The following is a 114,479-nucleotide window of genomic DNA, read 5'->3' on the forward strand; positions in this document are numbered from 1 at the left end:
CCACGATGGCGGGCGTGTGGGTCACCGTTGCAGCCTAGTCAGGTGGCAAGGTGGTGGACGTAGCACCAGCGCCAGCTCTCGCCCGGCTCCGCCGACTGCATGACCGGGTGCCCGGTGTCCCGGTGGTGGGCGGAGGCGTGCTGTGCGGGGGAGGAGTCGCAGCAGGCCACGTGGCCGCACTCCAGGCACTGGCGCAGCGCGACCACCTCGATGCCCTCGCGCTCGCACAGCTCGCACCGGGGGTCGGACGCGCGCGCGGCGACGGGGTATGCCCGCAGCTCGGCGCACTGCAGGTGCCCGTCGCTGCCGGTGGCCCGGATGTCCTCCCGGGCGGTCGTGGAGGAGTCGATCATCGACTCCTCGAGGTCGAGCATGCCGAGCACCTGGCGGACCACGGGGGAGGGCACCTTCCCCTTGGCCCGGATGTGCAGGACCCGCTCCCGCTCGCGCACGATCATCGTCCGCCGCAGCTCGGCATACGCTTCCGAGGGCGTCTGCCGGCCCTCCGTAGTGGACAGCTGCTCCCACGCGGCGAAGGTCCGCTGGTCCAGCCGCTGCCGGATGGTGCTGGCCACGGCGGAGTTCTCCGCCGTCTCCAGCTCCTCCAGGCGTGCCAGCCCGGCGCTCGTCGCCTGCTGCAGCAGGGTGGCCCGGGCCAGGGCGTCGTCGGCGGGGTCCGGCGGCCGCACCCGCAGGGCGCGGGTCAGCGCGGGCAGGGTGAGCCCTTGCAGCAGCAGCGTGCCGGCGACCACCGTGAGCGCCACGAGCAGCAGCAGGTCACGGTAGGGCGCGTCCACCGGCAGGATGAGGGCGGCCGCGAGGGTGACCACCCCGCGCATCCCGGCCCAGCCGATCAGCGTCGTCTCGGCGGCACCGGCCGGCTCGCGCCGGTCGCCCAGCCGGCTGCCGAGCAGCGGCCGGGTCAGGTGCACCCAGGCCAGGCGCACGACGACGACGGTCACCAGCACGGCGAGGGGCACCCCGACGATCGTCCCGAGCGCGAGATCGGTGCCTGACAGGTCCTCGACGATCCACCGGGCCTGGAGACCGATGAGCAGGAAGACGACGTTCTCCAGCAGGAACGAGATGGTGCGCCAGGTCGTGCTCTCCACGATCCGGCCCTGCGCGGTCTGCAGGGTGGAGGAGCGGTGGCTGAGCAGCAGCCCCGCGACGACGACGCTGATCACGCCGGAGGCATAGATCGTCTCCGCCAGCAGGTAGGCCGCGAACGGCGTGACGAAGGAGACGGCGGTGTCCAGCAGCGGGTCGTGCAGCCGCCGACGCACCCAGGCCACGACCTTGTAGACGACCAGGCCGACGAGCACCCCGCCGCCGGCGGCGACGAGGAAGTCGCCGAGCACCCCGGAGGCGCTCACCCCGCCGACCATGGCGGCGATCGAGGTGCGCAGCGCCACCAGCGCCGTCGCGTCGTTGAGCAGCGACTCACCCTCCAGCACCGAGACCACCCGCCGCGGCAGCCCGATCCGCCGGCCCACCGCGGTCGCGGCCACGGCGTCGGGCGGCGCGACGATCGCCCCGATGGCGAGCGCGACCGGCCAGCCGATGTCCGGCAGCAGGGCCTTGGTGACGACCGCGACGGCGACCATCGTGACCAGGACCGCCGCGACGGACAGCAGCATGATGGGGCGCAGGTTGGCCTTGAGGTCCACCAGCGAGGTCGACAGCGAGGCGGTGTAGAGCAGCGGCGGCAGCAGCCCGATCAGCACGATCTCCGGCTGCAGGTGGATCTCCGGCACCCCGGGCAGGAAGGACAGGCCGACGCCGATGACGGTGAGCAGCAGCGGGGCGGGTGCGCCGAGGCGCTGCGAGAGGGTCTCGCCGATGATGACGACGAGGGCCAGCAGCACCAGCACGAGAGCGATCTCCACGGACCCATTCTCCCCCTCGCCCGAATTCGACCGCTGGTTCCGTCGCCATGGCGAACACTCCAGAGGTCGAATTCGGGCGGGAGGGGCCGGGGAGCACCGGATCCGGGCTTGACCCGGCGGCAGTCCTGGCGGGTGGCTAGCCTGGGGCCAGCCCACCCCGTCCGTGGCGGCCCACGTCGCTCCGGCGGGTGCGCGCCGCGACCGTTCCCGCCCACCGAGGAGAAGTGATGATCACGCACGACGTGCGCGTCCACCCCAGCGCCGACGAGCTGGCGCGCGAGGACCAGCTGGCCTGGAAGATCGCCGAGGTCGCCGCGGACCCGGTGGCGGTCGAGGCCGAGGTCGGCGAGATGGTCATCAACCGGATCATCGACAACGCGTCGGTGGCCCTGGCCTCGGTCAACCGGCGACCGGTCGTCGTCGCACGGGACCAGGCGCTGGCGCACCGGCATACCCCCGTCGACGGCGCCCAGGGTGCCGCCGTCCTCGGCGACCCCGACGCGCGCGTGTCACCGGAGTGGGCGGCGTGGGCCAACGGGACCGCGGTGCGCGAGCTGGACTACCACGACACCTTCCTGGCGGCGGAGTACTCCCACCCGGGGGACAACATCCCGCCGATCCTGGCCGTGGCCCAGCACGTCGGGGCTGACGGCGCCAGCCTGCTGCGCGCCCTGGCCACCGGCTACGAGATCCAGGTCGACCTGGTCCGCGCGATCAGCCTGCACGCGCACAAGATCGACCACGTCGCCCACCTCGGTCCCTCGGCGGCGGCCGGGCTCGGGACGCTGCTGCAGGCGCCGGTCGAGGTGACCTACCAGGCCATCGGGCAGGCGCTGCACACCACCACCGCCACCCGCCAGTCGCGCAAGGGCGAGATCTCCAGCTGGAAGGCGTATGCCCCGGCGCACGCGGGCAAGGCGGCGATCGAGGCCTTCGACCGGGCGCTGCGCGGCGAGGGTGCCCCGGCCCCGATCTACGAGGGCGAGGACGGCGTGATCGCCTGGATGCTGGACGGCAAGGACGCGCACTACCAGGTGCCGCTGCCCGGCCCGGGCGAGGCCAAGCGGGCCATCCTGCGGACCTACACCAAGGAGTACTCCGCGGAGTACCAGAGCCAGGCCCTCATCGACCTGGCGATCCGGCTGCGCGATCAGATCCCCGACCTGTCCCAGGTGGAGTCGGTGCTCATCCAGACCAGCCACCACACCCACTACGTCATCGGCACCGGGGCGAACGACCCGCAGAAGATGGACCCCAAGGCCTCCCGGGAGACCCTGGACCACTCGATCATGTACATCTTCGCCGTCGCCCTCGAGGACGGGCGGTGGCACCACGTCGACTCCTACACCCCCGAGCGCGCCGGACGCGCCTCGACCGTCGAGCTGTGGCACAAGATCAGCACCGTCGAGGACCCGCGCTGGACCGAGGCCTACCACGCCACCGAGCCGGCCTTCGGCGGCCGGGTCGAGATCACCCTGGCGGACGGCACCGTCGTCGCCGACGAGCTGGCGGTGGCCGACGCGCACCCGGCCGGCGACCGGCCGTTCGCCCGGGACCAGTACGTCACGAAGTTCCGCACCCTCGCCGAGGGCATCGTCTCCCCCGGCGAGCAGGACCGGTTCCTCGAGACGGTGTCCGCGCTCGCCGAGCTGCCAGCCGGCCGCCTCCCCGAGCTCAACGTCGTCGCCGACGCCGTGACGCTGGAGACCGGCCCGACGGGGATCTTCCGATGAGCGCCGACGAGAGCGGCGTGCTCGCGCCCACCCGGCGGCGCCAGGCGTTCCGCGCCGGCCTGTCCTCCGGCCGGATCCAGCGCTACGTCGGGGCCTTCACCCCGCTCTCGGTGCCGCTCATCGAGCAGGCGGGGTTCGAGGGGGTCTACATCTCCGGCTCGGTCCTGGCCGCGGAGCGCGGGCTGCCCGACATCGGGCTGACCACGGCCAGCGAGGTGATCGGTCGGGGTCAGGAGATCGCCGGGATGACGACCCTGCCCGCCTTCATCGACGCGGACACCGGCTTCGGCGAGCCCAGCAACGTCGCGCGCACCGTGACCGGGCTGGAGCGGGCCGGGCTGGCGGGCGCCCACCTGGAGGACCAGGTCAACCCGAAGCGCTGCGGTCACCTGGACGGCAAGCAGGTGGTGAGCACCGAGGAGATGCTGCGCCGGGTCAGGGCGGCCGTGGTGGCGCGCACCGACCCGGAGTTCGTCATCTGCGCGCGCACCGACGCCCGTGCGGTCGAGGGCTTCGACGCCGCGCTCGAGCGGGCCAGGGCCTACGCCGACGCCGGCGCGGACCTGATCTTCCCCGAGGCGCTCAGGGACCTCGCCGAGTTCGAGGCCTTCGCGAGCGCGCTGGACGTGCCGATCCTGGCCAACATGACCGAGTTCGGGCAGAGCGAGCTGTTCACCACCACCCAGCTGGCGGACGCCGGGGTGTCCATGGTGATCTACCCGGTGACCCTGCAGCGCCTCGCGATGGGCGCGATCGAGGCCTCGCTGTCCACGCTGGCCGAGGAGGGCACCCAGGCCGAGCTGGTCCCGCAGATGCAGACCCGCGCCCGTCTCTACGAGGTGCTGCGGTATGCCGACTACAGCACCTTCGACGCCGACATCTTCGACTTCGCCGTCCCCGGCGAGCACTGAGAGAGGACTCACCATGTCTGAGACCACCATCCACCGCGGACTCGCCGGCGTCGTCGTCGACGAGACCTCCGTGTCCAAGGTCGACGCCGAGACCAGCACCCTGATCTACCGCGGCTACCCGGTGCAGGACCTCGCCGCGAGCTGCTCGTTCGAGGAGGTCGCCTGGCTGCTCTGGCACGGCGAGCTGCCCACCGAGGACGAGCTGGCCACCTTCGTCGAGACCGAGCGCGGGCTGCGCGCCATCCCCGAGCAGCTGGTCGAGGTGCTGCGCGGGCTGCCGGTGGAGTGCCACCCGATGGACGCGGTGCGCACGGCGGTGAGCTGGCTCGGGGCGAACGACCCGCGCTCGGAGTCCGACGACCCGGAGGACACCCTCGCGGTCTCGGTCGCGCTCTTCGCCCAGCTGCCGACGATCGTCGCCCTGGAGCAGCGTCGTCGACGGGGCCAGGAGCCGGTCGCACCGGACCCCTCGCTCGGCTACGCGGAGAACTTCCTGGCGATGGTCTTCGGCGAGGCGCCGGACGAGGCCACGGTCACCGCCTTCGAGACCTCGATGACGTTGTATGCCGAGCACTCGTTCAACGCCTCCACCTTCACCGCGCGGGTGGTGACCTCGACCCTGTCCGACGTCTACAGCGCCGTCACCGCGGCCATCGGGGCGCTCAAGGGCCCGCTGCACGGCGGCGCCAACGAGGCCGTGATGCACATGCTGGCCGAGGTCGGGGACGCCGACCGGGCCGAGCCGTGGCTGGACACCGCGCTCGCCGAGAAGCGCAAGATCATGGGCTTCGGCCACCGGGTCTACAAGACCGGCGACTCGCGGGTCCCGACGATGGACGCGGCGCTGCGCGAGTTCGCCGGGGCGGACCACGGCGACCTGCTGGCGACCTACGACCGGCTCAAGGACGCGATGATCGACCGCAAGGGCATCCACCCCAACCTGGACTACCCGGCCGGGCCGACCTACCACCTGATGGGCTTCGACATCCCGATGTTCACGCCGCTGTTCGTCATGGCGCGGATCACCGGGTGGACGGCGCACATCCGGGAGCAGCAGGCCGCGAACGCCCTGATCCGCCCGCTGAGCGAGTACGTCGGCCCCGAGAAGCGGGAGCTCCCCCAGCGCTGAGTCCTGCCCGGGTCGCCTCAGCCGCCCGGGGGCGGCCCGCCCCGGCCGCCGGGTCCGCCCCCGCCCGCGGGTCCGCCCGACCCACCCGCCTCGACCGCGGTGGTCGTGTCGATCGGGACGGTGAGGCGCACGACATACCCGTTGTCGTTGTCTCCGGTGACGGTGGCGAGCTGGTGCACCCCGCCGTCGTCGCCGAAGACGGAGTCGCCGGCCAGCGTGAGCTGCCCGAGGTTCTGCGTCGAACCCTCGTAGCCGCTGGTGGCGTAGACCGCCTCCGACATGCCCTGCGGCAGCGCGACCTGCGAGGTGCAGATGGTGTTGGTGGAGTCGGTGATGCTCGCCTCGTCGGGATAGACCTCGAGGTGGATGTGCGGCCAGCGACCGGCGTAGCAGCCGGGCACGACGCTGGTGAAGCGCACCAGCCCGTCGGCGTCGCTGACCTGGACGCCGCGCAGGAAGTTCTCCTGCTCCACGCCGGAGGAGTACATCGAGTACAGCCCGCTGTCGGTGCAGTGCCACACGTAGACCGCCGCACCGGCCATCGCCCCGCCCCCTCCCGCGATGTCCAGCACGGTCAGCTCCAGCGTCATCGGTATGCCGGTGGCGGTGCCGCCGTCCGAGTCGCCGAAGCTGCTGGTCAGGTCGGAGCGGACGACGCCGCTCTGCTCCAGCACGTCGGCCCCGTTGGACCCGTCGCCCGGGTAGGGGCCGGCCGTCTCGTCCGGGATCTCGGTGAGGTCGCCCTGGGTGGTGCCCGCCTGGTCGTCACCGCCGGTGGTGGAGGTCGCGGTGGAGGCGGACGGGGCCGACGACGTCGACCCCGTGCCCGCCGTGGGGGAGGCGCATGCGGCGAGGGTGCCGGCGGCGCCGATCCCCATGACGTGCAGCACCCGTCGGCGGCTGAGCAGGGTCCCGATGTCGAAGGCGAGGCCCTGGTCCTCGAGGTCGTCCTCGGGGCGGGGCAGCGCGCGCCCCTGGTAGCTGGGCCGGGTCCGGTGAGTGGTCATGGTGGCGTCCTCCTGTCGTGGTGGGCACGACGCTAGGCAGGCGCCCCAGCAGCCACCCGTGCCCCGCCTGTGCGCCTGCTGTGACCCTCGCGGATGCACGTCGAGGACGGGACAAACGTCATACCGCTCCGGGCGCGGGCACCCCTAGCGTGAGACCCGACGACGCGAACGATGGAGAGGGAACCCCGTGACCACGACCACAGCACCGGTGCTCGACGCCGACGGCCTGGCGCGCAGCTTCGGTTCGCTGACCGCCGTCGACGGCGTCACCTTCCAGATCCGGCCGGGTGAGACCTACGGCCTGCTGGGCCCCAACGGCGCCGGCAAGACGACGACGATCTCCATGATCGCCGGGCTGCTGCGCCCCGATGCCGGGTCGGTCACCGTCGCGGGGGTGCCGCTGGGGGATCGCCCCATCGAGGCGAAGCGGCACATCGGGCTGGTCCCGCAGGACCTGGCCATCTACCCCGAGCTGTCCGCCCGGGACAACCTCACCTACTTCGGCCGGCTGCAGGGGCTGTCCGGCTCCCGGCTGCGCGAGCGCGTCGGCGCCGTCCTGGAGACCGTCGGTCTGACCGACCGGGCCAAGGGCGCGAGCAAGAAGTTCTCCGGCGGGATGAAGCGTCGGCTCAACATCGGCATCGGGCTGCTGCACGAGCCGCGGCTGCTCATCCTGGACGAGCCGACGGTCGGGGTGGACCCGCAGTCGCGGCACGCCATCCTGGAGTCGGTTGAGGCCCTGTCCACCGAGGGCATGGCGGTGCTCTACACGACCCACTACATGGAGGAGGCCGAGCGGCTCTGCGACCGGATCGGCATCATCGACGCCGGGTCGCTGCAGGCGGAGGGCACCCGGGACGAGCTGGTCGACCTGATCGGCGGCACGGACACCGTCACCCTGGCCGGCACGGGTGACCTGGAGGCGGCCGAGCGGGCGCTCGCGGACCTCGCTGCCGTGGAGCAGGTGCACCGTGACCGGGGTGCGCTGCGGCTGGCCGTCAAGGGTGCCCCGAGGGCGATCAGCGGCATCGTCAACGCGACCGCCGGGGCGGGGATGACCCTCTCCGACGTGGAGATCTCCCGGCCCGACCTGGAGGCCGTGTTTCTCCACCTGACCGGCAAGGCGTTGCGGGACTGACATGCGCAAGCTCCTGGTCATGATCGCCGCCGACCTGCGTCAGCAGGTGCTGGACAAGTCGTTCTTCATCTTCGGTCTCGCGGTGCCGTTCGCCCTGATGGCCGTCTTCAACCTGGTTTTCGCGCCGCTCACGGAGGACCTCGAGCCCATCACCGTCGCGGTCAGCGTGCCCGACGGCGACCAGCTCGGCGCGGTCGTCCCGCAGGTGCTCTCCGGCCTCGACGGCGGGGGTATGCCGGTCACCGTCCAGCAGGTGGACGCGGCCGACGCCACCTCGCGCGTGGAGGAGGGCGAAGCCGGGGTCGGGGTGGTCGTGCCCGAGGGGTTCACCGCCGGCCTGATGGCCGGACGTGCCCCCGAGGTGACGGTCCGGCACGCCGACGGGACCGGCCTGGAGGCGGACGTGGTCACCGGGGTCGTCGACGGGCTGATGACCCAGTTCACCAGCGGCGCCCGGACCCTCGCCGCGGCCCAGGCGCTGGGGGCCGACCCTGCCCAGCTGGGGCAGCTCGCCCAGGAGGTCTCGGCCGGCGGGTCGGCGGTGGCCTGGACGCCCGGGGAGAGCGCCGACGAGCAGCTCAGCCCGCAGGGGACCATCGTCGCCGGCCAGGCCGGCTTCTTCCTCCTCTTCACGGTCGGCTTCGGGGTGCTCGGCCTGGTGGTGGAGCGCGAGTGGGGGACGCTCGCCCGCCTGCTGTCGATGCCGATGCCGAGCTGGCTGGTGGTGCTGTCCAAGGGCCTGTCCAGCTTCGTCCTCGGCGTGGTGGCCACCGCCGTGCTGCTCACCGCCGGCAGCCTCTTCTTCGACGTGGACTTCGGCTCGCCGCTCGCCGTCGCGGTGCTGCTGCTCGCGGTGGTCGCGGCGGCCACGTCGATCATGTTCCTCATCGCCAAGGTGGCGCGCACCGCCGAGCAGGCGGGGGTGGCCCAGGCGATCGTCGCGATCACCCTCGGGATGGCCGGCGGCGCCTTCTTCCAGGTGGGTGGCTCCGGGATGCTCAGCGAGATCATGCAGGTCAACCCGGTCGCCGCGATGAGCCGCGGCCTCGGCGTCACGTCCGGCGGCGGCGGCGTCGTCGACCTCGGCCCGGTGCTGCTCACCATGCTCATCTTCACGGCGGCGATGCTGACGCTCAGCTGGCTGCTGCCCGGACGGAAGGACGCGCTGTGAGGTCCGTGCTCGCGATCGCCTGGGTGGAGCTCAAGAGGTTCCTCGCCGACCGGTCCAACATCTTCTTCGTCTTCATCTTCCCGCTCGCCCTGGTCGCGGTCATCGGCTGGCAGTTCGGTGGCGGCGGGCCCGGTGCCCGGGTCTCGGTGGTCGCGCCCGAGGGCGAGGCCCGCACGGCCCTCGTGCAGTCCTGGGAGGACGCCGTGCTGGCGGTGACGGTCCGTGACTCCGCCGAGCAGCTGCGCGACGACGTGGCCCGCGGCGACGCGCAGGTCGGCGTGGTGCTGAGCGACGACGCGGCCCGCGCCTTCGAGGACGGGGAGCGGATGGAGGTGCAGATCATCCAGGGCACCGGGTCGCAGGCACCCGCCGTGGCCCAGGCGGTCCGCAGCCAGACGGAGGCGGTGGCCTCCGAGGCCCGCCAGGTCGGCGCCCTGGCCGGGCTCGCCGACCCCGCGACCGCGCGGGACGCGCTCTCCGACGCCTCGTCGGCGGTGCCGGGACCGCGGCTGCTCGTCCAGGAGCCGGAGGACCCCCTCGCGGAGGAGTTCTCCGGGGCCGGACAGTTCGACGTCGGGGCCTCCGGCCAGCTGCTGCTCTTCATCTTCATGAGTGCCCTGACCGCCTCGGTCGCCATCATCCAGGCCCGCCGGGACGGCGTCATCAGGCGGACGGTCGCCGCGCCGGTCACGACCGGTCAGACCATGGTGGGTCTGACTCTCGGGCGGCTGGTCATCGCGCTCTTCCAGGGCGTCTACATCATGGTCGCCAGCGCCGTGCTCTTCGGGGTGGAGTGGGGCAACCTCTGGGTCACCATGGTCGTCGTCCTGACCTTCGCCCTCGTCGCCTCGGGCGCCGCCCTCCTGGTGGGAGTGCTCGTCGACAACGAGGGAGCGGCGAGCGGGCTCTCGGTGGGCCTCGGGCTGGTCCTGGCGGCCCTCGGGGGCAGCATGCTCCCGCTCGAGCTGTTCCCCGACCGGCTGCGGACCGTCGCGCACCTCACCCCGCACGCGTGGGGCTACGACGCGCTCGCCGACATCCAGCGCCGCGACGCCGGTCTGCTGGACGTGCTGCCCGAGGTGGGCGCCCTGCTGGCGATGGCGGTGGTGGTCCTGACGCTCGGGTCGCTCGCGCTGCGCCGCAGCCTGAGCCGGGCCATGTGAGGCGTCGTCGGCGGAGCCGGGCGGTGCAGGCCTGTGTCTGTAGGCTCGGTGCCATGTCCAGGTCGCGTCACCTGTCCGGATCACTGGCCGCCGGTCTCCTGGTCGTCGGGCTCGCCGCCTGCAGCCCGGGGGAGGAGCCGGACGCCACCGCCTCCGCCGAGCCGGGCGGAGGGTCCACCGAGACCCCCGCGGCAGGCGGCGAGCCGGCGGAGCCGGAGGCGACGACCGAGGAGCCCACCGAGGGGGCCTCCGCCGGGGCCGCCGACGGCATACCCCCGCTGGACGAGCTGTGGCCCACCGTCATCGACAACGCCGACAGCGCGGAGTCGATGACCACGACGATCACCGGCTCGGACGGGATCGACGCCACGCTCACCGGGCAGCTGGACGACTCCAACTTCCAGGTGGACGCCAGCGTCCAGGGCGCCGAGGTATCGATCATCGGGGTGGAGGACGTCTACTACATCAACGGTGACGAGGCCTTCTGGACCGCGGCCGGTGGGGAGAGCCTGGCCGGCACGATGTCGGACCGGTGGATCGAGACACCGCCGGGGATGGACGTCGGGGAGAGCCTGTCGCTGTCCACGCTCTGGGAGGAGTTCTTCGCCGAGGTGCCGACCGACGTCAGCGACCTGCAGACCTCGAGCGCCGAGCTGACCGAGCTCGACGGCGTCGAGGCCTACCACTACGTCGTCGAGGACGGCCAGGCCGACATCTGGGTCTCGGCCGACGGCGCGGACCACCTGCTCCGGGTGGTCATCGCCGACGAGAGCGGCGACGAGGACCTGGCGATGAGCATCACCGACTGGGACGACGCCCCACCGGTCGAGGCGCCGGACGACGCGGTGCCGATCGAGGACATCATGGGCTCGCGGCGCTGAGGTCCTCCGCGTCCACCTGCACGGCGGCGCCGCTGAACTGCGCGGCGTGCAGGCGGGCATACGCGCCGCCCGCGTCCAGCAGCTCGGTGTGGCTGCCCTGCTCGACGATCCGACCCGCCTCCATGACCAGGATGAGGTCGGCGTCGCGGATCGTCGACAGGCGGTGCGCGATGACGAAGCTGGTCCGGTCCGCGCGCAGCCGCGCCATCGCCTCCTGGACCAGCAGCTCGGTGCGGGTGTCCACCGAGCTGGTCGCCTCGTCCAGGATGAGCAGCGAGGGCTGGGCGATGAACGCCCGCGCGATGGTGATCAGCTGCTTCTCACCCACGGACACCGCCCCGGCGTCGTCGTCCAGCACGGTGTCGTAGCCGTCCGGCAGGTGCTGCACGAAGCGGTCGACGTAGGCGGCCTCGGCAGCGGCGTGGATCTCCTGCTCGCTCGCCCCCGGCCGGCCGTAGCCGATGTTGTCGGCGATGGTGCCCTCGAAGAGCCAGGTGTCCTGCAGGACCATGCCGATCCGTGACCGGAGGTCCTCCCGCGTCATCGTCGTGATGTCCCGCCCGTCCAGGGTGATCCGGCCACCGTCCAGCTCGTAGAACCGCAGGATGAGGTTGACCAGCGTGGTCTTGCCGGCGCCCGTCGGCCCGACGATGGCGACCGTCTGGCCGGGTTCGGCCACGAGGGACAGGTCCTCGATGAGCGGCTCGCTGCCGTAGGAGAAGCTGACCTCCTCGAACGCGATCCTCCCGCCGCGCCCCCGCGGCACGCTCTCGGCGCCCGCCGGGTCCGGGATCTGGCGCTCGGCGTCGAGCAGCTCGAAGGTGCGCTCGGCCGAGGCCACCCCGGACTGCAGCAGGTTCGCCATCGAGGCCACCTGGGTGACCGGCTGGGTGAACTGGCGGGAGTACTGGATGAACGCCTGCACGCTGCCGAGGGACAGGCTGCCCGAGGTGACCCTCAGCGCACCGACGACCGCGACCAGGACATACCCGAGGTTGCCGATGAGGAACATCGCCGGCATGATCACGCCGCTCATGAACTGCGCTCGCCAGGTGACGTCGTAGAGCTGGTCGTTGATCTGGCGCATCCGGTCGGTGACCTGCGCGCGACGGCCGAAGACGGTCACCAGCTCGTGCCCGGTGAAGGCCTCCTCGATTTGGCCGTTCAGCGTGCCGGTGTGCGCCCACTGGGCCTTGAACAGCTTCTGGCTGCGCCGGGCGATGAGCACCGTGACCAGCACCGAGACCGGGACCGTCAGGATCGCGATGATCGTCAGGGTCGGTGAGATCCACAGCATCATGGTGAGGATCGCGACCACGGTGACGACCGCGTTGAGCAGCTGCCCGAAGGTCTGCTGCAGCGTCTGCTGCAGGTTGTCCAGGTCGTTCGTGACGCGGGACAGGACCTCGCCGCGCGGCTGCCCGTCGAAGTAGGCCAGCGGCAGCTCGTGCAGCTGGTCCTCGGCGTCCGCGCGCAGGTCGCGCACCGTGCGCATGGAGATCCGGTTGACCAGCCGGGTGGAGACCCACATGAGCAGCGCCGAGGCGACGTAGAGCACGACGACGACGGCGATGGTGCGGCCCACGGCCGCGAAGTCGATGCCCTCCCCCGGCACCAGGTGGGGCGTGCCGGCCACCAGGTCGGCCTGGGTGTCCTGGCCGGAGGCGCGCAGCCCGCTGACGACCTCCTCGACGCTCGCGCCCGCCGGCAGCCGGGCGCCGAGGAAGCCGGCGAAGACGTAGTCGGTCGCCCGGCCCAGGACCCGCGGCCCGAGGACGCTGAGGATCACCGCGACCAGGGTGAGCAGGACGGACAGCGCGATGATCGGGCGGTAGGGCGCGAGGCGTCCGGCCAGCCGCCGCGCGGAGGCGGCGAAGTTGCTCGGCTTGTCGACGGGCACCGCCGCGCCGTGCGCACCGCCCGGTCCGCGGCGCGGTCCTCCCGCCGGTGCGCGGTCTCCGGAGCGCTCGCTCATGCCGCCACCTCACCGTGCTGCTGCGAGCGGGCGATCTCGGCATACGTCTCGCAGCTCTCGAGCAGCTCGTCGTGCGTGCCGACCCCCACGACGCGCCCCTGGTCGAGCACCACGATCTGGTCCGCCTCGGCGATGGTCGACACGCGTTGCGCCACCACGATGACGGTGGCCTCGCGGGTATGCGGTCGCAGCGCCTGCCGCAGCCGCGCGTCGGTCGCGACGTCGAGCGCCGAGAAGGAGTCGTCGAAGAGGTAGACGGCGGGTCGGGCGACCAGGGCGCGGGCGATGCACAGCCGCTGGCGCTGGCCGCCGGAGACGTTGCCGCCGCCCTGGGACACGGGGTGGTCCAGCCCCAGCTCGGTGGCCCGGACGAAGTCGTCCGCCTGCGCCACCCGGAGCGCCTCCCACAGCTCGTCGTCCGTGGCGTCGGGACGGCCGAACCGCAGGTTGGTGGCGACCGTCCCGGAGAAGAGGTAGGGCCGCTGCGGCACCAGGCCCACCATGGACCAGAGCGCCTCCGGAGCCAGCTCCCGGACGTCGGTCCCGTCCAGCTCGACCGCCCCGTCGCTGACGTCGGCGAGCCGGGGGATCAGCCGCATCAAGGTGGTCTTCCCCGAGCCGGTGGCGCCCACCACGGCGGTGGTCGTGCCGGGACGGGCGGTGAGGTCGATGTCGCACAGGACCGGCGCCTCGGCGCCGGGGTAGGAGAAGGCGACGTCGCGCAGCGAGACGACTCCCCGCCCGACCCGGTCCGGCGGCGCGGGATCGCGCGGGGCGACCAGCGTGGTGCTCGTCCCCAGGACGGCCTCGATGCGCTCGGCCGAGACGGTGGCGCGGGGGATCATCGTCGCCACCATGGTGGCCATCATGATCGACATGAGGATCTGGATGAGATAGCTGATGTAGGCGGTCAGCGCCCCGACCTCCATCGCCCCGGACTCCACGCGGGAGGCGCCGAACCAGATGACGCCCACGCTGGAGAGGTTCATCACCAGCATGACGAACGGGAACATCAGCGCCATCAGGTCACCCAGCCGCAGCCCGATGCCGGTGAGCTCGGCGTTGGTGCGGGCGAAGCGCTCGCGCTCCTCCCGCTCGCGGGTGAAGGCCCGGATCACCCGGATCCCGGTGATCTGCTCCCGCATGACCCGGTTCACGGCGTCCAGCTGCAGCTGGTTGGCCCGGAAGAGCGGGACCATCCGCGCGATGATCAGCCCCATCCCGAGCAGCAGCACGGCGACGCCGACGGCGATGAGCGGTGACAGGCCGACGTCCTGCCGCATCGCCATCACCACGCCGCCGATCCCGGTAATCGGCGCGGCGACCAGCATCACCAGCGCCATGAAGGTCACCTGCTGCACCTGCTGCACGTCGTTGGTGCTCCGGGTGATCAGCGACGGGGCGCCGAACTCCCCGAGCTCACGCGAGGAGAAGCCCAGCACGTGCTCGACCAGGCTGGCCCGGACGTCCCTCCCGATGCCCATGGCGGTGCGGGCCGCTCCCCAGGTGGCGCCGATCTGGGCCACCGCCTGCACCGCGCTGACGGCCAACATGAGCCCACCGATCCGCCAGATGTAGGGGAGGTCGGTCTGCACGATCCCCCGGTCGATGATGTCGGCGTTGAGGCTCGGCAGGTAGAGGCTGGCCATGGTGGCCACGAGCTGGAGGACGAGGATGACGGCGACGAGCGAGGCATACGGGCGCACCTGTCGTCGCAGGAGTTGCGTGAGCACTCACTGATTCTGCACCTTCGCGGTGACAGGGTCACTCGCGTGGGTGAGGTAAAGAAGAAAACCGCTGGTCAGGTGCTATTTCCGCGAGGGAAAGGAATGACATTCCGTCACCTGATCGTGATCTGATCGTGATCTCGGGCCAGAGGCTACTCGCGCGTCAGCACGTAGTGTCGCTGGTGGCCCATGCGGATCCCGTGCGTGCGCCGGATCGTCAAAGGAGATCTTTCGTGAGCAGTGCAAGGTTCGGGGGGCGCCCCCGACGCGCTCTCTCGGCGGTGGCCGTCCTGTCCCTCGGTGGTGCCGTGCTGGCACCGCTGTCGGCAGCGGCGGACGACGCCTACGTCGCGCCGGGTTCACCGGCGCCGGAGAGCAAGATTCAGGACAACCAGGCCACCGGAGCCGATCTGGTGCCCGACGCGTACTTCATCGAGCTGGGAGGCCCGAGCACCAGCGACGGCGGCACCCTGGCCTCGATCCAGGGACAGCGCGAGCGCTTCCTCGCCGACGCCGCCGACGCGGGCGTCGAGCTGGAGGTGCGCTCGCAGTTCGACAGCCTGTGGAACGGCCTCTCGGTCACCACCAGCGAGAGCTCGCTGCTGGACCTGGCCGCGTCCGACGCGGTCGAGGCGATCTTCCCGGTCGGCGTCATCGACGCGCCGGAGCAGCCCCAGGACACCCAGATCGACCCCGAGCTGTTCACGGCCATCTCGATGACCGGCGCGGACATCGTGCAGAGCGAGCTGGGCTTCACGGGTGCCGGCGTCAAGGTCGGCATCATCGACACCGGCATCGACTACGACCACCCCGACTTCGGTGGCAACGGCAGCCCGGAGAGCACCACCTTCCCGACCGAGCGGGTCGCGTTCGGCTACGACTTCGTCGGCGACGACTACAACGCCGACCCCGGGGCGGGCGACGCCTACCAGCCCAAGCCGTTCCCTGACGAGGACCCGGACGACTGCCAGGGGCACGGCACGCACGTGGCCGGCATCACCGGCGCCAGCGGTGAGGTCACCGGTGTCGCACCGGACGTGACGCTGGGTGCATACCGGGTCTTCGGCTGCGAGGGATCCACCGACGCCGACATCATGCTGCACGCGATGGAGCAGACGCTCGACGACGACATGGACGTGGTTAACCTGTCCATCGGCTCGGCGTTCTCCGCGTGGAGGGAGTACCCCACCGCGCAGGCCACCGACGCGCTGGCGCGTGAGGGTGTCGTCGTGGTCGCCTCCATCGGCAACTCCGGGGCCAGCGGCCTGCACTCGGTCGGCGCCCCGGGCGTCGGCGAGGACACCATCGGTGTCGGGTCGGTCGACAACACGGAGTACAACGCCAACTTCTTCCTCGACGAGGAGCAGACCGAGGTGCCCTACACCATCGGCACCCCGGCGCCGGAGCCGCCGACCTCGGGCGAGAGCACCGTGGTCGCGGTGGCCGAGCCGGGTGGTCCCGGTGCGTCGGCCTGCGCGTCCGTGGGTGATGGCCTGACCGAGGAGCAGCAGGCGGAGATCGAGGGCAACTGGGTCTTCATCCAGCGCGGCGGGTGCACCTTCTACGAGAAGGCGCTGGCCGGGCAGGACGCCGGAGCACTCGGCGTGATCCTCTACAACAACGAGCCCGGCTCGATCAACCCCAGCGTCTCGGGCGAGGAGGAGATCACCATCCCCGTCACGATGATCGGCCAGGCCGACGGCGAGCGGCTGGTGGCCGACGCGCTGGCGACCGAGGGGCACACCATCACCTGGACCGACGAGCAGGTCTCGGTCCCGAACCCGACGGGCGGGCTGATCAGCTCGTTCAGCTCGATCGGGACGATGGCCGACACCACCTTCAAGCCGGACCTGTCGGCACCGGGTGGTCAGATCTACGCCACCTACCCGCTGGAGATCCAGCCCTACGCGACGCTCTCCGGCACGTCGATGGCCGCGCCGCACGTGGCGGGTGCTGCCGCGCTGATGCTCGAGGCCGACCCGAGCCTGGGTGTCGCGGACGTGAAGCTCAAGCTGCAGAACAGCTCGATCCAGCTGCCGCTGAACATCGCGCCCACCGCCGGCCTGGAGATCGTGCACCGGCAGGGCACGGGCATGATCCAGATCGACGACTCGATCCTGGCGCAGGCGATGGTCGAGCCCGGCCTGGTGCAGCTGGGTCAGCAGCTCTCCGGTGAGACGAGCACGCAGACGGTGACGCTGACCAACCTCAGCGACACCGAGCAGGTCTACACCACCGAGCACCTCCCGGCGGTCGCGACCTCCGGCACGGCCAACGACTGGTTCTACGACTTCGCCGACGCCGTCGTCGATGTGGCGCCGAGCGTGGTCGTGCCAGCCGGTGCCAGCGTGGAGGTCCCGATGACCATCACCTCGCCGGAGCTCCCGGACGCGATGGGCCCCATCTTCGGCGGCTACGTCACCTTCACCAGCGGTGAGGGCGAGGAGGCGGACACCTACTCGGTGGCCTACGGCGGTCACGCGGCCGACCTGCAGGAGACCGAGGTGCTCGCCGACATGGTCGACGAGGACGGCAACGTCACCGTGGAGCTGCCCGCTCTCGGGGTCGTCGCCACCTGCGGCATCTGGCTGGGCTACGACTGCGTCGACCCGGCAGGGACCTACGACCTGGTCGACGAGGGCTACACCTACTCGATGGAGCAGGAGGACGCCCCGCAGTTCCTCGTCCACTTCGAGCACCAGGCCCGGCGGATGGAGTGGGAGGTCTTCGCGGCCACCACCGACGGCGCCAAGGGCGAGTCCGTCGGCACGGTCGCCGAGCTGGACTACCTGGCCCGCTCCTCCAGCCGGAACGGCTTCTCGGCCTACTCGTGGGACGGGATGATGCTGGACGAGAACGGCGCCAAGGTCCGAGTCCCGGACGGCGACTACATCCTGGAGCTCACCGTCACCAAGGCCAAGGCGTGGAACGACGACCGCGAGGCGCAGACCGAGACGTGGGACAGCCCCGTCTTCGGGATCGCCTTCGAGGGCTCGGGCTACGGCAACGAGGACCGTCCCGCCGTGGAGCGGACCCTGGGCCAGACCCGCTACTCCACCGCCTCCGAGCTGGCGCTCGAGGCCTTCCCGGAGGGTGTCGACACGGTCTACGTGTCCAACGGGGACAACTTCCCCGACGCGCTCGCGGGTGGTGCCCTCGCCGGCACCGACGAGGCCCCGGTGCTCCTGACCGAGACCGGCACGCTGCCGCCGGCCACGCGGATGGCGCTGCAGCAGCTCGGTCCGGACAGCATCGTGGTGCTCGGTGGTGACGCCGCGGTCAGCGATGACGTGGCGACGGCGCTGGGTGAGTATGCCGACGTCGAGCGTCTCTCCGGCGCCGACCGGTATGCGACGGCGGTCCAGGTGAGCCAGGCCCACGAGGAGGACGCCGACGTCGTCTTCCTCGCCAGCGGCATGGACTACCCGGACGCCCTGGCGGCGGCTGCGGCGGCCGGGATGGAGGGGGCTTCGGTCCTGCTGACCCGGACCACCTCGCTGCCTGCCGCCACGGCGGAGGAGCTGGAGCGTCTGTCCCCGGACACGGTCTACGTCATCGGTGGTGAGGCTGCGGTCTCGGCCGAGGTCGCGACGGCCGCTGGTGACAGCGCGGGCGAGGTCGTGCGGCTCTTCGGCGCCGACCGCTACGGCACGGCTGCCGCGGTGGCCGCGGAGTTCTCCCCGACCCCCGGCCCGGGTGCCTTCCTCGCCACCGGCGAGGAGTTCCCGGACGCCCTCGCGGCGGCACCGGTGGCGGCGATGAACAACATGGCCGTCCTGCTCACCCGTCCGGGCAGCCTCCCGGCCGACACCGTCGACGCCATGACGGCGATGCGCGCGCAGAACGTGCACATCGTGGGTGGCTACGGCGCGGTCAGCCTGGAGGTCCAGGAGACCCTGGAGGACGTCGTCTACCCGTGAGGTCACCGACCTGACGGAGTGACACCGACAGGCCCCCGGGACGCGATGTGCGTCCCGGGGGCCTCGTCATGCGCCGCCGAGCGGATTCGGGATGCGGATGCCGGCCACGACGTCCGTTGCTCGCCTGCGCGGTTGCTCGCGCAGCGCTGGGCCGGCGGCGGTCATCTGGCCGCTCGGCACTGCCGGAATTCGACCTCTCGTTTGTCTGCCATGGCGCACAAAGCAGAGGTCGAATTCCGGTGAGGCGGGGATCTCCGGACGCAGCAGCCCCAGCAACCCCAGCAGTCCTAGCAACCCCAGCAGTCCTCGCAGCCCGAGGAGTGTCAGGAGCCCTGGGAGTGCCACAGGGTCAGAGGCCTCAGGGCCTCACAGGTAGGACGCCAGGTGGTGCAGGGCCTGCTCGCCCACCAGCTCACCGGCGAGCAGCGGCACCTCGACGAGCGGCAGGTCCGGCAGGGCCTCGCGCACCTGGCCCAGGTAGCGCTGCTCGACGGCGTGCCGCTCGGCGAGCAGAGCCCCGGCGTCGGCCGGTGAGCGCTTGTTGACCACCAGGGCACCCACGCTCATCCCGGCGCGGGTCAGCTGCTCGTGCAGCTCGACGGACTCCAGCACCGGCAGCCGCTCCGCGGCGAGCACGATGACGAAGGCGCTGCGTGCGGGGTCCTGCAGCACCGTCCGCAGCTCGGCGAAGCGTGCCTGCCGGCGGTCCAGGATCTGCCGGATCTCGGCGTCCCGGCGGCCACGGCGGTCGGTGCTGCCGGCCCGGGACCGCTCGCCGGTCCCCAGCACGTCGGCGGCGGCGCGCTCGCCCGCGTCCCGGTTGCCCTGGACGCCGCGCAGCGCGGCACCGAAGCGGGCCGACCGCTCCTGCCGCCGCAGCAGCCCCTCGGTCCAGGCCTGCATCAGCTCGGGGAGCGCCACCAGCCGGGAGGTATGCCCCGAGGGGGCGGTGTCGAAGATGACCAGCTCGTCCGGGTGCCGCTGCTCGATCACCTCGGCGATCCGCTCCAGCACGGCGGCCTCGTGCGTCCCGGGGGCGTCCCGGGCCAGGTCCAGGTGGTGCCGGATCTCGCCCTGCAGGTGCTCGGGCATGAGGCGCTGCATCGTCGACCGCACCGCTGCCAGGTGCTGCTCGGTGGTGCGCGCCGGGTCGATCTCCAGCCCACGCAGCAGCGGCGCGAGCTCCACGGTGTCGTCGCCGACCCGCCGGTCCCACAGGTGTCCCAGGTTGTGCGCCGGGTCCGTGGACACCACGAGGACCCGCCGCCCACCGCGGGCCAGCGCCAGCCCGAGCGCGGAGGCGACGGCCGTCTTGCCCACGCCGCCCTTGCCTCCGACGAAGAGCACCTCGCGGCCGTGCGCGAGGGTGGTCAGGTCGGGCATACCCACCCCGCACGCCCTAGCAGCACGAGAAGTGGTCCAGCGGGCTCTTGTCCAGGCCCATCCGCCGGTGCCAGTCGTGCACCTGGTCGTAGACGACCGGGAGCAGCTCGACGGTGTAGTAGCTGGCCGGGTTCGGGACACCGAGCGCCTCGGCCATGACGATCACCAGGAAGAGGTCGTCCTCGTCCTGCTGCGCCCGGGCGAAGGTGCGGGCATACGGCCCGGCGAAGACGTCCCGCACCACCTGCGCCGCCTCGCGGAGGCGGCGCCGGTGCTGCGGGGCGTCGGTCATCGGCCCAGGGTATGCCGTGCGGGCACGGCACGCCCACGCTCAGCTGTCGCCGCGCTCGGCCGGGTCGGTGTCCTTGCCCGCCGCGGCCACCTCGGCGGCCGACACCTGCTCCAGCTCGGCGTCGTCGTCGCCGGTGTAGTCCTTCGCCCGGCGCATGGCACCGAGCGCCTCGACCATCACCCACAGCGACGCGACGAGGATGACGATGTCCAGGACCAGCAGCAGCCAGTTGCCCTCGCTGTAGAACGTGCCGAGCTGGATGAACAGCGCGTACAACGTCATCAGGCCGACGAAGACGAGCGGGACGAGCGCCGGCAGCGCCGTCCGGCCGCGCCGCAGCAGCATGATCGCGACGATCGACAGGGTGAGCCCGGCCAGGAGCTGGTTGGTGGTGCCGAAGAGCGGCCAGATGAGCATACCGCCGGAGCCGTCCGCACCGGCACCGAAGGTCAGTGCGAGCGCGACGCCCACCGCGATGACGGTGGCGACACCCTTGCCCAGCCGGACCCCGCCGATCTCGCCGATCTCCTGCACGACGAAGCGCTGCAGCCGGACCCCGGTGTCCATCGTGGTGGCGGCGAAGAGGATGGCGGTGGTCGCCAGGATCGTCGCCGACAACGACTCCGGCAGGCCCAGCCCGCTCTCCACGATCGCGCCACCACCGGAGACGAAGGCGCCGACGCTGCCCTGGCCGAAGGCCGAGTAGGTGGCCTCCCAGTCCGCCAGCGTCGCGAACCCGGCGGTGGCGGCGATGATCGCGCCCAGCGCGAGCAGGCCCTCGCCGACGGCCCCGAAGTAGCCGACGAAGCGGGCGTCGCTCTCCTTGTCCAGCTGCTTGGAGCTGGTGCCGGAGCTGACCATGCCGTGGAAGCCGGAGATCGCGCCGCAGGCGATCGTCACGAACAGCAGCGGGACGATCGAGGGCGTGCCCTCGGGCACGTTGCCGTTGACGGCGGGCGCCACCACCTCGGGCCGCGCCAGGAGCACCGAGCCGTAGAGGATCCCCAGGGCGATGAACAGCTGCAGCCCGTTGATGTAGTCGCGCGGCTGCAGCAGCATCCACACCGGCAGCATCGAGGCGATCCCGGCGTAGACGAAGAGCAGGATGATCCACACGGCGTTGGCGGGCAGCCCGGCGACGGTCTCCGGCAGGGCGACCGGCACCTGGTCGCCGATCCAGATGAGGGCGTAGAGCGCGACCACACCCACGACCGAGACCAGCGGCAGCCTCCAGCGCAGCCGGTAGATCGCCTGGCCGACGAGCAGCGCCACCAGCAGCGCTCCCCAGGTGGGGATGACCGCGGTCGGGGTGCTCACCAGCAGCCCCGCGATGACCACGGCGAAGGCGGCGTTGACCATGAGGAGCAGCAGGAAGATGACGACGAGGAAGAGGTTGCGCCCGCGGGAGCCGATGTAGCGCCCGGACAGGGCGCCCATCGACTGGCCCTTGTTGCGCACCGACGCCCACAGGGCCCCGAGGTCGTGCATACCGGCGAAGAAGACGGTGCCGATGGTCACCCAGAGGAAGGCCGGCAGCCAGCCCCAGATGACCGCGATGGCCGGGCCGACGATCGGCGCGGCCCCGGCGACCGAGGTGAAGTGGTGGCCCCACAGGACGTACTTGTTGGTGGGGACGTAGTCGACGCCGTCCTCCAGCTCGTGCGCCGGGGTGGGACGGCTGTCGTCGAGGGCGTAGATCTTGGTGGCCAGGAACTTCGAGTACAAGGCGTACCCGGCCAGGATCATGGTCACCCCGATGAGGGCGAGGACGAGCGAGTTCATGGTGTCTCCGTTGACGATGAGCGCCGGACGGCAGGGTCCGTCGGTCTGAGCCTAGCCCTCTCCGGCCAGTCACACCAGCATCACGCGCCACACCTGCGGGTATGCCGTCCGCCGGCGCCGCGGGCGGACCGGGGTCAGCCGCCGCTCGCCGGCGTCGGGTTGGCCACGTCGATGCTCCCCATCGTGGTCTCGATGTCGACGACGTAGGGCGAGCCGCGGTCCCGCGCGACCGAGACCTGGGGGTCGTCTCCGAGATCGGTCTGGGTGGAGACGGCGTAGGCGATCCGCGGGGGAAGGGTGACGGTCACGTCGCCCATCGTGCTGTTCACCCGGATCAGCTCCGGTGGGGGCGCACCCAGGCCCTCGATGGTGACGTCGCCCATCGTGGAGTTGAGCTCGATCCACGTGGGTTCGCCGCTGACCCTGAGGTCGCCGCCGGTGCCGCGGGCCTCCACCGTGCCGGTCGTGTCGATGTCGATGTCGCCGAACCCACCCACCACCTCCACGTCGGTCCCCGGCGGGACGACGAGGGAGAAGCTCGCCGAGCACTGGCCCATGTTGCCGCCGTTGCAGGGCGCCTGCACGACGACGGACCCGTCGTCCGGCCCGTCGAGCAGGCCCAGCTCGGGCCGGGCCATCGACCAGTGCAGCTCGGCGTCGACCCTGGCCTGCTCGCCGTCGCGGAGCTCGCGCAGCTCGACGTCGCCCCGGGGGGACTGGACGACCACCCGGTCGACGTCGTCCGGCAGGTCCAGCACGGCGGTGTCGGACTGGCGGAGCATGCCGGGCACCGAGCTGATCCCCGCACCCGCGACCAGCACGGCGGTGACGACGCCGCCCACCACGCGCAGGCCGGTGTAGGACCCGTGCCGGTGCCGGATCCCCCGCGCCTGTGCCTGGTCGGACTGCGGGCCGCCGGTCATCCCGCCTCCTCCCCGTGCTCGAGCCACTGCAGGACGGCGAGCACCCTGCGGTGGTCGTCGTCGGTGGGGGGCAGGTCCAGCTTGCCGAAGATCGAGGACACGTTCTTCTCCACCGCGCCCTCGCCGATGAACAGCTCACGGCTGATCGCGCTGTTGGTGCGGCCCTGCGCCATGAGTCGCATGACGTCACGCTCGCGCGCCGTGAGGCGCTCCAACGGGTCGATGTTGCGGGCGCGGGACATCAGCTGCGAGACGACCTCGGGGTCGAGGGCCGTCCCACCGCCGGCCACGGTGTGCAGCGCGGCCACGAAGTCGCTGGTGTCGGCGACCCGGTCCTTGAGCAGGTAGCCCACCCCGCGCGGACGGCCGGCGAGCAGCTCGGTGGCGTAGCGCTCCTCGACGTACTGGCTCAGCACCACCACCGCCACCTCGGGCAGCTCGGAGCGCACCTCCAGCGCGGCCATGAGGCCCTCGGCGGTGAAGGTGGGGGGCATCCGCACGTCCACGACGACGAGGTCCGGCCGGTGCTCCCGGACCGAGGCGAGGAAGGTCTGCGCGTCCGGGCAGGCGTCGACCACCTCGAAGCCGGTGGCGACCAGGAGCCGGACGATGCCGTCGCGGAGCAGCACCGAGTCCTCGGCGAGGATGACCCGCAGGGGTGCGTCCGGTGCGCTCGTGCTCATCGGGTGGTCCTCTCGCGCAGGGGCAGGGTGATCGCGACGGTGGTGCCCGCGCCCACCGGCGAGTGGACGTGCAGCTGACCGTCGACCGCGCCGACGCGCTGCCGCAGGCCGGTGAGGCCGGAGCCGGCGCCGACGAGCGCGCCGCCCGCCCCGTCGTCCGTCACCGAGACGGTGAGCAGGTCGCCGGTCAGGCCCCGGGCGGTGCCCAGCTCGACGCCGGCGCGGTCGGCCTGCGCGTGCTTGGCGATGTTGGTCAGCGCCTCGGAGACGGAGAAGTAGGCGATGGCCTCGACCGTCGGGTCCAGCCGCCCGGCGGGCAGCCGGTTGGTCACCGTGACCGGCACCGGGCTCCGGGCGGCCAGCGCGGACACCGCGGCGTCGAGCCCGCGGTCCGTGAGGATCGGGGGCACGATCCCGCGCGCGACCTGACGCATCTCGGTGATCGCCTCCTTGCTGGAGGAGTGGGCCTCGTCGAGCAGCTGGCGGACGTGTCTGGAGGTCTCCGGGTCGGCGCTGCCGCCGTCCCGGTCGAGCGCGTCCCGGGCCAGCCCCAGGCTCATGGCGATCGAGACCAGGCGCTGCTGCGGCCCGTCGTGCAGGTCCCGCTCGATCCGCCGACGCTCGGCCTCGACCGAGTCCAGGGTGTCCTCGCGGGTGGTCGTCAGGGTGTCGACCCGCTCGCTCATCCGGCGGAGCTGGGCCTGGGCGTCCTCGCCGATGAGCCACCGGGCCAGGACGACGTCCACGCTGGCCAGACCGCGGGCGATCCACGGCATACCGAGCACCACCGCGACACCCACCAGCCAGGCCACCGTCATGCCCAGCGTCGAGCCGACCCGGAACAGGCCCATGACCGAGACGCCGTCCCCGAGCCAGGCCCACAGCGGCATCGTCGCGAGCAGGGCGCCGTTGACGAGCAGCGCGAGGCCGAGCGCGCCGGAGATCAACCCCCACAGTCCGTGCAGGCCGGCCCAGCCGAGCGCCCGGAGCCGGACCTCGTCCAGACCCAGCACCCGTCGCCAGGTGGGGGCGGAGGAGGGCGGGCGCTCCCCGACGTCGACGCCGAGGAACGCGGCGATGCGGTGCCGCTCGACCAGGGACAGCACGAAGGATCCCCAGATCGCCGGCACCAGGATGAGCACCCCGGCCCCCATGCCGAGCAGTGCCGCCATGCCACCCACGGCCACGCCGGCCAGGGCCAGCGCGAAGACCGCGGTGAAGAGTCCGGTGACGACGTAGCAGACGGTCCACCAGGCATCCAGCAGCCAGCCGAGGACGGCGCCCGGGATCCCGGATGTGGGCCTCGCGGGCGCCGTCGACCCTCCCGCGTCGTCGACGGGACCACCCTGCTGCCCGGACGTGGGGCCGGGCACCAGTCGGGCCATGCCGGCCGACTCGAGGTCGGGCGACCCGTCAGCCCGTGCCGTGTCTCCGCTCATACGACCTCAACGTAGTCATGCAGGGGCGTGCGGTGCAGGGTGTGCACCCCCGAGCGCTCTGGGGGATAACCCCCGGCAGGTGCCCCCGCAACCCCTGTCCGGTCGGCGTGGTCGCGCCCGGACAGGCTGTCCGGGGGCAGACGTGAGGGAGGGCGCGTCGGTCCCGTGACAGCCGACGCGCCCTCCTCGACGGACACTCGATCCCTCCCGGCGACCGGGACGGGGGCGGACGCGCAGGGGGTGAAGCCCGCATCCGACCCAACGTCGCCTTCGACGTGTCCGGTCGACCGCCGCGAACCCGAGGAGCGTGCCCCGGGCACCACTGCAGCCGACTCCCTCACGCTAACCCGGGGTCGGCAAAGGGTGGGTATGCCGTGGGTAAGGAATTGGTCAAATCCTGACGCAGCGGCAAGGACGTGTGTCGGTGGCGTGGGTCAGACTGCGGGTATGCAGCTGGCCCAGGTGACCGGGACGTCCGCCGCGGTGGCGGCCACCCGGTCGCGCACCGAGAAGACGTCCCTGCTGGCCGACGCGCTGCGGCTGGTGGCCGGATCCGGAGACGCGCGCGAGGTCGAGGTGGTCGCGGACTACCTCGCCGGCACGCTGCCGCAGCGGACGGTCGGTGTCGGGTGGCGCAGCCTGCGGGAGCTGCCGCCGGCGGCGACCAGCCCGACCCTGACCGTGCCGGAGGTCGACGCGGCGCTGACCGACCTCAAGGCGCACGCCGGTGAGGGGTCGGCCGGTGCCCGGGCCGAGGCGGTGCGTGAGCTGATGAGCAGGGCCACCGGGCCGGAGCAGGACTGGCTCGTCGGCCTGCTCACGGGTGAGCTGCGGCAGGGCGCCGGTGACGGTGTGCTGCTCCCGGCGATCGCGCTGGCGGCCGACGTGCCGGAGGCGCTGGTCCGGCGAGCGGTGATGCTCGCGGGCTTCCCGGGCCCGGTGGCGCGGGCGGCCCTGGCCGGCGGGGCGCCGGCCCTGGAGCAGGTGCGGCTCGAGGTCGGCCGACCGCTGCGGCCGATGCTCGCCGGGTCCGAGCCCGACATCGGCTCCGCCGTCGAGGCGGGCCGGGAGCTGGCCCTCGACCTCAAGCTGGACGGCATCCGGGTCCAGGCCCACGTCGACCACGACCGTGACCCCGACGCGCCGGTCCGGCTCTTCACCCGGAGCCTGGAGGAGATCACCGACCGTCTGCCCGAGGTGGTCGCGGCGCTCGCGGCCCTGCCCGCCCGCACCGCCGTCCTCGACGGCGAGGTGATCGCGCTGGCCGCGGACGGCCGCCCCGAGCCGTTCCAGGTCACCGGGGCCCGCACCGCCTCGCGCACCGACCCCGCCGAGCTGGCCCGCACCACCCCGGTGACGACATACCTCTTCGACCTGCTGCACCTCGACGGCCGGGACCTCGTCGACGAGCCGGCGCACCGGCGCTGGTCCGCGCTCGCCGAGGTCGCGCCCGGTCTCGTGGTCGAGCGGCTGCGGACCGACGACCCGGCCGCCGCGCAGGCCTTCTTCGACCGCGTCGTGGACCAGGGCCACGAGGGGGTGGTGGTCAAGGACCCGCTGGCCCCGTATGCCGCCGGTCGCCGTGGTGCCGGCTGGGTGAAAGTGAAGCCGCGCCGCACCGCCGACCTCGTCGTCATCGCGGTGGAGTGGGGCAGCGGGCGACGGCAGGGTTGGCTGTCCAACATCCACCTGGCGGCCCGGGGTGCCGACGGGGAGCTGGTGATGGTGGGCAAGACGTTCAAGGGGATGACGGACGAGATCCTGCGGTGGCAGACCGACCGCTTCCTCGGCCTGGAGACGCGCCGGGAGGGCCACGTGGTGCACGTGCGGCCGGAGCAGGTCGTGGAGATCGCCTACGACGCCGTGCAGACCTCGAGGCGCTACCCCGGCGGCATCGCGCTGCGGTTCGCGCGGGTGCTGCGCTACCGGGACGACAAGGGTGCCGAGGAGGCGGACACGCTCGACGCGTTGCGCTGAGACGGGGACGGGTGCGGCGCTCGTGAGGACATCGCGGCCCAGGTTTGGCACGATCGGAGCACCCGTCGACACGCAGGAGGGTCAACGATGACCAGTGCCACCGCCAACCTCGCCCACAACCTGTCCCGGACCGCGGAGCGGGTCCCCGACCGCCCGGCGGTGATCCTGGACGACTTCGTGCTGCCCTACCGCGACCTGGAGCACTCGGTGCGGCAGCTGGCCGGGTGGCTGCGGGCCCAGGGCATCGGGGAGGGTGACCGGGTCGCCCTGATGCTGCCCAACGTCCCGTCCTTCCCGGTGATCTACTACGCCGCGCTGCGGATCGGGGCGGTCGTCGTGCCGATGAACCCGCTCTTCAAGCGGCGCGAGATCCAGTTCTACCTCGAGGACTCCGGGGCGCGGCTGCTCGCCGCGATGCCCGGGGAGGAGGCCGCGGCGGCGGCGGAGCAGACCGGCGTCCAGCTGCTCGCGATCGGGCCGGAGGGCCTGAGCTCCTACGTCCACGGCGACGACGCGGTCGACCCGGTCGAGGAGATCGTGGAGCGCGCCGGCGAGGACACCGCAGTGATCCTCTACACGTCGGGGACCACCGGGCGTCCCAAGGGCGCCGAGCTCACCTGCGACAACCTGCAGACCAACCAGCTGGCCACCACCGAGACCCTGCTCCACCTCGACGAGGACGACGTGGTGATGGGGTGCCTGCCCCTCTTCCACGTCTTCGGCATGACGTGCGGGATGAACACCGCCTTCGACACCGGGGCGGCGCTCACGATGATCCCGCGCTTCGACCCGGCCAAGGCGCTGCAGGTGATCGAGCGGGACGCCGTGACCGTCTTCGAGGGGGTGCCCACGATGTACGGCGCCATGCTCGCCGCCGCCGGCGCCGCGGAGCAGGCGCCCGACCTGTCCACCCTGCGCACCGCCGTGTCCGGCGGGGCGAGCCTGCCGCTGGAGGTGATGAAGCGCTTCGAGGAGACCTTCGGGGCGACGATCCTCGAGGGCTACGGGCTGTCCGAGACCTCGCCGGTCGCGTCCTTCAACCACCCGGACTCCGAGCGCAAGGCCGGGTCGATCGGCATACCGATCCGGGGCGTGGAGATGAAGCTCGTCGGCCCGGACGGGGCCGAGGTGGGCGACAGCGACGAGGAGGACCCGCAGATCGGTGAGATCTGCATCCGCGGGGAGAACATCATGAAGGGCTACTGGGACCGCCCGGACGCCACCGGCGAGGCGATCGACGCCGACGGGTGGTTCCACTCCGGCGACCTCGCGCGGCGGGACGGCGACGGCTTCTACTTCATCGTGGACCGCAAGAAGGACATGATCATCCGCGGTGGCCTCAACATCTACCCGCGGGAGATCGAGGAGCTGCTCTACGAGCACCCCGCCGTCGCCGAGGCCGCCGTCATCGGCGTCCCGCACGACGAGCTCGGGGAGGAGGTCGCGGCCTACGTCGTGCTGGCGCCCGACGCCTCGGCCACCGAGGCCGAGCTGATCGAGCACGTGAAGAGCCAGGTCGCGCCGTACAAGTACCCCCGGTCAGTGACCACGATCGAGGAGCTGCCCAAGGGAGCGACCGGCAAGATCCTCAAGCGGGAGCTGCGGGACTCCTGACCGCGAGCCGCACCGCGCGCGCGTCCGGGGCCAGGACCCGCCAGCGCCCCTGCGCCGCCACGACGTCCACCTCCGGGTCCGCGCAGGAGGGTCGACCCCCGGACACCCACAGCTCGGTCTGCCGACCCAGGCCCGGCCCGACGGCGAAGCCGTCGTCGCAGAGCTCGGTGAGCTCGGCGTTGGCGGAGTCCAAGCGCACCCCGCAGGGCAGGTCCAGCCCGAGGGCGAGGATCGCGCCGGTCCGTGGCGGCACGGCCAGCGGCCGCTCCAGCAGGTCGGTGGGGTCGCCCGGGGTCACGGCGACGGAGGCGGCATACCCCGTCGGGTTGAGGACGTGCAGCATCCGTTCACCCGCGGGAGTGCCGGAGGTCGTGACCACCACGCCCGGCACGTCCGTCTCCAGGCCGAGCCCGCGCCGGGCTCCGAGCCACTCGGTCAGCAGGGTGAACAGCTGCGGGCTGCTCGGCACCTCCGCGGCGACGACGGCCGCGCGCCCCTCGCCGAGCCGGACCCCCAGCCCGCAGAGGTGGCCGTCGACGTCCTCGACGAGGGGGACCGCGCCCTCCGGTCCGCGCAGCTCCTGCCACCAGCCGACCCGCATCTCGCCCCAGGCCGCGGCCGGCCCGAGGCCACGCACGGAGCCGTAGTGCCGGTGGGTCGACCGGACCCGCTCACCGGCGCTGACCCCGAGGGCGTCGGCGAGGGTGGTGCACGGTCGACCGCGGGTGTCCGTCGAGGGCACCGGACCGAGCAGCAGCAGACCACCACCGTCACGGACGTGCCGGACCAGCCGCTGCTGCACCCCGTCGTCCAGCACCTCGCCGCAGGCCAGCGCCACGACGCCCGGGAGCGGCCGCCCGGGGTCGGAGACGTCGACGGCGCTGAACCTCCACCCGTCGAACAGCCAGGACCGGCTCATTGCCTTGTGCGGCCCCGGCCCGCGGTGCGCCTCCAGGTCCCGGACGACCCGCGTCATCGGCTCCGAGGAGGGGTGGTGGTACTCGGTGAGGAAGGCGTCCGGCCAGAAGGCGAGGGCGATGTCGTCCCGCTCCTCGTCGTGGTCGGCCAGCCAGCGCGCGTGCAGGCCCGCCGCGCGGGTCACGGCGGCCGTCGCCGCGAAGGTGAGGCCGCGCTGCCCCTCCGGTCCGATCGGTGCCGCGGTGCCGTGCCGGCGGCCGGTGAAGGAGATCCGGTCGTTGCCGTCGCCCACCTTCTCCTCCAGCGGCGGGTTGATCCCGCCCGCCAGCAGGTAGTAGTTGATCAGCCGGTTGCCCTGCGCCAGGCACAGCCGCACCTTGAGGTCGACGGCGCAGGCGTCGGTGAGGCGGTCCAGCCCGGCCTCGTAGTCACCGGTCCCGGCCTCGAACTCCAGCGAGGTCAGGGGCTGGTCGGGTCCGTTCACCGCCTCCATGACCGCGTTGACGAAGTGGATGTCCGTGGTGGTGGAGCGGTCCATGTCCCCCAGGTAGTGGTCGGACCCGGCCGCGAAGCCCTCCTTGCCGGCGTAGCAGCGGTAGAGCTGGCTGACCCCGATCGCGAAGGGCACGCCGTTGCCGCCCTCGGTGCCGTGGATGTTGATGAGGAGCGGCAGACCGTCCAGGCCGGCGCCACGCACCATCGAGGCGAGGGCGTCGACGTAGGCCGCGAACCGCTCGCGCATGAACAGCCCGAGCTCGACCCGCAGGTCGGCCGCCACCTCCCCGGTCGGGGTGCGCACCAGGGACCGCCACCAGCCCGGGTCGCTGCCGGCGCTGCGTGCGGCCGCGACGAGCCGCCCCGCTGCCGGACGATCGGCATACCGCTCGCTCACCCAGGCGCCGAGGTCGTCGACGAGTCCGTCGGTCAGGTCCGGGGAGTTCGACACCCACGCCAGCATCCCGATCTCGTTGTCCAGCTGCACCCCGATGACCGGGCCGCCGCGGACGGCGCTGCGGGCGGCGAGCACGGGCAGGACGGCGTCGAACCAGCGCTGCACCTCGGCCAGGAAGGCCGGGGCGAGGTAGTCGACGGTCCGGGTCGGGGCCGGCCTGGAGTCCCAGCCGACGGGCACGATCTCCGGGTGCTCGGTGTAGAGCCGGTAGGGCAGTCCCTCGTTCTTCAGCTCGGCCATGACGAACGGGCCGGGCCGGGCGAGGAAGGTCAGCCCACGCTCGGCGGCCAGGTCGACGAAGGCGCCGAGGTCCCGCTCCGCCCGGCTGCTCCCGGTGACGTCGAGGGTGCCGTCCGGCAGCTCGTGCCACAGCCAGGGGATGTAGGACGCGACACAGGTGCACCCCGCCTCCACCAGCAGGTCCAGGCGGTCACCCCACTCCTCGCGGGGCACCCGGAAGTAGTGCACCTCCCCGGCCAGCACCAGGTCGGGTCGGCCGTCGACGAGGATCCTCCGGCGGCGGATCTCGATCCGGGTCATGCGCAGTGCACCTCCAGGGCGGCACCGGACCCGAGGGCCGCGGCGAGGTCGTCGCTGCGCACCGCCACGCCCGCGGTGCGGTAGGGGTTGTCCAGCGGGGTCGTGGTGAGGTCGGTGCTCCCGGCCCGGACCGTGACGGGCCCGTGCCCACGGGCGCCGGGGTGGATACGGACGGTATGCCGTCGCCCGAGCACCGTGAGCTCGGCCTGGACGGTGCCGAGGGCGGGGTCCAGGACCGGGTCGAGGTGCACGAGGTCGCCGTGATGGCGCACCCCGAGCAGGTGCTGGGTAACGATCTCGAGGAACAGTCCCGGCCCGGAGGAGTAGACGCGCCAGCCGCTCTCCAGCGGCACCTCCCCGGCGACGACCTCGGCGTACTGCTCCGCGGCGGCCACCCGGTCGGCCACCGCGGCGTCGGAGGAGGAGAAGTAGGTGTTGGCCTGCCGTGGCTGTGCCGGGGCGACGACGTCCTGCAGGCCGACCGGGTTCGCCTGGGCGAGCGCGTGCAACAGGCCCGGGCCGTCACCGAGCCGGGCCAGTGCCTCGGCCCAGCGCAGGTGCGCGTGCATGTACATGATCCCGACCTCGCGACCGAAGAAGGTGCTCGCCTCGGCGCGCTGGAAGATCTCCATCGGTCCACCCCGGTAGGCGACGGGGCGGTCGAAGAGACGGGCGCCGTCCGGGCCGGTGAGGTGCTCCCGCACGATGCGGGTGTGCCGTCGCACCTCCTCCGGCGTGAGCAGGTCGCCGCTGATGGCGTGGATGATCGGCAGCACCGAGTAGGTCAGCCCGGTCATCTCGTCCCGCGGATGGATGAGCGGGCGGAAGGAGCCGTCCTCCTCGCGGACGCCGTACCCGGCCAGCACCCCGTCGACCAGCAGGTGTCGCCGCAGGTCGGTGACGCCGCGGTCGGCGATCGCCCGGCACCGCTCGGCGAGCTCGGGGTCGGCCCCGCCGACACCCTCGGCGAGGGTGCGCAGGGCGTGGGCCTGCAGCACCACGGTCCAGGTCGAGACCATCCGCCGGGCCAGGGAGGGGTCGGCCGGCTGCAGCGAGTCGTTCCAGTCACCGTGCCCGTAGGCCGGCAGACCCGTCCCCTCGATCAGGGTGCCCTCGACGGCGTCCACCGCGCGCCGGAGGTGCTCGCCGACCGTGGCGTCCCGTCCCTCCTCCGCGGCGGCGAACGGCACCCGCTCGGTCAGCAGGCCGGTGTCGCCGCTGGCCTGGAGGTACTGCCCGGTCGCCAGCAGCGGCCAGTAGACGACGTCGCCGTGCGCGTCGCCGAGACCCGTGCTGCGGTGGCGCGGCAGGAAGTCGAAGGCCTGCGGCCAGTCTCCCCGCTCCTGCTGCGCACCCAGCACGAGCAGCAGCAGGTCGCGCCAGGCACCGTGCTCCCCGAGCGAGCGCAGCAGACCGACGGGCCCCTGCGAGACGTCGCGCGTGCCCCAGGCGCCGCCGGTGTGCTGCTCCAGCCCGCGCGGCGACAGGTAGTGGACGAGGGCGTCGTGGGCGAACCACGGCAGCACCTGGACCAGGGCGGACAGCGAGGTCGCGGCCGGCCCGTCGCCGCCGGGTGCGGACAGGGCCAGCCGCTCGCCCAGGTCGGTCCAGAAGGCGTCGGCGGCGGGGGCGGCAGGCTCACCGTCCACCTCGCTGAGACGAGGGGACAGCTCCAGCGTCCACGCGGCGTGCGGGGTGACGGTGGCGGTCACCCAGGGCTCACCGCGCGAGGCCCCGTCGTCGAAGAGCGGGCCGTCGTCGCCCGGCACGTCCAGGGCGCCGACGCTCCAGCGCAGCCGCAGCGCGCTCGCCGCGGAGGACCGGGCGGCGTTGCTGCCCGGAGGGGCGGTGACGAGCACCTCGTCCGGCCCCTCGGCGCCGACCGCCCCCACCTGTCCCGGCGCGCCGGCCCAGTCGATGCCCAGGGCCACGAGCACCGGCACCGGGTCGCCGGCGAGCTGGTCCACCTCGACGGTCACCGACGAGCCCGCGGCGGGTGCGGTGGTGCGCACCCGCAGGATCCGCTCGCCACGGGCATACCACCACGTGGCGTGGTCGAACCCGTTGCTCCACAGGGAGGGCGTGCCCAGCAGGGCCCACCCCTGCCCGTCGTCGACGAAGAGCCGGAGCCCGTGGGCGCGGTTCAGGCCCAGGTAGCTGCGCCGCAGCGAGGTCAGCACCCCGAGGCTCACGTGACCCTGCGCGAGCTGGGAGCAGAAGGAGCCGTCCATCCAGACCGTGGTGGTCACGTCCCGCTCGTCCGGGACCAGTCGGTCCCCGGTCCGCAGCAGCTGACCGTGCGGGCGCAGCACCGCGGCCTGCTTCTGCGGCGTCACGACGTGGTCGCCCTCGGGGGTGAACCAGCTGATGGGTATGCCCTCGTCCAGCTCGACCTGGCGCCGCTCCTCGGCGGGGCCGACGGCCTGCTCCAGCTCGGCGGTCGTGAGCTGGCGGCACCGGAGGCCGGGGCGGTCCGCCGCGAACAGGCTCCGGGGCGCGGCCGGTCCCGATCCGGCCGCGTCCTCGCCCGGTCGCCCGACGACCAGCCCCAGGTCGTCGGCCTCGATGCCGGTGGCGTGGCGGGCGTCGTCCGGCCCGCTCGCGTCCGGGTGGTCGGCCACGGTGACGACGAAGAACCCGCTGGTCAGCGACTCCCCTGGGGCGAGCCGGTGCGGACGGCTCGTCAGGGCCGCGAGGGTGTGCTCCCGCTGGAACCGGGCGGAGGGCAGCTCCTGCGCCAGCCCGGGCCAGGGCTCACCCTCGACCCGCCCCCGGCCGGTGAGCTGGATCGCGTCGGTCGCGAAGGCGTCCGCCCCGGTCAGGCACCCCAGCATCCCCCACGGGGAGGTCGGGCCGGGCATGTTCTGCCGGATCGCCAGGGCCGTGCCGCGCTCGCCGACGTCGACCGGCGTGACGTCGAGGTACTGGCTGACGTAGAGCGCGCTGCCGGCCACGGCGCCCGGCCCGGCCAGGGCCAGGTCCTGCACGCAGAGCAGGTCGACCTCGACGGTCGAGGCGCCGGTGTTGGTCACCTCCACCGTCCAGGTCCATCCGGGGGAGTCGTGGTGCGCGCGGCGCACCCAGCGCCACGCCAGCCCGCCCGCGAGGTCCCGCCCCACGCGGGCCACGGCCCCGTCCACCTGGACGTGCGCCACCGGGCCGTCCGAGGCGGTGCCGACCAGCGGCAGCGGATGGATCCCCGCGTGGTCGCGCCGCCTGAGCCACAGCCCGGCCACCCCGTCCTCGAGCTCGCTCGCCGGATACAGCAGCAGGTCAGCGACCTGCGACGACGCCGAGCGCAGGGCCCCGCTCGAGGTCGAGCGCAGGATCGTCGCAGGGCCGGCCGAGGCGTCCTCGCCGCTTGCGCTTTCGCTCATGACAGGACAAAGTAAGCGCTTACGAGCGATGGCGCAACGGACAGCGGAGGAGCAGCACCACCAGATGACCCGCCGGCCCAACGTCCTGCTGATCCTCACCGACGACCACGCCTCCCACGCCGTGGGCGCCTACGGCTCGCGGATCAACACCACCCCGCACCTGGACCGGATCGCCGACCGGGGCGTGCGTTTCGACCGGTGCTTCGTCACCAACTCGCTCTGCACGCCGAGCCGCGCCTCGATCCTCACCGGGACCTACAGCCACGTCAACGGCGTGACCACGTTGTCCACCCCGATCGACCCCACCCAGCCGACGTTCCCCTCACTGCTGCGGGAGGCGGGCTACCGCACCGGGCTGGTGGGCAAGTGGCACCTGGGGGAGGGGCCCGCGCACCAGCCGCAGGGGTTCGACCACTGGGAGATCCTGGTCGACCAGGGGGAGTACGTCGACCCCACGATCGTCAGCGCCTCCGGCACCCGGACCGAGCCGGGCTACGCCACCGACGTGCTCACGGACCTCGCGCTGCGGTGGTTGGACTCGCTGGACGGTGAGGAGCCCTGGTGCCTGCTGCTGTGGCACAAGGCACCGCACCGGCCCTGGATCCCCGCGCCACGGCATACCGGCATGTTCGTCGACCCCATCCCGCTGCCGGAGACCTTCGAGGACGACCACGACGGACGCGCCGAGGCCGTGCGACGGGTCTGGATGAGCGTGGCCGACCACCTGGGCGCCGAGGACCTCAAGGTCGACCCGCCGCCGGAGCTGTCCGGGGCGGAGCTGACCCGGTGGAAGTACCAACGATGGATGGAGGACTACCTGCGCTGCGTGCAGGCGGTCGACGAGAGCGTGGGGGCGGTCACCGAGGCGCTCTCCTCCCGCGGGGAGCTCGACGACACCGTGCTCGCCTACAGCTCGGACCAGGGCTTCTTCCTCGGGGACCACGGATGGTTCGACAAACGGTTGATGTTCGAGGAGTCGATCCGGATGCCGCTGCTGGTGTCCTACCCGCGGTCCGTCGGCGCCGGCGGCGTCCACGACGGCATCGTCTCGAACGTCGACCTCGCGCCGACCATCCTCGAGGCGTGCGGGGTGCCGGCCCATCCCCGGATGCAGGGGCGCAGCTTCTGGCGTGACCTCGTCGGGGGCGACGCCCCATCACCCGCGGAGGGGCTGTACTACCGCTACTGGGAGCACGCGGACGGCAACCACAACGCCCCCGCCCACTACGGCTACCGGACGACGACGCACAAGATCGTCTACTACTACAACGACCCGATGGGGCTGCCGGGCACGACCGGCGAGGCAGGCCCGCCGGAGTGGGAGCTCTACGACCTGCTGGACGACCCGGCTGAGCTGCGCAACGTCGCCGACGACCCCGCCTACGCGCAGGTGCGGGAGGAGCTGGAGGCCCGGCTGTGGCGCGCCCAGGCCGAGCTCGGCGACGAGCCGCACCCCGGTCAGCCGGTGCCGCGGCTGCTGGAGGGGACCCGGGAAGCGACCGGAGGGTAACCTTCCGTGAGCTGCGCAGGGACGAGGAGGTGCCGATGAGCTCTGACGGGACGGGCCGGCGGCCGACCATCTACTCGGTGGCGGACCGGGCCCAGGTGTCCATCGCCACGGTGTCCCGGGTGCTCCGTCGCCCCGACGAGGTGCGGCCCGCCACACGGGACCGGGTGCTCCAGGTCGTGGACGAGCTCGGCTACGTCCCGGACGGCGCGGCGCGGTCGCTCGCGGTCAAGTCGCACGAGGCGCACGGCCTGGTCCTGCCCGAGCTCGGCGGGCCGTACTACGCGGACCTGCTCACGGGGTACGAGCAGGGTGCGGCCGACGGCGGCGCGAGCGTGGTCGTGCTGCTCACCGACGGGAAGGCGGACGTGGACCTGCTGGTCCGCCGGCTGGCCGGCCGGGTGGACGGCATCGTCCTCATGGGGGCCGTGCAGGTGGCGCCGACCACGGTCGCGGCGATCCGGCGCAAGCTGCCGGTGCTGGGTCTGGCGAACAGCCACGAGGAGTCGGTGGAGAGCTTCGTGACGGAGAACGTGCACAGCGCGGAGGAGCTCACCCGCCACCTGGTGGAGGTGCACGGGCGACGCCGGCTGCGCTTCGTCGGGTCACCCGACATCGCGGACGACGTCCACGACCGGTATGCCGGATTCGTCGCCGCGCACCAGGCGGCAGGTCTGGAGGCGGCGCCGCCGGTCCCCGCGACCTTCAGGGAGGAGGACGGTCCGCGGGTGGCCGCCCTGCTGCTGGAGGGCGAGCTGGAGGCGGACGCCCTGGTCTGCGCCAACGACGAGCTCGCCCTGTCGGTGATGCGGCACCTGAGCGCCGGCGGGGTGTCCGTGCCCGACCAGGTCAGCGTGACCGGCTGGGACGACGGCATGGCCGCGCGCTACGTCACCCCGGGGCTCACCACGGTGAGCCAGCCGGTCCGCGAGCTGGGTCGGCAGGTGGCCGTGCGCATGCGGGCCCTGCTGGAGGACCCGACGTCGGTGCCGGAGCAGCACCTGCTCCCGACCACGCTGGTGGTCCGGCAGTCCTGCGGCTGTCCGTGAGGGGACTGTCCGCAGGCCCTGCCGGTGCCACCCTGCTCAGAAGTTGAACTTCTTGCGATCGTGTCGGCGACACACGCTCGGGTGGCGGAAGATGACCCGACCGCCGCGGCGGGCGACGAACCTGCCGTCGCTGCAGAACACGTTGCGTGGTCCCGTGTTGGGCCCTTCGTTCCGCAGCCACCGCCACGCGTTCTTGTCGGCGCAGCTGCTGAACCGGCGGAAGTACTCGTAGCGGACACCGTCCCGGACACGGGAGTCGGTGCGGTGGTACTTGCCACCGGGCACGCAGAAGCTGGTGCCGACGTAGCCGTCCACGGACCCGTTGGGGTTGCACCACTTCCACGGCTCCGAGTAGGTGGGGTGGCCGCTGTAGTCGCGGCACCACCACCAGGTCGACGGCGCCGCCATCGCAGGCCGTGCCCCGGGCACGGACTGCAGGGTCGTCAGTCCGAGGCTCACGCTGAGCACGCCGACCGCGCGGAACATCGAGCGGCGCGAGAAGGCCGACCTGATGATGTCGAGCCGGACCTGGCTCTTGCTCGATGTCTGTGGGCGGACCTCCGTGCTGGGCAGGTCCTGCAGGGACAGGGTCATGACGTCGCTCCCTTCTGCTCCCAGGAGAGCGATCGAAGCTCGTCCAGGAAGCGCAGTGGCTCGCGTTGCTGGGCGTCCCCCGTGTCGGTCGGGATGACGTTGACGACCGCGGACCTGGACGCGAGGCGGAGTCCGTACTGCGGTCGCGGATCCTCGTCCAGGGTCAGGTCCACGCGCCACACCTCTCCTGCTCGGACGCGGGCACCGGACCACTGCGGCACCGCCGCCAGGCTCGCCGTGGCCGGGGTGATCTCCACCTCGCCGACGCCCTCCACGCCGGTCGCGAACTCGGCGACCATGACCCCCAGCTCTCGGTCCGCGGTGGGCCTGACCTGCAGGCCGTCGGGGGTGTCGTCGAACAGCAGCCCGTCGAAGAGGGAGAGCGCGTCGGAGTCCTTCTCCCCGGGCAGGAGCAGCGTGGACATCTCGTGCCACCGGCCCTCCCAGACCGCGATGCCCTGGGTCTCCCGCTCCCGGCTGTGGGCCACGAGGAGCGTGCCACCCTGCATGGAGATCTGTTGCGCCACGTCGGCGGCGAGCAGGTGCTCCATCAGACCCCGGGCATTTCCGCGCGGCGAGATGTTGAACTCGTGGTTGAAGGCGGCATCCGGGCGACGCCCGTCGACCTTGCCGCGTCGGACGATGACCCGTTGGTTCCAGATGTCGTTCACCTGGAACCCCGGCACGTCCAGGACGACGGTGGAGCCGTCTGCCATGGTGCACCTCAACGAGGGCGTGGTCTTGGCCTCGACTGTCATGAACTCCAGTCCTTTCCGAGGATCTGAGCTAGTGGTTGGTGAGGTAGATCGTGACGATGGAGACGAGTGCCGCGATCAGCATCGCGACTTTCACCACCCCCTCCCGTGCTGCGAGCCGGGCGTCCCATGCCGCCCGGTCGTGAGAGGCGTGTCGCGAGAGGGACATCAGGGCCCGCCCGGCGCCGAACGATGCCCCGGCGATCAGGGCTGCCGGAAGATCGGCCCACGCGACGACGGCCACCAGGGCCAGGTGAGGCACGGGACTGGTCATGAAGGTGCGCAGCCCCGTCCCCATCTCGACGCCGAACTGGAGCGGACCGGCCCGCGGGCCGCGGCCCTCGATGTACTCGGGCACCTGACGAGCGTTCTGCGGCAGGGGGATCGGCAGCCCGGCCTGGCGGGCCAGCGCCAGCACGGCCACCAGGGCGACCAGGGCGTTCAGCAGTGCGTCCGGCATCCAGGGGCGCAGCAGGGCAGCACCGAGGACGCACGCCGCCGCCGCCGTGAAGACCCCTCCCACCAGGAGACCCACGACGAACCATCCGTGACTCGCGCCTCGCCAGACCGACGAGCTCAGCATCGCTGAGTTGTGGCTTCATACCGAGCCCGAGATGGCATACCCGGCGGCGAGGGCGAGGACGACCCAGGGCAGGACTCCCTGACCTGCGGGCAGCGTGGCTGCGAGGACGGCCAGGGTGCCGATGAGGAGGGCAGGCGCGGCGGGCCGACCCAGCAGTGCCTGGAGGACCGTCGGCCGGTCAGACGCGGTCACGCGCCCTCCCGCGCCAGATCCGCGGTCAGCTGCGCCATCACGTCTGCCAGCACCTCGGGCGAGCCGACCGGCTCGACTCCCACGATGCTCCCGGTCTGCTCCACCAGGACCAGCGCGGGTGTCCACCCTGGCTCGACCGAGCGGAAGGCCGAGGTGTCCAGGACGACGTCGACGTCGGAGTCCTGGGGCACGCCGCTCGGGGTGTCGTCCCAGCTGAGGACGACCGCCCGCACGGTCGCGGGGAGGCCGGTGGCGCAGCGCAGGAAGGTGGGCAGGACAGCCTCGCAGCTCTCGCACCCGGGTGAGGTCACCAGGATGGCCGAGACTCGGGCCGGCATCGAGGGACGCAGGACGTCGGCAGCGAGATCACGGTCTCCCCCGACGCTCACCGCCCGCTGCAGCCGTGCCACCTCTCGGCGGAGCTGCCCCATCTGGCCGACCAGACCGACTCCGGCCAGGACCAGGAGCACCACGCCGGCCAGGGCGATCAGCGCGACAGCCTCGTAGAAATCCACTCCTACCCCTCCCGTGGTTGTCGTCAACCTAGCGCTGGCTCCGCACCACCGCAACCAACCGCGTCACCCCCTTGTGCGTCCCGGTGGGTGCGTGTACGGTAGCCGAAGATGTAAGCGCTTACGACGCGGTGAGTGACGGACGGCGGCCACCCGGACGCCGCAGCCTCATCGCCTCGGCGAAGGAAGATGAGGAGTTCTCCATGCGACGTTCCACCCTGCTGGTCGCCCTGACGACCACCGCGCTGGCGCTCACCGGCTGCGGCCGCGACGAAGGGGGCTCCGGCGCCGACGGGGCACCCCAGACGGGCGAGGCGGTGTCCACCGACAACCTCTCCGGCGAGCTCGAGGTCTGGGCCATGGGGGCGGAGGGTGAGGCGCTGCCCGATCTGGTCGCGGGCTTCGAGGAGGAGTACCCCGACGTGTCCGTCAACGTCACGCCCGTGCCGTGGGACTCCGCCCACGAGAAGTTCGTGAACTCCATCACCGCCGGGACGACGCCGGACGTCGCCATGATCGGCACCACCTGGATGGGCGAGTTCGCCGGGATGGACGCCCTGGACCCGACCCCCGGCTCGATCGACACCTCGAAGTTCTTCGAGGGGGCGCAGGGCACGACCGAGGTGGACGGCACGTCCTACGGCGTGCCGTGGTACGTCGAGACCCGGATGGTCTACTACCGGTCCGACATCGCGGGCGAGGCCGGCTACGACGATGTCCCGACCGACCAGGCGGGCTTCAAGGAGATGGCCGCCGCGATGCAGGAGCAGGACGGCGTCGAGTGGGGCATCAGCCTCCAGCCCGGCCAGACCGGCTCCTGGCAGACGGTCGTCCCCTTCGCCTGGTCCGGGGGCGCGGAGATCGCCAGCGACGAGGCATACACCCTCGACACCCCGGAGATGGCGTCGGCCGTCGACTACTTCGGCAGCTTCTTCACCGACGAGATCGCCGACGCCAACCCGCCGGAGGGCCAGACCGAGGCCACCTTCACCGACGGCAGCGTCCCGATGTTCGTCTCCGGCCCCTGGATGATGAGCCTGGTCGAGGACTTCGCCGCCGAGGGTGGCGAGGACGGCTTCGGCGAGATGTACGACGTCGCGCCGATCCCCGCCACCGAGGGTGGCGAGTCCAGCTCCTTCATCGGCGGCTCCAACCTCGGCGTCTTCGCCGACACGGAGAACCGGGACGCCGCGTGGGCGCTGGTCGACTGGCTGACCCAGCCCGAGACGCAGGTGGAGTGGTACGACATGACCAGCGCCCTGCCGTCGGTGCAGTCCGCCTGGGACGACTCGGCGCTGACTGAGGACGACAAGCTGGCCAAGTTCGGCGAGGAGCTGACCACCGCGCAGGCACCGCCGTCCTTCCCCACCTGGGAGCAGGTCGCGGCCGCCTTCGACGCGGAGATGGAGAAGGTCGCCAAGCAGGGCCTGTCCGGCCAGGAGGCCGTGCAGACCGCGCAGTCCCAGGCCGACTCGATCGGCACCGGGCAGTAAGCCACCGCCGATGACCACCGCGACGTCCTCGTCGCCGGCGCAGCAGCCCGGCTCCACCGGCTCCCGTGACACCCGCCGGTCACGCTCCTCGCGCGCCCCTGGCGCGGCGCGCGAGGAGCGGGCCGGATGGCTGCTCACGCTGCCGTTCCTGCTGCTCTTCGGGATCTTCACGGCCTGGCCGGTCATCCAGTCGGTGTTCTTCTCCGTCACCGACATCACCAACCGCGACCTGCGAACCCCGTTCCAGGTCAACTTCGTCGCCTTCGAGCAGTACGCCAAGGCCTTCGCCGACCCGGTCTTCCGGCAGGCCGCGCTCAACACCGCATACTTCGTCCTCATCGGGGTCCCGCTGACGATGACGGTCGCGCTGGCCGCCGCCGTCGCCCTCAACACCGGGATCACGCGGTTCCGGTCCGTCTACCGGCTCGGGTTCTACACCCCGGTCATCACCTCGATCGTCGCCGTGGCGGTGGTCTGGCGCTTCCTGCTGCACCCCGACAGCGGGCTGGTCAACACCGTCCTCGGCTGGGTCGGGATCGACGGCCCCAACTGGCTCGGCTCCACCACCTGGGCGATGCCGTCGCTCATCGCGATGGCGGTCTGGCGCAACTTCGGCACCGCGATGATCATCTTCCTCGCCGGTCTGCAGTCGGTCCCGCAGCAGCTGCACGAGGCGGCGGCGATCGACGGCGCGAACGCCTGGCAGCGCTTCGTCAACGTGACGGTGCCGATCCTGCGGCCGACCATCCTCTTCGTCTCGGTCACCACCGCCATCGGCTACCTGCAGTTCTTCGAGGAGCCCTTCGTCATGACCCAGGGCGGGCCGCTGAACAGCACCATCTCGGCGTCGATGTACACCTACCAGCAGTTCAGCTTCGGCAACTACGGGTATGCCGCCGCCCTCAGCTACCTCATCTTCCTCGTCATCGCGATCGTCACCGCGCTGCAGTTCCGCTTCCTCTCCGAGAAGGAGGACTGAGCGATGGGTGGCGTCGGTGCCCGCTCCCGGTGGTGGCTCTACCTGCTGCTGACCGTGGCGCTCCTGGTGGTCATCACCCCCTTCATCTGGATGGTGCTGGGGTCGTTCAAGACCAACGCCGAGCTGCGCCAGGTGCCGCCGACCTGGTGGCCGGAGAACGCCACGCTGGAGAACTTCCGGCAGCTGTTCAGCCGGCTGTCGTTCGGCACCTACTTCCGCAACTCCACGGTCGTCGCCGTCGTCGTCACGGTCGGCAACCTGCTCTTCTGCTCGATGGTGGGGTATGCCCTCGCGATGCTCCGGTTCCGCGGGAAGCGGCTGATCTTCGCGCTGATCCTGGGCACCCTGATGATCCCCGGCGTCGTCACCTTCGTGCCGCTCTTCGTGCTGGTCGCCAACCTCGGTCTGGTGGACACCCTGCCCGGCCTGTTCCTGCCCTTCCTCGTCGGACCCTTCGGCGTCTTCCTCATGCGGCAGTTCGTGCTGGGGCTGCCCAAGGACCTGGTCGAGGCGGCCCGGATCGACGGCGCCGGCGAGTTCCGGATCTTCTTCCAGGTCATCCTGCCGCTGCTGACCCCGGCGCTGGCGACCCTGGGGATCCTGACCTTCCTCGGCAGCTGGAACAACTTCCTCTGGCCCCTCGTGGTGGCACAGACCAACGACACCTACACCCTCCCGGTCGCGCTCGCGCTCTACTCGACGGGGCAGAACGAGCAGCAATACGGCCTGCTCATGGCGGGCGCCACCATCGTCGTGCTGCCCGTGCTCGTCGTCTTCCTCATCTTCCAGCGGCGGTTCATCCAGGGGATCGCCACCACCGGCATCAAGTGACCACAGCCGAGAAGTCCGCTCCGAAGGAGAGATGAGATGTCCCACCTCGACCCACGTCATACCCCGCTGTCCCGGCGGGCCGTCCTCGCCGGCGGCCTCACGGCCGGCGCCGCGGTGGCGGCCCCGGTCCCCGCGCTCGCCGGTGACCGGGGGCACCCCCGCCCGCACCCGCGACCGCACCTCAAGGCCGTGCGGCGCTGGACGAAGGACACCTGGGCCTCGATGGTCGCCATGACCGACGAGGGCACCGGGCTGGTATCGGACAACATCACCGGCGACCTCGCCACCCCAGGTCTCTACACGTCGCCCACCAACATCGGCGGCTATCTCTGGTCGACCATCGTGGCGCGCGACCTGGGCCTCATCAACCGCGGCCAGGCGTCCAAGCGGATCCGGCAGACGCTGCGGACCCTCGAGGGCATGGAGCACCACGAGGCCAGCGGGATGTACTTCAACTGGTACGACCCCCGCGACGGCTCGGTCATCTACGAGTGGCCGGAGAGCGGCGACCCGGTCGTGCCCTTCGTCTCCAGCGTCGACGCCGCGTGGCTGGGGTGCGCCCTGCTCGTCGTGCGCAACGCCGACCGGGCCAACCGCAGGCTGGCCGGGCGGATGTTCGAGCGGATGCGCTTCGACGTCTTCGCCGACCCGACCTTCGACAAGCCCTACCTCAACTACGGCGGGTTCTACCTGGAGGAGCCGACCCGGCTGCTCAGCCCGCCGGCGACCGAGCCGCGCGACCTCATCGACGCGGGCGAGCCGGTCTGGTACACCGCCGACCACCACTACGACACCATCGTGTCGGAGACCCGGATCACCACCTACCTGGCGATCGCCAAGGGCCAGGTGCCGCCGCAGGCCTACTTCCAGGCCTGGCGGACTTTCCCGCCGGACTGGACCTGGCCGGAGATGCCGCCGGTGGGCGAGTGGCAGACCTACCTCGGCGTGGACGTCTTCGAGGGCGCGCACGACTACCTGGGCCGGGCGACCGTGCCGGGCTGGGGCGGTTCGATGTTCGAGGAGCTCATGCCCAACGTCTTCGTGCCGGAGGAGCGCTGGGCGCCGAGGTCGTGGGGCCGCAACCACCCGAACCACGTCGCGGTGCAGCGGCTGCACGGGATGGAGGAGTACGGCTACTGGGGCTTCTCCCCGGCCAGCCACCCGGCCGGCGGCTACTCCGAGTGGGGCGTGGACGCGCTCGGGCTGAACCCCGAGGGCTACTTCTCCGACGTCGAGCGCACCGACCGGGTGCACGGCCAGCCCGAGCCCGACTACGGCGACGGCGTCGTCACCCCGCACGCCGCCTTCCTGGCGATGATGCACGAGCCGCGGGAGGCCTACCGCAACCTCGCCAACATCGAGGCGGACTTCGACAGCTACGGCCCCGGCGGGTTCTACGACGCCATCGCCACCCAGTCCGGTCAGGTGGCGCAGCGCTACCTGTCCCTGGACCAGGCGATGATCATGGGAGCGCTGGGCAACGTGCTCGGCCACGGGATGCTGCAGCGCTACTTCGTCCGGGGCGAGGTCGAGTCGCAGCTGCGCCCGGTGATCGCACCCGAGGAGTTCGGCGCCAGCGCATGAGCCGGCTCCGCCGCAGCACCACCCCGGACGGCGTCAGCTACCGCGACCTCAACGGCAACGGCCGGCTGGACCCCTTCGAGGACAGCCGGCTCGACCCGGCCGAGCGGACCTCGGACCTGCTCGGCCGGCTCGGCCTGGACGAGAAGATCGGCCTGCTCTTCCACACGGTGATCGAGTCGGGCCCCGGCGGGACCGTGCTCGACGGCCCCGGGGCGATCAGCAAGTCGGGCACCCGGCACGTCGTCGTCGACAAGGGCGTCAACCACTTCAACGTGCACGCCCTCGGCACCGCCCGCGAGGCGGCCCGGTGGCACAACGCGGTGCAGGAGCTCGCCGAGACCACGCCCCACGGCATACCCGTCACCATCTCGACCGACCCCCGCCACGGCTTCAGCGAGAACGTCGGGGCCAGCTTCGCCGCCGGGCACTTCTCCCAGTGGCCCGAGCCGCTGGGCATCGCGGCGCTGGGCGACGTGGACGTGTGCCGGCGGTACGCCGAGGCGGTCCGGTCGGAGTACGTCGCCGTCGGGATCCGCGCCGCGCTGCACCCGACCCTGGACCTGGCGACCGAGCCGCGGTGGGCCCGCCAGATGCATACCTTCGGGTCGGACCCGCGCCTGGTCTCGGAGCTCGGCCTGGAGTTCCTCCGCGGGCTGCAGGGAGAGCGGCTCGGTCCGGGCAGCGTGGCGGGCACGGCCAAGCACTTCCCCGGCGGCGGGCCGCAGGCGGACGGCGAGGACGCCCACTTCCCCTACGGCCGGGAGCAGGTCTATCCGGGGGGTCGGTTCGCCGACCACCTCGCGCCCTTCCGGGAGGCGGTCGCGGCCGGCACGGCGGCGGTCATGCCGTACTACGGCATGCCGGTCGGGCTCGACCTCGACGGCGGCGCGGTGCCCGAGGTGGGCTTCGGCTTCAACGAGCGGATCATCACCGGGCTGCTGCGCGGCGAGCTCGGCTACGACGGCGTGGTCCTCACCGACTGGGAGCTGGTCAACGACAACCACGTGGGCGACCAGGTGCTGCCGGCCCGCGCCTGGGGCGTCGAGCACCTGGACCCCGCCGGCCGGATGCAGCTGCTGCTGGAGGCCGGGTGCGACCAGTTCGGCGGCGAGGAGTGCGTGGAGGTCCTGGCCGGGCTGGTGCGGTCCGGGCGGGTGAGCGAGGAGCGGATCGACGCCTCGGCGAGGCGGGTGCTGCTGGTGAAGATGCAGCTCGGGCTGTTCGACGACCCCTTCGTGGACGAGGACGCCGCCGAGGCGGCGGTGGGGTCACCCGACACGGTCGCGGCCGGGCTGGAGGCCCAGGCGGCGTCGGTCACCGTGCTCGCGGACGAGGGCGGACTGCTCCCGCTCGAGGGCACCGACCGCCGCGTCTACGTCGAGGGTATGCCGGTGGAGGCGGCCCGCGCGCTCGGCACCGTGGTGGAGCGTCCCGAGGACGCCGACCTGGCGGTCCTGCGGCTCGCGGCGCCGCACGAGCCCCGCTCCGACCTCTTCCTCGAGGCGTGGTTCCACCAGGGCTCGCTGGACTTCCCGCCCGGCCTCCCGGTGCGGCTGGCCCGGCTGCGCGCGCACTGCCCGGTCGTCGTGGACGTCACCCTGGACCGGCCCGCGGTGCTGGGCCCCGTCATCGACGCCGTCGACGCGGTCGTCGCGAGCTTCGGCTCCGGGGCCCCGGCGCTGGTGCGGGCGCTGCAGGGCGAGGCCCGTGGGCGACTGCCCTTCGACCTCCCCCGGTCCATGGCCGACGTGCGGGCGCACCACCCGGACCAGCCCGGCTTCGACGACCCGCTGCTGCCGCGGGGACACGGCATACCCCTCGGCGTGCGGGTCTGACCAGAGTCGGCGAGCAGTCGCGGGTCCTAGGAGGTCCCGCCGCGGCGCTGCAGATAGCCCTCGGCGGCCCGCTGCCCGCTCACCATCGCGCCCTGGATGGAGCCGGTGTCCATGTGGTCACCGGCCAGGATCAGCCCCGGCTCCACCTCCAGCGCCGTCCGGTCGCGCAGCGGCGCCGGCTGGGCGGGGAGGGCGTAAGGGATGTCGTCGCGCCGGAGCAGCTCCCAGTCCTGGGTCGGCATGCCGTAGATGCCGCCGAGCTGGCGCAGCACCGCCTGGTCGTCGACGGGCTGCTGCCCCGCCCGGAGCAGGCTGCTGGCCTGGACCAGGTGCCGACCAGAGGGTGCGTAGGACGGTGCCGCGTTGGAGATGACCGCCGTGTTGACCACGGGGCCACGCGCCTCCCGCTGGTCGATGACGAGCAGCGCGTGCTCGGTCGGTGCGTCGGGGACGGCATACCAGTGGGTGGTGACCCCCTTGGCCGCCGGCGCCTCGTGGCCGGTGAGGGCGGTGGCCGCCTCGGCGCCGGTGGCGACCACCACCAGCTCGGCGGTGATCTCCTCGCCGTCGGCGCTCCGCACCTTCCCGGGCTCGACGGAGACCACCTCGGTGCCGAGCTCGACCGGGGTGTGCAGGGTGCCGGCCAGCTGGTCGGGCAGCGCCTGCATGCCGCGCTCCGGCAGCGCAGGTCGGCCGAGCGCGAACATGCGGGTGAGCATGTGGGTGAAGGCCGTCGAGGTGCTCCCGTCGTCCTCCAGCAGCACGCCGCTGAGGAACGTGTCGACCACCCGCCGGAGGGGACCGTGCAGGCCGGCGGCATCCATCGTCTCCACGCGCGAGCGGTCCTCGCGGCCGTCGCGCAGCGTCCAGTCCGCCCGCATCGCCGGGGCCGCCCAGCGCGCCAGCGAGGCCAGGCTGGAGGGGTGCAGCTTGCCCGAGCGCATGGTCTGACCGATGAGCTGCGGCTCGCGTCGGGGGTCGGCCATGACCAGCAGCTGGTCGGTGCGGTCCGAACGGGCGGCCAGGCCGGCGCGGAACGGCTGCAGTCGCAGGGCCGAGACGTCGATGTGCGACTGCACCATGGGGTAGGCGGGGTTGAGCAGCTGAAACCCGCGGTCCAGCAGGAAGCCGTCCACCTCGTCGGTCCTGACCCGACCTCCGACCGCGTCAGCGGCCTCGAGCACGCGGACGCTCACCTGCCGCTCCTGGAGGGTGCGGGCACACGTGAGGCCGGCCAGACCAGCCCCGACGACGACGACATCGACAGACGTGGACATGCGCTCCAGCGTAGGACCAGGTCTAGCTGGCGTCCTGTTGTGGCGAGGGGTCGTGCTCACCGGGCCGCTGGGCCTCGACCACGTGCATCGCGGCCAGCACCCCGCGGTCGTCGAAGGGCCGGCCCACGACCTGCACCCCGAGGGGGCGGCCGTCTGCCGTGCGACCCACGTCGGCGGTCCCGGCCGGCTGGCCGGTCATGTTCCACGGCATGGTGAAGTTGATGTGCCACATGCCTCTGCCCTCGTCGGGGTAGGGCATCGGGAGCTCGGCGGCGAAGGCCGCGCACGGGGCGACGGGGGACAGCAGCAGGTCCGGGTCGCCGGCCGCCGCCCACGCGGCCGTCGTCCGCGCCTGCACCTGGGCGAAGGCGTGGTAGGCGTCCATCACCTCGGTGCCGCTCAGCCCACGCGCCCGGGAGACCCAGTCGGCGATGTAGGGGAGCACCTGGGACTGGCGGTCGGGTGCGAGCCGGGAGTAGTCCGCCCACGAGCGCGCCTGCCAGAAGCGGTTGACGCCGTCGAGCAGGTCCTGCGAGAGCCAGGGTCCGACGCGCCGGACCTGGGCGCCCGCGTCGGCGAGGCGGTCTGCGGCTGCCTCCACGGCGGCGCGGACCTCGGGCTCCGGCTCCACGCCGTAGCCGGCCTCGGTCCACAGCGCGACCCGCAGTCCGGTGACGTCGAGGTCGAGGTCGTCCCAGTCGATGTGCTGCGGTGGCAGCGAGGTCCAGTCCACCGGGTCCGGCCCCGCGAGCGCGGACATCAGCAGCGCGCAGTCGCGGGCGGTGCGGGCCATCGGTCCGGCGGCGCGACCCAGATAGGGCGCGTGCAGAGGTATGCGCCCGGCGCTCGGCTTGAGGGTGGCGAGGCCGAGCCAGGTGCCGGGTAGCCGGATCGAGCCGCCGATGTCGGTGCCCACGTGCAGCGGGCCGTACCCCGCGGCCGCCCCCGCGCCGGCACCGGAGCTCGAGCCTCCCGTGGTCCAGGCGGGGTCGAGCGGCGACCGGGTGATGCCGTGCAGGCTCGAGACGCCCGAGGAGAGCATGCCCCAGTCCGGCATGACCGTGGACCCGAGGACGATCAGGCCGGCCTCGCGGCAGCGTCGGGCGACGGGCGAGTCGACCTCGGGCACCACCGGGTCGACCCCGGCGCAGCCCACCTGCATGGGGACGCCCGCGCGGGCGATGTTCTCCTTCAGCGTGACGGTCAGACCGTCCAGCGCACTCCGCGGCTCTCCGCGCTCCCAGCGCCGCGCCGAGTCCTGCGCCTGACGCATCGTCCCCTCGACGTCGGCCCGCACCGCCAGGGCGCCCAGCTCCCCCTCCCGCGCATCGACGACCGCGTGCACCTCGGCGAGGACGTCGACCGGGGAGAGCGAGCCGTCGGCATACCCCGCGGCGGTCGAGATCGCGTCACGGTGCGCGTCACGGTGCAGGGCATCTCGGTGTCGCGCGTCACGGTGCATCAGGCTTCTCCAAGGTCAGGCACGGATCCACCCTAGGCTCCCGAATTCGACCTCTCGAATCGTCGCCATGGCAACGATTCGAGAGGTCGAATTCCGGCGGCGTGGGCGGTCAGCCGTGGAGGACTTGGCAACCGGGGCACCAGTAAGCCGTCTGCAGCCCCATCCGCTCAGCCAGCACCGCCGCGCCGCAGCGCGGGCACGGGCGGCCGCGTCGGAGGTAGACGGCATACCTCTTGGGCCAGCGCGGGACCGGCTCATCCCGGACCAGCAGGTCACGCGCCGCGACCAGCTGCTCCGGGTGGGTGACGATCCAGCCGGCCCCGAGCCCGACCGTCATGAGCTCGATGGCGTCCTGCCACAGCGTGCGCAGCGCCTCGACCGGCACGGCGTTGCCCGGCGAGTGCGGGTCGATCCGCGCCCGCCAGAGCAGCTCGGCGCGATAGACGTTGCCGATCCCGGACACGACGCTCTGGTCGAGCAGGAGCAGCCCCAGGGCGCGACGGGACCGGTGCAGCCGCGCGACCGCCGCCGCCGGGTCGGCGTCGTCGCGCAGCGGGTCCGGACCGAGCCGGGCATGCAGCGCGGTGAGGCCGTCCGGGTCGAGCAGCTCGCAGATCGTGGGTCGGGTGACCTCCAGGAGGTATGCGGACGTGAGCCAGCGCCAGGCCAGGCCCTCGCGGACGGGAGGATCCGTCCGCGGCAGACCGTCCGGCCCCAGTGCCCGCCGGTGCCGGCGCACCGAGACGCGTCCGTGCATGCCGAGGTGGAAGTGGCCCGACCACGCGGTGTCGGCGACGTGCACGAGCAGGTGCTTGCCGTGCGCCTCGGCGCCGCTCACCGCCAGCCCGTCGAGCAGCTCCGGGTCGAAGGCGTCGGTCGCCGGCCCGCTGGACCGACCTCGCTGCCCCACCAGCTGGCGCACCCGCCCGGCCATCCCGTGGACGGCGTGACCCTCGGCCATGCGGTCGACCTTACGGAACTCACAAGCTCTGCAGGATTTCGACCTCTGGAATCGTCGCCATGGCGACGAAAGGAGAGGTCGAATTCGGGCGGAGCGGGCGGAACAGGGCTCGCGGGGATCGTCCCTCAGGCGTCAGGCGTCGAGTGGCGTGACGTAGGCCGAGCTGATGCCGCCGTCCACGAGGAACTCGCTGGCCGTCATGAAGGAGCTGTCGTCGCTGGCCAGGAAGGCCACCGCGGCGGCCATCTCCTCCGGCTCGCCGAAGCGGCCCATCGGCACGTGCACCAGCCGGCGCTGCGCCCGCTCCGGGTCGGAGGCGAAGAGCTCCTGCAGCAGCGGGGTGTTCACCGGCCCGGGGCAGAGCGCGTTGACCCGCACGCCCGACCGGGCGAACTGCACGCCCAGCTCGCGGGTCATCGACAGCACCCCGCCCTTGGACGCGGAGTAGGAGATCTGCGAGGTGGCCGCACCCATGACCGCGACGAACGAGGCGGTGTTGATGATCGACCCCCGGCGCTGCTCGATCATGTAGGGCAGCGCGGCCTGGCAGCACAGGTAGACGCTGGTCAGGTTGACCTCCTGCACGCGTCGCCAGGTGGTCAGGTCGGTGTCCAGGATGGAGTCGTCCTCCGGCGGCGAGATGCCGGCGTTGTTGAAGGCGACGTCCACGCTGCCGTAGGTCTGCTTCGCGGTGCGGAACAGGTGCTCGACCTGGTCGGGGTCGGTGACGTCGGTCCGCACGAAGAGGCCGCCGAGCTCCGCGGCCATCCCCTCGCCGGTCGTCTCCTCGCAGATGTCCGCGAGCACGACGGTGGCGCCCTCCGCCGCCAGCCGGCGCGCACTGGCCAGGCCGATGCCGCTGGCTCCGCCGGTGACGACGCAGACGCGGCCGGCGAGCCGCTGGGTCAGGTCGATGCTCGTGTCGTGGTGGCTCATGGTCGTCCCCTCGTCTCAGTCGGTGGTGGCGATGAAGATGGTCTTGGTGTCGGTGAAGGCGTCCAGGGCGTGCGGCCCGAGCTCACGACCGAGCCCGGACTGCTTGAAGCCGCCGAACGGGGTGGAGTAGCGCACCGAGCTGTGGCTGTTGACGGCGATGTTGCCGGCCTCGAGCCCGCGGCCGACGCGCATCGCCCGCCCCACGTCCCGCGTCCAGATCGACCCGGACAGCCCGTATGCCGTGTCGTTGGCGATGCGCAACGCCTCCGCCTCGTCCCGGAACGGCAGCACCGAGATCACCGGACCGAAGATCTCCTCGGTGAACGCGGGGTCGGTCTCGGACCGGGTGCGGAGCACCGTCGGCGGGTGCCAGAAGCCTGGTCCCGGCGGTGCCGCACCCTGGATGAGCACCTCCGCGTCACTGACGTAGCCGGCCACGACGTCGCGCTGACCTGCGGAGATGAGCGGGCCCATCCCGCTCGCGTCCTCGCCGGGGTCGCCGCAGACGAAGCCCTGGACCGCGGGCTCCAGCAGGCCCAGGAACTCCTCCAGCACCTCCGCCTGCACCAGCAGCCGGGAGCGGGCGCAGCAGTCCTGGCCGGCGTTGTCGAAGGCCCCGCCGGGGGCGGCCGCGGCGGCTGCGGCCAGGTCGGCGTCCGCGAAGACGATGTTGGCGTTCTTGCCGCCCAGCTCCAGCGTCACCCGCTTCACCTGGTCCGCGCACCCGGCCATCACCCTCTTGCCCACCTCGGTGGACCCGGTGAAGACCACCTTGCGCACAAGCGGGTGGGTGACGAACCGCTCGCCGACGACGGACCCACGGCCCGGGAGCACCTGCAGCACCCCCTCGGGCAGCCCCGCCTCGAGCGCGAGCTCGGCGAGCCGCATCGCGGTGAGCGGGGTGAGCTCGGCCGGCTTGAGGACCACCGTGTTGCCGGCGGCCAGGGCCGGCCCGATCGCCCAGCCGGCGATCGGCATCGGGAAGTTCCACGGCACGATGACGCCGACGACGCCGAGCGGTTCGGCATACGTCAGGGCGACGCCGCCGTCCACCGGGATGGTGTCGCCGACCGGCCGCTCGGGCGCTCCCGAGTAGTAGTTGAGGACGTCCCGGACGTTGCCCGCCTCCCACCGGGCGTTGCCGATGGTGTGCCCGGCGTTGCGGACCTCCAGCGAGGCGAGCTCCTCGACGTGCTCGTCGACGACGGCGGCGAACCGTCGCAGTAGCCGCGCCCGGTCCGCCGGCGACACCTGGCGCCAGCTGCCGAACGCCCGGTGGGCGGCCTCGATCACCCGGTCGGTCTCCGCCTCGTCGGCCAGCTCGAGGGTGGTGATGACCTCCTCGGTCGCGGGGTTGACGACATCGGTCGTGCTCATCTGCTCAGGACCTCCTCGGGGTCGGGTGCGGGACCGTGGCCTGGGCCACGAGGGCGTCGAAGAGTCGGCGGTCGGCCGGGTTCTCCTCCGGGTGGAACTGCACCCCGACCGCCCAGCCGGGAGCGTCGGTGGGCTCCAGCGCCTGGATGACGCCGTCGTCCGAGCGCGCAGTGACGGTCAGCCCGTCGGCGACGCGGTCGACGCCCTGGTGGTGGTAGCACGGCGAGGACGCCTCCTCGCCCAGCACCTCGGCGATCCGCGAGCCTGGCTCGGTCCGGAAGCTCACCTCGCCGAAGACGCCCGGGCTCGGCTGGTATGCCGTGTGCCCCAGCCGCTCGGGCAGGTGCTGGTCGAGCGTGCCGCCCAGGGCGACGTTGAGCACCTGCACCCCGCGGCAGATCGCCAGCAGGGGGACCCCGCGATCCAGCGCGGCCCGTGCCAGCGCCAGCTCCGGGTCGTCGCGCACCGGCTCGGGCGCGGTGGTCGGGTGCGGCGCGGCGGCATACTGCCCGGCGTCCACGTCGGCCCCGCCGATCAGGACCAGGCCGTCGAGTACGTCCAGGACCGCGGGGTCGGCACCCACCGGCGGCAGCAGCACGGGGGCGCCGCCCGCCGAGGCCACCCCCTCGACGTACACGGCCGGGACGACGGCGGCCGGACGGCGCCAGACACCCCAGGCTGCCTCCTTGTAGTAGGTGGTCAGCCCGATCCGCGGTCGGCTCACAGGCGCTCGAACCCCCGCCGCAGCTCCCAGTCGGTGACCGCCGCGTCGAAGGCGGTGATCTCGACGTCCGCCATGTTGACGTAGTGGTCGACGACGTCCTGCCCGAACGCCGCCCGGGCCACCTCCGAGCCGGCGAACAGGTCGCGGGCCTCCCGCAGCGTGTGCGGCACGAGCGGTGCGTCGGACTCGTAGGCGTTGCCGGTCATCATCGGCTCCAGCTCCAGCTCGGCCTCGATGCCGTGCAGACCTCCGGCCATCATCGCCGCGACCGCGAGGTAGGGGTTGCAGTCGCCGCCGGGCACCCGGTTCTCCATCCGCGCCGCCGACCCCTCCCCGACGATCCGCACCGAGCAGGTCCGGTTGTCCTGCCCCCAGGCCACCGCGGTGGGGGCGAAGGACCCCTCGGCGAACCGCTTGTAGGAGTTGATGTTGGGAGCGTAGAAGAGGGTGAACTCGCGCATGGTCGCCAGGACCCCGGCGATGAAGTGGTCGTAGAGCGCGGTCCGCTCACCGTCCTCCCAGAAGACGGTGGAGCCGTCCAGGCCGCGCAGGGACAGGTGGATGTGGCAGGAGTTGCCCTCCCGCTCGTTCGGCTTGGCCATGAAGGTCAGCGATTGGTCCAGGTCCGCGGCGATCATCTTGGCGCCGGTCTTGTAGACGCTGTGGTTGTCGCACGTGGTCACCACGTCGTCGAAGAGGAAGCCGATCTCGTGCTGGCCGAAGTTGCACTCACCCTTGGCCGACTCGACCGTCATCCCCGCCTTCCACATGTCCGAGCGGATCCGGCGCAGCAGCGGCTCGACCCGGCCGGAGCCGACGATCGAGTAGTCGACGTTGTATTGGTTCGCCGGAGTGAGACCGGTATACCCCTTGGTCCAGGCCTCCTCGTAGGAGTCGCGGTAGACGACGAACTCCAGCTCGGTGCCGGCGACCGCCGACCACCCGTGCCCGGCGGCGCGCTCCACCTGTGAGGTGAGCATGGCGCGGGGCGACATGGGGACGGGTGTGCCGTCGGTGAGCGCCAGGTCGCACTGGATCATCACCGTGCGCTCCAGCCAGGGGATCCACCGGATGGTGTCCAGGTCGAGGGTGAACTCCATGTCGCCGTAGCCCGCCTCCCACGAGGAGATGGCGTAGCCGTCCACGGTGTTCATGTCGGTGTCGACCGCCAGCAGGTAGTTGCACCCCTCGACGCCGTGCCCGAGCGCGTGCTCGACGAAGTACGCGGCGTGGAGGTACTTGCCCTGCAGCCGGCCCTGCATGTCGGTGAAGGCGACGACGACGGTCTCGATGCTCTCGTCGGCGACACCGGCCCGGAGCTGGTCGACGGTGAGCATCCGCTCGCTGCGCGGGTGGGTCATCGCAGGCGTCCCTCGGCCTCGGTCAGCTGGTCGAACTCTTCCTCCGGCGCGGAGGAGACCAGGTGGTGGCGGCTGTAGAACCAGAAGTAGGCCACGAAGGCGACGAAGACCGCTGCGGTGATCCCGGCGGCGGTGCGGTCCACGATGAAGGTCGCGATGACCGCGACGACGCTCAGCGCCAGGGCGACGCCGGTGGTCACCACGCCGCCCGGCGTGCGGTAGCCGCGCTCCAGGTCCGGCTCGCGGCGCCGCAGCACGATGTGCGAGAGGTTGAGCAGGACGTAGGAGACGGTGGCGCCGAAGACGGCGATGTTGATGAGCAGGGCGCCGTTCTGGGTGAGCGCCGCGAGGAGGAAGCCGATGGTGCCGGGCACGACCAGCGCCACCCAGGGCGTCTTCCGGCTGCCGGTGAGCGACAGGAACCGCGGCAGGTAACCCGCGCGGGAGAGGGCGAAGAGCTGGCGCGAGTAGGCGTAGATGATGGAGAAGAAGCTCGCGATGAGCCCGGCCAGCCCGGCGTAGTTGACGAAGCCGGCGATCCAGGAGTCCTCGCCCAGCGCCGTCCGCAGCGCCAGCGGGAGCGGGTTGTCCGACTCGCGGACCGTCTCCGCGCCGGCGGAGCCCGGGATCAGCACCAGCATGAAGGCGGCGAAGACGAGCAGCACGCCCATCGCGACGATGATGCCGCGCGGCATGTCGCGCTTGGGGTCGGCCGTCTCCTCGGCCGCCAGCGGCACGCCCTCGACGGCGAGGAAGAACCAGATGCCGTAGACGAGGGCCGCGAGGGCGCCGGCGAAGCCGAAGGGGAGGAAGCCGCTGGCGCCGGCCGCGTCGGTGACGGCGATGTCGAAGAGGTTGTCGACCCGGAAGTGCGGCAGCAGCCCCACGACCGTGGCGACGAGCGCGAGCACGGCCACCACGGTGATGGCGAACATCACCTTGAGCGCCTCGCCGACGCCCCAGATGTGCAGCCCGATGAAGATGAGGTAGGCCACCAGGTAGACCGGCCAGGAGTTGGTCAGCCCGAACAGGCCGAGCGCCTCGACGTAGCCGCCGATGAAGACCGCGATCGCGGCGGGCGCGACGGCATACTCGATGAGCACCGCGACGCCGGTCGCGTAGCCGCCGAGCGGGCCCAGCGCGCGCCGGGCGAAGCCGTAGCCAGCGCCCGCCGTCGGCAGGGTGGAGGACATCTCCGCCAGGCCGAAGACCATGCAGGTGTACATCACCCCCATGAGCACCGTCGCGATGAGCAGGCCGCCCCAGCCACCCTCGTCCAGCCCGAAGTTCCACCCGGCGAAGTCGCCGGAGATGACGTAGCTGACGCCGAGTCCCGCCAGCAGCACCCAGCCGGCCGCCCCCTTCTTCAGCTGGCGGTGCTGGTGGTAGTCGGCGGCGACGTCCTGGTAGTCGACCCTGCGCTTGGCCATGGAGAACCTTCCTGGGAGTCAATGGATCATCACTGGCCCATTGGGGATGGGACGAGTCTGTCGCTGCTCCGGCGCTCGCGTCAAGGGTGCGGGAGACCTACATTGGCGCGTATGCAGCGGCCTGGGATGCCGCGGGTCGGTCCGGTCCGCAGCGGCAACGTCTTCGAGGAGACGATGGAGCACCTGCTGCGGCTGCTCCGGCTCGGCACCTTCCCCCCAGGGTCGAAGCTGCCGGCCGAGCGCGAGCTCGCCGAGTCGCTGCGGGTCTCGCGCACCACGCTGCGGGACGTCCTCGCCCAGCTGCAGGAGGCGGGCTACGTCCGGGTGGAGCGGGGGCGGTACGGCGGCACCCGGGTCACGGAGGAGCCCCCGCCGCGTGCCGGTCAGGGGCCGCTGGACGCGAGCGACGTGGAGGACCTGCTGACGCTGCGGCTCATCGTCGAGCCCGCCGCCGCCGGCCTGGCGGCCCGGCGCGAGCTCTCCGCCGCCGAACGGGGCCGGGTGGAGCAGGCCGCGGCGGACTGCGCCGCGGCGACGGTGGAGCAGTACCGCCCGTTCGACGCGCGCTTCCACCTCGCCCTGGCCGAGCTCAGCGGGTCACCGAGCCTCGCCGGCGTGGTCGCGGACGTGCGGGACCGGGTCAACGCGATGCTGGACCGGATCCCCCTCATCCCCCCGAACCTGGCTCACTCGACCGAGCAGCACCAGGCGGTCGTCGCAGCCGTCCTGGCGGGTCGACCCGCTGCCGCCGACGAGGCGATGCGCGAGCACCTGGAGGGCACCGCGGCCCTCCTGCGCGGATTCCTCTCCTGACGCCGTCGCCCGGCGTCGGAGGCGAGGCCCGCTCCGGCGGGGCGCGCGGTCAGCGCTCGTAGCGGCGGGGCCTGGACTGGGGGCGCTGGCGGCTGAACTCCCCACCCTCACGACCGCCGTACGGCCGCCCGTGATCGGCATACTCCTCGCGCACGTAGACGAAGGTCTGGTCGCCGCAGGTCACAGTGGCGCCAGTGCGCAGCACGATGCCGTCGTGGGCCGGTGCGCCACCGACGCTCGCGACGTCCTCCACCGCGTGCAGCAGGTACTCGTCGGTGGTCGCGTCGCGACGGATCTCGGCGTGCCGCGCCGCGAGACCGGGGACGACGACGTCGTTGTCCGGCGCGGAGCCGATGGTGGTGGTGCCGCGCCGCAGCGGCGCGACCAGCCGCGGTGCGCCCTGCTCCGGGCCGGGCGGTCGGTAGTAGACCAGCCGGGGCTCGCCACCCCCGAGCGGGTCGTGGGTGGTGGTGACCCGGCGTCGCCGCAGCCGCGCCACGGTCGGTGCGAGGGGCCACGGCGTGCCGGGCGGGAGCAGGTCGGCGAGCGAGGGGCCGTCCGTCCGCGCCGCCCGGAGCAGCCGCAGCGCGGCGCGCCGGTCCCGCACGGCGACGTGTCGCGAGCCGGTGACGGCCCGGTCCAGCAGACGCGACCGGACCTGCCCGAGCGACAGCACCGGACCGTCCGGACCCGCGATCGAGACGGTCAGGCCGGCGTCCGCCGCCGCCGCGGCGATGTCGGACACGATGTCCGTGGCGGCGCGGCGCCCCAGCCCCAGCGGCACCCCGCCGAGCTCGTCGAGCTGGACCTGCAGCTCGGTGCCGGTGCCCTGGACGGTCGCCGAGAAGTGCTCGGACGGTCGACCGTCCGTCTCCGGCACCGAGATCGTCAGCCGGAGGTCCGCGTCGATGTGCAGCTGCCCCATGACGTCGGTCAGGCTGCGCCGTGCTCGCGGTCCTCGGTCGTGATCCGCAGCGTGCCGTCCAGCTTCCAGGTGGCGCGAGGAGCGTCCGGACCCGTGTCGCGGGGGACCTCCACGGCCATGTCCTGGAAGGTGTAGTTGATCGCCGCACCCTGCCCGGTGAGGTAGTTCCACATCTCCTTGCCGAGATCGGTCCACGACACCTGCTGGCCGTCGGTCCCGGTCATCTGTCCCTGGTTCTCGGTCATCATGCGCCTCCTGGCATCGGGTCGGACGAGGTGCCCGGACCCTGGTGGAATGCCTGTCAGTCTTGACCCGGTGCACCGCGTTGACAAGCGGAAACGGGTGAGACAAAGGCAACACCACCTTTCCCGCCGACGGTGAATCCGCAGCCCCCTCTCCGCCCGTAGTTCAGGTGAGGGCGGAACACGTCCGCCCCGAGCTGCGATGAAGGAGCACCCCTCATGCGGAAGGTCACAACCACCAGCGCCATCGCCCTGATGGCCGGCGCCAGCACCGTCGCCCTCGCCGGTCCGGCGATGGCGGACAACCACGAGGCGAGCGTCTCCGTGCTGCACGCCGTCCCCGGCCTGACGGTCGATGTCTACGTCAACGGCGAGGAGACGGTCCCCGACTTCGAGCCGGGCACCCTGACCGACCCGCTGACGCTGCCCGAGGGTAGCTACGACATCGCGGTGTATGCCGACGGCGACGACCCCGAGTCGGCCGAGCCGGCCATCTCCGCGGAGGGCGTGGAGGTGCCGGGCGGGGCGAACGTCACGCTCGCCGCACACCTGGCCGAGGACGGCACCCCGATGCTGTCCGCCTTCGCCAACGACACCTCGATGCTGGACGCCGGTCAGGCCCGTCTGACCGTCCGGCACGCGGCGGCCGCGCCTGCGGTCGACGTGCGCGCCGGTGGCAGCCCGGTGGTCGAGGGCCTCACGAACCCGGGCGAGCAGGTGCTCGACCTCGAGGCCGCCATGGTGTCGGCGGACGTGGTGCTCGCGGGCACCGAGGAGGTCGTGCTCGGCCCGGCCGACCTCGACCTGATGGAGGGCACGAACACCATCGTGTATGCCTGGGGCTCCGCGGAGGACGGCACCCTGGACCTCGCGGTCCAGACCATCGACGGGCTGCACGGCGACCCGGGCGGCGTGCCGTCCGGGCAGGGAGGTCTGGCCGGCGCGGGGCCGGTCATGGCCATCCTGCTCATGGCTGGCGCTGCCGGCGCGGTGCTCGCCGGCAGCCGCCTGGTCCGTCGCGAGGCCGCCTGACCCTTGCATCGGACCCAGCCCCGCCGCGGCCGGATCGCTCCGGCCGCGGCGGCGGCTCTTCTCTGCTCCCTCGCGGTCGTCGCGGTCGCCCTGTGGGGGCTGCTCGGCGGTGGGCCGACGCCCGCCGCCGCGGACTTCGGGACCCCGGGCGCCGGGGTCGAGCGGCGCGATGCCGTGCCGTCGCCGGGTGTCGCCGATGCCCCTGCCGGGGCGACGCCCACCGCGGCGGCCAGGGCAGGTGCCGAGCGGCCCGGCACGCGCGAGGCGTCCGTCGAGGCCGCCGCGACGGACCGGGGTCCCCGCCCGGTCCGACTGCTCGCACCAGAGCTAGGGCTGGACGTCCCCCTCGATGCGGTCGGCGTGACCGGCGCCGGGCTGATGGAGATCCCCGAGGACGCCGACCGTGCCGGGTGGTACCGCCACGGGCCGCGGCCCGGCGACGCCGAGGGCTCGGCCGTCGTGGCGGGGCACGTGGACGACCGCGCCGGACCGGGCGCGTTCCTGGCGCTCACCCGCGCCGAGAAGGGCATGACCGTCAGCATCGTGCGCGAGGACGGCTCGCAGCTGGACTACACCGTCACCGCACGTCAGACCACCGACAAGAAGGAGCTTCGGCTCGATGACCTCTTCGACCGTGAGGGGCCACCCAGGCTGCAGCTGGTCACCTGCACCGGCGCCTGGTCCGAGCGTGCCGGGAGCTACTCCGACAACCTCGTCCTCACCGCGGTGCCGGCGACCTGACGCCGGCTCAGCCCGACCGGCGCAGCAGCAGCTGGTCGACGCCCATCCTGCCGGAGGCGAAGGTCCACGCCCCGCCCGCGAGGTAGAGCTCCCAGACGCGCGTCACCTCCTCGCCCACGAGGGCGAGCACGTCGGCGCGACGCTCCCGCAACCGCTGCTCCCAGGAGCGGATCGTCCAGGCGTAGTGCTCGCGCAGGGCCTGCACGCCGCGCAGCTCGAGGCCGGCCCGCTCCAGCAGCTCGATCGTCGTGCCGACCGGCCGCATGGACATGTCCGGGGCGATGAAGGACTCGATGAACGGCCCACCGCCCGGGTTCTTGCCCGGCCGGCTCATCTGCTGGACCAGCACGTGCGCGCCCGGGGCCGCCAGCCGGTGCAGCGTCGAGGCATACGTCCGGTAGTTCTTGTCACCGACGTGCTCGCCCATCTCGATCGAGGCGACCGCGTCGAAGTCGGACTCGGGGACCTCCCGGTAGTCCTGCAGCCGCACGTCGACGCGGTCGGCCACCCCCTGCTCCTGCGCCCGGGCCTGCACGAAGGCCTGCTGCTCCCGGCTGATGGTCACCGCCACGACCCGCGCACCGTGCTCCCGCGCCGCGTGGAGGGTGAGCGACCCCCACCCGCAGCCGACGTCGACGAAGCGCTGGTCCGGGCGGGTGTGCAGCCCCAGCTTGGTGCAGACCAGCTCCAGCTTGTCGAACTGCGCCTGCTCCAGCGTGTATGCCTCGTCCTCCCGTCCCCGCACCAGGTCGGCACCGTCCTGGGTCACGTAGCCGCAGGAGTAGGCCATCTGGGAGTCCAGGATGAGCTCGTAGAAGTCGTTGGAGAGGTCGTAGTGGTGGCTGATCGCCGCGCGGTCCCGCCCCAGGCTGTGCAGCCGGCCCTTGACCACGGCCTGCGAGGCGGGCGGGGCCGGACGTGCCCCCAGCAGCCCCAGGTCCTTGGCGAGCACGCCCAGACCGGCGATGGCCTTCGCGCGCTCGGCCGGGCTCGGGCGGGGTTGCCGGCGCACCAGCTCGTCCCGCACGTGGGCCAGCGCGTCGCCGAGGTCGCCGTCGACCTCGACCTCACCGGTGACGAAGGCCTGGGCCGCCCCGAGCTCGCCCGGCGCCCACATCAGCCGGCGCAACGCCTGCGGCGAGCAGATCCGGACCGTGGGACTCTCAGCCGGGTCCGCCCCGGCGGTGGAGCCGTCCCAGGCGACCAGGTGCGCGGGCACCGTGCCGCCGGCGAGCGGCGCGAGGAGGTCGTGCAGACGTGGCGCGACGGGAGGTGCTGGCATGGAGCCGACCCTAGCGGGATCGGACTGCCCCCTCGCACCCAGTCGCCTAGGGTTGCGGCATGACCGAGGCGGCCAGCGGTGACGACCATGCGATCGCACTGGCGTGGGTGGACGGCGAGCACGACGTCCTCGAGCAGGTCTACCGCCGGTGGGCCGGACTGGTCCACGGCCTGGCCCGCCGCGCCGTCGGCCCGGACGAGGCCGACGACGTCACCCAGGCGGTGTTCGTGTCCGCGTGGAAGGGCCGGACCACCTACGACCCGGAGCTCGGCCCGCTGGGCGCCTGGCTCGTCGGGATCACCCGGCGCACGATCGCCGACCATCTGCGCGTGCGGCAACGACAGACCGCGCCGGCCACCCTCGCCGCGCAGACCCGCGTGGACGACGCCTGGTCCCAGGCCGACAGTGCCGATCTGCTCACGATCTACGAGGAGCTGGAGCGGATCGGAGACCCACAACGACGGATCATCCTGCTGGCCTATGTGGAAGACCTGACGCAGCGGGAGATCGCCGAACGGCTGGACCTGCCGCTCGGCACCGTCAAGACCCATACGAACCGAACCTTGGCTCGGCTCCGAACACTCCTCGGAGGTGCGCGATGACCGATGACCGGGCCGCCGACCGGCGGCCGACCGACGACCCGGGTCCAGACCGGGTCGAGGCGCTGCTGCGGCGTGCCGGATCGGTGGAGAGCGCGCCCCCGGACCACGTGTGGGCCAGCATCCGGGCCGAGGTCGACAGCTCGGTGCCGGAGATCTCCGGCGAGCCCGCCTCCCTGCGGCCGCGGGGTCCGCGGCCCGCCCGCTGGCCCCTCCTGGCGGCCGCTGCCGTCGGAGCCCTCGTGGCCTGGGTCGGCACGGCCGTGCTGGGCGGGGTCTCCGAGGACGAGGTGGTGGTGGCCGACGCCACCCTGGAGGACCTCCCCGAGGCCGGCGCCGCGATCGAGGGCACGGCCGAGGTGGTCACCGTGGACGGCGAGCGTCGGCTGCGGCTGCAGCTGGCCGAGCGCCCGGACGCGGGAGAGGGTTATCTCGAGGTGTGGCTGCTGCGCCCCGACGTGAGCGGCATGGTCACTGTCGGCGTCATCTCCGGGACCGAGGCCGAGTTCGCCCTGCCGGACGGCGTCGACGTGTCGGAGTACCCCGTGGTGGACATCTCCCGGGAGCAGCTCGACGGCGACCCGACCCACGGGGGCCGGAGCGTGGTGCGCGGTGAGCTGAGCGAGGCGTCCGCCGGACCGCACGGTCCTCCGCCACGGGACTGACCCACGTCCCCCGAGCACATCCACCCACCTGACCAGGAAGGCACGACCATGACCGAGCAGCACGACTCCAGCCCGTCCGACCCGGCGACCGTCACCGACGACCCCGAGGCGGTCGCCAAGGCGCACGAGGTGATGTCCGGCATGGACATCGCCATGCTCACGACCGTCGACTCCAGCTCCGGCGACGGGAGGCTCACCAGCCGTCCGCTGTCCACGCAGGTGCACGAGGAGGACGGCGACGTCCTCTTCCTCGTCCGCGCCAGCAGCGCGGTGGCCAGCGACGTGCGCGCCCACCCGCACGTCAACGTCGCCTACTCCTCGATGAAGGCGTGGGTGTCGCTCGCCGGCACGGCGAGCGTCATCGACGACCGCAGCCTGGTCCAGCAGCTCTGGTCCAAGGGTGCCGACGCCTTCATGGACGGTGGCCCGGAGAACCCGGACAACGTCGTGCTGAAGGTCAGTGGCGACACGGTGATGTACTGGGGCGGCGACTCGCTGGTCGGGACCGCCGTCGACACGCTGAAGATGATCACGGGCAAGGGTGACCAGCAGGACGCCGGCCCCACCGTCGTGGAGCTGCCGTGAGCGACACCCTCCGTCCCGCGCGTCTCGGCGCCGGCCGCTGGCTGGCCTCGCTCGCCGCCACCGGCGTCGCCTTCGGTGCGCTCGACGCCCTGTGGCTGGGCGTGCTCGCCAAGGAGAAGTACGCCTCCAGCTTCGGGTCGCTGATGGCCGACCCCGTCAACGTGCCTGCTGCCGCCGCCTTCTACGGCATCTACACCGTGGGCCTGACCCACTTCGCCACGGCACCCGGCGTCGCGTCCGGCAGCGTCGCCCGGGCCGCGGGCCAGGGTGCGGCGCTCGGCCTGGTGGCCTATGCCGCCTACGACCTCACCAGCCTGGCCGTGATCGAGGGCTTCCCGGCCGACGTCGTCCCGCTGGACCTCGCCTGGGGCGCCGTCGCCAGCGGGGTCGCCGCGGCCGTGGCCACCGCGGTCCTGCGCCGACGGAGCGACCGATGAGCGTCCGGGCCCAGCAGCTGCTGGTCACCCTCGCCGCCGTCCTGTGGATCGGCGGGACGCTGATCGGCACCGGCGCCGTGGCCGGCGGCGGGGTCGAGACCCAGGGCGGCGGGCTGTTCTCCGACAGCGCCACGCTCATCGCGCCCCAGGGGCCGGCCTTCTCGATCTGGTCGGTCATCTACCTCGGGCTGGCCGGGTATGTCGTGTGGCAGTGGCTCCCACGCGTCGCGGACTCCCGCTGGGCGAGGGTCACGCGTGCCCCCGCGGCGGCGGCGATCGCGCTGAACGGCCTCTGGCTGCTCGTCGTCTTCGCCGGGTGGGTGTGGCTGTCGGTCATCGTCATGATCGGCATCGTGGTCTCGCTGGGGTGGATGCTGCGGACCACCAGCGGGCTGGACCGGCAGGGATGGGGCGCCGACGTCTGGGTCTCGGCCACGTTCGGGCTCTACCTCGGCTGGATCTGCGTGGCCACCTGCGCCAACATCGCCTCGTGGCTGGTCGGCCTCGGGGTCCCCGCCGACGGCACCGCGTCGACCTGGATCACGGTGGCGGTGCTGGCCGTGGTCGTGGGCATCACCGCCCGGCTGCTGCTGCGCACCGACCAGCGCCTCTTCCGGCTGGGGCTGGCCGCCGCCGTCGTGTGGGGCACCGCCTGGGTGTCCTCGGGACGGCTCACCGGTGAGCTCCGGTCCGAGGTCGTCGGCATCGCGGCCGGGGTCACCGCCCTCGCCGTCGCGGGCCTGGGCCTGTGGGCCGTGGCCCGCCGGTCGTCCGACCTGTCCGCCCCCTCCGACCTGCACGAAAGGCATCCTGCGTGAGCGACCTCCGACCCACCGCCGCCGTGATCGGGGCCGGCATCGCCGGCCTGAGCGCGGCATACCACCTGCGCCGCACCCACCGGGTGCTGCTGCTGGAGGCCGACGAGCGGCTCGGTGGGCATGCCGACACCCACGACGTCCGCACGCCGGACGGCGAGGACCTGTCGATCGACTCCGGCTTCATCGTCCACAACGACCGGACCTACCCGGTGCTGCGGCAGATCTTCGCCGAGCTCGACATCCCCACCCAGGAGACGGAGATGTCGATGTCGATCACGTGCGACGAGTGCGGGCTCTCCTTCGCCGGCGCCAAGGGCCTGTCGGGGCTGCTGGCGCAGCCGGGCCGGATGCTGGACCGTCGCTACCGCCGCCTGCTGCGGGAGGTGCCCCGCTTCCACCGGGCCGCGGTCGCCGAGCTCGCCTCAGCCAGGGCCGGGGAGGCACCCCCCATCACCTGGGGCGGCTTCCTCGAGCGGGAGGCCTTCGACCCCTACTTCGTGCAGCACTACGCCATCCCGCTGATCTCCTGCGTCTGGTCCTCGGGGCACGACGACGCCGCGGCCTACCCCGCCCACCACCTGTTCGAGTTCCTCGACCACCACGGTCTGCTCACCATCGGCGGGTCGCCGACCTGGCGCACGGTCGTCGGAGGCAGCCGCGTCTACGTCGAGCGGATCCGTGCCGCGCTGCACGCCGCCGGCTCGCAGGTCCGCACCTCGGCCCCCGTCACCGGGGTCCGCCGGCACGCCGACGGTGTCGAGGTTCAGGTGGGCGGTGCGCACCCGGTGACCGAGCAGGTGGACCAGGTGGTGGTGGCCACGCACGCCGACGTCGCGCTGCGGCTGCTGACCGACGCGACCGAGGAGGAGCGGGCCGACCTGGAGGCCATCCGCTACTCGGTCAACCCGACCGTGCTGCACACCGACCCCGAGGTGCTGCCCACCGCGCGTCGGGCAAGGGCCTCGTGGAACTACCGGCTCACCGGCTGCACCGCCAGGGACGACCGCGTCCTGGTGAGCTACTGGATGAACAACCTGCACCGGCTGCCGGCCGACGTGGGCGCCGACTACGTCGTCACCCTCAATCACGTCGGGCGGGTCGACCCCGCGCAGGTCCTGGTCGAGCGCGAGTACGCCCACCCGGTCTTCACGCACCAGGCGATCGAGGCCGCCGCGCGGCTGCGCTCCGCCGGTGGTCCCCGCCTCGCCTTCGCCGGGGCGCACCTGGGCTGGGGCTTCCACGAGGACGGCGCACGATCCGGCCTGCAGGCGGTGGAACGGCTCGAGGGCGACCGGGCGCTCGACGGAGTCGCATGAGCTCGCGCCCCTCCGACCCGCCGTTCGAGCCACCACCGGTGCCCGCGCTGGTGGTGGGCACCGTCGCGCACACCCGGCACCGTCCGGTGCATCACGCGTTCCGCTACCGCACCTACCAGTGGCTGGTGGACGTCGACGAGCTCCCGCAGCACCAGGGACCGCTGCGCTGGATCAGCGGCTTCGACGCCGCCGACCACCTCGACTCGGGGCGGCTCGGCGGCGGGATCCGGGGTGACCTGGAGCGCTTCCTCGCCCACCGTGGCGTGCAGCTGCGCCCGACCGACCGGGTGCTCATGCTGGCCAACGCCCGCGTCCTGGGTTATGTCTTCGACCCGCTGACGGTCTTCTGGTGCCTCGACCCCGACGACGGCGTGCGGGCCGTGGTCTTCGAGGTGCACAACACCTACGGCGAGCGCCACGCCTACCTGCTCGACGTGGACGGCACGGGGCGGTCGGGCATGGACAAGGCGTTCTACGTCTCGCCGTTCAACGACACCCGCGGCCGGTATGCCGTCTCGCTCCGGCTCACGCCCCACCGGGTCGTCGTGAGCGTGGGGCTGGACCGCGACGACGAGCGGGTGCTCACCGCCGTGACCGACGGCGTGCCCGAACCCGCCACCGGGCGTGGCATCCGGCGCGCGGCGTTGCGGCACGCCTTCATGCCCCAGGTCGTCACGTTGCTGATCCGCTTGCACGGTCTGCGGCTGTGGCGCAAACTCCCCATCCAGGACCGCCCGACCCACCCGAAGGAGGCCGTCCGATGAACGGACCTGCGCCGATCCCCGTCCGCACCCACCCCGTCGGCCGCGCCAGGGCGGCGGCGGCCCGCACGGTCATGGACCAGGTGCTGCGGAAGGTGGACGTCGACGTCCTGACCGACCCCGCGAGGGCGACCGCGGGCCGGCCGGCGATCGTCATGCACGACCCGGACAGCTTCTACGCCCGATTGGGCGCCTCGCACAAGGTCGCCGTCGGGGAGGGCTACACCGAGGGTGACTGGAGCCCGGCGCCCGGGCACGACCTGGCCGCCGTGCTGCGGCCCTTCGCCGAGCGGCTGGGCGACGGTCTGCCGCGCCCGCTGCGCGCGATGCGGCACCTCGCCGACCAGGCGCTCCCGCGCTCCACGCGCAACACCCTGACCGGCTCGCGGCGCAACATCGAGGCGCACTACGACCTGTCCAACGAGATGTTCGCGGCCTTCCTCGACCCGTCCATGACCTACTCCTGCGCGCTCTTCGACGAGAACGAGCCGTGGGAGGACCAGACGCTCACCGACGCCCAGCTGCGCAAGACGGACGCCGCCCTGGACCGGGCCGGCGTCGGGGAGGGCACCCGGTTGCTCGAGATCGGCACCGGCTGGGGCACCCTGGCGATCCGGGCGGCCGAGCGCGGTGCCGAGGTCGTGACGATCACCCTGTCCCGGGAGCAGGCGGCCTACGCCGAGAAGCGCCTGGCCGAGGCGGGGCTGAGCGACCGGGTCGAGGTGCGGCTGCAGGACTACCGCGAGGTGGACGGGGACTTCGACGCCGTCGTGTCGATCGAGATGGTCGAGGCGGTCGGGGAGGAGTTCTGGCCCACCTACTTCGGGACGATCGACGACCGGCTGGCCCCCGGGGGCACGGCCGTGGTGCAGGCGATCACCCTCCCGCACGAGAGATACCTGTCCACCCGCAACACCTATGGGTGGATCCAGAAGTACATCTTCCCCGGAGGTGCGCTGCCCAGCGTCCAGGCCGTCGAACGCGCCTGCGCCGGGCACACCGCCCTCCGGGTGCGCTCGGTCCACGCCTTCGGCCAGCACTACGCCGAGACCCTCCGCCGCTGGCGGACGGCCTTCCTGGCCGCCTGGCCGACGGTGGAGGAGCTGGGCTTCGACGACCGGTTCCGGCGGATCTGGGAGTTCTACCTCGCCTACTGCCAGGCGGGCTTCTCCGCCGGCGCCCTGGACGTCGACCAGATCGTGCTCGACCGCCCGCCGCGCGGGCCGGTCGCCGCCGGCTGAGGTGCCCTGACCCGTGCCCCGCGAGTCACCCTGGCGACTGAACCCGCTGACCGAGCTGCGGGCCTTCCTGCGCGCCGCCCTGGTCACGCCGGTGCCACGGGACCACCGGGACCCCGCCCCGGTGCTCCGGCGCCGACGGCTGGTCTCCGGGGTGACCCTCGTCGTGGGTGCCGTCGTCCTGTGGTGGTCGTTGCGGCTGCCGCCGGGGGACCCGTGGTTCTACGCCTGGACCACCGTGCTGGCCGGGCTGTGGGTCGGTGGCGCCTTCCTGTCCGGCCGGCTCTACCTGGGTCGGGGACACACCCGGGCGGGAGACTACGCCCGGCCGGTGGTCCAGTCGCTCGCCCTCGGGCTGCTGCTGCTGGTGGTCTTCCTCGGTGGCGCCCTCCTCGTCGGCCAGATCCCCTGGTTGGCCGGTCCGGTGAACGACCTGCTCGACCACGTCCGCTTCGCCTCGGTCCCGATCGTGCTGGTCATCACCGTGATGAACGGGGTGGCGGAGGAGATCTTCTTCCGCGGTGCGCTGTATGCCGCCATCCCGCAGCGGTGGACCGTGCCGGCGACCACGGCGCTCTACGCCCTCGTCACCATCGGCTCCGGCGTCCCGCTGCTCGTCTTCGCCGCCGTCCTCCTCGGTCTCGTCTGCAGCCTCCAGCGGCGGGTGACCGGGGGGATCCTCGGCCCGGCCATCACCCACATCACCTGGTCCGCAGGCATGCTCCTGCTCCTCCCGCCCCTCCTCGAGATCGTGAGCTGAACGATGAACGACGCCACCGACACCCCCCGCCGCGCCCTGGTCACCGGGGCCACCGGCTACATCGGCGGGCTGGTCGTGCCGCTCCTGCTGGAGCGCGGGCATACCGTGCGCGTGCTCACCCGCTCCCCGGACAAGCTGCCGGACGAGTGGTCCGGTCGGGTCGAGGTCACCGAGGGCGACGCGACCGAGCCGTCCGACCTCGCGCGGGCGCTGGACGGGGTGGAGCTGGCCTACTACCTCATCCACTCGATGGACGGCTCCGGCGACTTCGTCGAGCGGGACCGCCGGCTCGCCCGCGAGTTCGGCCGCGCGGCCCGGGAGGCCGGGGTCGGCCGGATCGTCTACCTGTCCGGCCTGCATCCCCAGGGCAAGCTGTCCAAGCACCTGGCCTCCCGGGTGGAGGTGGGGGAGATCCTCATGGCCTCCGGGGTGCCGACCGCGGTGCTGCAGGCGGCGACGGTCATCGGGTCCGGCTCGGCCAGCTTCGAGATGCTGCGGCACCTGACCAAGCGGCTGCCGGTCATGGTGGCCCCGAAGTGGCTGAAGAACCGGATCCAGCCGATCGGCATCGACGACGTGCTGCACTACCTCGTGTCCGCCGCGGAGCTGCCGCGCGACGTCAACCGCACCTTCGACATCGGTGGCCCCGACGTCCTCACCTACAAGGCGATGATGCAGGGCTTCGCGGAGGAGACCGGACTCGCGCACCGGCTGATCGTCACCGTGCCGGTGCTGACCCCGTGGTTGGCCAGCCACTGGGTGGGTCTGGTCACCCCGGTGGACGCCGGCGTGGCCAAGCCGCTGGTCGGGTCGCTGGTGCACGAGGTGGTCTGCCAGGAGAGCGACCTGGGCGAGCTCGTCGGCGTCCCGCCGGGCGGCCCCACGCCCTACCGGCAGGCGGTGCGAGAGGCCGTGGCCCACAGCTGACCCCGGCCGCACCCGCCCGGCACGTCCGCGGACTTCGTGGACGGGGGTGCAGCGCTGACGGCGCACACCGCACGTCGAGGCTGGCGGGTTTGAGGGTGCCCCTGTCGGTGCCACCCCGTAGGGTCTGACGAATGATCCGCTTCGAGGGCGTGACCAAGAGGTATGCCGACGGCGTCACGGCGGTCGACGACCTCAGTCTGGAGGTTCCCCAGGGCGGTATCACCGTCTTCGTCGGGCCCTCGGGCTGCGGGAAGACCACCAGCCTGCGGATGATCAACCGGATGGTGGAGCCCACCGAGGGGCGGATCCTCATCAACGACCAGGACGTCGCGGCCCGCAAGCCCGCGCAGCTGCGCCGCTCGATCGGCTACGTCATCCAGCACGCCGGCCTGTTCCCGCACCGCACGGTGCTGAAGAACGTCATGACGGTCCCCCGCCTCATCGGGTGGGACCAGGCCCGGGCCCGCTCGGCCGCGATGGAGGCGATCGAGAAGGTCGGGCTGACCGCCGACCAGGCCGAGCGCTACCCCGCCCAGCTGTCCGGCGGCCAGCAGCAGCGCGTCGGGGTGGCCCGGGCGCTCGCGAGCGACCCCGAGGTCGTCCTCATGGACGAGCCGTTCAGCGCCGTCGACCCGCTGGTGCGGATGGACCTGCAGGCGGAGGTCAGGCGGCTGCAGCGCGAGCTCGGGATCACCGTGGTCCTGGTCACGCACGACATCGACGAGGCGATCGGCCTGGGCGACCACGTCGCGGTGCTGCGTCAGGGAGGGAGGCTGGCGCAGCTGGCGACACCCGGTGAGCTGCTGCGCGAGCCGGCGGACGACTTCGTCGCCAGCTTCGTCGGCAAGGACCGTGGCTATCGCAAGCTGGGCTTCACCGGGGCCGACCTCGACCCGGCGCCGGAGCAGACCGTGCGGCTCGGCGAGGACGTGCCGACCGGGCGAGGGTGGGTCCTCGCGGTGGGTGAGGGTGGCGAGCCGCTCGGCTGGGTGGACCGGCACACCTCGGGTGGCCCCGTGGGCGAGGACGAGCTGCACCGGATGGGCTCGCTCGCCGAGGTCGGCGACAGCGCCCGGGTCTTCCTCGACGCCGCGCTGTCCGCCCCCTCGCGACGCGGGGTGGTCGTCCAGGACGGCCGGGTGATCGGCACCGTCTCGGCCCAGCAGGTGGTCGACTCCCTGGAGCGCACGTGATCGGCGGCGTCGCCTGGTCCACGGTGGGGGAGCTCGTGCTCAGGCACCTCTACCTCGCCGGGCTCCCGCTGCTGCTCGGGCTCCTCATCAGCCTCCCGCTGGGCTGGCTGGCGACCCGCTACCGCTGGCTGGCGCCGCCGATGATCGCCGGGACCGGCCTGCTCTACACCATCCCCTCCCTCGCCCTCTTCATCCTGCTGCCGCTGCTGCTCGGCACCCGGGTGCTGGACGACGCCAACGTCCTGGTGGCGATGACGCTCTACACCATCGCCCTGCTCACCCGCACGGTCGCGGACGGCCTCGGGTCGGTGCCGGGCGCGACCCGTCAGGCCGCGACCGCCATGGGCTACGGCGAGCTGCGTCGCACCCTCGTCGTCGACCTGCCGCTCGCCGTGCCGGTCATCACGGCGGGCCTGCGCGTCGCCGCGGTCAGCAACGTCTCCATCGTGTCGGTGGCCGCGCTGATCGGGGTGAGCCAGCTGGGTCAGCTCTTCACCGAGGGGTTCAACCGCAACGACATGGGCCCGATCCTCGTCGGCATCGGCGCCTGCGTCGCCCTGGCTCTGGTGCTGGACGCGGGCATCGCGGCGCTCTCCCGGGTGCTGACGCCGTGGCTGCGGGCGGGGGCGGCCCGATGATCTCGCTGACCTGGCAGTGGCTCACCGACCCGGCGACGTGGACCGGGCCCGGTGGCATCCTCGCGCAGAGCGTGACCCACCTGCGGATCTCGGTCATCGCGCTGGCGCTCGCCGCGCTCGTCGCGGTGCCGGTCGGCCTCTTCATCGGCCACACCGGGCGCGGCCGCTGGCTGGCGATCAACGTCGCCGGTGCCTTCCGCGCGATCCCCTCGCTGGGGGTGCTCTTCGTCGCGACGCTGATCCTGCTGCCCCGGCTGAGCGGTGACCTGGCCTTCGAGCTGCCGGTCATCCTGGTCCTCGTGCTGCTGGCCGTCCCACCTGTCCTCTCCGGCACGTATGCCGGCGTGGAGGCGGTCGACCCGGCGGCCCGCGACGCCGCGCGAGGCGTCGGGATGACGGAGTCGCAGATCCTGTGGCAGGTGGAGGTGCCCGCCGCGCTGCCGCTGGTGCTCTCCGGCCTGCGCTCGGCGATGCTGCAGATCATCGCCACGGCGACGATCGCCGCCATCGTCGGGATCGGCGGGCTGGGCCGCTACCTCATCGACGGCCAGGCCTCGCGGCAGTACGAGGTGATGGCCGGCGGGGCCATCGTCGTGGCCGCGCTGGCGCTGCTGGTGGACCTCGTCATGGCCGGGATCCAGCGGGTCGTCGTCTCCCGCGGCCTGGTCGAGGCCAGAGCGGGGTGACCGGCCGGCAGCATCGTGGACCGTGACCAGATCGTGACCCGCGCGGAGGCATACCCGTGACGGGCGAGATGTTCGACCTGACCAGAGAGCGCACCCGACCGGGAGGACCCCATCGTGCGACGTAGCACCCTCATCACCCTTGCCCTGAGCGCAACCCTCGGCCTGGCCGCCTGCGGCGGCGGGGGCGACCCGATGGACACCGGCGGGGGTGAGGGCGACGCCGGCGGCGGCGACGCCTCGAGCGCTCCCGGCAGCCTCACCGTAGGATCGGCCAACTTCCCGGAGAACGAGCTGCTCGCCGAGATCTACGCAGCCGCCCTGTCCGACGCCGGGGTCGAGGTCGACACCCAGCTGAACATCGGCTCCCGCGAGGCCTACATCGCCGGGATCCAGGACGGGTCCATCGACGCGCTGCCGGAGTACACCGGTGGCCTGGCCACCTACCTCAACCCGGAGATCACCGCGACCTCCTCCGAGGACGTGCTCGCCGACCTGCAGGAGAACCTCCCCGACGACCTGCAGGTGCTGGAGATCAGCGAGGCCGAGGACAAGGACTCGCTGGTGGTCACGCGCGAGACGGCGGACGAGCTGGGGCTCACGTCCATCGCCGACCTCGCCGACGACGCCGGTGACCTGACCCTCGGTGGTCCGCCCGAGTTCGAGACCCGTCCCAACGGGGTCGACGGCCTGGCGGAGGTCTACGGGCTGGAGTTCGGCGGCTTCCGCTCGCTGGCGGCCGGGGCCAACCTGACGGTGCAGTCGCTGGCCAACGGCCAGGTGGACGTCGCCAACATCTTCACCACCAACCCGGCGATCGAGGAGAACGACTTCGTCGTGCTCGAGGACCCGGAGTCGCTCTTCGCCGCGCAGAACGTCGTGCCCCTGATCCGCTCCGACGCGGTCAACCCCACGATCGAGGAGACGCTGAACGAGGTGTCGGCCGCGCTGAACACCGACAACCTCACCTCGATGATGGTGCAGGTGCAGACCGACGGCGAGGACCCGGCGGACGTCGCCCGGGAGTTCGTGGACGCCAACCTCGGGGGCTGAGCAGCGGCCGACCGCCGCTCACACCGCGCTGGCGTCCAGCTCGACCGGCCGCCCGCCCACGACCACCCCGTGCAGCGCCCACCCCTGCGGGAGCAGCGGTGAGGGCTTGGTGCTGAGGATCCCGGCCGGCACGTCGACGCGCAGGCCGACGGCCGCGGTCATCATGGCGGCGGCCGCGGCGGCCGACCACGCCTGCGGCCGGCAGGACGCCGGGTAGGGAGCGGCGCTGCGCCCCACGGCCTCCCCGGACAGCAGCTCGGGGAAGCGGCCCTGCGTGGCCCCGGCCAGTCGCAGCAGCGCCTCGATCAGCGTGTCGGCCTCGCGGCGGTGACCGGTGGCGGCCAGGCCCCGCAGGGCGATGGCGGTGTCGTGGGTCCAGACGGACCCGGTGTGGTAGCCGAGCGGGTTGTAGGCGGGGTTCTCCGACGACAGCGTGCTGATGCCGAAGGGCGTCAGCAGGTCGGGGCGCATGAGCCGTCGGGCCACGAGGGTGACCTCGTCCGGCGTGAGCAGCCCGGTCTCGAGCACGTGCCCCATGTTCGACCCCACCCCGTCGACCGGGCGGCCGTCGCGGTCCAGCGCCATCGCCAGGTAGGCGTCCTCGCCACTGCCGACCCAGAACCGCTCGCGCACGCGCGCGGACAGGGCGTCGGCCCACTCGCGCCAGCGTCGCCCGTCCTGACCGGCGACCGCCTCCAGCAGGTCCGCGGCGCCACGGGCCGCCTCGACGGCATACCCCTGTGCCTCCAGCAGGGCGATCGGTGCCGGCGCGACGGAGCCCTCCGCCGTGCGCATGGAGTCCCCGGAGTCCTTCCACCCCTGGTTGGCCAGGCCCGTCCCGGTCGTGTCGAGGTAGCGCAGGAAGCCGTCCGGCGACTCCGCCACCATCCGCTCCATCCACGACAGCGCGGCCCGGACGTGGGGCAGCAGGGGCTCGACCTGGTCGGTGGGGACGCCCCAGCGCCACAGGTCGTGGACCAGGCAGAGCCACAGCGGAGTGGCGTCCACGGTGCCGAAGTAGACGGGGGCCAGATCGATCTCGTGGTCGCGGAACGTCTCGCGGCGCACCTCGTGCAGGATCTTGCCCGCCTCGGCCCCGATGCTCGGGTCGTCGTGCCGGGCCTGGCGCCGGGCGAGGACGCGGGCCGTGCCCAGCGCGAGGCGGGGGGCGAAGGGGATGAGGAACCGGGCGGTCCAGATGGCGTCCCGCCCGAAGAGCGTGAGGTACCACGGGGAGCCGGCCGCGATGAACGAGTCCTCCGGGTGCTCCGGGTCGGTCTGGGCCAGATGGCTCAGGTCCGCCAGGTTGGTGGTCGTCGCGAGCTCCCACCGGGCGTCGGCGTCCAGCCGCGCCCCGGACAGGTCGCAGCGGCCCGGGCGGGAGTCGAACGAGGTCGGGACCCGCCTCTCGGCGGTGACGCGCACGCTCACCTGCGCCCGACCATGGGCAGGCAGGTCCAGGGCCCAGCGCAGCCGTGCCCCACCATGCTCGCCGAGCAGGCCGGTGTCCGCGGGTGGCGGCTCGGCGGTCACGGAGGTGAGGTGCCGACGGTCGCTCCAGCTCACCCGCTCGTGCTCCACGGCCGTCTCCAGCGCCGGGGAGGAGTCGGCGAGTCCGGACTTCACGCGGGACAGCGTCGCCCCGTCTCCGCCGACGTCCAAGGTGAGGTCGACGCGCTGGCCCGAGGCCGAACGGGACACCAGGTCGATCTGCTCGTGGAGCTCGTCGTCCCGCAGCACCCGGCGGCGGTGCACCTGGAGCGTGGGGTCGGGGGTCGGGCCGGACACGGCGCGGGCGACCCCGAGGAGCTCGGTGGTGTCGCCGCCCGAGTGGGACGCCACCGCGACGGGGCGCTCCCCGGCGACACGGAGGTCGAGCAGCGAGACGACGCGCTGGTCGTCGAGGAACCAGCCGGTGCCGGGAGCGCCGATCGTGCCCTCGCGGTCGCTGAGCACGGTGGAGGGGCCGTCCACCGCGATCTCCAGCTCATGGAGCCAGGGTTGTTGCGGCACCGGTTCCTCCTGACGTCGGGTCAACCCTTGACAGTAGGCGAGTCAGGGGTCCATGCTCACATCGAGCGGGTTTTGAACGTTCAAATCACGCAGGTCCAAGCCAACACGGCCACCCCGGTCGACGTCAAGGGAGACGCAGCATGTCGCGAGCCAGCGCCGCGCGCCGCGCCACGATCAACGACGTGGCGCAGGCCGCAGCCGTGTCCCGGCAGACGGTCTCCAACGTCCTCAACCGCCCCCACCTGGTGCGGGCGCAGACGCTGGAGCGGGTGCGGCTGGAGGTGGAGCGGCTCGGCTACCGCCCCAGCCAGGCGGCGCAGGGGATGCGCAGCCAGCGGGCGGGCGCCGTCGGGATCGAGCTGAACGCCGTCCACCGCGGCGCCTCGGACGTCGCCCAGCTCTTCCTCACCGAGCTGACGGTGGCGGCACCGCGCTTCGACGTGCACCTCGTGCCCTTCGCCGATGCCGGTACCTTCCCGGCGGTCGACGGCTACCGCGACATGGTCCGTCGTCGGCTGGTCGACGCCTTCGTGCTCTCCGACACCCATGTCGGTGACACCAGGCCGGGGTGGCTGCTCGACAGCGGCATCCCGTTCGCCGCCTTCGGCCGCATCTACGACCAGCCGGACCTCACCTGCTGGGCCGACGTCGACGGCGCGGCGGGCACCACCCAGGCGGTCGAGCACCTGCACGCCCGGGGCTACCGCACGGTCGCCTACCTGGGCTGGCCGCACGGACAGCCCGCGTCGGCCGTGGCGGACGCCCGCCGCGAGGGCTGGCGACGCACCGCCGGGTCCCTGGGCACGCTCGGACCGGAGAGCGCCTGCGAGCAGGACCTGGCGGACGCCGCCCTCGCGGCGGGCGCCCTGCTCGACCAGCTGCAGCCGGGGGACGCCGTCGTCTGCGCGTCCGACCTGCTCGCCCTGGGCGTCGTGTATGCCGCGTCCGCCCGGCGGTGGCGGATCGGACCGGACCTCGGGGTGGTCGGCTTCGACGGCTCGCTCACCGCGTCCCGGCACGCGCTCACCACCGTCCAGCAGCCGCTGGCGGACATCGCCGCAGCGGTGCTGCGACGGATCACCGACCAGCTGACCGGAGGCGCCGACGACCCCTCCGGTCAGCTGCTCGTCCCGACGTTGACCCCCGGCCCGTCCACGGACCGGTCGACGGCGACGGCATACATCCCCCTCCCCGCGCCGGAGCAGGACCACCGTCGGTGACCCCGGCGGTCCAACCAGGAAGGCACCACCCATGAAGCACATCACCCGCACCTTCGCCCTGGCCGCAACCGGGGTCCTGACGTTGAGCCTCGCCGCCTGCGGCGGCGAGGGCTTCGAGGACGACGGCGGAGGGGACGGCGAGGCCGGACAGTCCGAGGCCCCGGCGTCGGCCGACGGCCCGGCGAGCCTGCAGATGCTCATCGCCTCCTCCGGCGACGCCGAGACCCAGGCGGTCGAGGAGGCCGCCGCAGCGTGGGCGGAGGACAGCGGCAACACGGTGGACGTCACCGTGGCCTCGGACATGGGTCAGGAGCTGGCCCAGGGCTTCGCCGGCGGATCGCCGGCCGACGTCTTCTACCTGGACGCCGGCGCTTTCGCCACGAACGCCGAGGCCGGCAACCTGTACGCCTACGAGGCCGAGGACAACGACGACTTCTACGAGCCGCTGCGCGAGGCCTTCACCTACGAGGACCAGCAGTACTGCGCCCCGAAGGACTTCTCCACCCTCGGCCTGATCATCAACCAGAGCATGTGGGAGGAGGCCGGTCTCACCGAGGACGACCTGCCGACGACCTACGACGAGCTGGCGCAGGTGGCCGAGACGCTCACCACCGGGGACGTGACCGGGCTGGTCCTCTCGCCCGGCATCGACCGCGCAGGCGCCTTCGTGGTCGGCTCCGGGGGCTGGTGGATGAACGAGGACAACACCGCCCCGACGGCGAACACCCCGGAGGTCGTCGCCGGCCTGCAGGTGGTGCAGGACATGATCAGCTCGGGCTCGGCGGCCCTGTCCAGCCAGGTCGACACCGGCTGGGGCGGAGAGGCCTTCGGCACCGGCCGGGCGGCCATGACGATCGAGGGCAACTGGATCAAGGGCGCTATGAGCAACGACTACCCGGACCTGGACTACCTCGTGGCCGAGCTGCCCGAGGGCCCGGCCGGTCCGGGCACGCTGCTGTTCACCCAGTGCTGGGGCGTGGCGGCGCAGTCCGAGGCGCAGGCGCAGGCCGTCGAGCTGGTCAACTACCTGACCAGCGCCGAGCAGCAGATGGCCTTCGCCGACGCCTTCGGGGTGATGCCGTCCCGTCAGTCGGCCTCCGAGGACTACACCGCGGCCTACCCCGAGGACGAGGCCTTCATCGCCGGCGGTGACTACGGCCACGGCCCGATCAACGTCCCCGGCATCGCGGACGTGGTGGCCGACCTGAACTCCCAGCTGGAGAACATCGGCAGCGCCGACCTCGAGTCCGTCGTCGAGTCCTTCGACAGCAACGTGCAGGCGGTGCTGGGCCGGTGAGCTCCCGGGACCCGCAGCGCCAGCCGGTCGCGGGGTGGCTGTTCATCACCCCGATGCTCGTCGTCCTGGGGCTGTTCCTCGCCGCCCCGATCGTCATGGCGCTGTGGGTCTCGGTCTCGGACTGGACGGGCCGCGGGAGCCCGTTCTCCTCCGAGGTCAGCTTCGTCGGTGCCCAGCACTACCGCGACCTGCTCGCCACCGACGGTCTCGCGCGCCAGGACTTCATGACCTCGATGCGCAACACGTTCTACTACGTGCTGGGCGTGGTGCCGGCCCAGACCGTCCTCGCGCTGACCCTCGCGGTGATCGTCAACCAGCGCTTCCTGCGCGGGCGCACCTTCTTCCGCACCGCGTTCTACTTCCCCTCCGTCGTGAGCTCGGTGGCGATCTCGCTGGTCTTCCTCTTCCTCTTCACCGGCACCGGGGCGGTGAACCAGTTCCTCGGCCTGTTCGGGATCTCCGGACCCAACTGGTTCGCCGACTCGCGCGGCGTGCTGCACGTCGCCGGTGACGCCGTGGGTCTGTGGGACGCCTCCGCACCGCCCTCCGGCCTGGCCGGCACCGAGGTGCTGAGCCTGTCCCTGTGGGAGTGGCTCGCCGGACCGTCCGTCGCCCTGAGCGCCATCATGCTGCAGGTCGTCTGGACGACCGCGGGGACCTTCATGCTGATGTTCCTGGCTGCGCTGCAGGACCTGCCGGCCGAGGTCGACGAGGCGGCGATGGTGGACGGCGCCAACCGGTGGCAGCGGTTCATGAACGTCACGGTGCCGCACCTGCGGCCCACCATCCTGCTGGTCATCACCCTGGGCATCATCGGCACCTGGCAGGTCTTCGACCAGGTCTACATCATGACCGACGGCGGCCCGGCCAAGACGACGCTCACCCCGGCCTACCTCAGCTTCCAGACGGCCTTCGAGAACATCGACTTCCCGAAGGGCGCCGCCATCGCCTTCCTGCTGTTCGCCCTCATCTTCGTGCTGACCCAGCTGCAGCGCTTCCTGCTGCGGGACCGCGACGAGGCGCGCCAGCGCCGGGCCGAGCGGCAGCAGCGCCGGCAGCGACGGCATACCCCCGCCCGACCGACCTCGGAGGTGTCCGCATGAGTACGACGACCCGGACGGCTGCGCCGAAGACGAGCGCGCCCGCCGTCGGCGAGCGCGACACCTCGGTCAAGAAGGTGGTCGTGTATGCCGCGCTCATCGCCTTCGCGATCATCTACATCTACCCCTTCGTGGTCCAGCTGGTCACGGCGTTCAAGACCAACGCGGACGCGGTGGACCACCCGCTGTCCCTGATCCCGGACCCGTTCAGCCTGGACGCGTGGAACCGGCTGCTGGACACGCAGTTCCCGCTGTGGTTCACCAACTCGTTCGTCGTGACGATCTTCGTCACGGTGATGCGGGTGCTGTTCTGCTCGATGGCGGGGTATGCCCTCGCCCGGCTGAAGTTCTTCGGCCGGGACACCGTCTTCCTGCTGCTGCTGGCCGTGATGTCGGTGCCGGGCATCGTGCTGCTCATCCCCAAGTTCCTGGTCATCAACTACCTGGGCATCTACAACTCCTACCCGGCGCTGATCCTGCCGCTGGCCGTGGACGCGGCGGGCGTGTTCATCATGAAGCAGTTCTTCGAGCAGATCCCGCCCTCGATCGAGGAGGCCGCGCGGATCGACGGTGCCGGGCCGTTCCGGACCTTCTGGTCCGTGGTGCTGCCGATGGCCAGGCCGGCGCTCATCACGCTGACTATCCTGTCCTTCCAGGGGTCGTGGAACGAGCTGGGGCACTTCATCATCGCCACCAACGACTCGGACCTCTACACCCTCACGCGCGGGTTGGCGAGCCTGACCAGCGGTGGTCTGGGGTCCGGCAACCAGTTCCCGATCACGATGATGGCGGGCCTGCTCATGACCATCCCGTCGGCCATCGTCTTCATCTTCTTCCAGCGCTACTTCACCCAGGGCGCCAACGCCGGCGCCGAGAAGGGCTGAGCCGGGGCGAGGACCACGGACGGCGAAGGGCCGCCACCCCTGACGGGTGGCGGCCCTGTCGCGGACTCAGGCTGACTCGGCCTGATGCCTCACAGGCCGCTGACGCGGTCCTCGGGGGCGCTCAGGTCCGGGTTGGCCTCGAGGTAGTCGACCAGGTTGGCGAGGTCCTCCGGACCGCCGACCAGGTCGGTGCCCTCGGTGAAGGCGGTGAAGCTGTCGCCGCCCTGCTGGAGGAAGTTCAGGGTCGAGACCCGGTAGGTCTGATCCATCTCCAGCGCGACGCCGTCGAGCTGCATGTCGCTCACCTTGCCGCCCTCGGGCTGGCTGTCGTCCCAGGTGTAGGTGAAGCCCTCGGAGACGCCCAGCGCGAGGTAGGGGCGACCGCGGTCCGGGACGTACTGCTGCTCCAGGACCGCCTTGATCTGCTCGCCGGTCATGTCGATCGAGACCAGGATGTTGCCGAACGGCATCACGTTGTACGTCTCCTGGTAGGTGACCTCGCCCGGCGCCTCCTCGTTGCTGATCTGGTCCACCAGCAGGCTGGCCCGGACGCCGCCGACGTTCATGAACGAGATCTGCGCCCCGCCCTCGTCGTCGCCGTCGGTGCCCCAGAGGATGGAGTCGGCCACGAGGCCGGCCATCGGGGTCTCGATGCCGCGGTCACCGCCGGCGTCGCCGGTGATGTCCTCGGTCACGGTGCCGACCACCTCGCCGGCGAGCACGGCGGACCGCGCGACCCACTTGTCGACCACGCTGACCATCTCCGGGTCGTCGGTGATGGACTGCAGCACCAGGTGGTTGTCCGCCCGGGCCCGGTCACGCGTCACGTCACCGGTCTCCCGGGAGATGGTCAGTGCCGTCTCGGTGACCACCCGGCCGTACTGGTTGGCGCTGGTGACCAGCCGGTCGGCACCGGCCGGGTCCGGGATGGAGCACACGTAGGGCTGGTGCGTGTGGCCGGTGACCACCGCGTCGATGGCCGGGTCGAGGTTCTCCGCGATCTCGACGACCGGGCCGGAGATGCCCTCACAGCCGTTGAAGACGCCGGTCTGGTAGCCGCCCTCGTGCAGCAGCACCACGATCGACTCGACACCCTGCTCGCGCAGGCTGGCCGCCTGGGCGTTGGCCGTCTCGACCTCGTCCAGGAAGTCGACGGTGGACACGCCGCCCGGGCTCACCAGGGTCGGGGTGTCCTCGAGCGTCATGCCGATGAAGCCGACGTCGACGCCCTCGACCGAGCGCACCTCGGTGGCGGGCAGGATCGGCTCACCAGTCTCGTTGTCCACGACGTTGGCGGCCAGCCACTGGAAGTCCGCGCCGTCGTAGGGCTCCTCCTCGAAGCACCCACGCTCGGGGTGGCAGCCGCCGTTCTGCATCCGCAGCAGCTCCTCGACGCCCTCGTCGAACTCGTGGTTGCCGACACCGGAGATGTCCAGGCCCGCGACCTCCAGGGTCTCGACCGAGGGCTCGTCCTGGAAGAGACCGGAGACGAAGGTGGAGCCACCGATGAGGTCACCGGCCGCGACCGTCAGGGTCTGCTCCTCGAAGGAGCGGGTCCGCAGCGCATCCAGGGTGGCGGAGAGGTTGATCGCCCCGCCGACGAGGTTCTGGTCGGGGTCCTGCTCCGGGTCCAGGACGCCGTCCTCCTCCTCGATGTGACCGTGGTAGTCGTTGAACGACAGCATCTGCAGGACCATCTCGTCGACCCAGGCCGGCAGCGCGGCGTCCAGCGCGGCCGCGACGTTGTCGTCGTCGAGCGCGGCCGCACCACCGAAGAGGACGGCGCCCTGCGGCGACATCGCGTCGAGCGCGGCGAGGGTGGTCGCCGGGATGCCGCCCGGACGGCTGAGCAGCAGCGGACCCTCGTGGTATGCCGCGAACGCGCCGCCGCTGAGGGCGTCCGGGTAGTTCTCGCCGCTGGCGAGGTAGGCGACCGAGTCGTACTCGTAGGACGAGGCCAGGGCCACGGCCGTGGCATACCGGTCCGGGCCGAAGACCCGACTGGTGTCGGGCACCAGCTCGGTCACGGCCGCGACGACGTCGTCGGAGACGGCACCCGAGCCACCGAGGACGACCACGGAGGCGGGTTGCAGGTCGGCGATGACCTCGGCGGTGCTGTCCTGCAGCGTGTCCGGGTCGGTCAGCAGCATCGGGACGCCGTCGCGTCCGGCGCGGGCGCCACCGGTCAGCGCGTCCGGGAAGTCCTCGCCGGTCGCGAGGTAGAGCACCGGGAGTCCGGTCGGGAAGAGGCTCGCGAGCTCGGCCGAGGTGTCGTAGCGGTCCTCGCCGGAGATGCGCTCGACGTCGGCCCCGAAGCCCTCGAGCTCGGTCTCCACGTCCTCGGAGATCGCGGCCTCGCCGCCGACGACGATGATCTGGCTGGGTGCGAGGTCGGTGAGCGCCGAGGCGGTCGCGTCGGGGAGCTGGTCCTGCCTGGTGAGCAGCATCGGGGTGGGGAGACCCGCACCCTCGACGTCCGGCTCGGCCACGCCACCGGCGACACCCGACATCGACGCGGGGAGCTGGGCGCTCAACGCGTCCGGGAAGAGCTCACCGGAGGCGATCAGCACGGTGCCGGTGGCGTCCTGCGGGAAGGCTCGGGCGATCTCGGCGGCCGTCCCGTAGCGGTCAGGTCCGGAGATGCGCAGCACCTCCGTCGGGTCCTCGATCTCGGGGGCTGCCGGCAACGCCGACGGCGGGGCTGCCGGCGAGGTGGCGGCCACCGCGGCACCTCCGCTCACGAGCGCGGCCGCGGCGCCTGCGGCCACCAGGCCGCGACGCGCGAAGAGGGTTGGGTGGGACATGCGTTCAGATCTCCTCACGGGGTCGGACCGAGCTCGTCGTCGAGCTCGTCAACAGCAACGTAGCCCATACCTCACCGGCTCGACCCGGCGAGCGGGCTGCGGTCAGGTGAACGGCCCCTGGACAGCCGGGGAACGGTGATGAGGAGCGTGTGACTGATGTGATCGATGGGGTTCGTGGTGCACTCTTCGTCACGAGTTGGCAAACATTGTGCAGGTGGGGGTACCGCCCGGACGCCCCCCGACGTAGGCTTCCCACCAGCGTCGGGAGACCACATCGCGGTGTCGCTCGGCGCTACGCAGTGCTTACAGGCAGAATCGGTTCACATGCGGCGGCGCCTCGGCCCGCCGGGTCAAGGGGTTGACGGGCACATGGCAGGCAGCGGGGGATCTCGACGTCCCGGGGGAGCGCGGCTGCTCGCGTCGTCCATGCTCACCGGGGCGCTGGTGCTGTCCGGGACGATGGCCCTGGCGGACGGCGAGGACCAGACCGTCGTCGACCCGGCCGCACCCGCCACGCCCGCGGACGGGACCGACCAGATGGTGGTCGCCGCTCCCGACCAGGGCACCGACGAGAGCGGCACGACGGACCAGCACGGGTCCCCGTCCACCGGCACCGGCTTCCGCTACGGCGGGATGCCGGCCGGCCCGGCGACCCTGGTCACGCTCCCCGAGGACCCGGCATACCCGGTCCCCGAACCGCCGGAGAACGACGCTCTCCCGACCCAGGTGGACGAGGACACCAGCTATCAGGACCAGGTGTCCTGCGATCCGGAGGACCGCCCCGGGGTGACCGCCTTCGCGATGCTGCTGTCCGAGCACTACGGCCGGACGGCCTGGAGCGGTGCCCGCGCCTGCATCGACTACATGAGCCAGCATCACGACGGCCGCGCGCTGGACTGGTCGCTCAACGCCTTCGACCCGCAGGACCGCCGCATCGGCGACGCCGCCGTCACCTGGCTGACCGAGAACGACGGCGAGATGATGCGCCGCTTCGGGATCGAGTACGTCATCTGGAACGGCCTCATCTACATGAAGGACGACAACGCCTGGCGTCACTACGTCGGCGCGAGCCCGCACACCGACCACGTGCACCTGTCCTTCACCTGGGACGGCGCCATGATGCGGACCTCGTGGTGGACCGGGGTCGCGGTGACCGAGCCCGACCTCGGGCCGTGCGCCACGACATCGGCGCAGTATGCCGCGATCCACACCTTCCCCCGGTTCGAGGCGTGCTCCGACACGGCGATCGGGACGCCCTCCACCGAGTTCGGTCGGGTGCGCCCGGGTGAGGCCGGGCCGGGCGTCTCCATGCTGCAGACGGTGCTCGGGATCGAGCCGAGCGGGGTGCTGGACGAGGCGACCCGCACCGCGCTGATCGACTGGCAGACCGAGCACGACCTCCCGGCCACGGGTGTGGCCGACGCCGTCACCTACGCGGCGGCCCAGGGGATCGAGCTGGGCGAGGTGCCGGAGTCGGCGCTGGCGGTCCTCCCCGAGGACTGGCAGGTCTCGGAGTTCACCCCCTACCGGCGGACGACGCTCACCCAGGGTGCCGAGGGCAAGGCCGTGGTCGTCGTGCAGGAGGCCCTGGGCGCCGAGCCGGACGGTGTCTTCGGGCCCAAGACCGCCGAGGCCCTGGCCGCCTTCGAGGAGACCGTCCCGGTGCTGGCCGAGCAGGCCGAGCGGCGGGGCGACGAGCCGGCCGCGGTCACACCCCTGACCTGGCTGTTCCTGGAGCGTGCCGTGCACCCCACGATGGCGCTGCGCGACATCGAGCTCGCCGAGGGCAGCAGGGACATGGCCGGGGACCCGGACGGAGAGCTCGCCGCGGCGGCGACCCTGGAGGGTCGCACCGACAGCCCGTATGCCGGTGGCGCCGTCACCCTGCTGCAGGAGCTGGTGGACGTCGAGGCGGACGGCATCTTCGGTCCGCTGACCGCCGAGGCCGTGGCCGAGCTGCAGGAGGCCGCGGGCCTCGAGCCGACCGGCGTCGTCGACGGACCCACCTGGGCGGCGGTCGAGGAGGTCGCCATCGAGACGGAGCGGCTCGCCGGGGCGCCCGGCCTGGAGGCCCAGCGGGAGCGCGAGCGTCGCGAGGCCGAGAAGCGCGAGGCGCAGGAGCAGGAGCGCCGCGAGGCGCAGGAGAAGGAGCGCGAGGAGCAGGAGCGGCGCGAGGCCGAGCACGAGGCCGCCGTCGCCAACGCCGACCGCTGAGCCTGTCGCAGCGGTCCGAGGCTGCCGCGACCTGCCCGGCGACCCAGGAAGCACACACCGGGGCGAGGCAACGTGCCAGCGGGCCCGTCGCGTCCTAGGGTGGACCGGACCGAGGCGACGGAGGGTGCATCGATGAGGCGGACATGGGTGGCGACGGTGGCCGGGCTGACCGTGGCCCTCGGTCTCAGCGGGGCCGGACTGACGTCCCTGGCGAGCAGCGCCGACGCCGACATCCCCGAGACCCAGGCCACCAGCACCGCCGTGCGCTGGAGCGGGCTGGGGCCGGCGCCCTGCCCGGAGGGCATGACCCGCAGGGTGAGCATCTACCGCAACGGCATGGACGGCTCGCTGCCACAGCCACGCTTCAACAACGGCTGGACCTCGGTCTCCTCCAGGGACGGTTCGGCGGCCCGGGCCTCGGTCTCCTCCGGTGACACCAGCGACCACCTCTTCCTGCCCTACGACCGGGTCGACGTCGACCGGCGGACCATGCTCGGGTTCTCGACGCGCAGCACCCAGGGCAACTCGACGCACACCCGTGCCCAGGTCAACTCGGTGGACCTGCGGGTGCAGGCGAGCCAGTCCTGGGACGGGCGGGTCTACGACGTCACCGCGGCCACCGACGACGAGGGCGGCCAGCTCGGCACCTGGTTCGAGCACACCAGCGCGGGCGCCAGCACCCGGTGGGACCTCGACAATGTGCAGATCTACACCTGCCGCAACGCGCCGGTCTCCCGGGTCTCGGGGTCGGACCGGTATGCCTCGGCCGCCCAGATCGCCGCCACCTACCCGGCGGACGTCCCGGTGGCCTACCTCGCGACGGGGGAGAACTTCCCGGACGCGATCGGTGCCTCCGCCCTCGCCGGACACCGCAACGCACCGGTGCTGCTGACCCGACCGGGCAGCCTGTCGGCGTCCACCGCGGCGCAGCTGGACCGGCTCTCGCCCGAGCGGCTCGTGGTGCTCGGCGGCGGCGCGGCGGTGAGCAACGCGGTGGCCCGGGAGGCGGGCGGCTATGCCGGGTCGACGACCCGGATCACGGGTGCCACCCGCTATGACGTCTCTGCGGGGGTCGCCGCGTCCTACTCCCCGGGCGGCTCGGTCCTCTACGTCGCGACCGGGGACAACTTCCCCGACGCGCTCGCGATCGGCGCGCTGGCCGGTGACCAGGGCGCGCCGGTGCTGCTCACGCCGCAGGGAGGGCTGCACCCGGCGGTGGAGAGCGAGATCGCCCGGCTGAACCCGGGCCGGATCGTCGTGGTGGGTGGCTCGGCCGCCGTGTCGAACACCGTCCTCACCCAGCTGCGACGGCATACCGCCGGGTCGGTCACCCGCATCTCCGGCCCGAACAGGTATGCCACCGCCTCGCGCATCGCCCAGCGCTTCGACCCCGACCCCGCCCGGGTCTACGTCGCCACCGGCGAGAACTTCCCGGACGCGCTCGTCGGTGCGGCGCGCGGCGGAAGCCAGGGGGTGCCGGTGGTCCTGACCCCGCAGGCGCAGCTGTCCCGCGAGGGGCGCTACGCCCTGCGCGCGCTCGAGGCCCGCCGGGGCGTGCTGCTCGGCGGGTGGGCCGCGATCAGCTCGGTGGCCATGGACCAGGTCGGCGCGCACGTCGGGTGACGGAGGAGACCAGCATGGAGACGACACATCGGCTGCTGTCCGGCGAGACGGTGCGGATCGAGGTGCCGGACGCCGCCGGGCTGCCGAGCGGGACCTCGCTGGGCGTGCTCGCGCTCGAGGGGGCCGGCCAGCTCGAGGTCACCTCCGGGCTGGAGGCGGACCTCGCCTTCTACCTCGAGGTCACCGGGACCAGGCTGGAGCGTGAGGTGAGCCTGCGGGACGGCCGGACCCTGCGCTACGGCCGCTTCGGCGGCGACCCGGAGCAGGGCTTCGGCTGGGCCGTCGCGGTCGACGCCCACCAGCTCTACGGCTTCACCGTGCCCGTCATGGGCATCGAGGAGCTGACCGGCTATCTCGCCGACGTCGACGTCCAGGGGGATCGGCTCGGCCCGGTGCTGACGCCCTCCGGTCGGGTCGGCTGGTCCGACTACCGCACGCAGACGGTGGCGCAGGTGGTGGAGCTGGCGGGCACCTCGCCCGGAGGCGGGGACGGCACCGGTCAGCTGGGCTATCTGCTCGACATCCGGCGGGCCCGGACCGGCCAGCTGCAACCGGGGCAGTCCGCGGGGACGCGGGTGCGAGGGGGACTGCTGTCGCGGTCCTCGGACGCCGAGCGGCACCCGTATGCCGTGCTGGAGAACGCGGACTTCGTCACCTACGGCATGCCCGGCAACGAGGAGATCGTCGACGCCGTGATCACCTCGATGTCGGAGACCGTCGTGGAGCTGGGCCGATGAGCCTGCTCGGCAGCGCCGCCGGACTCGCGGTGGGCCTGGTGCTGCTCGCCGCGGGCAGCGCCCACCTGCGGCGACCGCAGGAGACCGTCCGCGCCCTGCGGGCGCACACCCTGCTGCCGTCCGCCCTGGCCCGACCTGTCGCGCTGGGCCTGGGGCCGGTGGAGGTCGCGCTGGGGGTCGGTCTGCTGGCGGCGGGGGCCGGGGCGCTGGGGGCCGGTCCGGCCCGCCTGCTCGCCCTCGGAGCCGCCCTGCTGTGCTCCGCCTTCACCGGATACCTGTGGGCCGTCCAGCGCCGCGTGGCCGGGACCGGGGCCGAGGTGCCCTGCGGCTGCGGCCTGGGCACGACGCCGGTGACCCACTGGGCCGTGCTGCGGGCCGGGGTGCTGACCCTGCTCGCGCTAGTGGTGCTCGTCGCGGCCCCCGCCGGGTGGCAGGCCGAGCCGGGCGCGCCCGTGTGGGCCCAGGTCTGCGTGGCCGGCTGCGCCGGACTGGCGCTGGCGGTGGCCACCGCGGCCCTGCCGGCCGCTCGCGCCGTGCCCGCCGGCCTGACCACGGTGGGCCAGGTGGCCCGATGAGCTTCACCGCCTCGGCGCTGGTCCTCGCCTTCGTCGCGATCGCCCTGCTCGCCCTCGGCCTGGCCGGGCTGCTGCGCCAGGTCAGCCTGCTCACCCGCCAGCTGGAGGGCGGGCAGACCGCCCGTGCCCGGACCTCCGGGACGTCAGGAGCGCGCACGACGCAGGAGCTCGTCGGCTTCCGCGTCCCGGACGACCTCGCCGGGCAGCTGCTCGACGGCGGGAGCGGGCATACCGTCCTCGCGTTCGTCTCACCCGGGTGCAGCTCGTGCTCCCTGACCCTGCGCGGACTGGCCGCCGACCCCGCGGTCCGCGACGGGACCCTCGCGCTGACCCTGGTGTCCGCCGGGTCCTGCGAGCCGGGGCTGGCCGACGCGACCGGTGCGGGCCGCCTCACCTGCGTGCCGCAGGGACGCGCCCTCATGGACCGGCTCGCGGTGCCCGCGACGCCCTACCTCGCGATGCTCGACGCGCGCGCCACGCTGCAGGCCGCGCTGCTCCCCGACGAGGACACCGACCTGGCCGGGTGGCTCCGCCAGGCACGCACCCCACTGCCGATGCGACAGGAGCGCTGATCGATGATGCGGTTCGACGACCTGCCCGAGGCCGACACCGGGCGGCTGCGGGACCGGTTGCGGCGCACGCCCAGCCGGCGCGGCTTCCTCGCTCGCGTGCTCGGTGCCGGGACCGCGGTCGGGGTCGGCTCGCTCGCCCTGGTGAACCGGGGCGGCAGCCGGGTCAAGGCCGAGGCGGCCTACTTCCTGGACTACACCGACACGACCACCGGCCCGTGCGCCACCTACGCCCGGGACCACACCGAGCGCGGCATCCAGTGCGGTGACTCGCCGATGTGCCGGGACCAGGCGTGCTGCTGGAAGTACCGCTCCGGCGCCGGCAACCTGGTGGCCTGGCACAAGAACGGCCCGGGGGTCGACCGCTACTACACCCACCGGCCGGACGACTGCTGGGGCGGCGTCTACGACTCGTGGAACTGGAAGTTCAGCGACGGGCGGACGTGGCGCTGCTCGGACGGCTGGACCTGCTCCGGCTCCGGTTCGTGCATGGCGACGATCTGCCCGTGGGCGATCTAGACGATCCCGACCTCCCGGTCGTCGCCGATGCGGCGACCGGCATCCCGGCCGCCCGGCGCTGGGTGGCGGACCCGCTGCCGCTGCTGCTGCTGGTCGCCGCCGCCGGCGCGTTCACTGTCCTGCTCTCACCCATGGGCGGCCCGGTCTGGCTGGTGCCGGCACTGTTCGGCGTCGTGGTGGCCGGCCTCGCGCTGTCCGGGAGCACCTGAGGCGTCAACAGCGCCTGGGCGCTGGTGGCCTCGGTCCGGGGCCGACATCTCCAACTCGTCCTGTGGGTGGCCTTCGCCGCCGGGACCACGCTGGGCGGCGCCGCCACCGGCGCGGCGCTCGGCGTGCTGGCCGGGCTGCTCAGCCCGGTGCCCGGGACGGCCCGCCTGGTGGTCCTCGCGGTCGCCGTGCTGGCGCTGACCGTCCTCGACCTGGTCTCACCGTCCCTGCCGCTGCCGCAACGCTCGGCGCTGATCCCGCAGGAGGTCTTCGCCCGCGGGATCGGCCGGGGCGGGTTCCGCTTCGGTCTGGAGTACGGCTGCGGCTGGCGCACCCTGGTGCCCTCGGCCGCGTCCTACCTGGCCGCGCTGTTCGTGCTGCTCGTCGTGCCGCCGTGGTGGGCGGCGGTGGTCCTGGGCGCCGCCTTCGGCTTCTCCCGCTCGTGGGCGGTGCTCTCCTGGATCCTGCTGGGCCGGCCGGGCTGGCAGGCCTTCCTCGCCCGTCACTCGCGGCTGCTGGAGCGGACGGGCAGCGTGGCCGCCGCCGGGCTGCTGCTCGCGGCCGCCTGGGCGCGGCTCGGCGGCTAGGGTGTCTGGCATGGCGCGTCCCCACATCGCCGCCCTGATCGAGGACTCGGTCCGGCGCCGGATGGACTCCCGGCTGCGTCGGCGCGGGTGGCACGAGCGCGTCTTCGGGTATACCGGCTACGGCACCCCCACCCATGGCCGCGTCTTCGCCCGCGTGCTGCTGTCCCGGCACGAGCCGGAGGAGGCCCGCACCGCGCTCACCCACGCCCAGGACTCCCTGCTGGACATCGCCCAGCGCGGGTGGCGCCTGTTCCTCACCGCACCGGCCGTCGACGTGCCGGTGCGGGTGCGCCTGGGCGAGGCGGAGCTCACGACGCGCACCGACCGGGGCGGCTACGTCGACGTCGAGGTGAGCGGCCACGGCCTCGCACCGGGCTGGCAGGAGGCATACCTGGAGATCAGCAACGGCGACTCGCTGACCGTCTCGGTGCTTGTCGTCGACCCGGACGTCGCCGTCGGCCTGGTCAGCGACATCGACGACACGGTCATGGTCACGCACCTGCCCAGGATCCTCATCGCCGGGTGGAACACCTTCGTGCGCTCCGAGCAGGTCCGCCAGCCGGTGGCCGGGATCAACTCCATGTATCGCGCGCTGCTGGCCGAGACGCCGGGCATGCCCGTGTTCTACCTCTCGACGGGCGCGTGGAACACGGCTCCCGCGCTGACCCGCTTCCTCCGGCGGCACGACTTCCCGATGGGGCCGATGCTGCTCACCGACTGGGGGCCGACGAACAGCGGCTGGTTCCGCTCCGGCCAGGAGCACAAGGAGGAGGAGCTGCGGCGGCTGCGGGACGACTTCCCGGGGATGCGGTGGATCCTCGTCGGCGACGACGGCCAGCACGACCCGGTGATCTACGGCCAGTTCGCCGAGGAGCACCCGGAGGCGGTGGAGGCGATCTGCCTGCGCGAGCTCACCCCGGCGGAGCAGGTGCTCTCCAGCGGTCTGCCGGTGCCGACCGACGAGCTGCTCGGCAAGCGGGTGCAGGTGCCGATGCTCAAGGCGGCCAACGGTTTCGGCCTGCACCACCTGCTGGTGGGCGCCCGGTCGCGTGACGGGGGGAGCGCCGGTGCCTGAGCTGCCCGAGGTGCAGGCCCTCACCGACTTCCTCGCCGACCGGCTCGCGGGGCGGGTGGTCACCGATGTCGAGCTGGGGTCGATCGCGGTGCTGAAGACCTTCAACCCGCCGCCGGACGCCCTGGTCGGCGCACCGGTGGACGGCGTGGGCCGGCACGGCAAGTTCGTCGACATCGACGTGGACGGGACGCACCTGGTCTTCCACCTGGCCCGCGCCGGGTGGCTGCGGTGGTACGACGAGGTGCCGGGCACGCAGGTCCGGCCGGGCAGGAGCCCGATCGCCCTGCGGGTGCGGGTGGATGACGGTGCCGGCTTCGACCTCACCGAGGCCGGGACCAAGAAGGGCCTGGCGGCCTATGTCGTGACCGACCCCGAGCAGGTGCCCGGCATCGCCTCGCTCGGCCCGGACCCGTTGGCGGACGACTTCGACGAGGCGGCGTTCGCGGCGCTGCTCGAGGGCAGACGCACCCAGATCAAGGGGCTGCTGCGGGACCAGTCGGTGATCGCCGGCGTCGGCAACGCCTACTCCGACGAGATCCTGCACGCCGCCCGGCTCTCCCCCTTCGCCCTCGCCGCCGGGCTGACATCCGAGCAGGTGAGCACGTTGTATGCCGCGCTCCGGACCACGCTGGAGGCGGCGGTCCTGGCCGCCGAGGGCAAGCCGGCCGCCCAGCTCAAGGACGCCAAGCGGGCCGGGATGAACGTCCATGGCCGCACCGGGCAGGCCTGCCCCGTCTGCGGCGACACCGTGCTCGAGGTGTCCTTCGCCGACTCCTCGTTGCAGTACTGCCCCACCTGCCAGACCGGGGGCAAGCCGCTGGCGGACCGGCGGATGTCCCGCCTGCTGCGCTGAGGCCGACCTGACAGGCCCTCGGGGGTCAGTCGTCGACCGGGAGGGTGAAGACCTGGCCGTGCCAGCCGAAGTCCCGCGCCGCCTCGACGTTCGCCACGCGGTCGTCGGTGAACCGGACCTCCGCGCGACCCACGGTGCGACCGAGGCGACGCTCGATCTCGGCGTGCGCGACGGCATACGCCTCGGGCGCGGGCTTGGCGAACCCCAGGTCGTGCGCGTTGAGCAGCATCGGGGCCAGGTGCCCCAGGCCGATCTGGGCCAGCTCGTCCGGCACCCGGTCGGTGCCGTTGGTGAAGACGTAGGTCGGGATGCCCGCCGCGGTCAGGTCGTCGACGAGCGCGACGGTGCGGTGGATGGGGGCGCCGCGGTCGGCGGACCAGCGCTCCATCACGGTCGACACCAGGGTGTCGGTATGCCCGAGCTCCAGCAGGTGGGCGCGCATCGCGTCGATCCACTCGGCATACGTCCCGCGGCCGGTCACCATCGCCGCCGCCTGCGGTAGGGCGAAGGCGATCTCGGGCAGCCCCATCGGCTCCAGCCCGAGCTCGCGCTCGCTGCGGGAGCGCTGCCCGTCGGTGCCGAAGTCCCGGAGCACCCCGTCGAGGTCGAGCACCGCCACCCCGGCCCGTCGCAGGAAGGCCGCGAGCCGCCACGGGCGCTCCGGCACGGGCTTGGCGGCCACCACGTCGGCGACCGGGACCCGCGTCTCGCCGGAGCGGGTGCGCACGACGACCTCGGTCTCCGTGCGCTCGACCAGCTGACCGAGGGTGTCGGTCGCCCGGTCACCCCCCTCGATGAGGTGGCGCACCACGACGCGGGCGCCCAGCGGAAGTCTGTCGGTGAGGTCGGGCACGCTGGTCCGCGTCAGGCGACGACGGGGTCCTGCCCGTCCCGCCCTCCGGCCATGGACTTCCCGCCCCGGCTCCACGCCTGCATGCCGCCGTCGACGTTGACCACGTCGAAGCCCTGCTGCACCAGCCACTGCACGGCTCGGCCTGAGCGGCCGCCGCTGCGGCAGACGACCGGCAGCGACCGGGTCGTCTCGGGCAGCTCGTCGATGCGGGCGGGCAGGTCGCCGAGCGGGATGTGGACCGCTCCGGGCGCGTGGCCGGCGGCCCACTCGTCGGGCTCCCTGACGTCCACGACGACCGCGTCGTCCGGGACGTCCGTGGCGGCGATGCTGGGGATGTCGCTCATGGCTTCACTATGACACCGAGCGCCGGGGCGTGGCCCACCGCGGGTACCTCCGCCTCCCGATCGGCGTGTCTGCGTGTCTCTGACAGATCCGCTAGAGAAGCGCATACGGTGCCATCGTGGATCCGATCAAGAACCCGTATGCCCCGGGCGCCGGCCAGCGCCCGCCCGAGCTCGCCGGCCGCGACGAGCAGCTCGACCGTTTCCGGGTGGTGCTGGAGCGGATCGCGCACGGGCGCCCCGAGCGGTCGATGGTGCTGACCGGGCTGCGGGGAGTCGGCAAGACGGTGCTGCTCAACGCGCTGCGGGGGACAGCGGTGCGTGCGCGCTGGGGGACGGGGAAGTACGAGGCGCGGCCGGAGCAGGGCATGCGGCGCCCGATGGCGGCCGCGCTGCACGTGGCGGTGCGCGAGCTGGGGCACCCGCAGGGCGACGAGGTCGACCACGTGCTCGGCGTGATCAAGGCGTTCGCGCAGAAGGACCAGCCGGGGGCGAAGCTGCGGGACCGGTGGAACCCGGGCATCGACGTCGCCGCGGTCACCGGGCGGGCCGACTCGGGCGACATCGAGATCGACCTGGTCGAGCTGCTCACCGACGTCGGCGGGCTGGCCGCGGACGTCGGCAAGGGGGTGGCGATCTTCATCGACGAGATGCAGGACCTGCAGCCGGATGACGTCTCGGCGATCTGCGCGGCCTGTCACGAGCTGAGCCAGTCCGCGCTGCCGGTGATCGTCGTCGGCGCCGGTCTGCCGCACCTGCCGGCCGTGCTGTCGGCCAGCAAGTCCTACTCCGAGCGGCTGTTCCGCTACACCCGGATCGACCGGCTGTCGCGGGAGCAGGCCGAGCGCGCGCTGCAGCTGCCGGCGGAGGACGAGGACGCCGCCTGGTCGCAGGAGGCGCTGACGGCCATGTATGCCGCGACCGGCGGCTACCCGTACTTCCTCCAGGCCTACGGCAAGGAGGTGTGGGACCTGGCGCCGGAGTCGCCGATCGGCGCCGACGACGTCCGGGTCGCCGGGCCGGAGGCGGAGGCCGAGCTGGCGGTCGGGTTCTTCGGGTCGCGCTACGAGCGGGCGACGCCGGGGGAGCGGGAGTACCTCCGGGCGATGGCCGACCTCGCCGCCGAGCGGGCCGACGCGGGGGAGGAGCAGGACGAGATCGAGTCGGTGGCGACGTCCGACATCGCCGCCCACCTGGGCCGCAAGCCCCAGTCCCTCTCGCCGGCGCGGGACGCGCTGCTCAAGAAGGGCCTCATCTACTCCGGCGAGCGGGGCCGGATCGCCTTCACCGTGCCCCACTTCGGGAGATACCTGCGCGAGCACACCTGAGCCGGTGATGGTGCCGTCGACGCGCCGGTGCCGATCGGCTCATCCGCGCACGTGCGTCGCTGAGCCGGCCCGGACGGGAGTGTCGCCGGGACGTCACAGGGTGCACGGTCCGAGGCGCGGGTCGATCCTGCTCCGCGCCTCACTCGAGATCGACGCGCAGCTCTCGGCCGAGGGCGGCACCCATCCGCTGGACCTCGTCCCTGATCGCCGTGACCGGCGCTCGTCCCTCCGCGAGCCAGGTGACGGTGACGTCGTCTCCCGTGCGCGCCCAGGTTCCCGACACCACGCCACCGGCCACGACCGGGTGGGCCTTGCGGGTCATCCACTCGCGCAGCTGCGGCGGGGTGACCCGCACGTCCTTGGTGCTCACCCCCATGACCCACTGGTCGTGCCCGGGCAGCAGCCGCACGCTCCCTGTCGGCCGCGCCGCCCGGAACGCCTCCAGGTCATCCGCGGCGACGTAGGCCTCCACGCCCTCGATCTCGACGGTGGCCAGCTCGTCGGCGAGGCCGGCGAGCCACCGGTCGAGCCGCCTGCGGCCGGCGCTGAGCCCCTCGCCGAACCAGTAGTCGACGTGCGCGCGGGTCACCGGGCCGTAGGTGCGGACATAGGCCAGCACCGCCCGAGGCCCTGCATCCTCCAGGTCGGGCACCCCGGCCCACCGCGGATTGCTCTCCAGGCTCTGCACCGTGCGCCGCCCGTCCTTCCCCGGGCCGAGGCTGAGGTCGCCCTGCCACGACAGCGGCTTGATCAGCGTGCCCGCACCGTCGTCGAAGACGGCCCGGAGGTGGCGGTATGCCCGGTGCCGGGCCAGCTCCTCCCCGAGCTCCGGCACGGTGAGCGGGCCGCCGCGCAGGGCCTCCCGCACCGCGGCTCGGAAGTCCGGCCACTCCTGCGCCTCGAGCCGGTAGTGCTCCACCCAGCTGCGCAGCTCCCACTGCCGCCCCGCGCACCGGACCGACAGGTAGAGTCCTGCGTCCTCCGGGGTCAGGTAGTGCAACGAGCCGCGGTAGGCGAAGGCCACGACCACCTCACCGGAGGCGTGGGCACGGGCCAGGTCCCCAGCCTGTCCATGGGCCTGCCGCGCGGTGATCGCCGAGTCGGCGAGCGACTCGTCCATCGCGAGGACGGCCCCCAGCCTGCGCACCACATCGGTTGCCGAGATGTCGCCCCTCGGCTCAAGCAGGTGCTGCCTCATCCGCCACGACAGGGCCGACGTCCAGGTCACCGAGGCTGGTCGTCCACCCATGAGGTCAGCCTGCCACCGGCCGTCGAGCCCTACGCCGCGAGGAGGACGCAGGAACGAGCCGTGGGCACGTCAGGCCGGCACCACTCCGAAGTACACCTTGTAAGAAGCGCCGAGGCCGGCCAGCAGAGGACTCTCGATCTTGTAGCCGATCGCGCCGAAGGTGCTGTTCTGTGTCCGTGCCGCCAGCAGCACCATGTCTCGTGCGCTGACCGTGATGTTGGCGGTGCCGATCCGGTCGTCGCCCCAGTCGAAGGCGTCGTTGATCGCCCCACCGAGGGCAGGCATGAGTGCCCCGAGACTCGGTGCAGCGGCCGCGGCGATGAAGGGACCCACGATCGGGATGAACCCGAGCGCGACCACGCCCGCGGAGTGCACTGCCATGCAGGTGTCGACGATCTGCTGGCGGTACTTGTTCGGATCCCCAAAGTCGTGCTCCATGAGCACCACCCCGATGTTGAGGCCGTACGGGCGGCCCCGATAGAGCTCGAGCAGGTCGGGACGCTGCTCCTTCGCATCCACGTCCCCGTAGACCTGGCTGTTGACTCCCCACGCCTGCCGGGGGGTGCTGAGCGCGAAGATCGCGTAGGGCTCGTCCGCACTGGATGACTGGTCCCAGTCGGTCTCACCGAAGCAGTGCATCCCTGTGTAGTGCACGACCACATCGCGCAGATCGATGGCTCCGGTGTCCGGCCACCAGTAGATGCCGCCGTGCTGGAATTCGTTGGCGCGTCCACCGTCCGCGAAAGCCACCTCGTCGCTGACCGGGTAGCCCAGGTAGGACTTCTCCCAGCCCAGGGCGGACCACCGTGCGCGGATGTCGCCATAGATCGTGTGCGCCCCGGTCTGCGGGGTCCAGTAGATGGAGGCGGTGCTGTTGTTGAAGTGGTTGAACCTGCCGACCCCGTCTGGGGTCGGCAGTTCGTCGGTGCAGGGGACGCCGTAGCCCAGGCCGCCCGCCTCCTGCCAGCGCTCGTAGATCGCACCGTGCATCTCGTACGCCGCGTCGGTCCCGGCGTCGTAGACGATGGCCGAGGCCGAGAACCGCCACATGCTGCCGATGAGGGTCTCGACCCGCTTGCCGAGGGCGGCCTCGCCGCCCAGCGCGTCGAACTTCGCCTTGATCTTGGCGTCCTTCGCCAGCAGATCTGTGAGAACGGGAAAGTGGTCGGCGCCGATGCGCTGCTTCACGCTGGGCGTGAACCGGTCGGCTCCGGTGATCCTGTCTCGCTCGGGGTCGAACGTGTGGTCGGTCTTGATCTTGCCGGGCATGGCGCCCTCCTGGCTGTGGCGTGGTGCGATGGCTTCGCCGACCGCATCACGCAAGGTGCGGGTGTGACGTGGTAGCCGGGAGGGCTACGGACCGGGCCAGGGGCGGGGAGCGAGTGGTCCGAAGACATCATCAGTATGTGACCGGTGCTCTCACCCCGTCAACAGACTTCACGCCACTCGGCGACGGGCGCTGATCAGCTGACGGTTGGAGTGGGCGACGAAGCGCTCGCCTCCAGCATGCCGCAGCGCCGGTCGGCGGAGGCATACCATGGCGTCGACCTGGACCGGAGGACACCGATGAAACTGCTGCTCACCTCGGGCGGAGTGACCAACGCGAGCATCGAGGCCGCGCTCGTCGGGCTGCTCGGCAAGCCGATCGCGGAGTCGAGCGCCCTGGCGATCCCGACGGCGGAGTATGCCCACCCCATGTGCGGGCCTGAGTCGGCGCGACGCTTCGTCACCGGGGAGATGCCGCCGCCGATGTGCGGCCTGCCGTGGAGGTCACTCGGTGTGCTGGAGCTGACCGCGCTGCCCACCCTGGACCGGGACCGCTGGGTCGGCTGGGTGCAGGATGCGGACGTGCTGCTCGCCGCGGGCGGGGACGCGGCCTACCTCGCCCACTGGATGCGCGCCAGCGGGCTCGCCGACCTGCTGCCGGACCTGCACGACACCGTATGGGTCGGGCTGAGCGCCGGCAGCATGGTGATGACCCCGCGCATCGGTGGCCCGTTCGTCACCTGGCGACCAGAGGGCGGGACGGACCGGACCCTCGGCGTCGTCGACTTCTCGATCTATCCGCACGTCGGCATGAACCCGATGGAGGGGGCCGACCGCTGGGCGGCGCCGCTCGGCGTCCCGGCCTACGCCATCGACGACGAGACCGCCATCCAGGTGGTGGACGGCGAGGTCACCGTGGTCTCCGAGGGCACCTGGCGGCACCTGCCGCTCGCCCCGGCGTAGCCCTCAGAGGGCGGTGAGGAACTGCTGCACCCGGTCCAGCACCAGGGCGCAGGCCTCGGCGTCGTAGGCGGGGAGTGAGCTGTCGGTGAACAGGTGCTGGTCGCCGGGGTAGACGAAGAGCTCGGCGGCCGGCGTGGAGTCGGCCAGCTCCCGGGCGGCCGGGAGGTCCTCGTCGAAGAACTCGTCGCCCTCCATGCCGTGGATCTGCACGGGCACACCCTCCGGCCACGCCGACCCGAACTCGGAGACGGGGAGGCAGGAGTGCAGCAGCAGGGCGCCGCGCGCGCCCGGCGTCGTCTGGGCGAGCGCCTGGGCGATGGTGACGCCGAAGGACAGACCGGCATACACCAGTCCTCCTTCCAGCTCGCTCGCGACGGCCGCGCCGCGCTCGCGGAGCACGTCGAAGCCGGTGTCCCGGGCGAAGCCGAAGCCCTCCTCGATGCTGTCGAAGGTGCGGCCGTCGAAGAGGTCCGGTGTGTGGACCGTGTGGCCGGCGGTCCGCAGCTCGTCGGCGAGCGCCTGCACGCCGTCGGTCAGTCCCTGGATGTGGTGGTAGAGCAGCACGTCGGCCATGGGTGTCTCCCGTGATTGATCGAAAAGTATGGAACGTTCGACGATGCTAGTCTCATCTGCCGTGGATGACCAGCCCCCCGACTACGAGCTGGCCGACCGGATGGCCCTGACCACCGCGGCGCAGGTCCGCGCGATCGGGCACCCGCTGCGCACCACGATCCTCCAGCTGCTGCACGAGCGGGCGGCGTCCGTGACCGAGCTGGCAACCGCGCTCGGGCGACCCAAGAGCACGGTGGCGCACCACGTCCAGGTGCTGGCCGGCACCGGGTTGCTGCAGGTCGTCCGCACCCGCAAGGTCCGCGCCATCGAGGAGCGGTTCTACGGCCGCACCGCCCGGCTGTTCCACGTGGCGCCCGAGCCGGCCGCCGGCGGCGAGGCGATGCCTCGTGACTTCAACGACTTCGCCGTCGCGGCGCACGAGTCCGCCACGGCCTACGAGCAGGGCGAGTTGTGGGGATTCATCCGGCACGCCCGGATCTCACCGGACCAGGCGTCCGCGTTCTGGAGCCGGATGGCCGAGCTGGTCGACGAGTTCGACCGGCTGCCCAGGTCGGGTGCAGTCTCCTACGGCTTCGCGGTCGGCATCTATCCCACCGACCACCCCACGCTGCCGACGCCCGAGGATGAGCGGGAGCCGGAGCGCTGATCGACGGCGGTGTGAGCAGACTCACGAGAGGCGGTGCTCCTGCTGGTCAACGGGGGTGCCGAGGCCGTTCCTGACCGGAGTCTGACCGTCACGTGGGTGTGACGTCCAGACTTCTCGCGCACGGTGGGGAGTGGTCGCGGGGGAGCCCGCGACCATGATCCCTGGAACTCGACCCCGTGAGGTTTTCACATGCAGCACCGTGCCACCCGCCCGCGCCGTCTCGGCGCCGCCGTCGCCGCCACCGGCCTCGCCGCCCTTGCCGGCACCGTCTCCGCCGGCTCGGCACAGGCCGCCAGCGGCGAGACCTGGGACCGCGTCGCCCAGTGCGAGTCCGGCGGCAACTGGAGCATCAATACCGGCAACGGCTTCTACGGCGGTCTGCAGTTCCTGCAGAGCACCTGGGAGGGCTTCGGCGGCACGCAGTATGCCGCGCGCGCCGACCTCGCCAGCCGCGAGCAGCAGATCGCCATCGCCGAGAACGTCCTGGCCGGCCAGGGCCCCGGCGCCTGGCCGGTGTGCTCGGTCGAGGCCGGCCTGACCGCAGGCGGTCCCGCACCGGCCGAGCCGGCTCCGGAGCAGCCCGCCGAGCAGCCCGCCCAGGAGCAGGCGGCTCCCCAGCAGCAGGCAGCCCCGCAGCAGCAGGCGGCCCCGCAGCAGCAGGCCCAGCCGGCCGCCCCGGCCGAGGACCCCGTGCTCGCCGAGCACGTCATCGTCGCCGGCGAGACCACCGGGACCATCGCCGCCGACCACGGCACCACCGTGGCCGAGCTGGTGGGCATCAACGACCTCTCCCACGGCGGCAGGCTGATCTTCGCCGGTGACGTCCTGCTCGTGCCTGCGCACGGCGCGGGCGACGCGGACTACACCGTCCAGCGCGGTGACACCCTGGCCACCATCGCGGCCGAGCACGGGGTGGACATCAACGCCCTCGTCGCGGCCAACGACATCGCCGACCCCGACCTGATCATCGAGGGCCAGGTCCTCACCATCGGCTGACCCCGGCACCCGGACGCACCCGCGTCACGCACGAGTGGCCCGGCCCGCGCACCCTGAGGGTGCCTGCGGGCCGGGCCACTCGCATGCGTCAGCGGCTCAGGCGGCGCAGGACTCCTCGAGCTCGGCGCGCGCGGTGTCGGCGTCGTCGACCTCGACGTCGGGGATGTCGATGACGTCCTCGGTCCGCGTGCCGGCCTCCACGACCGCGTCGTTCACCTCCTGGAAGGGTGCGTTGATCCGCTCCAGCAGGTCTGCCTGGTCGCCGTCGGCCTGCTCGGCCAGCGCCATCAGGCGACCGGAGAGCAGGGTGACCTCGGAGAACGAGACGGGGTCGAGGTCGTCTCCCGCCCCGACCACCTCGAGCTGGGTCACCGTACGCTCCGCGAGCGGGGTGCCCTGCCCGGCCAGGAACGCCTGGCAGACGGGGTCGTCGGAGACCTCGGCAGCCGCACCGGCGTCGGCGGACTCCTCGCCGGTCGACCCGGTGTCCGCAGCTGCGGAGTCAGAGGTGGCGCTCACGTCCTCGTCCTGGGCCGAGCAGGCGGTCAGCACCGCCAGGCTCATCACGGTGGCCGCGGTCAGGGCACGTCGCATGGGAACATTCCTCCTGGTCAGAGTGGGGGGACCGTCCACCGTGGACGGCCAGGGACACGCGCGCCGACGACGACAGGGGGTCGGCGGGCGAGCATCCATCCTCTCTCACCGGCCAGGGGCGGGACGGGCCGGGTCCTACCAGCCCTGCGTCCCCTCGGCGCCCTTGAACGGCCCGCTCACCCGGGAGGTGATCCAGCCGCCGTAGAAGTCACCCTCCTGCGGCACGACCCGCTCGCCGTCGACGTAGCAGCCGTCGTCGGGGCGGGTCGCACCGTCCACCACGCCGGGCGTCACGGCGGCGTAGTTGGCGATCTCCTCGAAGCCCGGGAGCGGGTCGGGGTAGGTCCAGGCGGCCCGGCTCAGCCGGGCGTCGTCGACGACCAGGTCGAAGTAGGTCGCCGACCCCTTGAACTCGCAGGTCGTGCGCCGGTTGTCCCGTGCGGGCTGCAGCACCCCGGTGACGAACGCGCCGAGCGGGAGGTAGTAGGTCGGCGGGTGCGAGGTCTCCAGCACGCGGATCGCGGCGACGGTCTCCGCGATGGTCTGGCCGCCGACCCGGATCTGGACGTGCTCGCCACCGCTCGTGTCGAGCGCGGGCGGTCGCGGGTAGTCCCAGACGGACTCGGTCGGTGCAGACATACCCCGACCATAGGGCGGCTGCCACCCACGGCCCAACCGACAGGCGGCGCGGAGCCACGGGCAGACGCTACGCTGCACGGATGGGTGAGCGCGAGCGGGGCGTCGCGGCGCGGCTCGGCAAGGTCCGTGGCCTGCTGGGGCGGGGTCGGACGCAGCAGGACGGTCCACGGGTGCGCGCGCTGCCGGACCCGGGCGAGACCACGGTCACCGAGCTGCCCCTGACACCGGAGTCGCGCACGATCTCCGGCGAGGAGCGCGCCAGGATCGACGCCGGACTCGCCGCGGTGCAGGCCGAGGGGGTGGACGTCGACGACCTCGCCTCGATCGGGGCCGGGCTGGACCGGGCGCTCGCTGGTTGGCTGGGGGGCGGCGGCAGCGACCACGACGACATCGTGGAGCGGTATGCCATGGCCGTCGGCGAGCACCTGCACCGGCGGACCGACCTGGCCTGGGAGGTGGTCACCGACGTCTTCGGCACCGACCTGGGCGTGTGCGCCGGCGACTTCGTGGTGGTGCCGTCGAACCTCGTCGCGGTGCGGTGGATGCGTCGGGAGCGCGGGTGGGTGCCCAAGGTCGTCGGCCACATCGTCGAGGTCCGCAGCCGCTGAGCCGTCGGCGCCGTGCTCCTCAGCTCTCCGGCGGGGGCACCGTCTCGCGCGGGGCCGGGTCCTTCGGCCGGCCGGTGAGCTTCTGCACCCGCCGCATCACCCAGGACGTGGCGACCTCACGGCCCGTGCTGACGTACTCCACCGCCGAGTCGTGGAAGACCGTCGACCGCACCACCGCCAGGTCGAGCTCCCGACCCAGCAGCAGCAGGGTGTCACCCTCCTTGAGCTGCTGGTCCATGCCCGGGGTGAAGATGCGCCGACCCGCGCGGACCAGCACGGCGGGGTAGACGGCGAGCCGCACGTCCCGCTCGTCCGGGTCACGGAGCAGGTCGCCCAGGGTGAGCTCGTGCTCGCTCACCCACCGGACGGCAGCCGGTGCGCTGGTGAAGTCGAGGTCAAGCCGGGTCGAGATCGGCGTCTCGTCCCCGACGACGGCCACGATCTCGTCCATCACCCTGCTGTCCCACTCGTCGTCCTCGTGCAGCACGTGGTCGATGAAGCTCCAGTAGTTCGGCGAGGTGATCCGGGCGACGGCCTCCCGGGCGAGCAGCTCGGTGGGGATGAAGACGGAGTCGGCGTCGAAGGCCTGCAGCGGGGCGGAGTTGACGGCGGAGTTCTGCCGGACGGCGATGAAGAGCTGGTCGTTCTCGATCCGCGCGTGAGCGGCGTTGGCCATGTTGACGATGTCGGACTCGGCACCCGCGATGAAGCCGACGGCGTCGGAGACGTCGGGGCGCCCGTCCGCCGGGTCGACCAGGATGACGTCCAGCCCGGCGCTCTCGAGGTCCCGGGTGACCTCGAAGCCGAAGGTGCCGTCGGCGCAGACCACCCACTGCCCCTCGGTCAGGTGCTGCAACCGGTGCGGCAGCACCGAGCCGCGCTTGCTCATCAGCCAGGAGGCCAGCCGGAAGCCGGCGGGCCGCCGGAGCGCCATCACGAGGTAGGCGCCGTAGCGGTCGAACGGGTTGATGATGACGTCGGCCGCGAAGTCGTGCATCTGCTGGGCGTGCTCCCGGTCGCTGCAGCGGGCGATCACCATCAGCTCGGGACGCAGCAGGTTGACCGTCATGACGACCGACAGGTTGGTCTCGTCGTTGTCGGTGAGCGCGAGCACCGCCTCGCAGTGGTCGTGCGCCAGCCCGGCGATGCCCAGCATCCGCGGGTCCCGGCCGCTGGCGGAGAAGCCCGGGTGGTCGCTCGCGTAGCCGTCCAGCGCCAGCTGCTGGATCCGGTCCGGGTTCTCGTCGAGCACCACGAAGTCGCGGCCCTGGTCCTCCAGCGCGCGGCATACCGCCTCCCCGGCCTGGCCGTAGCCCACGATCAGCACGAACGGGGTCTGGATGCTGCGGACCTTGCGGCCGAAGCGCTGCAGCCGCAGGGCCTGCCGGAAGGTCTGCTCCTGCGACAGCGACAGCAGCGCGCCGATGCTGTAGGACCAGGCGACGACCGCCGCGTAGATCGTCAGGGTCACCCAGAGCCGCTGGGCGTAGCTGAACTCGTGCGGCACCTCGCCGTAGCCGATGGTCAGCCCGGTGTAGCTGATGACGTAGAAGCTGTCGAAGACGGTCAGCCGGTCGGGGTTCTCCTCGGTCCCCGGCATGGTGCTCAGCCCGAAGGTCATGATCGCGAACACGCTGACGAGCACCACCAGCGGCGCCCGCATCCGTCGCAGCACCATGAAGACCGCGTCGGTGGTGGGCAGCTCGGCCGGCACGTCCACCCGGTAGCGGCGGAGCGAGTCGGGGCGCGGGCGCGCGGGTTTGCCGCGACCGAGCAGCTGCAGGAGGTTGGCCATGGGCGCCGGGTATGCCGGTCAGCGGCGGCGGTAGGAGACGGTCTCGACGACGAGCAGGATGATCGAGACGATGTTGGCGAGCAGGGCGCCCGCGGCGATGGAGACCACGCTGCTCATGTGCTGGCCGGTGAGGCCGCCCGGGTCGACGTGCCGTGCCCAGATCCACACCAGGGCCGCGACGATCAGCTGGATGCTGGCCACCAGGCTGGTCGCGAGATGCACCGCGCCGATCTGGGTCCGGTCGCCGAACTTGAGGATCGTGGCGATGATGTTGACCACGACCGCGGCATAGAGCTCGTAGACGTTGTGCAGGCGAGGGTTGTCGATGTCCCCGATCACGTAGCCGAAGTTCAGGGTCGCCGCGAGCAGCACGAAGAAGCCGAAGACGACTTTCTCAAGATTCACACCACCGACGATAACGCCGCAGGTCTGTCGGCGCTGCTTTCTATGATGCGGGTCATGAATCTGGAGGAGGCGGGCCGGATGGCCCGAGGATTGATGGGGGAGCACGGACTGCGGGGATGGGGGTTCGGGTTCGACCGGGCCAAGGTCCGCGCCGGGGCGTGCCACTGGGCGGCCCACCGGATCACGCTGAGCGCACCGATCACGCAGGCGCACGACGCGGAGCAGGTGCGCGAGACCGTGCTGCACGAGGTCGCGCACGCCCTGGTGGGACCGCGGCACGGGCACGACGCCGTGTGGCGGTCGCAGGCCCGGGCGATCGGCTCCACGGGCGACCGGTGCTACCAGGCGGAGGTGCCGGTCGTGGCGGGTCGGTGGCAGGGTCGCTGCGCCGCCGGCCACGTCGTGCACCGGCACCGACGTCCCACGAGGGTCCTGGTCTGCACCCGCTGCCGGGGTGTGCCAGCGCTGGACCGGGTGATCTCGTGGAGCCACGACGGGCGGCCGGTCGACCACGCCGAGCTGGGTCCGGCGGTGCGGGAGACCTTGCAACGGTTGCACACCTTGACGTGACGGCACCCGAGTGGTCGTCAGCTCGATCCAGGGTGAACAATCCGTGATCAAAGCGTGACCTTGGAGGGGGTCCGGAGGGCGGGTGACTGGGCTATGTTGCCCATGAGTTGCCCTGGTGACGACGCCCCAACTCCGTGAGGTGGCCGCACGGGCACGGATGGAGAAGGGAGCCAATGGTGGCGACTACGAGGTGGCGACGTGCCACGGTGCCCGCGCTGACGGCAGCTGCGGCGCTGACCCTGACCGGATGCCTGCAGAACCCGGATGCCGGCTCGGGGGGTGGTGTCGGTGCCGTGGGCGCGGAGCCCGAGGAAGGTGACGGATCGGTCACGATCTTCGGCGCCTTCGGTGGCGCCGAGGAGGAGCAGTTCAACGCCTCTCTCGCGCCCTTCGAGGAGGAGACCGGGATCGACATCCAGTACGTCTCCGACCAGGACTTCACCAACACCATCCAGGTGCGCGTGGACGCCGGCGACGCGCCGGACATCGGCCTGTTCCCGCAGCCCGGTGGCGTGCTCGACCTGGCCGAGCGCGGAGCGCTCGTGCCCATCGACGCGATGCTCGACTACGACGCGATCGACGCGACCCTGGTCAACGGCTTCCTCGACTCGGCGCGCTACGACGGGCGGGTCTACGCCGCCCCGATGCGCATGGCGGTCAAGTCGATCGTCTGGTACCCGAAGCAGGCCTACGACGAGGGAGGCTGGAACACCGAGCCGGCCGACCTGGCCGAGCTGTCCGACGTCGCCGAGCAGATCCGCTCCCAGGGCGACACCCCGCCGTGGTGCATCGGCTGGCAGTCCGACCAGGCGACCGGCTGGGTCGGGACCGACTGGGTGGAGGAGTACATGCTCCGTCTGCACGGTCCGGACGTCTACGACGACTGGATCTACCACCGCATCCCGTTCAACGACGAGCGGGTGGTCGAGGCCATCGAGACCTACGGCGAGCTCGCCAACACCGACGGCAACGTGCTCGGCGGCGCCCGAGGCATCCTCAACACGCCCTTCGCCGAGGCGATGAACCCGGCCTTCGCCGACGACCCCGGGTGCTACCTCATGCGCCAGGGCAACTTCGCCACCGGGTTCTTCCCCGAGGACATCCAGGCCAACCTGGACGAGGAGATCGGCATCTTCGTCTTCCCGCCGGCGGCGGACGGCTTCGACGGCCAGCCCATCCTCGGCGGTGGCGACCTCGCGGCGGCCTTCGAGTACGACACGGACGTCGCCGCGGTGATGGAGTTCCTCTCCTCGGACGAGTTCGGTGGTCCGTGGGCGCAGGCCGGTGGCTGGCTGAGCCCGCACACCACCTTCGACGCCTCCCTCTACCCCGACGAGACGACCCGGCAGATCGCCGAGATGGGCTACACCGCGGACGTCTTCCGCTACGACGGCTCGGACGTCATGCCGCGCGAGGTCGGCTCCGGCTCGTTCTGGACCGGCATGGTCGAGTTCCAGTCCGGTGACAAGACGGCCCAGCAGGTCGCCGACGACATCGAGAACGGCTGGCCGCAGAGTGCCGAGCCGACCGACGAGGAGGGTGAGGACCAGTGAGCACCACGTCCTCGACCCCACCCGTGGGGGAGGAGGTGCCCCAGGTCCCCGACGACGCAGGATCCTCGCCGGAGGCCACCGTCCCCTCCGACGCCGGTCTGCAACCGGTGAAGCTGCTCCTCGGAGTGCTCGGCATCGCCGTGTCCGTCTACCTGATGGGCAACCTCTTCCTCGCCTTCGCGTGGTACCCGCAGTGGTTCTTCGACAGCAAGATCCTCATGGGCATCCTCGGCCTGGTCGTCGGTGTCGGCGGCGCGGCCGTCCTGTTCTGGTTCCTCAACATGGCGATCGAGGCGCTCCCGCGCAGGTTGGAGCACGGCGTCATGCCGTATGCCTTCCTGCTCCCCGGCTTCTCGCTCATCGGCCTGATGCTGCTGTTCCCCACGGTGCAGACGATCCACTACAGCTTCGCGAACGCCCGCTCCACGGCATACGTCGACCCGATCTGGGCCAACTTCGCGAGCCTGTTCGGCAGCGCTGACTTCTGGTCGGCGATGCTCAACAACCTGCTGTGGATCGCGATCGTCCCGGCGATCACCGTCGCCCTCGGCGTCGTGGTCGCGGTGCTGGCGGACAAGCTGTCCGCCGGCAGCGAGAAGTGGTCGAAGAGCTTCATCTTCATGCCGATGGCGATCAGCTTCGTCGCGGCGTCGGCGATCTGGCTGACCACGGTCTACGGCTACCGCCCGCCAGGTGAGCCGCAGACGGCCTCGCTCAACGCGATCTGGGTCAACTGGTTCGGCCAGGACCCGGCCAGCTGGCTGGACATCGACACCGCGCGGCTGAACAGCCTGCTGCTCATGGTCATCCTCATCTGGCTGCAGACCGGCTTCGCGATGGTGCTGCTGAGCTCGGCGATCAAGGGAGTGCCGGAGGACACCCTCGAGGCCGCGCGCATCGACGGCGCCTCCGAGTGGCAGATCTTCTGGCAGGTGATCATCCCGCAGATCTGGGGGACCATCATCACCGTCTTCATCACGGTGCTCATCCTGGTGATGAAGGTCTTCGACATCGTCTACGTCCTCACCAACGGGCGCAACAACACCGACGTCATCGCGAACATGTTCTTCCGCGAGATGTTCACCAACCGTGACGGCGGTCGGGCGACGGCCCTCATCGTGGTCCTGCTCGTCGCGATCATCCCCATCCTGATCTACCAGGTCAGGGACTTCCGGAAGCAGGAGGCCATGCGATGAGCACCACCACGACGACAGCGCCCCGCGCTGGCGGGCGCGGACGCCTCAAGGACGGGCGTCCACGCAGCCCCGTCTCCATGGTGACGATGCTGGTCCTCGCGGTGCTGTGGACGCTGCCGACGCTGGGCCTGCTGGTCACCAGCTTCCGCAGCCGGGACGATGCACTCAACAGCGGGTGGTGGTCCGCGATCGTCAACCCGTTCGGCACCTCGTGGACCTTCGACAACTATCGACGTGTCTTCGAGATGTCCGACATGGGCAACGCGTTCCTCAACGGTGTGGTCGTGGCCGTCCCGGCGACGATCATCCCGATCATGTTCGCAGCCTTCGCCGCCTATGCCTTCACCTTCCTGGACTTCCGCTTCAAGGAGACGCTGTTCATCACCATCGTCGCGGTGATGGTGGTCCCGATCCACGTGGCCTTCCAGCCGCTGCTCAACCTGTTCGGACCGAACGGGCTCGGGATCGCGGGGCAGTACCTCGCGGTGTGGCTGCTGCACACCGGCTTCGGCATGCCGTTGTGCATCTACGTGCTGCGCAACTACATGTCCTCGCTGCCCTTCAGTGTGGTCGAGTCGGCGCGGATCGACGGGTGCACCAACTTCCAGATCTTCTGGAAGCTGGTGGCGCCGATGGCGATGCCCGCGATGGCGGCCTTCGCCACCCTGCAGTTCCTGTGGGTGTGGAACGACCTGCTCATCGCCAAGCTGTTCCTCGCCAACGACAACACCACGGTGATCGTCAAGCTGCAGCAGCTGCTGGGCACGCAGGGCCAGGGCGCCGAGCTGCTGACCGCGGGTGCCTTCATCTCGATGGTGCTGCCGATGATCGTCTTCTTCGTGCTCCAGAACTTCCTGGTGCGCGGCATGACGAGCGGTGCCGTCAAGGGCTGAGCACGCACCGAGGTGGCGGGGGTGCCGGGCAGGGCACCCCCGCCACCGCACGTCCGACCCGACCGGGCGTCGCGTGTGGTTGCCCCTGAGCCCACCGGACGTCGCGTGTGGTTGCCCCTGACCCGACCGGGCGTCGCGTGTGGTTGCCCCTGACCCCACCGGGCGCCGCGTGTGGTGGGATGAGCCTGTGACACGTGAACTCCCCTGGCCCGTGGCACTCCCGGAGGACGCGCGCTCCCGGGTCGAGACGATCCTCGCCCCACTGGCCGAGCACCGCCGGACCACGTTCGCCCTGCGCGTGGCCCGGTGGTGGGACGACCTCGTCGCCGGCCTGGCGCCCTATCCCGATCCCCTCGCCGTGGCCGCGCGCTCGCTCGAGCTGGCCGCGAGGGCATACCTCGACCGGGACGAGGAGCTGCACCTGCTGGACGAGCGCCGCTCGCTGGAGCCGGACTGGTTCCAGCGCCCGGGCATGGTCGGCTACGCCGGGTATGCCGAGCGGCTCACCCCCGAAGGCACGCTCGCCGCACTCCCCGGGCTGGCCGACCACCTCGAGGGCCTCGGCGTGGGCTACCTGCACCTCATGCCGCTGCTGCAGCCACGCCCGTCGCCCAACGACGGGGGGTATGCCGTGGCCGACTACCGGTCCGTGCGCACCGACCTCGGCACCATGGACGACCTGCGCGACCTCACCGCCAGCCTGCGGACCCGCGGCATCAGCCTGTGCCTGGACCTGGTGCTCAACCACGTGGCCCGCGAGCACGAGTGGGCCCGCGCCGCGCGGGCGGGCGACGAGCGCTACCGCCGCTACTTCCACATCTACCCCGACCGGGAGATCCCCGACGCCTACGAGCGCACCCTCCTGGAGGTCTTCCCGGACTTCGCGCCGGGCAACTTCACCTGGGACGAGGAGCTCCGGGGCTGGGTGTGGACGACCTTCAACAGCTACCAGTGGGACCTCGCGTGGGACAACCCCGACGTCTTCTGCGAGCTCGCCGACGTCATCCTCTACCTGGCCAACCAGGGCGTGGAGATCCTGCGGCTGGACGCCATCGCCTTCATCTGGAAGCGGATGGGCACGCAGTGCCAGAACCAGCCGGAGGTGCACCAGCTCACCCAGGCGCTGCGCTCCCTGGCCCGGATCACGGCGCCCGCGCTGATCTTCAAGGCCGAGGCCATCGTCGGGCCGAACCAGGTGGTCCACTACCTCGGGCGGGGCAGACACCACGGGAAGGTGTCCGACCTCGCCTACCACAACAGCCTCATGGTGCAGATCTGGTCGATGCTCGCCAGCGGCGACGCACGGCTGTCGACGCACGCGCTCGGCCGGTTCCCGGTCGTGCCGGCGAGCACGGCCTGGATCACCTACCTGCGCTGCCACGACGACATCGGCTGGGCCATCGACGACGACGACGCGCGGTCGGTGATGGTCGACGGCCACGGCCACCGGACCTTCCTCTCGGACTACTACGCCGGGGACTTCGACGGCTCCTGGTCCCGCGGGCTGGTCTTCCAGCACAACCCCGCCACCGGCGACAAGCGCATCTCCGGGTCGGCCGCCAGCCTGGCCGGTCTCGAGCGGGCGGTGACGTCCCTGGACGAGGCGGTCGGGCAGGACGCCCTCGAGGAGGCGCAGGCCGACGTGGACCAGGCGGTGGCCCGGGTGCTGCTCGGCTACGCGATCGTCTACGGCTTCGGCGGGATCCCGGTCATCTGGTCCGGCGACGAGATCGCCACGTTGAACGACCAGGACTGGGATGCCGTGCCCGAGCACGCCGACGACAACCGGTGGGTGCACCGGCCACGGCTGGACCGGGACAGGCTGGCGCACGCGGGCGCGGACCCCGACTCCCCCGAGGGCCGGGTGCTGGCGGGTATGCGCCATCTCGCCGCGGCGCGGAGCTCGCTCCCGCACCTGCACGCGAGCGTCGGTGCCGCCGTGGTGGCGGCTCCCGACCCGGCCGTCTTCGTGGTGGTGCGGCGCCACCCCGTGGGGCCGATGATCGGGCTCTACAACCTCACCGGGACCGGGCGCAGCGTCCCGGGCTGGTGGGTGCGCGAGCTCGGGCTGCCGCTGGAGCAGGCCGTGGACGCCCTCAACGGCTACCCGCCCAGCCTCCAGCCGGACGGCTCGATCTACCTCTCGACCTACCAACCGGTCTGGCTGGTCCGCGGCTGACGAGCCGCGGGTGGACACCGGCGGTGCGTGCACCTCCCCGGCCGTCCCGGGCGCATACTGTGTCGCCATGCTGCTGAGCGACCTGGTCACCGCCCTCGGAGCCCGACCCACGCCGGGCGTCGACGGTCCCGCCGACGTCGAGGTCACCGGCGTCAGCCACCAGGCCGACTGGGTCCGCCCGGGCGACGCCTTCGTGGCGGTGCGCGGCGCCCGGTTCGACGGGCATACCTTCATCGGCGACGCCGTCGCCCGGGGCGCGGTCGCCGTGATCGGCGAGGGGTTGCCCGAGGGTGCCGCCTGCCCGGTGCCCTACCTGCAGGTCGACGCGGTGCGACCCGCCCTGGCGGACGCCGCCACCGCGATCGCCGGTCGCCCGAGCGACGGGCTGAGCGTCATCGGCGTGACCGGCACCGACGGCAAGACCACCACCTCCTGCCTCGCCCTGCACCTGCTGCGGGAGAGCGGCCGGGCGACCGGGCTGCTGTCCACGATCGGCTACCAGCTGCCCGACGGCGTGCTGCGCCAGCCGCCCTCGCACTTCACCACCCCCGAGGCGCCGCAGGTGCAGCAGATCCTCCGGGACATGGTTGAGGCGGGCGCGACCGATGCGGTCGTCGAGTCCTCCAGCCACGCGCTCGCGCTGGACCGGGTGCGCGGCGTCGACTACGACGTCGCCGTGTGGACCAACCTCACCGGTGAGCACCTGGACTTCCACGGCACGATGGAGCAGTACTTCGCGGACAAGGCGAAGCTGGTGCAGCGGGCCCGGCACAGCATCCTCAACGTGGACGACGGCCCGTGGTTCGAGCAGCTGCGCCCGCTGGCGACGGCGGACGTGGGCACGGTCACGACCTACTCCGCCGAGGGCGGCGCGGCAGACTGGCGCGCCACCGACGTGGAGGAGGGGCCGGAGGCGATCACCTTCACCGTGCACACGCCGACGGGCCGGGCGCACGCGCGGCTGCCGATGATCGGCCGGTTCAACGTGGCGAACGCGCTGGCGGCGATGGCGGGCGTGGCCGCGACCGGGGTCGAGCTGGACGCCCTGGTGGCCGCGCTGGCGACCTTCGGCGGCGTCGCCGGGCGGATGGAGATGGTGGAGCGCCGCGACGGCGAGCCGCGGGTCATCGTGGACTTCGCGCATACCCCACCGAGCCTGGAGAAGGCGCTGGAGACGGTCCGCGTCACCACCGACGGGGCGCTGTGGGTCGTGCTCGGCTCGGCCGGCGGACCGCGCGACCCCTCGAAGCGGGCGCCGCTCGGCCGGGTCGCGACGGGCTTCGCGGACCGGGTCGTCTTCACCGAGGAGGACCACCGCACCACGCCGCTGCAGGACATCCTGGACGAGATGGAGCGCGGGGCGCGTGAGGCCGGCCGGGCCAACTTCGTCTCGATCGGCGACCGCACCGAGGCGATCAGGTATGCCGTCCGCGAGGCTGACGGTCGCGACACCGTCGTGCTGGCCGGCAAGGGCCCGGAGGAGACGATGGAGCGGGGCACCGAGCTGGTGCCGTGGGAGGAGATCGAGCAGGCCCGGGCGGCGCTCGCGGCCCGGCGCGGCGACCCGGCCTGACCCCCTCGTCGACGTCGCCCGGCCCGCTCCCCTCCGGCGACCTCGCCTGTCCCTCTCTCGTCCGGCGACCTTGCGCGGTCCCTCCCGTTTTCGACTGTGCTTTTCGTCGCCATGGCACGAGAACCAGAGGTCGAAAACGAGCCGTCGCGCCCTTCCTGCACGACCTGCCGCTTTTCGACTGTGCTTTTCGTCGCCATGGCGACGAAGAGCGAGGTCGAATTCGGGCTCAGGCGGCGGGGTCGCCCCGCTCCTCGGAGGTATGCCCGGCCTCGGCGGGCTCCGGCTCCGGCTCGGGCGTCTCCACCTCGGGGCGCCGGAGCGCCCGGACGACGAGGACGAGGCCGGCCACGACGAGCGGGATGGTCAACCACTGCCCCATGTTCAGCCCCGTCGCCTCGGCGAAGTCGGACAGCTGCGCGTCGGGCTCCCGGAAGAACTCGACGACGAACCGTCCCAGCCCGATCCCGATCGCGAAGACCCCGGCGAGCAGACCGGGCCGCCAGCGCGCCCGCGTGCGCCAGAACAGCCAGAAGAGCACCAGGATGAGCAGGGCGCCCTCGAGCGCCGCCTCGTAGAGCTGGCTGGGGTGGCGCGGCTCCTCCCCGGCGCCGGGGAAGACCATCGCCCAGGGCACGTCGCTGGGCCGCCCCCACAGCTCGCCGTTGATGAAGTTGGCGATCCGGCCGAGCATCATGCCGATCGGCACGTTGACCGCGATGTAGTCGGTGACGCGCAGCGCCGGGAGCTTCTGCCGCCAGCAGAACCACGCCATCGCCACGAGCACGCCGATCAGCCCGCCGTGGAAGCTCATGCCGCCGTTCCACGGCATGAGGATCTCCCACGAGGTCCACAACGAGGGGTTGTAGAAGGTGGCGTAGCCGAGCCGGCCGCCGATGATGATGCCGAAGGTCAGGCCGATGATGAGGTCGTCCACCTGCCGCGGCGTGATGGGGCTGCCCGGCGCCTTGGACATGCGGTTGAAGTGCCAGTAGCCGAGCAGGATGCCGAGGACGTAGGCCAGCGCGTAGTAGCGCAGCGTGAAGATGCCCAGGTCGATGCCCTGGGACAGCCCCAGGTCCTCCCAGCGCAGCGGCGCGTCGCCGCCGGAGCTCGCGGCCAGCAGGGCGAGGTCGGTCAGGATCGGCACGGTCGTGACGATATCTGGTGCTCCTGGGTATGCCCTCGCGCGCCTCCGCCGACCGGCCGCACGGTCTGCGTGCACTGGCCGCACGGTTTGCGCGGACTGGCCGCACGGTTTGTGCGGACTGGCCGCACGGTTTGGACGCAGAGTGTGCGGTCGGTCGACGCAGAGTGCGCGGTCGGTCGGCGCAGAGTGTGCGGTCGGTCAGGTGCCGAAGGCGGCGAGGACCTCGTCCCGCGTGACCTCGGCGACCGAGCCCCGCTGCCAGCGCGGCTGCCGGTCCTTGTCCACCAGCTGGGCGCGGACCCCCTCGGCGAAGTCGGGGTGCCCGGCGAAGTGCTGGGCGAGGCGCAGGTCCTGGGCCAGCACCTCCTCGACGCTCATGCTGGCGGCCCGACGCAGCGCCTCCAGGGCGACCGCGACCGAGTGCGGCGAGCGGGCCGCGACGAGCCCGGCCGCCTCCTGGGCCTCGGGCTCGGGGCGGCCCCGCAGCCGCTCCAGGATCACCGCCGCGTCGTCCCCGGCGTAGCAGGCGTCGATCCAGCCGCGCTGAGCCAGCAGCCAGGAGTCGGTGTCGTCCCCGAAGGCCTGTCCGGTCGCGGAGGTGGTGAGCGTGGAGGCGAGTGCCGTGGCCTCCAGCGTCGGGTCCTCGCGCAGCGCGCCCAGCACGTCGCCCTGGGCCGAGGACGGGACGAGGGCGTCCGCCATGCCCAGGTCCACGGCGTCGGCTCCCCCGACCGGTGCCCCGGTGAGGGCCACGTGCGTGCCGGTCTCGCCGGGAGCACGGGCCAGCAGGTGCAGGCCGGCCACGTCGGGGAAGAAGCCGATGATCGTCTCCGGCATCGCGAGCCGGGTGCGCTCGGTGACCAGGCGCACCGAGCCGTGCGCCGAGACGCCGACGCCGCCCCCCATGACGATGCCGTCCATCCAGGCGACGTAGGGCTTGGGATAGCTCGCGACGAGCGCGTCGACGGCATACTCCGTCTCCCAGTAGCCGGCCGCCTCCTGCGTGCGACCGGCGAGGACCGCATCCCGCAGGGCGCGCACGTCACCGCCCGCGCACAGACCGCGCTCGCCGGCACCGTCCAGCACGACGGCGGCGATCCGGTCCTCGGTGGCCCACTCCTGCAGCTGGTGCAGCAGCGAGTCGACGCTGGCGCGGTCCAGGGCGTTGATCGCGCGCGGGCGGTTCAGCCGTGCCCGCCCCAGGGGCCCGTCGACGGCATACAGCACCTCGTCGCCGTGACCCGCGGCCGGCCACCAGGACAGGGAGGCGTCGTCGCTCATGCGTCGAGGCTCTCATGGCGCACGTAGACTCCCCGCCATGGGTAAGGCATCACGCAAGAAGCGGCAGGGCGCCGGTCAGGCCGCGCCGAAGGCACGCCCCGCACCGTTCGTCGCGCGCCCGTTCGAGGGACTGTCCGGCGAGACCGAGTGGGTGGCGATGCGGGAGATCCTGCCGGCCGCGTCGGCCGACGTCACGGTGACCGTGCCCGACGGCACGCAGGTGTCCGGTCACGACGTCCCGGCCGGTCAGCAGCAGGTGACCCTGGTGACGGTGCTGCCGGGCGCGATGCCCGCGATCCACCGCGACTCCGGCGAGGTCCTCGTCGCGCTGCAGTCCCGCACCTCCAGCGGCGACGCCTCGAGGGACGTCGTCGCGGCGGCGTTCACGGCGCTGGCCAGCGACCCCGGGACCTCGGTCAACTCGGTCCGACCCGCGACGACGGACACCCCGCGGCTGCAGGACGTGCTGGAGACCGGGCAGGAGCTCGACGTCGCGGTCCACGAGGACTTCGGCTTCTGGCTCGGTGAGGACGCGACCGAGGAGATGCGGGCCGCGCTGGAGCAGATGAACGAGTCGGCCGTGCCGATGGCCCGGGTCGAGGGAGCCCCCACCGCCTACTGGTGCCACATGTCCGGCCGGTCCTACATCCGCTGGATCCTCGGGCAGGACGAGGACACCGCGCTGGAGGCGCTGGCCCGGCTGCAGGCCGCGCACGAGCACACGCTGGGCGAGGGCACCGACCTCATCGGGGCGTTCCGGGCGTGCGGCGTGCTGGTGCCGGTGCTGGAGGTGCCGGCCGACAGCTCGGCGGAGGATCACGCCGAGGCGCTCGCCGCGCTGCAGCAGCGGTATGACGCCGCGCTGGGTCAGGACGCCCCG

At 72.3% G+C, this 114,479-nt stretch carries 102 protein-coding genes (2 of these 102 cut by a window edge); 60 read left to right on the top strand and 42 right to left on the bottom strand.

Annotated elements, in window-relative coordinates:
- Together FXF60_RS03185 and FXF60_RS03190 are read right to left on the bottom strand one after the other, a co-directional pair.
- A protein-coding gene (locus FXF60_RS03185) for an NAD(P)/FAD-dependent oxidoreductase (protein ID WP_151523811.1) crosses the window boundary here: on the bottom strand, nt 1-25 show its start. Its footprint begins 1,643 nt before the window's first position; only the first 25 of its 1,668 coding nucleotides appear in the window; the start codon lies at nt 23-25; its stop codon lies off the left edge, out of view.
- Between the two features lie 13 nt (nt 26-38).
- On the bottom strand, nt 39-1,889 hold the full coding sequence (locus FXF60_RS03190) for a Na+/H+ antiporter (RefSeq protein WP_151523812.1): 1,851 nt from the start codon (nt 1,887-1,889) through the stop codon (nt 39-41).
- A 224-nt stretch (nt 1,890-2,113) separates the two neighbouring features.
- On the opposite strand from FXF60_RS03190, the gene FXF60_RS03195 reads away from it, so the two are divergent.
- From FXF60_RS03195 to FXF60_RS03205, 3 genes are read left to right on the top strand one after another with little or no spacing between them, the layout of a single operon-like run.
- Nucleotides 2,114-3,622, top strand: a complete 1,509-nt coding sequence (locus FXF60_RS03195) for an MmgE/PrpD family protein (RefSeq protein ID WP_202879537.1) — start codon at nt 2,114-2,116, stop codon at nt 3,620-3,622.
- Nucleotides 3,619-4,533 (top strand): methylisocitrate lyase, encoded by a 915-nt coding sequence (gene prpB, locus FXF60_RS03200; protein ID WP_151523814.1) that lies wholly within the window; start codon nt 3,619-3,621, stop codon nt 4,531-4,533. The genes FXF60_RS03195 and prpB overlap by 4 nt, the downstream gene beginning before the upstream one ends.
- A gap of 13 nt (nt 4,534-4,546) precedes the next feature.
- Nucleotides 4,547-5,662, top strand: coding sequence for a bifunctional 2-methylcitrate synthase/citrate synthase (locus FXF60_RS03205; RefSeq protein WP_151523815.1), 1,116 nt, complete (start codon nt 4,547-4,549; stop codon nt 5,660-5,662).
- Between the two features lie 17 nt (nt 5,663-5,679).
- Here FXF60_RS03205 and FXF60_RS03210 read toward each other — a convergent pair whose 3' ends face one another.
- Nucleotides 5,680-6,669: a dioxygenase family protein gene (locus FXF60_RS03210; RefSeq protein ID WP_151523816.1), complete on the bottom strand. Its 990-nt coding sequence runs from the start codon at nt 6,667-6,669 to the stop codon at nt 5,680-5,682.
- Between the two features lie 187 nt (nt 6,670-6,856).
- On the opposite strand from FXF60_RS03210, the gene FXF60_RS03215 reads away from it, so the two are divergent.
- From FXF60_RS03215 to FXF60_RS03235, 4 genes are read left to right on the top strand one after another with little or no spacing between them, the layout of a single operon-like run.
- A complete protein-coding gene (locus tag FXF60_RS03215) occupies nt 6,857-7,807 on the top strand; it encodes an ABC transporter ATP-binding protein (RefSeq protein WP_238335674.1) in 951 nt (316 codons plus the stop codon).
- Nucleotide 7,808: 1 nt separating this feature from the next.
- The gene (locus tag FXF60_RS03220) at nt 7,809-8,978 is read left to right on the top strand and encodes an ABC transporter permease (RefSeq protein WP_151523817.1); all 1,170 of its coding nucleotides are present in this window, start codon (nt 7,809-7,811) and stop codon (nt 8,976-8,978) included.
- Nucleotides 8,975-10,141: an ABC transporter permease gene (locus FXF60_RS03225; RefSeq protein ID WP_192796570.1), complete on the top strand. Its 1,167-nt coding sequence runs from the start codon at nt 8,975-8,977 to the stop codon at nt 10,139-10,141. The genes FXF60_RS03220 and FXF60_RS03225 overlap by 4 nt, the downstream gene beginning before the upstream one ends.
- 53 nt (nt 10,142-10,194) lie before the next feature.
- Complete coding sequence (locus tag FXF60_RS03235; RefSeq protein WP_192796571.1) at nt 10,195-11,022, top strand: LolA-like protein; 828 nt, start codon at nt 10,195-10,197, stop codon at nt 11,020-11,022.
- Here the strand turns inward: FXF60_RS03235 and FXF60_RS03240 are convergent.
- Together FXF60_RS03240 and FXF60_RS03245 are read right to left on the bottom strand one after the other, a co-directional pair.
- On the bottom strand, nt 11,003-12,997 hold the full coding sequence (locus FXF60_RS03240; RefSeq protein ID WP_151523821.1) for an ABC transporter ATP-binding protein: 1,995 nt from the start codon (nt 12,995-12,997) through the stop codon (nt 11,003-11,005). The two genes, FXF60_RS03235 and FXF60_RS03240, sit on opposite strands and share 20 nt — an antisense overlap.
- On the bottom strand, nt 12,994-14,730 hold the full coding sequence (locus FXF60_RS03245; RefSeq protein ID WP_151523822.1) for an ABC transporter ATP-binding protein: 1,737 nt from the start codon (nt 14,728-14,730) through the stop codon (nt 12,994-12,996). Before FXF60_RS03245 ends, FXF60_RS03240 begins: the two co-directional genes overlap by 4 nt.
- A gap of 227 nt (nt 14,731-14,957) precedes the next feature.
- Between FXF60_RS03245 and FXF60_RS03250 the strand changes: the two genes are divergently transcribed.
- Nucleotides 14,958-18,644: a cell wall-binding repeat-containing protein gene (locus FXF60_RS03250; protein ID WP_151523823.1), complete on the top strand. Its 3,687-nt coding sequence runs from the start codon at nt 14,958-14,960 to the stop codon at nt 18,642-18,644.
- Between the two features lie 366 nt (nt 18,645-19,010).
- On the opposite strand, the gene FXF60_RS03260 is transcribed toward FXF60_RS03250, so the two are convergent.
- The 6 genes from FXF60_RS03260 to FXF60_RS03285 form a co-directional block, all read right to left on the bottom strand.
- Nucleotides 19,011-20,027 (bottom strand): ArsA family ATPase, encoded by a 1,017-nt coding sequence (locus tag FXF60_RS03260; RefSeq protein ID WP_151523825.1) that lies wholly within the window; start codon nt 20,025-20,027, stop codon nt 19,011-19,013.
- Between the two features lie 16 nt (nt 20,028-20,043).
- Nucleotides 20,044-20,319 carry a cory-CC-star protein gene (locus FXF60_RS03265; protein WP_151523826.1) on the bottom strand — a complete coding sequence of 92 codons (276 nt, stop codon included), beginning with the start codon at nt 20,317-20,319 and terminating at the stop codon, nt 20,044-20,046.
- A 39-nt stretch (nt 20,320-20,358) separates the two neighbouring features.
- Nucleotides 20,359-22,101: a carbon starvation CstA family protein gene (locus FXF60_RS03270; protein ID WP_151523827.1), complete on the bottom strand. Its 1,743-nt coding sequence runs from the start codon at nt 22,099-22,101 to the stop codon at nt 20,359-20,361.
- Nucleotides 22,102-22,235: 134 nt separating this feature from the next.
- On the bottom strand, nt 22,236-23,024 hold the full coding sequence (locus tag FXF60_RS03275; RefSeq protein WP_151523828.1) for a DUF4097 family beta strand repeat-containing protein: 789 nt from the start codon (nt 23,022-23,024) through the stop codon (nt 22,236-22,238).
- Complete coding sequence (locus tag FXF60_RS03280; protein ID WP_151523829.1) at nt 23,021-23,707, bottom strand: response regulator transcription factor; 687 nt, start codon at nt 23,705-23,707, stop codon at nt 23,021-23,023. Before FXF60_RS03280 ends, FXF60_RS03275 begins: the two co-directional genes overlap by 4 nt.
- On the bottom strand, nt 23,704-25,146 hold the full coding sequence (locus FXF60_RS03285) for a sensor histidine kinase (RefSeq protein WP_151523830.1): 1,443 nt from the start codon (nt 25,144-25,146) through the stop codon (nt 23,704-23,706). Before FXF60_RS03285 ends, FXF60_RS03280 begins: the two co-directional genes overlap by 4 nt.
- A gap of 447 nt (nt 25,147-25,593) precedes the next feature.
- On the opposite strand from FXF60_RS03285, the gene FXF60_RS03290 reads away from it, so the two are divergent.
- Together FXF60_RS03290 and FXF60_RS03295 are read left to right on the top strand one after the other, a co-directional pair.
- Nucleotides 25,594-27,123 carry an ATP-dependent DNA ligase gene (locus FXF60_RS03290; RefSeq protein ID WP_151523831.1) on the top strand — a complete coding sequence of 510 codons (1,530 nt, stop codon included), beginning with the start codon at nt 25,594-25,596 and terminating at the stop codon, nt 27,121-27,123.
- 87 nt (nt 27,124-27,210) lie between these two features.
- Nucleotides 27,211-28,737, top strand: a complete 1,527-nt coding sequence (locus tag FXF60_RS03295; protein ID WP_151523832.1) for a long-chain-fatty-acid--CoA ligase — start codon at nt 27,211-27,213, stop codon at nt 28,735-28,737.
- On the opposite strand, the gene FXF60_RS03300 is transcribed toward FXF60_RS03295, so the two are convergent.
- Together FXF60_RS03300 and FXF60_RS03305 are read right to left on the bottom strand one after the other, a co-directional pair.
- On the bottom strand, nt 28,712-31,147 hold the full coding sequence (locus tag FXF60_RS03300) for a beta-galactosidase (RefSeq protein ID WP_151523833.1): 2,436 nt from the start codon (nt 31,145-31,147) through the stop codon (nt 28,712-28,714). The genes FXF60_RS03295 and FXF60_RS03300 overlap by 26 nt on opposite strands.
- Nucleotides 31,144-34,524: a GH36-type glycosyl hydrolase domain-containing protein gene (locus FXF60_RS03305; protein ID WP_151523834.1), complete on the bottom strand. Its 3,381-nt coding sequence runs from the start codon at nt 34,522-34,524 to the stop codon at nt 31,144-31,146. The genes FXF60_RS03300 and FXF60_RS03305 overlap by 4 nt, the downstream gene beginning before the upstream one ends.
- A gap of 28 nt (nt 34,525-34,552) precedes the next feature.
- On the opposite strand from FXF60_RS03305, the gene FXF60_RS03310 reads away from it, so the two are divergent.
- A complete protein-coding gene (locus FXF60_RS03310) occupies nt 34,553-36,034 on the top strand; it encodes a sulfatase family protein (protein ID WP_238335675.1) in 1,482 nt (493 codons plus the stop codon).
- Nucleotides 36,035-36,069: 35 nt separating this feature from the next.
- Nucleotides 36,070-37,080: a LacI family DNA-binding transcriptional regulator gene (locus tag FXF60_RS03315; RefSeq protein WP_151523835.1), complete on the top strand. Its 1,011-nt coding sequence runs from the start codon at nt 36,070-36,072 to the stop codon at nt 37,078-37,080.
- 36 nt (nt 37,081-37,116) lie between these two features.
- Here the strand turns inward: FXF60_RS03315 and FXF60_RS03320 are convergent, their stop codons facing one another.
- From FXF60_RS03320 to FXF60_RS03335, 5 genes are all read right to left on the bottom strand, one after another.
- The gene (locus FXF60_RS03320) at nt 37,117-37,674 is read right to left on the bottom strand and encodes a hypothetical protein (protein WP_151523836.1); all 558 of its coding nucleotides are present in this window, start codon (nt 37,672-37,674) and stop codon (nt 37,117-37,119) included.
- Nucleotides 37,671-38,390 carry a hypothetical protein gene (locus tag FXF60_RS03325; protein WP_151523837.1) on the bottom strand — a complete coding sequence of 240 codons (720 nt, stop codon included), beginning with the start codon at nt 38,388-38,390 and terminating at the stop codon, nt 37,671-37,673. Before FXF60_RS03325 ends, FXF60_RS03320 begins: the two co-directional genes overlap by 4 nt.
- 70 nt (nt 38,391-38,460) lie before the next feature.
- Nucleotides 38,461-38,964 carry a hypothetical protein gene (locus tag FXF60_RS03330; protein ID WP_202879538.1) on the bottom strand — a complete coding sequence of 168 codons (504 nt, stop codon included), beginning with the start codon at nt 38,962-38,964 and terminating at the stop codon, nt 38,461-38,463.
- A gap of 63 nt (nt 38,965-39,027) precedes the next feature.
- Nucleotides 39,028-39,204 carry a hypothetical protein gene (locus FXF60_RS16430; protein WP_192796572.1) on the bottom strand — a complete coding sequence of 59 codons (177 nt, stop codon included), beginning with the start codon at nt 39,202-39,204 and terminating at the stop codon, nt 39,028-39,030.
- Nucleotides 39,201-39,719 carry a hypothetical protein gene (locus tag FXF60_RS03335; protein WP_151523839.1) on the bottom strand — a complete coding sequence of 173 codons (519 nt, stop codon included), beginning with the start codon at nt 39,717-39,719 and terminating at the stop codon, nt 39,201-39,203. The genes FXF60_RS16430 and FXF60_RS03335 overlap by 4 nt, the downstream gene beginning before the upstream one ends.
- A gap of 200 nt (nt 39,720-39,919) precedes the next feature.
- On the opposite strand from FXF60_RS03335, the gene FXF60_RS03340 reads away from it, so the two are divergent.
- Genes FXF60_RS03340 through FXF60_RS03360 form a run of 5 tightly spaced genes read left to right on the top strand, consistent with a single transcriptional unit; the run spans nt 39,920 to nt 46,438 of the window.
- Nucleotides 39,920-41,209, top strand: a complete 1,290-nt coding sequence (locus FXF60_RS03340; protein WP_151523840.1) for an extracellular solute-binding protein — start codon at nt 39,920-39,922, stop codon at nt 41,207-41,209.
- Between the two features lie 10 nt (nt 41,210-41,219).
- Entirely contained in the window at nt 41,220-42,188 is a 969-nt protein-coding gene (locus FXF60_RS03345; protein ID WP_151523841.1) for a carbohydrate ABC transporter permease, read from the top strand.
- 3 nt (nt 42,189-42,191) lie between these two features.
- Nucleotides 42,192-43,019, top strand: a complete 828-nt coding sequence (locus tag FXF60_RS03350) for a carbohydrate ABC transporter permease (RefSeq protein WP_151523842.1) — start codon at nt 42,192-42,194, stop codon at nt 43,017-43,019.
- Nucleotides 43,020-43,055: 36 nt separating this feature from the next.
- Nucleotides 43,056-44,603, top strand: coding sequence for a glucoamylase family protein (locus FXF60_RS03355; RefSeq protein ID WP_151523843.1), 1,548 nt, complete (start codon nt 43,056-43,058; stop codon nt 44,601-44,603).
- Entirely contained in the window at nt 44,600-46,438 is a 1,839-nt protein-coding gene (locus FXF60_RS03360; RefSeq protein ID WP_151523844.1) for a glycoside hydrolase family 3 protein, read from the top strand. The genes FXF60_RS03355 and FXF60_RS03360 overlap by 4 nt, the downstream gene beginning before the upstream one ends.
- Nucleotides 46,439-46,464: 26 nt before the next feature.
- On the opposite strand, the gene FXF60_RS03365 is transcribed toward FXF60_RS03360, so the two are convergent.
- From FXF60_RS03365 to eat, 8 genes are all read right to left on the bottom strand, one after another.
- Nucleotides 46,465-47,715, bottom strand: a complete 1,251-nt coding sequence (locus FXF60_RS03365; RefSeq protein WP_151523845.1) for an NAD(P)/FAD-dependent oxidoreductase — start codon at nt 47,713-47,715, stop codon at nt 46,465-46,467.
- Between the two features lie 22 nt (nt 47,716-47,737).
- Nucleotides 47,738-49,177 (bottom strand): amidase, encoded by a 1,440-nt coding sequence (locus tag FXF60_RS03370; protein ID WP_151523846.1) that lies wholly within the window; start codon nt 49,175-49,177, stop codon nt 47,738-47,740.
- Between the two features lie 109 nt (nt 49,178-49,286).
- Entirely contained in the window at nt 49,287-50,138 is an 852-nt protein-coding gene (locus tag FXF60_RS03375; RefSeq protein WP_151523847.1) for an Fpg/Nei family DNA glycosylase, read from the bottom strand.
- A 132-nt stretch (nt 50,139-50,270) separates the two neighbouring features.
- On the bottom strand, nt 50,271-51,074 hold the full coding sequence (locus tag FXF60_RS03380) for a 3-oxoacyl-ACP reductase (protein WP_192796573.1): 804 nt from the start codon (nt 51,072-51,074) through the stop codon (nt 50,271-50,273).
- Nucleotides 51,075-51,089: 15 nt separating this feature from the next.
- Complete coding sequence (locus FXF60_RS03385) at nt 51,090-52,451, bottom strand: aldehyde dehydrogenase family protein (RefSeq protein ID WP_151523848.1); 1,362 nt, start codon at nt 52,449-52,451, stop codon at nt 51,090-51,092.
- A 4-nt stretch (nt 52,452-52,455) separates the two neighbouring features.
- The gene (locus tag FXF60_RS03390) at nt 52,456-53,175 is read right to left on the bottom strand and encodes a gamma-glutamyl-gamma-aminobutyrate hydrolase family protein (protein WP_151523849.1); all 720 of its coding nucleotides are present in this window, start codon (nt 53,173-53,175) and stop codon (nt 52,456-52,458) included.
- Nucleotides 53,172-54,536 (bottom strand): glutamine synthetase family protein, encoded by a 1,365-nt coding sequence (locus FXF60_RS03395; protein WP_151523850.1) that lies wholly within the window; start codon nt 54,534-54,536, stop codon nt 53,172-53,174. Before FXF60_RS03395 ends, FXF60_RS03390 begins: the two co-directional genes overlap by 4 nt.
- Nucleotides 54,533-55,966, bottom strand: coding sequence for an ethanolamine permease (eat, locus tag FXF60_RS03400; RefSeq protein ID WP_151523851.1), 1,434 nt, complete (start codon nt 55,964-55,966; stop codon nt 54,533-54,535). The genes FXF60_RS03395 and eat overlap by 4 nt, the downstream gene beginning before the upstream one ends.
- A 111-nt stretch (nt 55,967-56,077) precedes the next feature.
- Here eat and FXF60_RS03405 point away from each other — a divergent pair, with 111 nt between their 5' ends.
- Complete coding sequence (locus tag FXF60_RS03405) at nt 56,078-56,779, top strand: FadR/GntR family transcriptional regulator (RefSeq protein ID WP_151523852.1); 702 nt, start codon at nt 56,078-56,080, stop codon at nt 56,777-56,779.
- Between the two features lie 49 nt (nt 56,780-56,828).
- Here FXF60_RS03405 and FXF60_RS03410 read toward each other — a convergent pair whose 3' ends face one another.
- Complete coding sequence (locus FXF60_RS03410) at nt 56,829-57,704, bottom strand: FHA domain-containing protein (RefSeq protein ID WP_151523853.1); 876 nt, start codon at nt 57,702-57,704, stop codon at nt 56,829-56,831.
- Between the two features lie 8 nt (nt 57,705-57,712).
- Nucleotides 57,713-57,949, bottom strand: a complete 237-nt coding sequence (locus FXF60_RS03415; protein ID WP_151523854.1) for a hypothetical protein — start codon at nt 57,947-57,949, stop codon at nt 57,713-57,715.
- A 216-nt stretch (nt 57,950-58,165) separates the two neighbouring features.
- Here FXF60_RS03415 and FXF60_RS03420 point away from each other — a divergent pair, with 216 nt between their 5' ends.
- On the top strand, nt 58,166-58,978 hold the full coding sequence (locus FXF60_RS03420) for a DUF4397 domain-containing protein (protein ID WP_151523855.1): 813 nt from the start codon (nt 58,166-58,168) through the stop codon (nt 58,976-58,978).
- Between the two features lie 3 nt (nt 58,979-58,981).
- A complete protein-coding gene (locus FXF60_RS03425; RefSeq protein ID WP_151523856.1) occupies nt 58,982-59,719 on the top strand; it encodes a class F sortase in 738 nt (245 codons plus the stop codon).
- Between the two features lie 7 nt (nt 59,720-59,726).
- Here FXF60_RS03425 and FXF60_RS03430 read toward each other — a convergent pair whose 3' ends face one another.
- Nucleotides 59,727-61,001: a class I SAM-dependent methyltransferase gene (locus FXF60_RS03430; RefSeq protein WP_151523857.1), complete on the bottom strand. Its 1,275-nt coding sequence runs from the start codon at nt 60,999-61,001 to the stop codon at nt 59,727-59,729.
- A gap of 59 nt (nt 61,002-61,060) precedes the next feature.
- Between FXF60_RS03430 and FXF60_RS03435 the strand changes: the two genes are divergently transcribed.
- The 14 genes from FXF60_RS03435 (at nt 61,061) to FXF60_RS03500 (ending at nt 72,674) form a co-directional block, all read left to right on the top strand.
- A complete protein-coding gene (locus FXF60_RS03435; protein WP_151523858.1) occupies nt 61,061-61,603 on the top strand; it encodes an RNA polymerase sigma factor in 543 nt (180 codons plus the stop codon).
- Nucleotides 61,600-62,265, top strand: a complete 666-nt coding sequence (locus FXF60_RS03440; protein ID WP_151523859.1) for an anti-sigma factor — start codon at nt 61,600-61,602, stop codon at nt 62,263-62,265. The genes FXF60_RS03435 and FXF60_RS03440 overlap by 4 nt, the downstream gene beginning before the upstream one ends.
- Nucleotides 62,266-62,313: 48 nt before the next feature.
- Nucleotides 62,314-62,850 carry a pyridoxamine 5'-phosphate oxidase family protein gene (locus FXF60_RS03445; RefSeq protein ID WP_151523860.1) on the top strand — a complete coding sequence of 179 codons (537 nt, stop codon included), beginning with the start codon at nt 62,314-62,316 and terminating at the stop codon, nt 62,848-62,850.
- Complete coding sequence (locus FXF60_RS03450; RefSeq protein ID WP_202879539.1) at nt 62,847-63,287, top strand: DUF2177 family protein; 441 nt, start codon at nt 62,847-62,849, stop codon at nt 63,285-63,287. The genes FXF60_RS03445 and FXF60_RS03450 overlap by 4 nt, the downstream gene beginning before the upstream one ends.
- Complete coding sequence (locus FXF60_RS03455) at nt 63,284-64,105, top strand: TspO/MBR family protein (RefSeq protein WP_151523861.1); 822 nt, start codon at nt 63,284-63,286, stop codon at nt 64,103-64,105. The genes FXF60_RS03450 and FXF60_RS03455 overlap by 4 nt, the downstream gene beginning before the upstream one ends.
- Nucleotides 64,102-65,421, top strand: coding sequence for an NAD(P)/FAD-dependent oxidoreductase (locus tag FXF60_RS03460; protein WP_151523862.1), 1,320 nt, complete (start codon nt 64,102-64,104; stop codon nt 65,419-65,421). Before FXF60_RS03455 ends, FXF60_RS03460 begins: the two co-directional genes overlap by 4 nt.
- Nucleotides 65,418-66,185 (top strand): DUF1365 domain-containing protein, encoded by a 768-nt coding sequence (locus FXF60_RS03465; protein ID WP_151523863.1) that lies wholly within the window; start codon nt 65,418-65,420, stop codon nt 66,183-66,185. The genes FXF60_RS03460 and FXF60_RS03465 overlap by 4 nt, the downstream gene beginning before the upstream one ends.
- Entirely contained in the window at nt 66,182-67,423 is a 1,242-nt protein-coding gene (locus tag FXF60_RS03470) for an SAM-dependent methyltransferase (protein WP_151523864.1), read from the top strand. Before FXF60_RS03465 ends, FXF60_RS03470 begins: the two co-directional genes overlap by 4 nt.
- 13 nt (nt 67,424-67,436) lie before the next feature.
- Entirely contained in the window at nt 67,437-68,180 is a 744-nt protein-coding gene (locus FXF60_RS03475; protein ID WP_238335676.1) for a CPBP family intramembrane glutamic endopeptidase, read from the top strand.
- 3 nt (nt 68,181-68,183) lie between these two features.
- Entirely contained in the window at nt 68,184-69,107 is a 924-nt protein-coding gene (locus FXF60_RS03480) for an NAD(P)H-binding protein (RefSeq protein WP_151523865.1), read from the top strand.
- A gap of 131 nt (nt 69,108-69,238) precedes the next feature.
- A complete protein-coding gene (locus FXF60_RS03485) occupies nt 69,239-70,300 on the top strand; it encodes an ABC transporter ATP-binding protein (protein WP_151523866.1) in 1,062 nt (353 codons plus the stop codon).
- A complete protein-coding gene (locus tag FXF60_RS03490; RefSeq protein ID WP_151523867.1) occupies nt 70,297-70,938 on the top strand; it encodes an ABC transporter permease in 642 nt (213 codons plus the stop codon). The genes FXF60_RS03485 and FXF60_RS03490 overlap by 4 nt, the downstream gene beginning before the upstream one ends.
- A complete protein-coding gene (locus tag FXF60_RS03495) occupies nt 70,911-71,624 on the top strand; it encodes an ABC transporter permease (RefSeq protein WP_238335677.1) in 714 nt (237 codons plus the stop codon). Before FXF60_RS03490 ends, FXF60_RS03495 begins: the two co-directional genes overlap by 28 nt.
- A gap of 114 nt (nt 71,625-71,738) precedes the next feature.
- Nucleotides 71,739-72,674 carry an ABC transporter substrate-binding protein gene (locus FXF60_RS03500; protein ID WP_151523869.1) on the top strand — a complete coding sequence of 312 codons (936 nt, stop codon included), beginning with the start codon at nt 71,739-71,741 and terminating at the stop codon, nt 72,672-72,674.
- Nucleotides 72,675-72,692: 18 nt separating this feature from the next.
- Here FXF60_RS03500 and FXF60_RS03505 read toward each other — a convergent pair whose 3' ends face one another.
- Nucleotides 72,693-74,687, bottom strand: a complete 1,995-nt coding sequence (locus tag FXF60_RS03505; protein WP_192796574.1) for a glycogen debranching N-terminal domain-containing protein — start codon at nt 74,685-74,687, stop codon at nt 72,693-72,695.
- A gap of 140 nt (nt 74,688-74,827) precedes the next feature.
- Between FXF60_RS03505 and FXF60_RS03510 the strand changes: the two genes are divergently transcribed.
- From FXF60_RS03510 to FXF60_RS03525, 4 genes are read left to right on the top strand one after another with little or no spacing between them, the layout of a single operon-like run.
- The gene (locus FXF60_RS03510) at nt 74,828-75,907 is read left to right on the top strand and encodes a LacI family DNA-binding transcriptional regulator (protein WP_151523871.1); all 1,080 of its coding nucleotides are present in this window, start codon (nt 74,828-74,830) and stop codon (nt 75,905-75,907) included.
- A gap of 31 nt (nt 75,908-75,938) precedes the next feature.
- Nucleotides 75,939-77,204, top strand: coding sequence for an extracellular solute-binding protein (locus FXF60_RS03515; protein ID WP_151523872.1), 1,266 nt, complete (start codon nt 75,939-75,941; stop codon nt 77,202-77,204).
- Nucleotides 77,201-78,307: a carbohydrate ABC transporter permease gene (locus tag FXF60_RS03520; protein ID WP_238335678.1), complete on the top strand. Its 1,107-nt coding sequence runs from the start codon at nt 77,201-77,203 to the stop codon at nt 78,305-78,307. Before FXF60_RS03515 ends, FXF60_RS03520 begins: the two co-directional genes overlap by 4 nt.
- Nucleotides 78,304-79,188 (top strand): carbohydrate ABC transporter permease, encoded by an 885-nt coding sequence (locus FXF60_RS03525; RefSeq protein ID WP_151523873.1) that lies wholly within the window; start codon nt 78,304-78,306, stop codon nt 79,186-79,188. The genes FXF60_RS03520 and FXF60_RS03525 overlap by 4 nt, the downstream gene beginning before the upstream one ends.
- An 89-nt stretch (nt 79,189-79,277) precedes the next feature.
- Here the strand turns inward: FXF60_RS03525 and FXF60_RS03530 are convergent, their stop codons facing one another.
- The gene (locus tag FXF60_RS03530) at nt 79,278-81,992 is read right to left on the bottom strand and encodes a cell wall-binding repeat-containing protein (protein ID WP_151523874.1); all 2,715 of its coding nucleotides are present in this window, start codon (nt 81,990-81,992) and stop codon (nt 79,278-79,280) included.
- A gap of 369 nt (nt 81,993-82,361) precedes the next feature.
- Between FXF60_RS03530 and FXF60_RS03535 the strand changes: the two genes are divergently transcribed.
- From FXF60_RS03535 to FXF60_RS03580, 10 genes are all read left to right on the top strand, one after another.
- Nucleotides 82,362-84,206 carry a peptidoglycan-binding domain-containing protein gene (locus FXF60_RS03535; RefSeq protein ID WP_192796575.1) on the top strand — a complete coding sequence of 615 codons (1,845 nt, stop codon included), beginning with the start codon at nt 82,362-82,364 and terminating at the stop codon, nt 84,204-84,206.
- Nucleotides 84,207-84,338: 132 nt separating this feature from the next.
- Complete coding sequence (locus FXF60_RS03540; protein WP_151523876.1) at nt 84,339-85,829, top strand: cell wall-binding repeat-containing protein; 1,491 nt, start codon at nt 84,339-84,341, stop codon at nt 85,827-85,829.
- A gap of 14 nt (nt 85,830-85,843) precedes the next feature.
- Nucleotides 85,844-86,566 (top strand): hypothetical protein, encoded by a 723-nt coding sequence (locus FXF60_RS03545; protein ID WP_151523877.1) that lies wholly within the window; start codon nt 85,844-85,846, stop codon nt 86,564-86,566.
- Nucleotides 86,563-87,141, top strand: a complete 579-nt coding sequence (locus FXF60_RS03550) for a MauE/DoxX family redox-associated membrane protein (RefSeq protein ID WP_151523878.1) — start codon at nt 86,563-86,565, stop codon at nt 87,139-87,141. The genes FXF60_RS03545 and FXF60_RS03550 overlap by 4 nt, the downstream gene beginning before the upstream one ends.
- Nucleotides 87,138-87,713, top strand: coding sequence for a hypothetical protein (locus FXF60_RS03555; protein ID WP_151523879.1), 576 nt, complete (start codon nt 87,138-87,140; stop codon nt 87,711-87,713). The genes FXF60_RS03550 and FXF60_RS03555 overlap by 4 nt, the downstream gene beginning before the upstream one ends.
- 3 nt (nt 87,714-87,716) lie before the next feature.
- On the top strand, nt 87,717-88,229 hold the full coding sequence (locus FXF60_RS03560; RefSeq protein WP_151523880.1) for a hypothetical protein: 513 nt from the start codon (nt 87,717-87,719) through the stop codon (nt 88,227-88,229).
- Nucleotides 88,217-88,438, top strand: a complete 222-nt coding sequence (locus FXF60_RS03565; protein WP_151523881.1) for a hypothetical protein — start codon at nt 88,217-88,219, stop codon at nt 88,436-88,438. Before FXF60_RS03560 ends, FXF60_RS03565 begins: the two co-directional genes overlap by 13 nt.
- Nucleotides 88,439-88,504: 66 nt before the next feature.
- A complete protein-coding gene (locus FXF60_RS03570) occupies nt 88,505-89,023 on the top strand; it encodes a hypothetical protein (RefSeq protein ID WP_151523882.1) in 519 nt (172 codons plus the stop codon).
- A gap of 10 nt (nt 89,024-89,033) precedes the next feature.
- On the top strand, nt 89,034-90,098 hold the full coding sequence (locus FXF60_RS03575) for an App1 family protein phosphatidate phosphatase (RefSeq protein ID WP_151523883.1): 1,065 nt from the start codon (nt 89,034-89,036) through the stop codon (nt 90,096-90,098).
- Nucleotides 90,091-90,951: an Fpg/Nei family DNA glycosylase gene (locus FXF60_RS03580; protein WP_151523884.1), complete on the top strand. Its 861-nt coding sequence runs from the start codon at nt 90,091-90,093 to the stop codon at nt 90,949-90,951. The genes FXF60_RS03575 and FXF60_RS03580 overlap by 8 nt, the downstream gene beginning before the upstream one ends.
- A gap of 25 nt (nt 90,952-90,976) precedes the next feature.
- Here the strand turns inward: FXF60_RS03580 and FXF60_RS03585 are convergent, their stop codons facing one another.
- Together FXF60_RS03585 and FXF60_RS03590 are read right to left on the bottom strand one after the other, a co-directional pair.
- Nucleotides 90,977-91,804, bottom strand: coding sequence for an HAD family hydrolase (locus FXF60_RS03585; RefSeq protein WP_151523885.1), 828 nt, complete (start codon nt 91,802-91,804; stop codon nt 90,977-90,979).
- 11 nt (nt 91,805-91,815) lie between these two features.
- Nucleotides 91,816-92,148, bottom strand: coding sequence for a rhodanese-like domain-containing protein (locus tag FXF60_RS03590; RefSeq protein ID WP_151523886.1), 333 nt, complete (start codon nt 92,146-92,148; stop codon nt 91,816-91,818).
- A 116-nt stretch (nt 92,149-92,264) separates the two neighbouring features.
- On the opposite strand from FXF60_RS03590, the gene FXF60_RS03595 reads away from it, so the two are divergent.
- The gene (locus FXF60_RS03595) at nt 92,265-93,473 is read left to right on the top strand and encodes an ATP-binding protein (RefSeq protein WP_151523887.1); all 1,209 of its coding nucleotides are present in this window, start codon (nt 92,265-92,267) and stop codon (nt 93,471-93,473) included.
- Nucleotides 93,474-93,612: 139 nt separating this feature from the next.
- Here the strand turns inward: FXF60_RS03595 and FXF60_RS03600 are convergent, their stop codons facing one another.
- Both FXF60_RS03600 and FXF60_RS03605 read right to left on the bottom strand, forming a co-directional pair.
- Nucleotides 93,613-94,722, bottom strand: a complete 1,110-nt coding sequence (locus FXF60_RS03600; RefSeq protein WP_151523888.1) for a DNA glycosylase AlkZ-like family protein — start codon at nt 94,720-94,722, stop codon at nt 93,613-93,615.
- A gap of 69 nt (nt 94,723-94,791) precedes the next feature.
- Entirely contained in the window at nt 94,792-96,045 is a 1,254-nt protein-coding gene (locus tag FXF60_RS03605; protein WP_238335679.1) for an LGFP repeat-containing protein, read from the bottom strand.
- A gap of 243 nt (nt 96,046-96,288) precedes the next feature.
- Between FXF60_RS03605 and FXF60_RS03610 the strand changes: the two genes are divergently transcribed.
- A complete protein-coding gene (locus tag FXF60_RS03610) occupies nt 96,289-96,951 on the top strand; it encodes a Type 1 glutamine amidotransferase-like domain-containing protein (protein WP_151523981.1) in 663 nt (220 codons plus the stop codon).
- A 3-nt stretch (nt 96,952-96,954) separates the two neighbouring features.
- On the opposite strand, the gene FXF60_RS03615 is transcribed toward FXF60_RS03610, so the two are convergent.
- Nucleotides 96,955-97,524, bottom strand: a complete 570-nt coding sequence (locus FXF60_RS03615; protein ID WP_151523889.1) for a dienelactone hydrolase family protein — start codon at nt 97,522-97,524, stop codon at nt 96,955-96,957.
- A gap of 61 nt (nt 97,525-97,585) precedes the next feature.
- On the opposite strand from FXF60_RS03615, the gene FXF60_RS03620 reads away from it, so the two are divergent.
- Together FXF60_RS03620 and FXF60_RS16915 are read left to right on the top strand one after the other, a co-directional pair.
- Nucleotides 97,586-98,170, top strand: a complete 585-nt coding sequence (locus tag FXF60_RS03620) for an ArsR/SmtB family transcription factor (protein WP_238335680.1) — start codon at nt 97,586-97,588, stop codon at nt 98,168-98,170.
- A gap of 189 nt (nt 98,171-98,359) precedes the next feature.
- Entirely contained in the window at nt 98,360-99,166 is an 807-nt protein-coding gene (locus FXF60_RS16915) for a transglycosylase family protein (RefSeq protein ID WP_151523891.1), read from the top strand.
- Nucleotides 99,167-99,262: 96 nt separating this feature from the next.
- Here the strand turns inward: FXF60_RS16915 and FXF60_RS03630 are convergent, their stop codons facing one another.
- Nucleotides 99,263-99,760, bottom strand: a complete 498-nt coding sequence (locus tag FXF60_RS03630; protein ID WP_151523892.1) for a hypothetical protein — start codon at nt 99,758-99,760, stop codon at nt 99,263-99,265.
- 135 nt (nt 99,761-99,895) lie between these two features.
- Nucleotides 99,896-100,399: a DUF427 domain-containing protein gene (locus FXF60_RS03635; RefSeq protein ID WP_151523893.1), complete on the bottom strand. Its 504-nt coding sequence runs from the start codon at nt 100,397-100,399 to the stop codon at nt 99,896-99,898.
- A gap of 80 nt (nt 100,400-100,479) precedes the next feature.
- Here FXF60_RS03635 and FXF60_RS03640 point away from each other — a divergent pair, with 80 nt between their 5' ends.
- On the top strand, nt 100,480-101,007 hold the full coding sequence (locus FXF60_RS03640) for a hypothetical protein (RefSeq protein ID WP_151523894.1): 528 nt from the start codon (nt 100,480-100,482) through the stop codon (nt 101,005-101,007).
- 19 nt (nt 101,008-101,026) lie between these two features.
- Here the strand turns inward: FXF60_RS03640 and FXF60_RS03645 are convergent, their stop codons facing one another.
- Complete coding sequence (locus tag FXF60_RS03645; protein WP_151523895.1) at nt 101,027-102,802, bottom strand: NAD-binding protein; 1,776 nt, start codon at nt 102,800-102,802, stop codon at nt 101,027-101,029.
- An 18-nt stretch (nt 102,803-102,820) separates the two neighbouring features.
- Nucleotides 102,821-103,207: a DUF6394 family protein gene (locus FXF60_RS03650; protein ID WP_151523896.1), complete on the bottom strand. Its 387-nt coding sequence runs from the start codon at nt 103,205-103,207 to the stop codon at nt 102,821-102,823.
- 54 nt (nt 103,208-103,261) lie between these two features.
- Here FXF60_RS03650 and FXF60_RS03655 point away from each other — a divergent pair, with 54 nt between their 5' ends.
- From FXF60_RS03655 to FXF60_RS03680, 6 genes are all read left to right on the top strand, one after another.
- A complete protein-coding gene (locus FXF60_RS03655; RefSeq protein ID WP_151523897.1) occupies nt 103,262-103,777 on the top strand; it encodes a SprT-like domain-containing protein in 516 nt (171 codons plus the stop codon).
- A gap of 206 nt (nt 103,778-103,983) precedes the next feature.
- Complete coding sequence (locus FXF60_RS03660) at nt 103,984-105,330, top strand: ABC transporter substrate-binding protein (protein WP_367889954.1); 1,347 nt, start codon at nt 103,984-103,986, stop codon at nt 105,328-105,330.
- A complete protein-coding gene (locus FXF60_RS03665; protein ID WP_238335681.1) occupies nt 105,327-106,526 on the top strand; it encodes a carbohydrate ABC transporter permease in 1,200 nt (399 codons plus the stop codon). Before FXF60_RS03660 ends, FXF60_RS03665 begins: the two co-directional genes overlap by 4 nt.
- Nucleotides 106,523-107,419, top strand: coding sequence for a carbohydrate ABC transporter permease (locus FXF60_RS03670; protein ID WP_151523899.1), 897 nt, complete (start codon nt 106,523-106,525; stop codon nt 107,417-107,419). The genes FXF60_RS03665 and FXF60_RS03670 overlap by 4 nt, the downstream gene beginning before the upstream one ends.
- Nucleotides 107,420-107,606: 187 nt before the next feature.
- Nucleotides 107,607-109,598 carry an alpha-amylase family protein gene (locus FXF60_RS03675; RefSeq protein WP_238335682.1) on the top strand — a complete coding sequence of 664 codons (1,992 nt, stop codon included), beginning with the start codon at nt 107,607-107,609 and terminating at the stop codon, nt 109,596-109,598.
- Nucleotides 109,599-109,665: 67 nt separating this feature from the next.
- A complete protein-coding gene (locus FXF60_RS03680) occupies nt 109,666-111,171 on the top strand; it encodes a UDP-N-acetylmuramoyl-L-alanyl-D-glutamate--2,6-diaminopimelate ligase (protein ID WP_151523900.1) in 1,506 nt (501 codons plus the stop codon).
- A 226-nt stretch (nt 111,172-111,397) separates the two neighbouring features.
- On the opposite strand, the gene lgt is transcribed toward FXF60_RS03680, so the two are convergent.
- Both lgt and FXF60_RS03690 read right to left on the bottom strand, forming a co-directional pair.
- A complete protein-coding gene (gene lgt, locus FXF60_RS03685) occupies nt 111,398-112,318 on the bottom strand; it encodes a prolipoprotein diacylglyceryl transferase (protein ID WP_151523901.1) in 921 nt (306 codons plus the stop codon).
- 198 nt (nt 112,319-112,516) lie between these two features.
- Nucleotides 112,517-113,599, bottom strand: coding sequence for an enoyl-CoA hydratase/isomerase family protein (locus tag FXF60_RS03690; protein WP_151523902.1), 1,083 nt, complete (start codon nt 113,597-113,599; stop codon nt 112,517-112,519).
- Nucleotides 113,600-113,636: 37 nt separating this feature from the next.
- On the opposite strand from FXF60_RS03690, the gene FXF60_RS03695 reads away from it, so the two are divergent.
- Nucleotides 113,637-114,479 carry the 5' portion of a DUF5926 family protein gene (locus FXF60_RS03695; RefSeq protein WP_151523903.1) on the top strand. It continues 63 nt past the right edge of the window, so the window shows 843 of its 906 coding nt (coding positions 1-843); its start codon is at nt 113,637-113,639; the stop codon falls past the right edge of the window.

Source organism: Serinicoccus kebangsaanensis (assembly GCF_008919445.1).
Taxonomy (GTDB): domain Bacteria; phylum Actinomycetota; class Actinomycetes; order Actinomycetales; family Dermatophilaceae; genus Ornithinicoccus; species Ornithinicoccus kebangsaanensis.

What these genes read in the sequence shown, in the direction of transcription:
- FXF60_RS03275 (WP_151523828.1), bottom strand. Translation starts at nt 23,024, where the DNA reads ATGACCGGCGGCCCGCAGTCCGACCAGGCACAGGCGCGGGGGATCCGG.
- FXF60_RS03655 (WP_151523897.1), top strand. Translation starts at nt 103,262, where the DNA reads ATGAATCTGGAGGAGGCGGGCCGGATGGCCCGAGGATTGATGGGGGAG.
- FXF60_RS03365 (WP_151523845.1), bottom strand. Translation starts at nt 47,715, where the DNA reads ATGTCCACGTCTGTCGATGTCGTCGTCGTCGGGGCTGGTCTGGCCGGC.
- FXF60_RS03280 (WP_151523829.1), bottom strand. Translation starts at nt 23,707, where the DNA reads ATGAGCACGAGCGCACCGGACGCACCCCTGCGGGTCATCCTCGCCGAG.
- FXF60_RS03455 (WP_151523861.1), top strand. Translation starts at nt 63,284, where the DNA reads ATGAGCGTCCGGGCCCAGCAGCTGCTGGTCACCCTCGCCGCCGTCCTG.
- FXF60_RS03270 (WP_151523827.1), bottom strand. Translation starts at nt 22,101, where the DNA reads ATGAACTCGCTCGTCCTCGCCCTCATCGGGGTGACCATGATCCTGGCC.
- FXF60_RS03380 (WP_192796573.1), bottom strand. Translation starts at nt 51,074, where the DNA reads ATGAGCCACCACGACACGAGCATCGACCTGACCCAGCGGCTCGCCGGC.
- FXF60_RS03370 (WP_151523846.1), bottom strand. Translation starts at nt 49,177, where the DNA reads ATGCACCGTGACGCGCGACACCGAGATGCCCTGCACCGTGACGCGCAC.
- FXF60_RS03590 (WP_151523886.1), bottom strand. Translation starts at nt 92,148, where the DNA reads ATGAGCGACATCCCCAGCATCGCCGCCACGGACGTCCCGGACGACGCG.
- FXF60_RS03235 (WP_192796571.1), top strand. Translation starts at nt 10,195, where the DNA reads ATGTCCAGGTCGCGTCACCTGTCCGGATCACTGGCCGCCGGTCTCCTG.
- FXF60_RS03440 (WP_151523859.1), top strand. Translation starts at nt 61,600, where the DNA reads ATGACCGATGACCGGGCCGCCGACCGGCGGCCGACCGACGACCCGGGT.
- FXF60_RS03325 (WP_151523837.1), bottom strand. Translation starts at nt 38,390, where the DNA reads ATGGCAGACGGCTCCACCGTCGTCCTGGACGTGCCGGGGTTCCAGGTG.
- FXF60_RS03285 (WP_151523830.1), bottom strand. Translation starts at nt 25,146, where the DNA reads ATGAGCGGAGACACGGCACGGGCTGACGGGTCGCCCGACCTCGAGTCG.
- FXF60_RS03550 (WP_151523878.1), top strand. Translation starts at nt 86,563, where the DNA reads ATGAGCCTGCTCGGCAGCGCCGCCGGACTCGCGGTGGGCCTGGTGCTG.
- FXF60_RS03630 (WP_151523892.1), bottom strand. Translation starts at nt 99,760, where the DNA reads ATGCGACGTGCCCTGACCGCGGCCACCGTGATGAGCCTGGCGGTGCTG.
- FXF60_RS03510 (WP_151523871.1), top strand. Translation starts at nt 74,828, where the DNA reads ATGTCGCGAGCCAGCGCCGCGCGCCGCGCCACGATCAACGACGTGGCG.
- FXF60_RS03310 (WP_238335675.1), top strand. Translation starts at nt 34,553, where the DNA reads ATGGCGCAACGGACAGCGGAGGAGCAGCACCACCAGATGACCCGCCGG.
- FXF60_RS03535 (WP_192796575.1), top strand. Translation starts at nt 82,362, where the DNA reads ATGGCAGGCAGCGGGGGATCTCGACGTCCCGGGGGAGCGCGGCTGCTC.
- FXF60_RS03485 (WP_151523866.1), top strand. Translation starts at nt 69,239, where the DNA reads ATGATCCGCTTCGAGGGCGTGACCAAGAGGTATGCCGACGGCGTCACG.
- FXF60_RS03690 (WP_151523902.1), bottom strand. Translation starts at nt 113,599, where the DNA reads ATGAGCGACGACGCCTCCCTGTCCTGGTGGCCGGCCGCGGGTCACGGC.
- FXF60_RS03410 (WP_151523853.1), bottom strand. Translation starts at nt 57,704, where the DNA reads ATGGGGCAGCTGCACATCGACGCGGACCTCCGGCTGACGATCTCGGTG.
- FXF60_RS03405 (WP_151523852.1), top strand. Translation starts at nt 56,078, where the DNA reads ATGCAGCGGCCTGGGATGCCGCGGGTCGGTCCGGTCCGCAGCGGCAAC.
- FXF60_RS16915 (WP_151523891.1), top strand. Translation starts at nt 98,360, where the DNA reads ATGCAGCACCGTGCCACCCGCCCGCGCCGTCTCGGCGCCGCCGTCGCC.
- FXF60_RS03635 (WP_151523893.1), bottom strand. Translation starts at nt 100,399, where the DNA reads ATGTCTGCACCGACCGAGTCCGTCTGGGACTACCCGCGACCGCCCGCG.
- FXF60_RS03260 (WP_151523825.1), bottom strand. Translation starts at nt 20,027, where the DNA reads ATGCCCGACCTGACCACCCTCGCGCACGGCCGCGAGGTGCTCTTCGTC.
- FXF60_RS03615 (WP_151523889.1), bottom strand. Translation starts at nt 97,524, where the DNA reads ATGGCCGACGTGCTGCTCTACCACCACATCCAGGGACTGACCGACGGC.
- FXF60_RS03320 (WP_151523836.1), bottom strand. Translation starts at nt 37,674, where the DNA reads ATGACCCTGTCCCTGCAGGACCTGCCCAGCACGGAGGTCCGCCCACAG.
- FXF60_RS03555 (WP_151523879.1), top strand. Translation starts at nt 87,138, where the DNA reads ATGAGCTTCACCGCCTCGGCGCTGGTCCTCGCCTTCGTCGCGATCGCC.
- FXF60_RS03385 (WP_151523848.1), bottom strand. Translation starts at nt 52,451, where the DNA reads ATGAGCACGACCGATGTCGTCAACCCCGCGACCGAGGAGGTCATCACC.
- FXF60_RS03445 (WP_151523860.1), top strand. Translation starts at nt 62,314, where the DNA reads ATGACCGAGCAGCACGACTCCAGCCCGTCCGACCCGGCGACCGTCACC.
- FXF60_RS03530 (WP_151523874.1), bottom strand. Translation starts at nt 81,992, where the DNA reads ATGTCCCACCCAACCCTCTTCGCGCGTCGCGGCCTGGTGGCCGCAGGC.
- FXF60_RS03640 (WP_151523894.1), top strand. Translation starts at nt 100,480, where the DNA reads ATGGGTGAGCGCGAGCGGGGCGTCGCGGCGCGGCTCGGCAAGGTCCGT.
- FXF60_RS03375 (WP_151523847.1), bottom strand. Translation starts at nt 50,138, where the DNA reads ATGGCCGAGGGTCACGCCGTCCACGGGATGGCCGGGCGGGTGCGCCAG.
- FXF60_RS03340 (WP_151523840.1), top strand. Translation starts at nt 39,920, where the DNA reads ATGCGACGTTCCACCCTGCTGGTCGCCCTGACGACCACCGCGCTGGCG.
- FXF60_RS03430 (WP_151523857.1), bottom strand. Translation starts at nt 61,001, where the DNA reads ATGCCAGCACCTCCCGTCGCGCCACGTCTGCACGACCTCCTCGCGCCG.
- FXF60_RS03435 (WP_151523858.1), top strand. Translation starts at nt 61,061, where the DNA reads ATGACCGAGGCGGCCAGCGGTGACGACCATGCGATCGCACTGGCGTGG.
- FXF60_RS03645 (WP_151523895.1), bottom strand. Translation starts at nt 102,802, where the DNA reads ATGGCCAACCTCCTGCAGCTGCTCGGTCGCGGCAAACCCGCGCGCCCG.
- FXF60_RS03290 (WP_151523831.1), top strand. Translation starts at nt 25,594, where the DNA reads ATGCAGCTGGCCCAGGTGACCGGGACGTCCGCCGCGGTGGCGGCCACC.
- FXF60_RS03345 (WP_151523841.1), top strand. Translation starts at nt 41,220, where the DNA reads ATGACCACCGCGACGTCCTCGTCGCCGGCGCAGCAGCCCGGCTCCACC.
- FXF60_RS03305 (WP_151523834.1), bottom strand. Translation starts at nt 34,524, where the DNA reads ATGAGCGAAAGCGCAAGCGGCGAGGACGCCTCGGCCGGCCCTGCGACG.
- FXF60_RS03300 (WP_151523833.1), bottom strand. Translation starts at nt 31,147, where the DNA reads ATGACCCGGATCGAGATCCGCCGCCGGAGGATCCTCGTCGACGGCCGA.
- FXF60_RS03465 (WP_151523863.1), top strand. Translation starts at nt 65,418, where the DNA reads ATGAGCTCGCGCCCCTCCGACCCGCCGTTCGAGCCACCACCGGTGCCC.
- FXF60_RS03415 (WP_151523854.1), bottom strand. Translation starts at nt 57,949, where the DNA reads ATGACCGAGAACCAGGGACAGATGACCGGGACCGACGGCCAGCAGGTG.
- eat (WP_151523851.1), bottom strand. Translation starts at nt 55,966, where the DNA reads ATGGCCAAGCGCAGGGTCGACTACCAGGACGTCGCCGCCGACTACCAC.
- FXF60_RS03220 (WP_151523817.1), top strand. Translation starts at nt 7,809, where the DNA reads ATGCGCAAGCTCCTGGTCATGATCGCCGCCGACCTGCGTCAGCAGGTG.
- FXF60_RS03205 (WP_151523815.1), top strand. Translation starts at nt 4,547, where the DNA reads ATGTCTGAGACCACCATCCACCGCGGACTCGCCGGCGTCGTCGTCGAC.
- FXF60_RS03480 (WP_151523865.1), top strand. Translation starts at nt 68,184, where the DNA reads ATGAACGACGCCACCGACACCCCCCGCCGCGCCCTGGTCACCGGGGCC.
- FXF60_RS03540 (WP_151523876.1), top strand. Translation starts at nt 84,339, where the DNA reads ATGAGGCGGACATGGGTGGCGACGGTGGCCGGGCTGACCGTGGCCCTC.
- FXF60_RS03395 (WP_151523850.1), bottom strand. Translation starts at nt 54,536, where the DNA reads ATGACCCACCCGCGCAGCGAGCGGATGCTCACCGTCGACCAGCTCCGG.
- FXF60_RS03515 (WP_151523872.1), top strand. Translation starts at nt 75,939, where the DNA reads ATGAAGCACATCACCCGCACCTTCGCCCTGGCCGCAACCGGGGTCCTG.
- FXF60_RS03360 (WP_151523844.1), top strand. Translation starts at nt 44,600, where the DNA reads ATGAGCCGGCTCCGCCGCAGCACCACCCCGGACGGCGTCAGCTACCGC.
- FXF60_RS03315 (WP_151523835.1), top strand. Translation starts at nt 36,070, where the DNA reads ATGAGCTCTGACGGGACGGGCCGGCGGCCGACCATCTACTCGGTGGCG.
- FXF60_RS03265 (WP_151523826.1), bottom strand. Translation starts at nt 20,319, where the DNA reads ATGACCGACGCCCCGCAGCACCGGCGCCGCCTCCGCGAGGCGGCGCAG.
- FXF60_RS03525 (WP_151523873.1), top strand. Translation starts at nt 78,304, where the DNA reads ATGAGTACGACGACCCGGACGGCTGCGCCGAAGACGAGCGCGCCCGCC.
- FXF60_RS03210 (WP_151523816.1), bottom strand. Translation starts at nt 6,669, where the DNA reads ATGACCACTCACCGGACCCGGCCCAGCTACCAGGGGCGCGCGCTGCCC.
- FXF60_RS03610 (WP_151523981.1), top strand. Translation starts at nt 96,289, where the DNA reads ATGAAACTGCTGCTCACCTCGGGCGGAGTGACCAACGCGAGCATCGAG.
- FXF60_RS03670 (WP_151523899.1), top strand. Translation starts at nt 106,523, where the DNA reads ATGAGCACCACCACGACGACAGCGCCCCGCGCTGGCGGGCGCGGACGC.
- FXF60_RS03600 (WP_151523888.1), bottom strand. Translation starts at nt 94,722, where the DNA reads ATGGGTGGACGACCAGCCTCGGTGACCTGGACGTCGGCCCTGTCGTGG.
- FXF60_RS03240 (WP_151523821.1), bottom strand. Translation starts at nt 12,997, where the DNA reads ATGAGCGAGCGCTCCGGAGACCGCGCACCGGCGGGAGGACCGCGCCGC.
- FXF60_RS03420 (WP_151523855.1), top strand. Translation starts at nt 58,166, where the DNA reads ATGCGGAAGGTCACAACCACCAGCGCCATCGCCCTGATGGCCGGCGCC.
- FXF60_RS03350 (WP_151523842.1), top strand. Translation starts at nt 42,192, where the DNA reads ATGGGTGGCGTCGGTGCCCGCTCCCGGTGGTGGCTCTACCTGCTGCTG.
- prpB (WP_151523814.1), top strand. Translation starts at nt 3,619, where the DNA reads ATGAGCGCCGACGAGAGCGGCGTGCTCGCGCCCACCCGGCGGCGCCAG.
- FXF60_RS03470 (WP_151523864.1), top strand. Translation starts at nt 66,182, where the DNA reads ATGAACGGACCTGCGCCGATCCCCGTCCGCACCCACCCCGTCGGCCGC.
- FXF60_RS03355 (WP_151523843.1), top strand. Translation starts at nt 43,056, where the DNA reads ATGTCCCACCTCGACCCACGTCATACCCCGCTGTCCCGGCGGGCCGTC.
- FXF60_RS03295 (WP_151523832.1), top strand. Translation starts at nt 27,211, where the DNA reads ATGACCAGTGCCACCGCCAACCTCGCCCACAACCTGTCCCGGACCGCG.
- FXF60_RS03575 (WP_151523883.1), top strand. Translation starts at nt 89,034, where the DNA reads ATGGCGCGTCCCCACATCGCCGCCCTGATCGAGGACTCGGTCCGGCGC.
- FXF60_RS03680 (WP_151523900.1), top strand. Translation starts at nt 109,666, where the DNA reads ATGCTGCTGAGCGACCTGGTCACCGCCCTCGGAGCCCGACCCACGCCG.
- FXF60_RS03560 (WP_151523880.1), top strand. Translation starts at nt 87,717, where the DNA reads ATGATGCGGTTCGACGACCTGCCCGAGGCCGACACCGGGCGGCTGCGG.
- FXF60_RS03545 (WP_151523877.1), top strand. Translation starts at nt 85,844, where the DNA reads ATGGAGACGACACATCGGCTGCTGTCCGGCGAGACGGTGCGGATCGAG.